The sequence below is a fragment of the Streptomyces sp. NPDC001410 genome (genome assembly GCF_042895235.1).
GTDB lineage: Bacteria > Actinomycetota > Actinomycetes > Streptomycetales > Streptomycetaceae > Streptomyces.
In genome coordinates this window covers 93,726-203,882 of the sequence record NZ_JBIAWE010000014.1, presented here as the reverse complement: position 1 = coordinate 203,882, position 110,157 = coordinate 93,726, and the positions used below count along the sequence as shown (strand labels likewise).

Sequence of the window (110,157 nt, the reverse complement as noted above, 5' to 3'; positions counted from 1 at the left end):
GCCGTGCAGCCGATGCCGCAGCAGCCGACGCAGCTGCGGGCAGTCGTGCCGCTGGGGCGGCGCCCGTCCCAGAGAAAGGCGCACCTCCCAGCGAGCAGCGCCCTGCCACCCCCGACGAGCAGCATCGCACCAGCACCCCCGGCTGGAGCGCCGCTCCCGACCTCGGCGCCCCCGCCACCTTCGTCCTCCTCCGCCACGGCGAAACCCCCCTCACCCCCCAGAAACGCTTCTCCGGCAGCGGCGGCACCAACCCCTCCCTCTCGGACGCGGGCCGCGAGCAGGCCCACCGAGCGGCAGAGGCACTCGCCAGGCGAGGCACGATCCAGGCGATCCTCGCCTCCCCCCTCGCCCGCACCCGCGAGACCGCCGGCATCGTCGCCGCCCGCCTCGGCCTGGGCGTCACGATCGAAGAGGGCCTGCGGGAGACGGACTTCGGCGCCTGGGAGGGCCTCACCTTCGGCGAGGTCCGCGAGCGCCACCCGGACGACCTGAACGCCTGGCTCGCCGACCCCGAGGCCCACCCCACCGGCGGCGGTGAGAGCTTCGCGGAGACCGCCACCCGGATGGAGGCCACCAGGGAGAAGCTGGTCGCGGCCTACGCGGGCCGCACGGTCCTGCTGGTCACACACGTCACCCCGGTCAAGACCCTCGTCCGCCTCGCCCTGGGCGCCCCGCCCGAGTCGCTGTTCCGCATGGAACTCTCCGCGGCCTCCCTGTCGGCGGTGGCGTACTACGCGGACGGCAACGCGAGCGTGCGGCTGTTCAACGACACGTCCCACCTACGTCCCTGAGCCCCGCGGCGGCCCGCGCCAACTCCTCGATCCGGACCCAGTCCCCGGCGGCCACCGCGTCCGCCGGGACCATCCAGCTCCCGCCCACGCAGCCGACGTTGGGCAGGGACAGATACTCCGGCGCGGTCGCGGGCCCGATCCCGCCCGTCGGGCAGAAACGGGCCTGCGGCAGCGGACCGGCCAGCGACTTCAGATAGGCGGTCCCGCCCGCAGCCTGCGCGGGGAAGAACTTCATCTCCCGCAGTCCGCGCTCCAGCAGTGCCACCACCTCCGAGGTGGTCGACACCCCCGGCAGGAACGGCACCCCGGACGCCCCCATCGCCGTCAGTAGCGCGTCCGTCCATCCGGGGCTGACCAGGAACCGCGCCCCGGCCGCCACGCACACGCCCACCTGCTCCGGCGCGATCACGGTGCCCGCCCCGACCACCGCGTCCGGCACCTCACCGGCGATCGCGCGGATCGCGTCCAGCGCGGCCGGCGTCCGCAGCGTCACCTCGATCGCGGGCAGCCCGCCGGCCACCAGCGCACGGGCGAGCGGTACGGCGTCGGCGGCGTCCTCGATGACGACGACGGGCACGACGGGCGCGAGGTCCAGCACAGACGAGGCCATGCCGCTCATCCTGCCGACGCGATGCAGGGTGCGCAAAGAGCGTTGCACATATTGCAACGCCAGCCGGATGCCTTCAGCGAAGGCTCTCAGGGAAGGAAAAGGCTCAGAAGGTTCAGTGGATCTCCTCCACCAGCACGTCCAGCGCCCACGCCTGCCCCGCCTTCGCCGGCGCCTGGACCTCGACGACGTACCCGAGGTCCCGCAGCGCCTCCACCAGCTCGGCCGGACCCTTCGGCGCGGCTCCGGCCGACAGCAGGCTCCGTACGATCCGCCCCTTCGTCGCCTTGTTGAAGTGGCTGACGACCTTCCGGGTCGGCGCGTGCAGCACCCGCACGGTCGCCGTACGCCCGGCCACCTCGCCCTTCGGCTTCCACGCGGCCGCGTACGCGGCGGACCGCAGGTCCAGGACCAGCCCGTCCGCGGCGGCCTCGGGCAGCACCGACGCCATCGGCGTCCGCCAGTGGGCGCCCAGCGCCCCGAGCCCCGGCAGCTTCACGCCCATCGAGCACCGGTAGGAGGGGATGCGGTCGTTGACGCGCACCGCGCCCCACAGCCCCGAGAACACCAGCAGCGACCGGGCGGCCCGCTTCTTCGCGGCCGCGTCGAGGGAGGCCAGGTCGAGGGCGTCGTACAGCACACCCGTGTAGATCTCCCCGGCGGGCCGCGCCCCGGCCGTGCGCAGTCCGGCGTTCTTCGCGACCTCGCCGCGCAGCCCCTCGCTCAGCCCGAGCACCTCGCGCGCCTTCTCGTTCTGCTCGGGGTCCCCGGCGCACAGCTCGACCAGCTCCCCGAGCACCGCCTCCCGCGCGTCGCTCAGCCCCGGCAGGGACAGCGACTCCAGCTTCAGCGGGGCGCCACGGCCCGAGGACGCCTTGCCTTCCGAGGGCGGCAGCAGGACAAGCACGGGTGGTACTCCTTCTCTCCGGTTCTGTCTCCGGTTCTGCGCCAGGGTACGGGGTGCTGCCCCAGCCCCTTCGACCTACGCTCGACACATGCCCCGCCGCAGGATCCGCGTGACCGGCGCCCCCAAGGCCCCCCTGCGGGCCGCCCTTGCCGCGCTCCGTGCCGAACTCGGCGTACCGGACGCCTTCCCGGCCGAGGTCGAGGCGGATGCCGAGCGGTCGGCGCAGGCGCCCACCCTGCCGTCGTACGACGCCACGGACCTCCCCTTCTTCACCGTGGACCCGCCCGGTTCCACCGACCTCGACCAGGCGACGCACCTCTCCCGGCAGGGCACCGGCTACCGGGTCCGGTACGCCATCGCCGACGTCGCCGCCTTCGTCGTACCCGGTGGACCACTGGACGCGGAGGCGCACAAGCGGGTGAACACCCTCTACTTCCCCGACCAGAAGATCCCGCTCCACCCCACCGTGCTCAGCGAGGGCGCCGGGAGCCTGCTGCCCGACCGGACCCGGCCCGCCGTGCTGTGGACGCTCGACCTGGACGCGGAGGGTCGTACCGTCGCCGTCGACGTACGCCGGGCCCTGGTGCGCAGCCGGGCTCAGCTCGACTACGCGGGCGTGCAGCGGCAGATCGACAGCCGCACGGCGGAGGAACCGGTCGCGCTGCTCAAGGAGATCGGGCAGGCCCGGGAGCGCCTGGAGGTGGAGCGCGGCGGCATCTCGCTGGGCGTCCCCGAGCAGGAGATCATCGAACGGGACCACACCTACGAGCTGGCCTTCCGCGCCCCGCTGCCCGCCGACGGCTGGAACGCCCAGCTCTCCCTGCTCACCGGCATGGCCGCGGCCGACCTGATGGTGGCCACCGGCACCGGCATCCTGCGCACCCTCCCGGCCGCGCCCGACGGAGCCGTGGCCCGGCTGCGCCGTACCGCGGTCGCCCTGCACATCGACTGGCCGCACCATGTGTCGTACGCGGCGCTGATCCGCACCCTCGACCCGCACGACCCGCGCCACGCGGCCTTCCTCCAGGAGTGCACGACCCTGCTGCGCGGCGCGGGCTACACCGTCTTCCGGGACGGGAAACTGCCCGCGATCACCACCCACGCCGCCGTCGCCGCCCCCTACGCCCACTGCACCGCCCCGCTGCGCCGCCTCGCCGACCGCTATGCCACCGAACTCTGCCTCGCGGCCGCCGCCGGCCACACCCCGCCCGACTGGGTCCTCGCCGCGCTCGACGCGCTGCCCCAGCAGATGGCCGACGGCACCCGGCGCGCGGGCACGGTCGAGCGGGAGTGCGTCGACATCGTCGAGGCCGCCCTCCTCAAGGACCGGGTCCAAGACGTCTTCGACGGCTGCGTGGTGGACCTCTCCGAGCACCAACCGACCGTCGGCGCCGTGCAGTTGGAGTCCCCGGCCGTGATCGGCCGGATCGAGGGCGAGCACCTGCGGCTCGGCGAACGCCTGCGGGTCCGCCTCACCCGAGCGGATCCGGGCACGGCGAAGATCCTGTTCACGCCCGCCTGAGGGCCCGTACGACGCTGTCCGGGTCCTCGGCGTGCAGGCGGTGGTAGTGCGCACCGCGCGCGTCGTGACGCCGACGGCGGCGGCGAGTTCTCCGATCCGCATGGGACCAGTACAGACGTTGACGTCGCGGCAGGGTCAAGCGGCGGGATGGACGGCGTCCGCGGGTGCGCCGAGCCAGCGCTCCAGGACTTCGGGCAGGGCCTTGCCGTCCTCATGGCCGTCCGCCGCCCACGCCACGAACCCGTCCGACCGGACGAACAGCGCGGCCAGGTCCGTCCGCCCGGGGCAGGCGACGGTCAGGACGTCCAACCGCTCGCCATACCCCTCGGCGCGGGCGCGCAGCTCGGAGTCGTCCGCGAGGTCGAGCAGCAGGGCCCGTCCGGTGTGCAGATGCTCGCCGAGCCGGGTGCCGTCGGCGAGTTCCAGGTCGGGGGCGCTGCGGCCGGTCAGCGGGTGGTCGCCGGGCAGGTCGTACCGCTGCCAGACCCCGGAGATCTGTGTGACCAGGTAGGTGGTGCCGGTGGTGGTCAGGGCCAGGTCGGTCACCACTTTGCGCAGGGCCCGGGCGTGCCGGTCGGGGCGCATCAGCGCGATCTGGGCGCGGGTCCAGTCGAGCACCCAGGCGCCGAGCGGGTGCCGTTCCGCGGTGTAGGTGTCCAGCAGGGCCTCGGGCACCAGGCCGCGTACCACGGCGGCGAGCTTCCAGCCGAGGTTCATCGCGTCCCCGATACCGAGGTTGAGCCCCTGCCCGCCGAACGGCGAGTGCACATGCGCCGCGTCGCCCGCGAGCAGCACCCGGCCCTTGCGGTAGTCCGTGACCTGGCGTGCGTTGTCGGTGAACCGGGTGGCCGTGACCACCTTCGTGATGCTCACCTCCGGTACGCCCGACACCCGGCGCAGGCTGGCCTGCAGCTCCTCGGCGGTGACGGGCGCCGACCGGTCGGCCGGGGGCCCGTCGAACTCCACGCTCAGGATGCGACCCGGGAAGGGCCCGTGGACGTACGTCCCCACGTCGGTCGTGTTCCAGCCCGCGCCCAGCCGCTCGGTGCCGGCCATCTCCACCACCGCCTGGTAGCCGGTGATCTCCGGGTCCGTACCCGGGAAGTCGAACCCGGCGAGCTTGCGGACGGTGGAACGACCGCCGTCGCACCCCACGAGCCAGCCGGCCCGGATCTCCTCGGGGCCACTCGCAAGATCACGGATGTGTACGGTCACCCCGTCCACGTCCCCGTCCCCGTCCCCGTCCGCCGTGAAGCCGGTCAGCTCCACGCCCCGGCGCACCTCGACGCCCAGCTGCGCGGCCCGCCGGGCGAGGATGCGCTCCAACTCGGCCTGCGGCACACCGAGTCCGGCCTCGGCGGCCGGGCCGACCTCCGCCCACAGCGGGTCGGAGCCGTCGAACAGATCGGGGTCCATCATGATCCCGGCGAAGTGCCCGGCGAACTTGGGGGGCATGCGGGGCCGGTCGCCTTCGTCGCCTTGCTTCCGGAAGGCGCGCATTCGTTCCAGTGCCGCCTCCCACACCGCCGCCATCTCCGGCAGCAGGCCCCGCCGGTAGAACGCCACCGCGCTCGGGATGTTGACCGCGCCCGCCTTGATCGTCTCGTCGACCTCGGTCAGCCGCTCCACGACCAGCACCCGGGCCCCACCGAGCCCCAGCTCACAGCCGAGGAAGAGCCCCACGGGCCCGGCGCCCGCCACCACCACGTCGTAATCCGTCGTCGTCATGTTCTCGTTCACCGTCATAGGCTTCACTGTAGTCACTAAAAATTTCGAGCGGCTATAGTTTTTCCATGAACAAGGGTCGGGGTCCAGAGCCTTCTCTGAGGGAGCGCAAGAAGCGGGAGACGCGGCAGCGGATCTCGGACATCGCCACGCTGCTCTTCGCGCAGCGCGGCTTCGACGCGGTGACGGTCGCCGAGGTGGCCCGCGAGGCGGGCGTCTCCACCATGACCGTCTTCAACTACTTCCCGCGCAAGGAGGACCTGTTCCTCGACCGCATCCCCGAGGCCGCCGAACTGTTCGCCGCAGCCGTACACGATCGCACCCCCGGCGAGCCCCCGCTGGCCGCCCTGCACCGCCTCGCGCTCCAACTCCTCGACGAGCAGCACCCGTTGGGCGGCATGGCGGAGAGGTTCGTGCACTTCTGGCGGGTCGTCATCGACTCACCGGCCCTGCGCGCCCGCGCCCGCGAGGGGGTCGAGGAGGTCGAGTCCGCCCTGGCTGCAGCCCTGGCCGAAACGGAGGTTGCCGACCCGCACCTGCTGGCCGCCCTGACGGTCGCCGCGTACCGCACGGTGTACGTCACCTCGGCGCGCCGGCTGATGGCCGGGGATCCGGTGAAGGAGGTCGCGGAGGACCACCGCGCCCGACTGGGGGCCGCGTTCGCCACGCTGGAGCGGACGACCCCTTAGCCGACTCCCTCGGTCGACCCCTGGCCGCCGCCCCCTTGACGGCTAACGTCGTTAGCCATACCGTCATGGCTAACGACGTTAGCCAATCCGGCCCCGCGCCGTACGACCCCGGAGGCAGCCATGTCCGCCACGACCACGAGCGCCACCTCGCCCCTCACCGTCCTGCGCCGCACGGCCTGGCTCGCGGGAGCCCTGTTCTGGTCCGCCTTCGCGGTGCTGGAGGCCATGAACCACGGCTGGCTCGCCGGCACCCTCGCGCTCGTCCTCCTCGTCCTGCCGGACCTCACCTTCCTGGTCGCGCTGGACGAGGCACCGCACATGGCGAAGGGGCAACTGGCGCCGCGCGCGGTGCCGTACTACAACGCGATGCACCGGGCCCTGGTCCCACTGGCGCTGATGGCGGCGTACGCGTTCGGCCCCTTCACCTGGGCCCCCGCCTTCGCGGCGCTGTGCGGCTGGCTGGCCCACATCTCGTACGATCGCGCCTTCGGATACGGACTGCGGACGAAGGAGGGCTTCCAGCGTGGCTGAGCGTCTGACGCCGAGGGCACGAGAGATCGCGGCGGCGGCGCGAGCCCTCCTGGAGGAGTCCGGGCCCGCCGCCCTCACCATGCGCGCCCTGGCCGACCGCCTCGGCATCAAGGCCCCGTCCCTCTACAAGCACTTCCCCGACAAGCACGCCGTAGAGGTCGAGCTGACGGCACAGATGCTGACGGAATCGGCCGCGGCCTTGGAGGCGGCGGAGGCCTTGGAAGCGGCGGAGGCTCTGGAGGCGGCGGAGGCCTTGGAGACGGCGGAGGCCCTGGAGGCGGCGGAGGCTCACACGCCCGGCTCCCTGGAAGCGCTGGCCGAGGCCTACCGCGCCTACGCCCTCGCACATCCGCACCTGTACTGCCTGGCCACGGAACAGCCCCTCCCGCGCACCGAACTCCCCGAAGGCCTCGAAGACCGGGCCGCCCTGCCACTGCTGCGGGCCTGCGCCGGCGACCTGGACCTGGCCCGCGCGGTCTGGGCCTTTGCCCACGGCATGGTGATCCTGGAGATCCACGGCCGGTTTCCGGCCGACGCCGACCTGGACGCGGCATGGAAGCGGGGCCTGAAGGCGTTGCACCCTTAGCAGGGAGTACGGCAGGGGAGTGGGCGATGGCGGAACAGGCGCTGTGGACGAGAGCGCGACTGGGCCGTTGCGGCCCCCCGCTCGACCTCCTGACCGCGAACTTCCACCGGCACACCTACGCCCCGCACGCCCACGACGAGTACACGATCGGCGTCTGCGTGGGCGGCTCCGAGGTGATCGACTACCGCGGCGGCCACATCCGCACCGGCCCCGGCACGATCGTCGTCCTCGAACCGGGCGAGATGCACACCGGCGGCCCCGGCACGCCCACCGACGGCTACGCCTACCGAGCCCTGTATGCGGAGCCGTCCCTGCTGGCGGACGGCACCGTCGGCACCTTCCCGCACTTCCGCGAACCACTCCTGGAGGACCCCGAACTGGCCAGGGTCCTGCGCACGACCCACACGGAACTCAGCAGGTGCCCCGACCCCCTGGAAGTCGAATCCCGCCTCCCCTGGCTCCTGACGGCCCTGTCCCACCGCCACTCCACGGCAAGACCGATCTCGCACCACATCCCAGGCGCCGCCACCCTCGCCCTGACGGTCCGCGACCGCTTGGCAGACGAACTGACGTCCCCACCCTCCCTGTCCCTCCTCGCAGCCGACCTCGGCCTCTCCCGCTACCAGCTCCTACGGGCCTTCCGTACGACGATGGGGGTACCCCCGTACGCCTGGCTTGCTCAGTACCGGGTGACGCGGGCACGCACCCTGCTGGAGGCCGGACTGCGCCCGGCCGAGGTGGCGGGCCTGGTGGGCTTCGCGGACCAGGCGCACCTGACCCGCTGGTTCCGCCGCGTACTGGGGGTGACCCCGGCGGCGTACCGCAACAGCGTTCAAGACACCTGACGCGGGGACGACCGAAACTCGACCCCATGACTGCACGCGGCTGGTTCCTGTTCTCCCTGATGGGAGTGGTCTGGGGCATTCCCTATCTGATGATCAAGGTGGCGGTGGGCGACCTGTCCCCCGCCATGGTGGTGTTCACGCGCTGTGCGCTCGGCGCGCTCCTCCTGCTCCCGTTCGCGATCCGCCAGGGCAGCCTGATCCGTGTCGTCCGCACGCACTGGCGCCCCATGCTGGCCTTCGCGTGCATCGAGATCATCGGCCCGTGGTTCACCCTCACCGACGCCGAACGGCACCTGTCCAGCTCCACGGCGGGCCTGCTGATCGCAGGCGTACCGATTGTCGGAGTCCTCCTGGCCCGATTCTTCGGCGACGCAGAACGCCTCGGCGTGCGGCGTGCCGCAGGCCTGGCCCTGGGCCTCGCCGGCGTGGCGGTCCTCACCGTTCCCCACCTCACCGGCGGCGACGCGCGCTCGCTCGGCGAGGTCCTGCTGACCGTCCTCGGCTATGCGACGGCCCCGCTGATAGCCGCGCGGTGGCTGAAGGACGTCCCCACCCTCCAGCTCACGGCCCCGTGCCTGACCCTGGCCGCCCTGGTCTACGCCCCCGCGGCAGCGGCCACCTGGCCGCCCGCCGTACCGTCGGGTCAGGTCCTGGCCTCCCTCGCCGGCCTGGGCGTCATCTGCACGGCGCTGGCCTTCGTGGCCTTCCTGGAACTGATCAAGGAGGTCGGCCCGACCCGCTCCACGGTCATCACGTACGTCAACCCGGCGGTGGCGGTGGCGGCGGGAGCCCTGTTCCTGAACGAGCCGCTGACCTCCGGCATCCTGGTCGCCTTCACCCTGATCCTGGCGGGCTCGGTACTGGCCACGGCGACCGCCGGCCCACGCCGCCCCGCACGCCCGGTACCATGGTCGACACGGCAGACGAGCCGGGCGGACGGCCGCGTGGAGTCCCCTTAGGGGGCTTCCCGAGGAACGTCCGGGCTCCACAGGGCAGGGTGGTGGCTAACGGCCACCCGGGGTGACCCGCGGGACAGTGCCACAGAAAGCAAACCGCCGGGGGCTTCGGCCCTCGGTAAGGGTGAAACGGTGGTGTAAGAGACCACCAGTGCCCAGGGTGACCTGGGCAGCTAGGTAAACCCCACCCGGAGCAAGGTCAAGAGGAGCGCCGTAAAAAGCGCTCTGCGCGGACGTTCGAGGGCTGCCCGCCCGAGTCCGCGGGTAGACCGCACGAGGCCGACGGCAACGTCGGTCCTAGATGGATGGCCGTCGCTTCGAGGTCCGCGAGGACCCCGGAGAACAGAACCCGGCGTACAGCCCGACTCGTCTGCCTCTTCCTCTTGTTCCTCCTGCGCGAGAGACGAGGCGGGATGGAAGTCCTGGGGGTCGACGCCTGCGGCAGGCAGGGCTGGACAGGCATCAGGCTCACGGACGGCACGTTCGCAGGCAGCCTCGTGGACGCCCGACTCGATGCGCTGATCGAGCGTGCCGCCGGGGCAGAGGCGATCGCGGTGGACATGCCGCTGGGCCTGATCGAGAAGGGCTGGCGCGCCGCGGATCTCGGCGCGAGGGCACTCCTGAGAGCACGGCGCAACAGCGTCTTCCTCGTGGCGCCGCGCCCGGCGTGGCTGGAGTCGGATTACGTGGCCGCCGGCGATCGGTGCCATGAGCTCACGGGTCACCGTCTGAGCCGACAGGCGTGGGCGCTGGCTCCCAAACTTCTTGAGGCCCGGGCATGCTGGCTCACCGACGAGCGGATCCACGAGGTCCACCCTGAGGTGTCCTTCTACGCCCTGGCCGGGGGAGTGCCGCTGGGCCACGCCAAGAAGACGTGGCGTGGCCAGAATGCGCGGCGCCAGTTGCTGGCCGCAGCCGGGCTTGTGCTGCCGGATCAGCTCGGCGAGGCGGATGGCGTTCCTGCGGACGACGTCCTCGATGCCGCTGCGGCGGCCTGGTCGGCGCAGCGGATCGCGATGGGGGTTGCGGGGCGTATTCCTGAGGTGCCTGAAGTGGACATGGAAGGGCGCGTCGTCGAGATCCGGTACTGACTATCCGTCACGGTGGCGTGCGCTCCCGGCGGTGCGGCGAGGCGTGCGCAGCCTCAGCTGTTCTGGATGCGGCGGGCCGCAGCCAGGAGCTCGGCAGGCAGGGCGGGACCAGCACATGCGTGGTCGATCAGCAGATCCCGGTACGAGTCGTTCGGCAGATTCGGTGCCAGTTCGATGAGTTCGCTCAGTTCGGCCGGTGAGCCGGTGAGCCGTGCACGGTAGGCAGCCCCGGCCGCGCGAAGTGAGGGCTCAGCGGGCTCGTACTTCATCGCCTGATCGATCAGTCGGACCGCAGAGGCGAAGTCGCCCTGCTCGGCATGCACGTCGGCCAGGTCGAGATAGAGCGACCAGTTGCCCGGGTCCAGGGCGAGAGCACGCTCGAACGCCGCCACGGTCTGTTCAGGATCACCCAGCTTGCGCCACGTGCCCGCTCGCACGACTTCCGTCAGCATGATCAGCTCAACGGAGTCCGCCTGGTCGCAGAGGGCGAACGACGCATCGGTGAGACCGCATGCCCGCAGCAGGATGGCCATTTTGGCCAACGCCTCCGGCAACGGCTGGCGGGCAGCGACCACGTCGATGGCGTCGAACCAGGGCCGGAATCGCTCCCGCGTGCTTTCGGTGTTCAGATCATGGCCGTAGTCCATCGTCCGCATTGCGGCCTCGGCCAGCGCGTCGGCACTCACCACACCGAGAAATCGTTCATCGCTGAACCAGGGGGCTCTGGCCCATGCGATGTCGGGTCGCACACCCGTGACCGATCCGATCGCCAGCGCCGCGCCGTCCATGTCGTCCTCAAGGAAGCTGATGTACGACTGCGCCAGTACCGTCCTCAAGGAGCCGGCATCCTGAACGACTTCGGCGAGCTCCGACGGCTTGTCCCTCCACAACTCGGCAAGAACCGTGTAGGGCTCGGGGTCCTCCGGCGCGGAGGCGATGGCACCCGCCAAGTGGTGCACGGCTGCCGCTGGGCTGCCTCCGCAATGCGCCATGACCCGCGCGAGACCTACTCCGGCTGCTACCGACCTGTTCGACACCGCCCGAGGGTATCCCTGATCCGGCCGTCGGCCGGCCCGTCCATCACGGCATCGCCGCGCGCGAATCCCTCGTACAACCTTTGCTCCCGGCCACGGGTCTCCTTGATCGCTCAACCGCCGCGTACCGCCGGGACGAGGTCACCTCCGGTCGGCACGGGCGGCTCCCCCTTCTCGATGTATGCACCAAGCAGGAAGACTCAGCGTGTCCCAGCACCTCCGCAGAACCCTGGCCATCGCCGCCGCCGCGGCCCTGACGGGCGGGCTGCTCACCGTCACGGCAGGCTCCGCCACCGCCGCCGGATCCAACGTACCCGGCGACTTCAACGGCGACGGCTACCGCGACATCGCGGTCTCCGCCCCCGGCGCGTACGTGGCCGGCAAGTCCGCAGCCGGGCAGGTCGTCATCCTGTGGGGCGGAACCACCGATCCCAACAACACCCGGCGTACCGTCATCAGCCAGGACAGCCCCGGTGTCCCGGGCGGGGCCGAGGCCGGTGACCGCTTCGGCGACGCCGTCGTGGCGCAGGACTTCAACGGCGACGGCTACGCCGACCTCGCCGTCGGCACCCCCGGCGAGGACGTCGGCACCGACGTCGACGGCGGCGCGGTCGCCATCCTGTGGGGCTCTGATGCGGGCCTGACCAGCGGGGTGACGGTCGCCGACCCGGCGCCCGCCTCCCACGACAAGTTCGGCCGGGTCCTCGCCGCCCTGGTCGACAGCGACCAGAAGCCGGACCTGGCCATCGGCTCGAACATTCCGACGATCGACGTCTACCGCGGCGGCTTCACCAAGGCGGGCGGCCACGGCGGCGGCTACCGCTTCGTACCGCCGGCCTCGGTCACGGGCGCCCCGACGGCCATCGCCTCGGGCAACTTCGGCGGCGAGGACCTGATCGCCGACATCGTCGTCACCGGCGCCAGCACGTACTACGCGCTCGGCTCCGCCACCGGCCTGAGCCCGGCCAGCACCGTCAAGCTGCCCACCAGCACCTCCGTCGCGATCGGCGACTTCGACAACAACTACTACGAGGACATCGCGCTCGGCGCCCCGAACGAGGGCGGCGGCGCCGTCCGCGTCTTCAACGGCGACGCGAAGGGCCCGTCCGCCACCGTCTCGTACACCGTCACGCAGGACTCGCCCAGCATTCCTGACACGAGTGAACCCGGCGACCGCTTCGGCGCCTCCCTGGAGGTCGCGGCGTCCCACGGGTACGGCTCCCAGCTCCTCGCCATCGGCGCCCCCGGCGAGAGCCTGGGCAGCGCCACCGGCACCGGCGCGGTCACCCTCGTCTTCGGCGGCGAGAAGGGCTTCGACGCCATCGGGGCCGACAGCAGCACGTCCGCCCGGTTCTTCGCCCAGAGCACCCCCAACGTTCCGGGCAACGACGAGACCGGCGACCACTTCGGCAGCTCCCTCCACCTGGCCGACACCCACAACGACCTGCAATGGGACCTGCTCGTCGGCGTACCCGACGAGAACGCGGGCGACGGGGCGGCCGTCTACTTCCGCGGCAACAACGATCCCAGCGCCACCGGCACGCCCGGTATCAGCGCCTCCGGCACCGGCGTTTCCACCTCCGGCTCCCCACTGTTCGGCGTCCGCCTCGCCGGCTGAGGCCGACCGCTGAGGCTCCAGCAGAGCCCGAGAACAGCTCTGCCCGCCGCGCCCCGTCCGACGAGGGCTGGTGTTTCAACCCCGGGCTCCGGGTGGATGAGAGGACATACGGTGCTGGGACTGCTGGGCTTCTACGACGAACTCGACAACCTCCCCGGTCGGCCCAACGGATCCATCCGCGACGCCGTCCGGCCCTTCGGCGAGCCAGACGAGGCGGACCTTGTGGCCTATCTGGATGCCGGCCACATCCTCATCGACGTCATGGAAGCGGGCCACGACGTCATCACCGGCAGTGCGCACCGCCACTCCCTCGGCTGCTCGTCGTTGGTGACCGACGGCACCTGGCTCTGGCGCCAGGACTTCCCGCACTACGTGGAGACACACCACCTCTCGCTTCCCGAGGCGTTCATCGAGCATGTGCGGGGGCTGAACCACCGGATGCCGGCACTCATCGCTGCACGGTTCGCACCCCACTACAACGAGACCATGCCCCTCGTCGGCTGGGCCTCGGCCGCCCCGTGGCGAGCAAGTGCGGCCGTGCTCGAACCCGAACCGCGAACCGTCACAAGCAAGGCTCAGTTCGACGCAGCGATGCTTGCCCAGGAACGAAACCGGCCGCACGGCAACTGGGCCAAGCCCCGCAAGCCGAGGAAAGCATGAGCCAACACCAGCCCAGTCACGATCTACGGCTGGAGTACCAGGAGAGATGACAGAGGCTCTGCCCGCTTTGCGAGGCGGAGACTCGTACGTCCAGGCGTTCCATGAGCATCCGTATTCCGCTCTCAAGATCCCAGCGCTAGCTTCGCCCCCCTGCTTCCAGGAAGGGGCACTCACATGAGACCCAAAGCCCGCGCGGCCAGCGCAATCGCCCTCGCGCCGGCCCTAGCCGGCCCCCTCGCCCCCGGCACCGCGCAGGCGATGACGGCGGCCCACGCACGGACGGCGCACGGCTCCCAGCCCCAGTTCCTCTCCACCCAGCGCCTTCTCACCATCCCCGGCACCGTCAACGCCCGCGACACCGGCGGCTACCGCACCTACGACGGGAAGACCACCCGATGGGGTGTGCTGTACCGGTCCGAGAGTCTGGCCAAGATTCCTCCGGAGGGCGTCACCGCCCTGGCCGACCTGCGGCTCGGCAGCGTCATCGACCTTCGTACCGCCATCGAGGTGCAGGCCGATGGAACCGATCGGCTCCCCGAAGGTGTCGCCTCCGTCCCTCAGCCCGTCGACGACACCAGCCTCTTCGCCTTCATCGGGCAGGTCGTCCGCAGCAAGGACCCGGTGTACCAGCAGGCCATGCTCGGAGGCGGCAAGGCGGAGGACATCCCGGAGGCGATCAGGCGTTCCCGTGCCCGTTCGATCATGATCCGTTCGAGCCGGACTTGGGTGAGCCCGGCGAGGGAGAAGCAACGGCTGAGTACGGGCTGAGCTCCCGTGCGAAGCAACCGACAGCGAAAGTCGCTTCAGGGGATGGGGCATGCTCGGTGAGCGCGGGTGGCATTGCGGAGTCAACAGCGACGTGTTGAGGGCCCGGCGGCCTTCGGCTGCCGGGCCCTGAGGATCTGTGAGTGCGGCTGTCACGCATGCGTTGGAGTGACCGAAGTGCCTGTTGACCTACGCCGCAGCGCGCTGCGCCCGGGCCAGGGAGAGCGCTCCGACTATCTCGTCGACCTTCGTCTTGGCGTCGCCGAAGAGCATCTGGGAGTTGTCCCGGAAGAAGAGCGGGTTCTGCATGCCGGCGTAGCCGGTGGCCATGGAGCGCTTGAAGACTACGACGTCCTTCGCCTCCCAGACCCGGAGCACCGGCATGCCGGCGATCGGGCTGCCGGGGTCTTCGGCCGCGGCCGGGTTGACGGTGTCGTTGGCGCCGATGACCAGGACGACGTCGGTCTCGGCCAGGTCGTCGTTGATCTCGTCCATCTCCAGCACGATGTCGTAGGGCACCTTCGCCTCGGCCAGCAGCACGTTCATGTGCCCGGGGAGCCGCCCGGCGACGGGGTGGATCCCGAAGCGGACGTCGGCACCGCGCTCGCGCAGGAGGCGGGTGAGCTCGGCGACCGGGTACTGCGCCTGGGCGACAGCCATGCCGTAGCCCGGCGTGATGACCACGCTCGACGCAGAGGCCAGCAGCTCGGCGGTCTCCTCGGCCGAGATCTCGCGGTGCTCACCGTGCTCGGTGTTCTCGGCGGCTTTGGCCTCGATGCCGAAGCCGCCGACGATGACCGAGGTGAAGGACCGGTTCATGGCCTTGCACATGATGTAGGACAGGTACGCGCCCGAGGAGCCGACCAGCGCGCCGGTGACGATCAGCAGGTCGTTGTCGAGCAGGAAGCCCGAGGCCGCCGCGGCCCAGCCGGAGTAGCTGTTGAGCATGGAGACCACGACCGGCATGTCACCGCCGCCGATGGAGGCGACCAGGTGCCAGCCCAGCGCCAGGGCGACCAGCGTGATCAGGGCGAGCACAATCGTGGCCGTGCTGTCGGTCCTGTCGTGGGAGACAACGATGTAGAGCACGGTCAGCACGGCGAAGACGACGAGCGCGCCGACGTTGATGAGGTTCTTGCCCGGCAGCATGAGCGGGGCGCTCTTGATCTTCGCCGACAGCTTGAGGTTGGCCACGATCGAGCCGGTGAAGGTGACCGCGCCGATGAAGATGCCGATGGCGATCTCGGCGTTGTGGATGTTCCACAGTGAGATCGGCGACTCGACCGGCTCGCCGGCCAGCACGCCTTCGCGGTGGCCGACCCAGCCGATCAGCACGGCGGCCAGACCGACGAAGGAGTGCAGCAGCGCGATCAGCTCGGGCATGCCGGTCATCTCGACGATCCGGGCACGCCACAGGCCGATCACACCACCGACCACGACGGCGACGAACATCAGGACGATGCCCGGCGTGCTGTTGCTGCCGACCTGGTCGTGGCCGCTCTTGATGACGTAGACGATCGTGGCGACCAGGGCGACGCCCATGCCGGCGACGCCGTAGGTCCAGCCCTGCCTGGCGCTCTCGTGCCTGGACAGTCCGGCGAGGCCGAGGATGAAGAGCAGCGCGGCGATGACGTACGCCGCGGTGGCTATGGCGGAAACGCTCATGACGTCAGTTCTCTCTGCTGAACATGGCGAGCATGCGGCGTGTCACCGCGAAGCCACCGAAGATGTTGATGGAGGCGAGCAGGACGGCGACGGCGCCGAGCGACTGCATGAAGTGGTCGGGGTGCCACACCTTCAGCAGCGCTCCCACGACGACGACGCCGGAAATGGCGTTGGTGACGCTCATCAGCGGGGTGTGCAGCGCGTGGTGCACCTTGCCGATCACGTAGTAGCCGATGACGATCGCGAGCATCAGCACGGTGAAGTGCTGCGGTAGTGGGGCCGGGGCGAAGGCGACGATCAGGCCGAAGGCGAGGATGCCGGCCAGGCTCAGTCCGAGCTTGGTGCCGGCGCTCATGGGCGCCTTCTCCTCCTTGGCGGGTACGTCGGCAGCCGGTCCCGTGTTGACGGCAGCGGGCGCCGCCGAGACCTGCACGGGCGGCGGTGGCCACAGCTTCTCGCCGTCCTTGACCACGGTGATGCCGCGCTGTACGACGTCGTCGAGGTCGAGTACGAACTTCCCGTCCTTGCCCGGGGTGAGCAGCTTCATCAGGTTGACCAGGTTGGTCCCGTAAAGCTGCGAAGCCTGGGTGGGCAGGCGGCCGGGGAGGTCGGTGTAACCGAGGATGATCACGCCGTTGTCGGTGACGACCCGCTGCCCGGGGACACTGCCCTCGACGTTGCCCCCCATACCGGCGGCCATGTCGACGATCACCGAGCCCGGCTTCATGCTCGCCACGTCTGCGGCCGTGATCAGCCTCGGCGCCGGACGCCCCGGGATCAGGGCGGTGGTGATGACGATGTCGACGTCCGCGGCCTGGTCGGAGTAGAGCTTCGCGGCGGCCTCGTTGTAGAGGTCCGAGGTGGCCTTCGCGTAGCCGTCGGACGACTGTTGCGTCTCCTCCTGGACCCCTACCGGGAGGTACTCGCCGCCCAGCGACCTCACCTGATCGGACACCTCCGGGCGCGGGTCGGTGGCGCGCACGATCGCACCCAGCGACGAGGCCGCACCGATGGCGGCCAGGCCGGCCACACCCGCGCCCGCGACGAGCACCTTCGCCGGCGGTACCTTGCCTGCGGCGGTCACCTGGCCGGTGAAGAAGCGGCCGAACTCGTGGGCCGCCTCGACCACCGCGCGGTAGCCGGCGATGTTGGCCATGGAGGAGAGCACGTCGAGCGACTGGGCGCGGCTGATGCGCGGCACCGCGTCCATCGCCAGCACCGTGATCGGCCGCGCCGCGAGTGCGACGACCAGCTCGGGGTTGAGGGCCGGCGCGAGTGTGGAGACCAGCGCGGCGCCGTCCTTCGGCTTGCCCACCTCGTCCATCGACGGGCCGTTGACCCGGAAGACGATGTCGGCGCCCCACGCCTCCTCGCCCGTGCCGATCCGCGCCCCGGCCGCCACGTACGACTCGTCGGCGAAGGCGGAGAGTGTCCCGGCGCCCGACTCGATCACTACGTCGTACCCGAGTCCTGTCAGCTGCTTGACGGTCGCCGGTGTCGCGGCGACGCGCGTCTCCCCTGCGGGCTCGCAAGGGACTCCAATGCGCATGGGAGTACTCCAATTTCGTTTCGGATGGGCCTCCGAACCGAGCGGTGTGGCAATCGGCTCGGAGGCGCTGTCGGGATTCCGCACAGGATGCAGGCCGTCAGACCTGCGTGTTACTGAGCAGTCGGCGTTGTCGGGGTCTTCGTGAAGTGCCGGACGAGGTAGTCGTTCAGTGTGTGGTGGAAGCTCGCCGCGAGGTGGGACTGCGGGGCGAACATGTCGAAGGCGTGGTAGGCGCCGGGGTAGAGGTGCAGCTCGACGGGGACGCCGTGGGCGCGCAGGCGCGCGGCGTAGTCGAGGTTCTCGTCGCGGAAGAGGTCGAGTTCACCGACGCCGATGAAGGTCGGGGGCAGACCGGCGAGGTCGGTCGCCCGGGAGGCGGCGGAGTAGGACGTGACGTCCTCGGTGCCGACGCGGTCCCCGAGGATCGCCTGCCAGGCCAGGATGTTGGTCGAGCGGTCCCAGATGCCGATGTCGGTGATCCCGTGGCTGGAGTCGGTGGTGTTGCGGTCGTCGATCATCGGGTACATCAGCAGCTGGAAAAGGGGGGTCGCCGCGCCGCGGTCACGGATCAGAAGGGCGGTGGCGGCGGCGATGCCTCCGCCTCCGCTCTGGCCGGCCAGGCCGATCCGGGTGGGGTCGAGGCCGAGATCGGTGGCGTTGTCGCTGATCCACCGGTAGGCCGTGTATCCGTCCTCGGCGGCGCCGGGCGCGGGGGTTTCCGGGGCCAGCCGGTAGTCGACGCTGACAATGGCGCAGCCGAGTGCCGCGGACAGCGGCTTGAGCCAGGGTGTGTCCTGCGCGGCGAAGCCGAGCACCTGCCCACCGCCGTGGAACCACACGAGGACCGGCAGCGGTCCGGGCGCGTTCTGCGGACGCAGCAGGACGATGGGGACGTCGGTGCCTTCGGCGCGCGGCACCTGGATCTCGTGGGCGGTGACGGTGGGCTCGTCGGGGATGGTGGCGGCGATGGATTCGGCGAGCGCGCGGACGGCCTGGCGGGTGCCGGGGATGTCGGTGAGGTCGAAGACGCCGTTCGGGCCGATCGGCATGGCCTGGAGTGCTGCGGCCAGTTCGCTGTCGATCGCGAAACGGGAGCGGGGCATGGTTCTTCCTTCCTGGGTGGGGTCTGCGGCAGGGGCACGGGAGGGTGGTCAGGCCGTCGGTGCGGCGAGGTGGTCGCCGCTCTCCAGGTCTTCGAGCAGGCCGGGGTGGCTGGGGACCAGCCACCCCGGGCCTGGATGGGGCGGGATGGAGATGGGGCGGGCTCAGGGTGTGGTGGTGGCCGGGGCGTCGAAGTAGTGGCCCTGGCCGAGGTCGTCGATGAGGCCGGGCTGAACGGGCTTCCAGCCGAGGAGGTCCTGGGTCAGCGTGCTCGAGGACGGGTTGTCGGCCTGGGCGTGGGCGCTCAGGAAACCGAAGTGGGCCTCGGCCTCGGTCGGCGGGATGCTGACCACGGGCAGGTTCAGCCCGCGACCGATGCCCTCGGCGATCTCGCGGAAGGTGATCCCCTCGTCGTCGACGGCGTGCAGCCGTGACCCCGCCGGCGCGGATTCCAGCGCCAGCCGGTACAGGCGTGCCGCATCCAGCGTGTGCACGGCGGGCCAGCGGTTGGCCCCGTCGCCGACGTAGGCGGCGACGCCCTTCGACCGGGCGATGGAGATGAAGGTCGGGATGAAGCCGTTGTGGTCGAGCGTGCTGTGCACTGTAGGAGTGAGCCGGACGACGGACGAGCGGACGCCGCGTTCGGCGAGTGCGACCACCGCGTTCTCGGCGTCGATCCGCGGCCCCGCGTCGAGCGCGTCGGCCTCGGTGAGGGCGTCCTTCAGTCCCGCGAAGGCGAACAGCACGGTTCCCGACGTGGTCACCAGAGGCTTGCCAGTGCCGGCGAGCGCGTCCCCGAGCGCCTCGATGGCGCGCAGATCCGCTGCGACCGCGCCGTCGAAGTCGCCGGCGAACATGGCGTCGTGCTTGAAGGCCAGGTGGACGACGCCGTCGGCCGCGGCGGCGGCCGCGGCGAGGCCGTCGAGGTCGTCGAGGTCGCCTCGGTGCACCTCGGCACCGGCAGCCGTCAACGCGGCGGCGGACTTGTCCGAACGGGCCAGGCCGACGACCTGGTGCCCGGCTTCGAGGAGTTCGGGGACGACGGCGGAGCCGATGTGTCCGGAGGCTCCGGTGACGAATACGCGCATGGTGTGCGCCTTCCTGCTGCGGGTTCCCCACCGGGGGCAGAGAGCCCTGATGTCAGTTCGTGACATCACCGTAGCACCGATGTCAGGCCCTGTCATCACTCTGATGTCAGCTTCTGTCATCGCGGTGTAGGATCGGAGCATGAGCCGATGGAAACCCGACGCACGAGGCCGCCTGGAGAAGGCGGCGCTGGAGCTCTACAACCACAAGGGCTTCGACGCCACCACCGTCGCGGAGATCGCCGCCCGCGCCGGGCTCACCGAACGGACCTTCTACCGGCACTTCGCCGACAAACGGGAAGTCCTCTTCCCCAGCGCCAACCCCCTCCCCGACGTCCTCGCGGACGCCACCGCCACCGCCCCCGCCACGCTCCCGCCACTGGGGGTGGTCACCCACGCCCTGATCGAAGCCGCTCCCGTCTACGAAGAGCGCGAGGACCTGGTACGGCAGCGCCAGGCCGTCATCGCCGCCAATCCCGAACTCCAGGAACGCGAACTGGCCAAACTCGCCGCACTCGCCGCCACGCTCACCCAGGCGCTGCGCGAACGCGGTCTGGAGACCACCACTGCAGCACTCGCCGCGGAAATCGGGATCGCCGCGCTCAAGGTCGCCTATGAACGGTGGGTCAACGACCCCGACCAGCACACCCTCGCCCAGCGCATTCGGGAAACCCTGGATGCCGCCAGGCACCTCACCGCGCCCCCCGAGCATGTCGCCTCGACCGACGACTTGAGCTTCACAGGCCAGGAGGGAGTGGCATGAATGCGGTGGGCACCCTGAGCAAGGGGCCTGCGGTGGCTTTGTTCACCGCTTGCGCCAGCAGTTGGCCATGGCTTCGGGAGGCACTGCCAGCCGCGCCGTGTTCGTGCCTCTGACCAGGCCTTGCGGGACCAGCTCAAGGCGGCCGGATACATGCAGAATCCCGACCTGCTCATCCCTCTCCAGGAGGTGCGCAGCGACTACCTCGCCGCCTTCCGGGACCAGGCCGTGCACGACTACGGCAGCTTCGGGGCCTTCCTGACCAATGGTCTCGGTCTCGATGTGTCCACCCTGACTCGCCTGCGGAGCCGCCTCGTTGGCTGAGTTCGAGCATCAGCGGTCATGCAGGAGGAGTCAGCGGGCGTTCCCGTACACCCTTCAGGTGCGCTTCGAAGACCTCCTGCGCCTCCGGCGTCAACGTCCGCAGCGCCACCAGCGCCGTGATCGCCACATCGCACAGCTCGCCCTGGACGTCCTCCCACGTGTGGGTGACCCCCTTGCGTGGGTTCTGGCCGGTCGCGCCGATCACCGCCTCGGCCACCTCGCCCACCTCCTCCGACAGCTTGAGGATGCGGAGCAGTACGCCCTCCGGGCCGGCGTGCCTGCGAGTCGCCTCCAGACGGTCCCAGAGTTCGTGGATCGTCGGCCAGAGATCGGTGGGGATGTCCTGGTCATTCATACCCCGAAGCCTGGCATGCTCCGGATGGGCTAGTCCTCGAACAGGACCTCCTGCTCGCCTTCCGTCTTCTGTCGCACCCGCCGGTTCCGTGCTCCTACCACCACCGCCGTAGCCGCCGCCGTCACTCCCAGTGCCAGCGGCACCATCCACCCCCGGTCGAAAACATGCCCGGACGCGTGGTCGAGGGAGAGGCGGCCGGGGCCGGCGATCGCCAGGCCTGCTGCCGCCAGGCCCAGGCTGGCCGCGTACTCGTAGCCACCCTCCTGGGCGAAGAAGCCGTTGGGCTGGTGGACCGCCGCCGCTCCGGCCATCGCGCCGGCCGCCGCCGCGCCCGCCGCCGGGGTTGCCAGACCCAGCGCCAGCAGGGTGCCGCCGCCCGCCTCGGCCAGGCCCGCCGCCGTCGCGCTCGCCTTCCCGGGCGCGTAGCCGACGGACTCCATGAACTGGCCCGTGCCCTCCAGGCCGTGGCCGCCGAACCAGCCGAACAGCTTCTGCGTGCCATGTGCGACGAGCACCCCGCCCGTCCCCAGCCGGAGCAGCAGCAGGCCCAGATCACGTCGGTCGTAACAGGTCACGGTCGTCACTCCTGTCAGCGCCTATGAAGTCCCTTGTCACCGTCGCACCCCGTGCTCCTGCGGGCCCGTCGTGGATGGCGTTCGGGTGGCGGGTGCGGGGGAGCGGTGTGAGTCTGGCGCCATGACGATTCAGCCAGCCAAGCTCAGCGATCCGTCCGTCCGGGCCTTCGTCAACGCCGTGAACTCGCACGACCGCGAGGGCTTCATGTCCCTCCTCTCGCCGGGCGCGACGATGGCCGACGACGGCTCCGACCGCGACCTCGCCGAGTGGATCGACCGGGAGATCTTCACCTCCCACGGCCACATGGAGGTCGACAACGAGTCCCGGGGCGGCCGCGACCTCATCGCCCGCTACCGCAACGACGCCTGGGGCGAGATGCGCACCAAGTGGCACTTCGAGATCGAGGACGACGGCAGGATCTCCCGGTTCGAGACCGGGCAGGCGTAATCCCCCCTGTGCAACCGCTTGCCATCGTGTGCGCTTCAACTCCTAGCGTTCTGCGGCATGGAGACCACCAGCAGGACACTGGGACGTAGCGGGATCGAAGTGAGTGCGCTCGGGTTTGGGTGCTGGGCCATCGGTGGTGAGTGGCAGGCCGCCGATGGGCAGCCCCTCGGGTGGGGGAAGGTGGATGACGAGGAGTCCGTGCGGGCCGTTCGCCGTGCCCTCGACCTCGGCGTCACCTTCTTCGACACCGCCGACGTCTACGGCACCGGGCACAGTGAGGAGGTCCTGGGCCGGGCGCTCGGCAAGCGCAGGGATGAAGTCGTCCTTGCCACTAAGTGGGGCAACGTCTTCGACCCGGACACCCGCACCCTCACCGGCGCCGACGACACCCCGGAGTACGCCCGCCGGGCCCTGATCGCGTCCCTGCGTCGCCTCGGCACCGATCACATCGATCTGTATCAGCTTCATCTGTCCGACGCCGATCCGGTGCGTGCTGCCGAACTGCGGGATCTGTGTGAGGAGTTGGTCGGGGAAGGGCTCATCCACGCCTATGGCTGGAGCACCGACGATCCCGAGCGCGCCGCCGTCTTCGCCGAAGGGCCGCACTGTACGGCTGTACAGCACGCGCTCAATGTTCTTCAGGACGCGCCTCGGCTCATCGAGCTGTGCGAGCGGCTGGACCTCGCCAGCATCAACCGCAGCCCGCTCGCGATGGGGCTGCTGACGGGTAAGCGGCACACCTCCCTGGAAGCCGGGGACATTCGGAGCAAGCCGCCGGCTTGGCTCCAGGGATTCGGGGGCGACGGGTCCGGCTCCGATCCCGAGTGGGTGAGCCGGGTCGAAGCCCTGCGGGACATCCTCACCAGTGACGGCCGTACCCCCGCCCAGGGCGCCCTGGCCTGGCTGTGGGCGCGCAGCCCGCGCACCGTGCCGATCCCGGGCTTCCGGACCGTCGCCCAGGCCGAGCAGAACGCCGGCGCGATCGCGAAAGGGCCGTTCACCGCAGAGCAGTTGACCGAGATCGATCGCCTGCTCGGGCGTTGAGCGGCCCCAGCGAGCCGTAGATGCGGCCCCAACAGGGCTTACTGCGACGTCAGTTGCCGTAACCGCCGCCGTACTGCTGCTGCGCGTACTGCTCCTGCGGATACCGCCCGTTCGCCTGCTGCCCGTACGACGGCTGCCCGTACGCCTGCTGTCGTCCCGCACCCCCGCCCCGCTCGGTGAGCGTGATCTGGCCCGCCCTGATGGTGGCCAGGCGCGGGGCCCGGCGGGCGATGGAGGAGTCGTGGGTGACCATGATGAAGGTCAGCCCGTGCTCCCGCCACAGGCCCTCCAGCAGGGCCATGATGTCGTCGCGGGTGCCCTCGTCGAGGTTGCCGGTGGGCTCGTCGGCCAGCAGCACCTTCGGGTTCTTCACCAGTGCGCGGGCGATGGCGACGCGCTGCTGCTGGCCGCCGGACATCTCGGACGGGACGTGGGTCAGGCGTTCGCCCAGGCCGACCGAGCGCAGGGCCTCGGCCGCCCGTTCGCGGCGTTCGGCCGGCTTGACGCCGAGCGGGACCAGCGCCGTCTCCACGTTCTCCTGCGCGGTCAGCGTCGGGATGAGGTTGAACGCCTGGAAGATGATGCCGATCTTCTCGGCGCGCAGCCGGGTCAGCTTGGCCTCGCTGATCGTGGCGAGGTCGACGCCGTCCAGTTCGACGCTGCCGGACGAGGGGCGGTCGAGGCCGCCGATCATCTGCAGAAGGGTGGACTTGCCGCCGCCCGTCGGGCCCTGGATGACCAGCTGGTCGCCGTCGGCGATGGTGAGGTCGACGCCGCGCAGCGCCTCCACCGTCTCCTTGCCCCGCGTGTACCGCTTGGTGACGCCGGTGAGTCTGTACATGGGTGCTCCGTGAGTGAACAGAAGGGTGAGTCAGGAGACGCTGCGCAGGGCGTCGGCCGGGCGCATCCGGGAGGCGCGCCAGCCGCCCATGGCGCCGGCGATCAGACCGCCGGCGACCGCGAGGCCGACGGCCAGGGCGATGGTGGTCAGGGAGACGGGCGCGGTCAGCGCGATCTCCAGGGTGTTCTTGGTGGCCTGCTGGCCGGGGCCGCCGCCACCGGGACCGCCGCCCATGCCACCGCCCATGCCGCCACCGCCGCCGCTGCCCAGCTCCGCCTGCAGCTTCGGGCTGATCGCGGTGACCGTGTAGGCGGCCGCGAGGCCCAGGGCGATGCCGAGGCCGCCGCCGATCAGGCCGTTGACCATGGACTCGCCGACCACCTGCCGGGTCACCTTGCGGCTCGGCCAGCCGAGCGCCTTCAGGGTGCCGAACTCGCGCACCCGCCGGGACACGGCCGACGAAGTGAGCAGCGCGGCCACCAGGAAGGCGGCGACCAGGACGATGATCGAGAGCCACTTGCCGACGCTGCCGGCCAGGTTCGAGGCCGTGGACAGCGAGCCGGAGACGGTGGAGGCCAGGTCGGAGGAGGTGGTGACCGTCGTACCGGTGATGTTGCTCTGGATCGTCTTCTTGACGGTGGAGATCTGCTGGGAGTCGGTCGCCTTGACGTAGATCGTGGTGACCTTGTTCTTGGCGTCACCGAGCGACTGGGCCTGCTTCAGCGGCAGGTAGACGTCGGTGGTGGACTTGCTGCTGTCCGGAGTGGCGATGCCGATGACCGTGTACTTGGTGCCGGAGATCTTGAAGTCCGAGCCGACCTTGTACTTCTTCTCCTTGGCGTACGACTTGCTGACGACCGCCACCTTCGCGTCGGTCTGCGCCGAGGTGAAGGTCTTCCCGGAGGTGATCTTCATCGTGGCCAGCGGGCCGAGGGCCTGGTCGGTGACGTCGACGCCGGCCACCGAGTAGCTGTTGACGTTGAAGTTGGCGCCGCCGCCCTGCACCTGCCCGTTGCCGCCGCCGGTGCCGCCGCCCGGGCCGCCCTGCTGCTGGGAGCCGGACGACGACGTGGACGACTTCGCCTTGCCCTGGGTGAAGGAGCCGTCGACCTTGGTGACGTTCAGGGAGAGGGCGCCCACCGCGCTCGCCACGCCCTTCTGCGCGGCGACCTTCTCGACCAGCGAGGACTTCAAAGCTTGACCGCCCTGTGTCATCACCCGGTCCGAGCTCTGCGCGGTCTTGCTGCTGGACTTGGCGTCGAACTTGAAGTTCGGGCCCTGCGAGCTGCCGGCCTTGGGTGCCGACTGCGCCTTCGTGACCGTCATGTCGGTGCCGAGGCCGTAGAGCGACTTCAGGACCTTGTCCTGCGCCTGCGTCATACCGGCCGACACCGAGCTGACGGTGATGACCAGCGCGATACCGAGCGCCAGACCCATCGCGATGACCAGAGCGGCCTTCTTGCGGCGGCTCAGCTCACGCTTGAGATAGATGCCAAACATCCCGTTCCTCGAAGGTTCTTGACGCCCGCTGTGGGCGCGGCCACAAGCTAGGGAGGAACCTTTGAGGCGCGCTGAGTAAAAGGTGTGTCAGAGCTGAGAAAGCAGGATGGGGGGTCAAATTTTCATAAGACAGCAAATTCCTGTGCCATGGAGGGCCTCCTGCCAGGAAAAGCCTGTTGGGTGCGGTGTACGGTCCCCGGGTGCGTGAATGTTCCCGGCTCAGCCGGCGTGCCGCCCTCGGGCTGACGGCCGCCGCCCTCCCCCTGTCCGTGGCCGCCCCCGCCTCCGCCGCGACCGTGATCGGCGGTGAGCGGCTGGCCCGTACCGGAGTCCAGGTGCGCGGCGCCGGCGGCCTGCCCCAGAAGCTCAGCGCCCGCTCGTGGCTGGTCGCCGACGGCGGGACCGGCGAGGTGCTCGCCTCCTTCGACGCGCACCGGCGCCTGGCGCCCGCGTCCACGCTGAAGATGCTGTTCGCGGACACCGTGCTGAAGAAGTTCGAGCGGACCGAGCGCTACAAGGTCACCGACGCCGACCTCGCCGACATCCCGGCCGGCTCCAGCCTCGTCGGCATCAAGCCCGGCATCACCTACACCGTCGAGCAGCTGTGGCAGGGCGTGTTCCTGCGCTCCGGCAACGACGCGGTGCACGTGCTCGCGCACATGAACGGCGGTGTGGCCAAGACGGTCGCCGAGATGCAGGCCATGGCCGAGGACCTGCAGGCCCTGGACACCCATGTGATCAGCCCCGACGGCTTCGACCACAAGGGCCAGCTCTCCTCGGCGTACGACCTCACGCTCTTCGCCCGGCACGGCCTCAAGAACGGCGACTTCCGCGGCTACTGCGGCACCAGGACCGCCGACTTCCCGGCCGGCGGCAAGAAGACCTTCCAGATCCAGAACACCGACCGCCTGCTCACGGGGGCCTGGGGGCTGCACACGTACGACGGTCTGATCGGCGTGAAGAACGGCTACACCAGCCACGCCGGCAACACCTTCACCGGCGCGGCCACCCGGGGCGGCCGCACCCTGCTGGTCACCGTGATGCATCCGGCGGAGGGCAGCAACGCCGTCTACGAGCAGACCGCCGCGCTGCTCGACTGGGGCTTCGGGGCCGGGCGTTCGGCGCAGGCGGTGGGCATGCTCGTCGAGCCGATCAGCGAGGGCGGGGCGAGCGCGAGCCCGGCGCCCGAGGGGAAGGCGGCCCACGCCGCGGCCGGTGCTCCCGGCTCGGCGTCCTCCGGGCACCCCTCGTCGTGGCGGCTGCTGGAGGGCGCGGCCGGTACGGCGGCACTGCTGGGAGCGGGTGCGTGGGCGCTGCGGCGGCGCGCGGTGCGGGCCAAGGCTGCTCGGCCCGAGGCTGCTCGGGTCGAGACGGCTCGGGCCGAAGAGGGTCGGGCCGAAGAGGGTCGGGCCGAGGTGGAGCCGGAGTCCGGGGCGGGGCCGCGGCACCGGCGCTGAGGTACCGGATTGAGTACAGCGGCAGCCGTTCCACCGACCGGTGCGTACCCCGCGGTCCCACGCGAGGTCCACCCCCAACTCCGGTCCGGTGGAACGGCTGCCGACTCCCCCCTGGATATGGCTGCGGAACTCCAGTACTCCAAGTGTGAAGCTCTTGTGGAGGAAAGTTGAGCATAAGCGGCCGACGGGCCGCAATAGTGCGGACGTTGAAATTCCGCTTGTGTAACTTGAGCGGTTGGGTTCCGCCCCGGCCTCAGCCTCGCCCGATGTACGGCATCGCCGTCGCCAACACCGTCGCGAACTGCACGTTCGCCTCCAGCGGCAGCTCGGCCATGTGCCGCACGGTGCGCGCCACGTCGGCCACGTCCATCACCGGTTCCGGGGCCACCTCGCCGTTCGCCTGCAGTGCCCCGGTCTGCATCCGGGCCGTCATGTCGGTGGCCGCGTTCCCGATGTCGATCTGCCCGACCGCGATGCGGTGCGGTCGCCCATCGAGCGACAGCGACTTGGTCAGTCCGGTCAGCGCGTGCTTGGTAGCGGTGTAGGCGACCGAGTGCGGGCGGGGCGTGTGGGCGGAGATGGAGCCGTTGTTGATGATCCGGCCGCCCTGCGGGTCCTGCTCCTTCATCCGCCGGTACGCCGCCTGCGCGCACAGGAACGCCCCGTTGAGGTTGGTGTCCACCACGTGCCGCCAGGCGTCGTAGGGCAGGTCCTCGACGGGTACCCCGCCCGGGCCGAACGTACCGGCGTTGTTGAACAGCAGGTCGATGCGCCCGAACCGGTCCACGGTCGCCGCGAACAGCGCGTCCACGTCCTCGGGCCGGGACACGTCGGTGCGCACGGCGAGCGAGGGCGCCCCGGGCGCCAGTGCTGCCGTCTCCTCCAGCGTCTCGACGCGCCGGCCGGCCAGCGCCACCGACCAGCCGGCGCGCAGCAGCTCGACGGCGACGGCCCGCCCGATACCGGAGCCGGCGCCGGTCACCACCGCGATCTTCGATTGCCTGTCAGTCATGGTTCCGCAGCGTAGGCGGGAAGTCCGCGATGCGGAATCAGGTGTCCGCCATACGGCTAGCCGGTGACGGTGGCCACGGCCTCCCCGCGAGCCTCCCCGGGATACCGCACCCCGACCCGCTCCCGTATCGCGTCCAGCGTCCGCATCACCGCGAGACTGCCCGCCAGCGGCACCAGCGGCGACTCCTTCTCGCCCGCCCGCAGCGCCCGCATGACCTCCTCGGCCTCGTGCCGCAGGCTGGTGCGCGGGCCGTCGGCGGGGTCGGCGGTGAACTCCTCGGGGTCACGGCCGTCGCGGTGCAGCACGAAGCGGTCCGGGTGGAAGAAGCCGGACGGGATGTCGATGCGGCCGCGCGAACCGGTCACCGAGGCGGTGACCCCCGTACCGCCGACGATCGAGCAGTGCACCGAGGCCAGCGCCCCGCTCTCCCAGGACAGCAGCGCGCCCGTCTGAAGGTCGACGCCCTCCTCCGAGAGCACCGCCCGCGCGGCGATGTCGTCCGGCTCACCCAGCAGCAGCTGCGCGAACGACACCGGATACACGCCGAGGTCCAGCAGCGCCCCGCCGCCCAGTGCCGGATTCCGCAGCCGGTGCGTGCTCGGGAAGGGGCCCGCGAGACCGAAGTCGGCCTGCACCGTACGCACCTCGCCGATCGCCCCGTCCGCCACCAGCGCCTTCAATCGCCGGACCAGCGGATTGCAGTACATCCACATAGCCTCCATCAGGAAGCGGTCGTGCTCCTTCGCCAGCGCCACCAGTTCCTCGGCCTCGCGGAGGTTGAGCGTGAACGCCTTCTCGCACAGCACGTTCCGCCCGGCCGCCAGGCACAACCCGGCCGCCGCCCGGTGCGCCGAGTGCGGGGTGGCGACGTACACGACATCGATGTCCGGGTCCGCGGCCAGGGACTCCCAGTCGCCGTACGCCCGCGTGATCCCGAACCGGTCGGCGAACGCCTGCGCCGACTCCTGGCTGCGCGAGGCCACGGCCACGATCTCCGCATCCGGCCCCGCGGCGGAGCCGCTGTTGGACGCAGTGACCAAGTCCGCCGCGAACGCGGCCGCGATCCCGCCGGTCGCCAGGATCCCCCACCGCACGGTCTGCTCCGCCATCCCGCCCCGTCCTCGTTCATGTGTGCCCCGGCAGTGTGTACGAGCTGCGAGCATAGAGGCCGATCCAGCAGGAGAGGGAGGGACACATGCCCGAGCACGCGGCGGCACCGACACCGGAGACGGAGTGCCAGTCCACCACCGCACCCGTCTCGGCCGCCGCCATCCGCCGCACCGGTCTGCTCGTCACCTTCGTCCTCGGCGGCCTCACCGCCACACCCCCGCTGGCGATGGACATGTACCTCCCGTCCCTGCCGGAGGTCACCCGCTCCCTGCACGCCCCCGCCGCCACCGTCCAGCTCACCCTCACCGCGTGCCTGGCCGGCATGGCGCTCGGGCAGCTGGTCGTGGGCCCGATGAGCGACCGCTGGGGCCGCCGCCGTCCGCTGCTGACCGGCCTCGCCGTCTACCTCGTCGCCACCGCCCTGTGCGCCTTCGCGCCCACCGTCGAGGCGCTGGTCGCCTTCCGCCTCGCCCAGGGTCTCGCGGGCGCGGCCGGCATCGTCATCGCGCGGGCCGTCGTACGCGACCTCTACGACGGTGTCGCCATGGCCCGCTTCTTCTCCACCCTGATGCTGATCTCCGGGGCCGCGCCGATCGTGGCGCCCCTGATCGGCGGGCAGATCCTCCGGGTGACGGACTGGCGGGGCGTGTTCGTCGTCCTCACCGTGGTCGGGGCCGCGCTCGCCGCGCTCGTCTGGCTGCGGCTGCCCGAGACACTGCCTCCCGCCGAACGGCACGGCGGAGGAGTGGGGCAGGCGCTGCGCTCGATGCGCGGCCTGCTCGCCGACCTGCCCTTCACCGGCTACATGCTGGCCGGCGGCTTCGCCTTCGCCGCGCTGTTCGCCTACATATCCGCCTCCCCCTTCGTCGTCCAGGAGATCTACGGCGCCTCCCCGCAGACCTTCAGCCTGCTCTTCGGCGTCAACTCGGTCGGGCTGATGATCGCCGGGCAGGTCAACGGCCGGATCCTGGTGGGCCGGGTCAGCCTGGACAAGGTGCTCGGCACCGGCCTCGCGATCATCGTGCTCGCCGCGACCGCCCTGCTGCTGATGACCGCGGGCACCTTCGGCGAGGTCGGCCTGGCGCCGATCGCCGCCGCCCTGTTCGTCCTCATGTCCGCGATGGGCATCACCCTGCCCAACGCCCAGTCCCTCGCCCTGCTGCGCACCCGGCACGCCGCGGGCTCCGCCTCCGCCCTGCTCGGCACCACCTCCTTCCTCGTCGGAGCGGTCGCCTCCCCGCTCGTCGGCGTCGCCGGGGAGCACACCGCCGTGCCCATGGCGGTCGTCCAACTGGCGGGAGCACTGGTAGCGGCGGCCTGCTTCATGGGAATGTGCCGTCCCTGGAACACCCGTGCGGGGTCGGAGGGAGAGGACAACTGAGCGCACCCAGACTGCGCGCCGGCACACCCGAACGCGCCGGGCTCGACGCCAAGGAACTCGAGCACCTGGCCGGCGAGGTGCACGCCCTCACCACCGGAGCCCGCCCGTGGGCCGCCGGTGCCGTCGTCATGGCCGGACGCGGGCCCGTGATCGCCGTCGCCGAGGCAGCGGGCTGTGCGGTCCGCTACGCCTCCTACGACCCCGAGACCGACACCGGCGTCGAACTGCCGCCCGCCGACCGGATCCCGATGACCGTCGACACCCCGTTCGACCTGGCCTCCCTCACCAAGCTGTGCACGTCCGTCGCCGCCGTGCAGCAGATCGAGCGCGGCACCCTCGGCATGGACGCCCGGATCGGCGCCTACCTGCCCGAGTTCACCGCGGCCGCCGAACACGGCGTCACCGTACGGCAGCTGCTCACCCACACCTCCGGGCTGCGCCCCGAACTCCCGCTGTACGACTGCCCGGACGCCACCGCCCGCCTCGCGATGCTCCGCGCTCAGGCCCCCACGTCCGAGCCCGGCCGCTACCTCTACTCGGACCTGAACATGATCCTGCTCCAGTTCGTCCTGGAGCGGATCACCGGCCGCCCCCTGAACGTCCTGATCGAGGACGGCATCACCCGCCCGCTCGGGATGATGGCGACCGCCTTCGGCCCCTGCCCCGGCGCGGCGGCCACCGAGGACCAGCGGCGGCCCTGGGCCAAGGCCGACCGCGGAATGCTGCGCGGCGAGGTCCACGACGAGAACGCCTGGGCGCTCGGCGGGGTGGCGGGCCACGCCGGCCTCTTCTCCACCGCGCACGACCTGGCGGTCTTCTGCCGCGCCCTGCTCGCGGGCGGCTCGTACGGCCCCGCGCGCATCCTCGGCCCCGACTTCGTGGAACTCCTGTTCACCCCGCCGGGCCTTGGCTTCGCCCTGGACCAGCCGTGGTTCATGGGCGAGCTGGCGGGCAGGGGAGCGGCGGGGCACACGGGGTTCACGGGGACCTCGCTGGTCGTGGATCCGGCGACGGACACGTTTCTGGTGCTGCTGGCGAACACGGTGCATCCCGTACGCAGGCCGCCCGACAGCCGGCCGAGGGCGGCTGCGGCCACGCGTCTGGCGAGAGCGGTGATCTGAGGCGCACCTCCGGGCCGCCCGAGTCAGACCCCGTGGCGGCGCCTTTCCAACCGACCGAGACGGGTGGTGGGTGGGCATAGGCCCGGGGGTCTGGGGGCGGAGCCCCCAGCAGGCCGGCAGCGGCACCGCCCAGCCATACAATCGGCAGGTGAACGACCCCGCATCCCCGGCCGAAGCCCTCCGCGCCTCCCTGGCCGCGATCCTGGACGGACTTCCGCCCAAGCAAGCCGCCGGCGCCGTGGAAAGGCTGATCGCCAACTACCGCGGGGCCACGCCGACCGACGCCCCGATCCTGCGCGACCGCGCCGACGTCGCCGCGTACGCCGCCTACCGCATGCCGGCCACCTTCGAGGCCGTCCGCTCGGCGCTGAACGCGTTCGCGGACGCCGTGCCCGGCTGGACGCCCGGCAGCCACGTCGACGTCGGCGGTGGCACCGGCGCCGCCACCTGGGCCGTCACCGCAACCTGGCCCGGCGAGCGCAGCGTCACCGTGCTGGACTGGGCCGAGCCCGCACTCGCCCTCGGCCGGGAGATCGCCGAAGCCAACCCCGCGCTGCACGACGCCCGTTGGCAGCGGGCCCGGATCGGCACGGCGCTCACCCTCGACAGCGCCGACCTCGTCACGGTGTCGTACGTCCTCAACGAACTCGCCGAGGCCGACCGCAGCGCCCTCGTCGACGCGGCCGCGGCCGCCGCGCAGTCCGTCGTGATCGTGGAGGCCGGCACCCCCGCCGGCTACGCCCGGGTCATCGAGGCCCGCGACCGCCTCGTCCGCGCCGGGTTCCGCGTCGCCGCGCCCTGCCCGCACAGCGCCGCCTGCCCCATCGTCCCCGGCACGGACTGGTGCCACTTCTCCGCCCGGGTCAGCCGCTCCTCCCTGCACCGCCAGGTCAAGGGCGGCTCCCTGGCGTACGAGGACGAGAAGTTCAGCTACGTCGCCGCCACCCGGCTGCCCGCCGAGCCGGCCCCCGCCCGGGTGGTCCGGCGCCCGCAGATCCGCAAGGGCCAGGTGCTCCTCGATCTGTGCGAGGCCGACGAGCGGCTGCGCCGCACGACGGTCACCAAGCGCCACGGCGACCTGTACAAGGCGGCCCGGGACGCCGACTGGGGCGACGCCTGGCCGCCGGAGGATTCGACCGCTTAGTGGATTCGACCGCTTAGTCAGCGGGGCTTGTTAGTTTCACCCCATGGTCAAGAAGCCCGCCCCCGACGCCACCCGCCGCAGCGAGAAGTCCCGCAGGGCGATCTACGACGCCGCCCTTGCCCTGGTCGTCGAGGTCGGATACCCGAAGACCACGGTCGAGGGGATCGCCGCCCGTGCCGGGGTCGGCAAGCAGACCATCTACCGGTGGTGGGCGTCGAAGGCGGACGTGCTGATGGAGGCCTTCCTGGACCTCGGCGAGCAGGCGGCCAGGGCGGCGGGGCAGGAGCCGTACGCCATCCCGGACACCGGCGATCTCGCCGCCGACCTCAAGGCGGTGCTGCGGGCCACCGTCGACGAGCTGTACGACCCCCGCTTCGAGGCGCCCAGCCGCGCGCTGGCCGCCGAGGGCGTGGTCAACGAGCAGCTCGGCCGCGAGTTCGTCACCAAGCTCCTCGAACCCCAGCTCCAGCTGTACGTCGACCGGCTGCGCTCCGCGCAGGACAGCGGCGCGGTACGCCCCGACGTCGACCCGCGTATCGCCCTGGAGCTGTTCGTCTCACCGCTCGCCCAGCGCTGGCTGCAGCACACCGGGCCGATCTCGTACGCGTACACGGACACCCTGGTCGACTACGCGCTGTACGGCCTCGCCCCCCGCTGAGGTGCTGTGAGGCACGTCTCGTCCGGTTCCTGCGGATCCCCGCTCCGGCCCCCCGAAGCATTGGAAGATGGGACGGTAAGGCATGCTGTCCGCACACACAGCGAGGCGACCACCGGAACAAGGGGTTAGATGAGCGCGACGTTCGGCGGCCGGAGCGGCCGGCAGGGCAAACTCTCCCAGTGGCTGCTCGGACGCCGCCCGAAGGAGACCGCCGCCGACGACGGCGGCCGTGAGGCCCTGCTGCTCGCCGCCGCCACAGCGGGACTGCCCCTGGCACCCGCCGCGCACCCCGCCCCCGGCTACCGCTGTTCCTGCGACCGCGTCGGCTGTCCCACCCCGGCCCGGCACCCGGTGTCGTTCGCCTGGCAGACCCAGTCCACGACGGACCGCGCGCAGATCGAGCGCTGGGCCCGGCACCAGCCGCAGGCCAACTTCATCACCGCCACCGGCATGGTGCACGACGTCCTCGACGTGCCCCTGGAGGCCGGCCGGGAGGCGCTGGACCGGCTCCTCGGCGCCGGTGTGGAGGTCGGTCCGGTCGCCGAGAGCGACGACGGCCGCATGCTGTTCTTCACCCTCACCCGGGGCACCCCCGAGGACGAGGACGAGTGGTGGCCCTGCGAGCTGGACTGCCACCCCGAGACCATGGACGAGCACCCGGGGCTGCGCTGGCACTGCCGCGGCTCCTACGTCCTCGTACCGCCCGCCCGGCTGCCCGGCGACGACCAGCAGGTGCGCTGGGTCCGCGGCCCGGAGCACGCGCTGCCCGACCCGCTGAGCCTGCTGGAGGCCCTCACGGACGCCTGCGCCCGCCACGCCGGCGCCGCGGCCGACCACACGGGCACCGCCTGGCCGTTGCAGCGCTGAGGCACGTCCCCGAGACCCCCTACTCGCCCTGTGCCGCCGTCAGACCCTGCACCCGCCCCAGGATCGACACCGGACCACTGCCCGCCGGGTCGAGGGCGGCCTCGTTGGAGATGATCTCCAGCGTCAGTGACTGCTTGATCTCGCCCTTGGTGAGGGCCTGTACGTCCTTGTTCGGGGTCGGCACGGAGGTGCCCGCGGCGGCGGTCTGCTTCTCGTAGTGGTGCGTGGTGAAGAAGACCAGCGCCCCGCCGTCCGCCGTGCGCAGCGCGAGCGGCGCGTAGTCGCCGTGGGTCAACGGCTCGTCGATGTACTGCCGGACCAGGCCCGGCTTCGACGTCTGCTTCTTGCGGTCCGTGCGCAGGCCGCTGGTGTACCGGCCGTCCGCGAACGTCGTGCCGGCGTTCTTCAGATAGGCCGCGTAGCCCTTGCTCAGGTCGGCGGGCGGCACGGCCAGTTGCGTGGAGTCGGCGGGCACGGCCTCGGCCCAGCCGTCCTCGTCCTTCTTGAACTGCGGTACGTCAGCGGCCGCGACCAGCGTCAGATAGGCCACCTGCCACGGATCGCCGAGGTCGTCGCGGGTGAACACCAGCAGCCATCGGGCGTTGCTGCTGCCCAGGTTGCCCCTGGCGTCCGCGACGAACCAGCGCGGCCAGCCGGCCTTCTTCGGGATCGCGAAATGGGCGTCTGTCAGCGTGAGCTGCACGTGATGCGCGTTGCCCGACGGGCTGTTGGCTTGCCCGGCCTTCAGCCGGGCGCCGTCGATGTCGGCGAGCGCTCCGGTGACATGGTCCTCGTCCAGGGAGCGGTCGTAGGCCTTGTCGGCCTTGTTGTACGCGTCCGTGAACTGGGTGAGCGCCTTGGCGGCCTCGGCGCGGGTGGTGGCGGGAAGCATCTCGCGCTCCCCGTGCACCACCACACATCCGCTCGCCGTCAGTGACATGACGGTCAGTGAGACTGCTATGAGTGCGTTCCGGTCACGCCTGCGGAGCGTTCGACGGCTGCGTTCCCTGGTCATGAGGTGCCTTCACCTTCCCCTTCCCGGAGGCGAACCCTACCGGGGCGAGGAAGACCGCGAGTGTCGGGATCAGGTACAGCAGCCACACCGTGACCTGGACCACGGTCGGGTCGGGCTGGAAGTTGAACACGCCCTTCAGCAGCGTGCCGTACCAGCTGTCCGGCTCGATCGTGTCGCTGATGTCGAAGGCCAGGTCCCGGATGCCCGGGATCCAGTTGGCCTCCTGCAGGTCGTGGAAGCCGTACGCGAGCACGCCCGCCGCGACCACGACCAGCATGCCGCCGGTCCAGGTGAAGAACTTGGCCAGGTTGATCTTCAGCGCCCCCCGGTAGAACAGCCAGCCGAGGACGACCGCCGTGGCGAGGCCGAGGGCCACGCCGATCAGCGGGCGCGGGGTGCCGTCGCTCGCCGCGTGCACCGAGGCCCACACGAACAGGGCGGTCTCCAGGCCCTCCCGGCCGACGGCCAGGAACGCGGTGGCGACCAGCGCGCCCGTGCCCATGGCGAGCGCCGCGTCCAGCTTGCCGTGCAGCTCGGACTTCAGGTGCCGGGCGGTGCGCCGCATCCAGAACACCATCCAGGTCACCAGCACGACGGCGACGACGGACAGCGAGCCGCCCAGCGCCTCCTGCGCCTCGAACGTCAGCTCCTGCGAGCCGAATTCGAGGGCGCAGCCGAAGCCCATCGCGAGGGCGACGGCGACGCCGATGCCCATCCAGATCGGCTTCAGGGCGTCCCTGCGGTCCGTCTTCACCAGGTAGGCGATGAGGATGCAGACGACGAGCGACGCCTCCAGGCCCTCGCGCAGGCCGATCAGGTAGTTGGAGAACACGGGCTACGCCTCCTCGGAGAACAGCGTGCGGCCCCACCAGTCGTCCTTGCCCGTGACACCGGGCGGGACGGCGAAGACGGCCGAACCCACGTGCTGGATGTATTCGTTGAGCGCGTCCTTGGCCGCCAGCTGCCGCTGCAGCGGGATGAACCCCTTGCGCACGTCACGCTGGTAGGCCAGGAAGAACAGGCCCGCCTCCAGGCGGCCCATGCCGTCGGTGCCGTCGGTGAAGGAGTAGCCCCGGCGCAGGATCGTGATGCCGTTGTTGGACTCGGGGTGCGCGAGGCGCACGTGCGCGGTCGGCTTCATCGCCTTCAGGAACGGCTTGTCGTGCTCCTTGGCCTTGCCGACCGGCGCGCCCTCGCCCTTGTCCCGGCCGAAGATGTCCTCCTGCTCCTGCAGCGGGGTCCGGTCCCAGGTCTCGATGTGCATGCGGATGCGCCGGGCGACCAGGTACGACCCGCCGGTCATCCACTTCGTGCCGTCGCCCTCGCCGACCCACACGAACTTCTTCAGCCGGTCCGTCTCGACGCCCGCGATGTTGCGGGTGCCGTCCTTGAAGCCCATGAGGTTGCGCGGGGTCTGGGCGTCCGGAGTCGTCGACGAGGTCTTGCCGAAGCCGAGCTGGGACCAGCGGATGGCGACCTTGCCGAAGCCGATGCGGGCCAGGTTGCGGATGGCGTGCACGGCGATCTGCGGGTCGTCCGCGCAGGCCTGCACGCACAGGTCGCCGTCGGTGCGCGTCCTGTCCAGGTTGTCGCCCGGGAACTGGGGCAGGTCGACCAGCGCCTCGGGTCGCTTGCCGGACAGCCCGAACTTGTCGAAGAACGAGGGCCCGAAGCCGATGGTGAGCGTCAGCCGCGAGGGCTTCAGGCCCAGGGCCTCACCGGTGTCGTCCGGCGGCGCCTCGGCGAGCCCGCCGTACGCGCCCTCACCGACCGCCTTCCCGGCGGTCATCCGGCGCGCGGCCTCGGTCCAGTCCTTCAGCATCTGGACGAACTCGGCGCGGTCCGCGGTCTTCACGTCGAACGCGGCGAAGTGCAGCCGGTCCTGCACCGGCGTGGCGATGCCGGCCTGGTGGGCGCCGTGGAACTCCACGGCGGCGCCCACCTCGGCGGCGGCCGGTTCCACGTCGTTGCCCGCCTTGGCCGCCGCCACGGCACCGCCGGCCGCTGCGGCACCGAGCGCGAGGCCGGCACCACCCCAGCCGATCAGCGCCCGGCGCGAGGGGGAGGAGCTGCCCTGGCTGCCCTGGCTGTCCATGCTTTCCCGGGTCTCGGTCATGACGTGTCTCCCCTTACTTCACAACCGCGGCGGCGAGCTTGGACAGCGGCTCCGCGAGCGCGTTCACCGCGTCCGAGAGCTGCTTGCGGTCGGCCTTGCCGACCGTGTCGTACGAGGTGAAGTCGTACGAGTTCTTGTCCGAGCGGTACTTGTCGAGCAGCGTGTCCAGCGCCGCGAACTGCTTGTCCAGCTCGGTGACCAGCGCGGCGTCGTTCTTCTGCGCGACCGGCTTCAGCAGGTCGTACGACTTCTGCGCGCCCTCGACGTTGGCCTTGAAGTCGACCAGGTCGGTGTGCGAGTAGCGCTCCTCCTCACCGGTGACCTTGCCGGTGGCGACCTCGTCGAGCAGCTCCTTGGCGCCGTTGGCCATGGAGGTCGGGGTGATCTCGGCCTTGCCGACCCGCTCCTGCCAGTCCTTGAGGTCGGTCACCAACTGGTCGGCGAGGGTCTTCTCCTCGGCGCCGATCTTCTTGTCCGCCCAGAGGGCCTTCTCCAGGCGGTGCCAGCCGGTCCACTTCTGGCCGTCCTCCAGGCCGTCCTCGCGGACGTCGACCTTCGGGTCGATGTCACCGAAGGACTCGGCGACCGGCTCGGTGCGCTCCCAGCCGAGGCGGGAGGGGGCGTACGCCTTCTTGGCGGCCTCGACGTCGCCGTCCTTGACCGCCTTCACGAAGGTCTCGACGAGCGGCAGCGTGGCGTCGGCCTGCTCCTGGGCGTAGGCGCGGTAGTCGGCGACCGCCTGGTCCAGCTTCGGGTCCCGCTTGGCGACCTTGCCGGAGCCGGTGACCGTGAGCTTCTGCCGGACGCCCTTGCCCTTCATGCCCGGGACGCAGGCGATCTCGTACGAGCCCGCCTTGACCTCGGCGGTCAGCGTGTACTTGGTGCCCGGGCCGATGTTCTCCTTCTCGGAGACGATCCGGTCGTCCGGGAACAGGATCTCGACCTCGGTGGCCTTCGAGCCCTTGTTCTCGATCTTCAGCGTGACCTGCCCGGCCGGGACCGACTTGGCGGAGGTCTCGCACTTCGAGTCGGCGGCGGTCACCTGTATCGCGTCGCCGTCCTTGGCGTCGCTCTTCGCCGTGCACGCGGAGAGGGCGGTCAGAGCGGCCACGGTGGCGGCGGCGGTGACTGTGAGTCGGACGGCTCGCATGCAGGCTCCAAGCGGGAACGAGTTGGTAAGGCGGCCCTAACTTACATGAGGCTTACCTCACCAATACCCGCCCGGGTCGTGATTCAGCTCTCACGGAAATCTCACAGGCACGGCTTGATCTCGACGGCTCAAAAGAGACCCCAAGGAATGGTAAAGGGAGGGTCAAGGGATGGGAGGATGGGGGGTATGGGGACTGCGCACAGGGAGTTGTTGGGGGCCGGCGGCGTCGTGCTGGACGTGCGGGATCGGCCGGGTCCGCCGCCCTTGCGCTTCGAGTGCGCGCCCGGCGGCCGGCTGCTGCTGCGGCAGGGGGAGCGGCCGGTTCTGCTGGGCCGCGAGGAAGAGGGCGGCTGCTCGCGGGAGGGGCTCTTCGTGCACCGCCTTGCGGGCTACCGCTCACCGCTGCCGCCGCCCCGCTCGGCGCGGCAGCGCCGGCCGGGCAACTGGGTCCACCAGTACGCGCGTTGGCTGGAGGAGGCGCCGCAGGGCGGGCCCCTGCACGAGGGACGGTGGCACCTCGGGGAGCGCCACCGGTTTCCGACGTACGTCTGGTGGGGCGACTTCCTGTGGGGCTGGCCCGGCGGCCACCTGGACTGGTGCCGTGGCGGCTGGGAGGGCGTCGTCCCGCTGCGGCCGCTGTCGCCGGAGGACGACCCGCGGGTGAAGGCGTACCGGAAGCACGCGCGCGAGGGCACGCTCGCGCCGGTTCTCCTGTGGTGGGTCACACTCCTCGACGGCTGGGTGATCCTGGACGGCCACGACCGTGCCGTCGCATCCCTCGCGGAAGGCCGGACCCCGCCCTGCGTCGTCCTGACCCGGCTGCCGGACGAGGAGGACTGGCGCCGGACCGCCGACGAGGTGACCCAGGGACACGAGCGGAGCATGGAGCAGCTGGCGGCCCGTCCCGCCGACGCCGACGCCGAGCGGGAGCGGGACACGCTGGTACGGGCGTACGGCGACGTCATGTCCTCGCTGCCGTACGAGGAGGCTCCCACCCCCTCCTGGCCCCTCCCGGGCGGCGCCCCCGCCTGGGACGCGCTCGCTCGCGCCGCGATGTTTCAATTCCGGAGTGACTGACTACGACGTGCTCCGCGTGTTCTGTGCGCCGAACGGCGGCTACGGCAACGAACTCGGTGTCGTCCGGGACGGATCGGTGCTGCCCGAGCGGAGTGAGCGGCAGGAGTTCGCCGCGAAGCTCGGCTTCAGTGAGACCGTGTTCGTGGACGACCCCGAGCGCGGGGTGATCGACATCTATACGCCCACTCTGCGTCTGCCCTTCGCCGGTTACCCGTGCGTCGGCACGGCCTGGCTGCTGGACGTGCCCGAACTGGTCACGCCCGCAGGGGTGGTGGGTGCCCGGCTGGACGGCGAGTTCAGCTGGATCGAGGCCCGCGCGGAGTGGGCCCCGCCGCGCACCCTGCGCCAGTACCCCACCGCCGCCGAGGTCGACGCCCTCGACGTGCCGCCGCCCGGCGAGTGGATCTACGCCTGGGCGTGGGAGGACGAGGCGGCCGGCCGGATCCGAGCCCGCGGCTTCCCCGGCCGTGACGACGGGATCGAGGAGGACGAGGCGACCGGTGCGGCGGCGCTGCTCCTCACCGACCGGCTGGGGCGGGCGCTGAACATCACGCAGGGCAGGGGTTCCCAGATCCTCACGGCGCCTCAGCCGCACGGGTGGGTGGAGATCGGGGGGCGGGTCTTCCTGGAGCGTTAGGCGCTCAGCGGGAACTCCTCGCCCAGGGCCCGGAAGACGGCGGTGTTCAGCGCGAACGCCTTCTTGCACTCCGCCACGATGCGCTGCTTCTCCAGGTCGTCCGCGGTGACGCCGTCCAGCAGGTCCCGGTAGTCACGCTTGAAGGCCGCCGGGTTGCGGATTTCCTCGAACACGTAGAAGCGGACCCCGTCGCCCTTCCTGGCGAAGCCCCACGCCTTCTCCGCCCGGTCACGGATGATCTGCCCGCCGGAGAGGTCGCCCAGATAGCGGGTGTAGTGATGGGCGACGTACCCGCCCGGCCAGCGCTCGGCGCACTCCCGCACCCGGTCCGCGTACGCCCGCGTCGCCGGGAGCGCGCTCAGCCCCGCTCGCCACCCGGACCCCCGCAGATGCGCCAGGTCCCGCTCCAGCGCGGCCAGCCGGAACAACTCGGGACGCACGAACGGCCCCGCCACCGGATCTGCCGCCAGCCGCTCGGCCGCGCTCTCCAGCGCCTCGTACACGAACCACAGTTGCTCCGTGTAGCGGGCGTACGCGGTCACGCCCAGCCGGCCGCCGAGCAGGTCGCTCATGAACGTCGACGTCTCCGCCTCCACGTGCTGCTCGTGGGACGCGGTGCGGATGAGGGACGAGAACGACTCCATGGGCTCTCCTCGGTTTGCCGACCCACTGTCGGTAAGTTTACCGACAGGCTGTCGGAAAAACATCCGGGCAGCAATCGGGGCAGAAAAGAGCCCGCCCTGGGTGTCAGGGCGGGCTGCGGGGAGGTGGGCCGGCTACGGCAGGGTGAGGATCTCCGCACCCGTGTCCGTCACGACCAGCGTGTGCTCGAACTGGGCCGTCCGCTTGCGGTCCTTGGTCACGACCGTCCAGCCGTCGTCCCACATGTCGTACTCGTGCGTGCCCAGCGTCAGCATCGGCTCGATGGTGAAGGTCATGCCGGGCTGCATGACGGTCGTCGCGTGCGGGCTGTCGTAGTGCGGGATGATCAGGCCCGAGTGGAACGACGAGCTGATGCCGTGCCCGGTGAAGTCCCGTACGACCCCGTAGCCGAAGCGCTTGGCGTACGACTCGATGACCCGGCCGATGACGTTGATCTGCCGGCCCGGCCGGACCGCTTTGATCGCCCGGTTGAGAGACTCCCGGGTCCGCTCCACCAGCAGCCGCGACTCCTCGTCCACGTCACCGACGAGATACGTGGCGTTGTTGTCGCCGTGCACCCCACCGATGTACGCCGTCACGTCCAGGTTGACGATGTCACCGTCGCCCAGGACCGTCGAGTCCGGGATGCCGTGGCAGATGACCTCGTTGACCGAGGTGCACAGCGACTTCGGGAAGCCGCGGTAGCCGAGCGTGGACGGGTAGGCCCCGTGGTCGCACATGTACTCATGGGCGACCTTGTCCAGCTGGTCGGTGGTCACACCCGGCGCGATGATCCTCGCGGCCTCCGCCATCGCCTGCGCGGCGATACGACCGGCGACGCGCATCGCCTCGACGGTCTCGGGGGTCTGCACCTCCGGTCCGGTGTACGGCGTCGGCGCGGGCTTGCCGACGTACTCGGGGCGGCGGATGTTTCCGGGTACCGAACGGGTGGGAGACAGCTCCCCTGGTACGAGCAGCGACTGGCCAGACATGCCAGCGAGTCTAACCAGCGGGCATGGGGGAACATGTCCGTGGCGAGAGGAGCTGTTCATGGCCCTGTTCAAGAAGCGCACCGTCGGCAAGCCGGGCGAGTGGTACTACTGCCTGGAGCACAAGAAGGTCGAAGAGGGCCCGGAGTGCCCGGGCAAGGACCGCTTCGGGCCGTACGCCTCCCCGGAGGAGGCCCGGCACGCCATGGAGACGGCGGCCGAGCGCAACCTGGAGTGGGACACCGATCCCCGCTGGCACGACGCGTCGGCACGCGGTGACCAGGAAGCCGACCAGGACTGATCACACCTGCGTGGGTGCGGTGGGGGTGGCGGTGCGCTGCTCGCGCAGCCGCACCGCGTGCTCGTTGGTCCGGGCGTCGTAGGTCATCAGCCCCGGCAGACACAGGGCCAGCAGGCCCATCGCGCCCACGCACAGCAGTCCGCCCGACCACACGGACGCGCGTACGCCCGCCCACGCGGCGACCCCGCCCGAGCGGACCTGGCCCAGCGTCGGACCCACCGAGTACGACAGCAGTTCGATGCCGGCGAGGCGGCCGCGCAGCTCGTCGGGGATCGTCTGGTTCCACATCGCGGCCCGGAAGACCCCGCTGACCATGTCGCAGCCGCCGGCGACGGTCAGGAGCAGCAGCACCAGCCACACGTTGCCGACGACTCCCGCGGCCGCGATCGCCACGCCCCACAGCGCGGCCGACAGCACCACCATGCGTCCGTGCCGGTGCACCCGGGAGGTCCAGCCGCTGGTCAGGCCGACCACCATCGCGCCCAGCGGGACGGTCGCGTACATCAGGCCGAGCGCCCACTCGGCGTGCAGCTCGTCGGCGAGGAACGGCAGGACGGCGAGGGGCATGGCCAGGAACATCGCGGCGAGGTCGACGATGTAGGTGCCGAGGAGTTCCTTGCGGCTCCAGGCGTAGCGCGCGCCCTCGGCGATGGCCCGCAGGTCCGGCTTCGCGGCCTCGTGGGAGGCGGGGGAGGGGGCGATGCGGATGATGAACAGCAGGGACACGGCGAACGTCAGCAGGTCGGCGGCGTAGGCCCAGCCGAGGCCCGCGTAGGCGACGACCACGCCCGCGATCGCCGGGGCGGCCACTCCGCCGACCGTCCAGCGCAGGGAGTTCAGGGAGGACGCCGCGGGCAGGTCGTCGTGCGCGACGATCCGGGGGAGCAGGGAGTCCAGGGCGGGGCGCTGTACCGAGACCAGGGCGGAGGAGAGGGCGGCGATGACGTAGAGCGGCCAGACTGCGGGGCTGGGCAGCAGGGCGTTGACCAGCAGGGCGGCGCTGAGGAGGCCCTGGCCGGCCTCCGTCCACACGATCAGCCGGCGCTTGTCGAGGGCGTCTGCGAGGGCGCCGCCGTACAGGCCGAAGACGATGAGGGGGATCAGTTCTACGGCTCCGATCGCGCCCACGGCCGCGGCCGAGCCGGTGAGGTCCTTCAGCTGGACCGGCAGGGCGACGAAGGTCAGGAAGCTGCCGAAGTTGCTGATCAGACCGGATGCCCAGAGTCGGCGGAAGTCGGCGGAGGCCTTCCAGGGGGCGAGGTCGGGGAGGAGAGCTGAAGCCACTTCGGCATGCTGGGCTCGGGGGGAGGCTGGGGCAACTTCTTTTCCCGCCCGCCCGTCTCAGTCGGCTGAGAAGGTGCCCAATCGGCTTTCCCGTCCAGCCGACCGAGTCGGGTGGGTGGGAAATTGGGCAGTCACCAGGGGGCAGCCGGCGGTGCCGTCAGGATCTCCGCCAGCCTCGACAAACGGTCCCGGAAGCCACGGCGAACTCTCGGAGAGCCTCCGCCTCCGCCTCCGTTCTCGCCGGCCGCTGCGCTCACCAGGTGCTGCACGCTGTCCAGGTCCAGCTCCGCCCCCTCGGGTACGGCCAGCGTGTCGTGGGCCATCGCGGACAGCTCGGGCCCGCCCGCACCGAGGGCCAGCACCGTGACCCCGGCCCGCCGAGCCGCGTGCACCCGCTCCAGCAGCTCCGCCGGCTCCTCGGGGGCGACCACGAGCAAGGTCTCGCCGCGCCGTGCCTCCTCGATCCGGCCGGGTCCGACAGCGAGGTGCGCGGGATCGGAGGGGCGCGCGTGGTGTCGTACGAGGGTCGGAGCCAGCTCGGGAGTGCCGGACCAGGCCGCCTCGTCCACCAGATGCGCGGCCAGATGCCAGGGCTCGTACTCGGGTGTGCCCACCAGTAGCAGCCCGCCCCCGTGCGCCACCACGGACCCGCGCAGCATGCCGGCGAACCGCCGGGTGGCCCCCAACCACTCGGTCCCGGCGAGTACTTCGCGCAGCAGCGCGACCCGTACGGCGTCCATGCGACCGCATCCTGCCCCAACCGGTCACTCGTGACGCGGAGTTCACCCCGAATTCGCCCAACCTGGGGATGTTGGCGGCCCATCACTGAACGTTTTCCGCGTGAGGAGCCGCCCCCATGACCGACGTGTCCGTCCCCTTCCGCGCCGGCCAGGAGGGCTACGCCGGCTTCCGCATCCCGGCCGTCGTGGCCACGCACAAGGGCACACTGCTCGCCTTCTGCGAGGGGCGGGTCGACTCCGCCGCCGACCACGGGCACATCGACATCGTGCTGAAGCGGTCCACGGACGGCGGCCGCACCTGGGGCCCGCTGCGGGTCGCCGCGAGCAACGGGAAGAACCTCGCCGGCAACCCCGCCCCGGTCGTCCTCGACACCGGCCGGATCCTGCTCGTGCACGTGCGTGCCGCGGCCGCCGCCACCGAGGCCGCCATCCTGCGCGGCCAGATCAGCGACGCCGACGGCCGCCGGGTGTGGGTGCAGCACAGCGATGACGACGGCGCGACCTGGTCCCAGGCGAAGGAGATCACCGCGCAGGTGAAGGAGCCCGGCTGGCGCTGGTACGCCACCACCCCCGGCCACGCCCTGCAGCTCCGCTCCGGCCGTGTGCTCGTCCCCGGCAACCACACCCTGCCGCCCATCGGCACCGACACCGGCGCCGAGGCCAGGTACAACAGCGGCCACTGCCTGCTCAGCGACGACCGCGGCGAGACCTGGTACCTCGGCTACCTGGACGAGAACACCGACGGCTACATCAACGTGAACGAGACCACCGCCGCCGAACTCCCCGACGGCCGCGTCTACTTCAACACCCGCAACGACTCGCCCTCGCCCGGCAACCGCGCCGACGCCCACTCCAGGGACGGCGGCAGGACGCTGGTCAAGCCCTTCCGCCCGCAAGCCGGACTCACCACCCCGGTCTGCGAGGCCTCCGTCCTGCAGCTCCGCGATCCCGACCTGCTGCTCTTCTCCGCCCCGGCCGACCCCGCCGCCCGCGCCCTGATGACCCTCCGCGCCTCCGGCGACGGCGGCACCACCTGGCGCAAGGCCCTCTCCGTGGACGGACTGCCCGCCGCCTACTCCGACCTGGTCCGCGTCGACCGCGGCACGGTCGGACTCCTCTACGAGACAGGGGACTTCAGCGCCTACGAGACCATCACCTTCCGCCGGTTGCCCGTGACGCGGCTCACCTGACCCGGTGCCGTCCGCCCCACAGACGTAGAGTCGCCCCATGACCTCTACCGACAGCGCACAGACTCCCGCGAAGGCCCCCGCCAAGGACCCCTGGGACCTGCCCGACGTCTCCGGGCTGGTCGTCGGCGTGCTCGGCGGCACCGGCCCGCAGGGCAAGGGCCTCGCCTACCGGCTCGCCCGGGCCGGCCAGAAGGTGATCATCGGCTCGCGCGTCACCGAGCGCGCCCAGGCCGCCGCCGAGGAGCTGGGGTACGGCGTCGAGGGCGCCGACAACGCCGAGACCGCGCGCCGCAGCGACATCGTGATCGTCGCCGTACCGTGGGACGGCCACGGCAAGACGCTGGAGTCCCTGCGCGAGGAGCTGGCCGGCAAGCTCGTCGTCGACTGCGTGAACCCGCTGGGCTTCGACAAGCAGGGCGCCTACGCGCTGAAGCCGGAGGAGGGCAGCGCGGCGCAGCAGGCCGCCGCCCTGCTGCCGGAGTCCCGGGTCGCCGCCGCCTTCCACCATCTGTCGGCCGTGCTGCTCCAGGACCCGGACATCGAGGAGATCGACACCGACGTGATGGTGCTGGGCGAGGCGCGCGCCGACGTGGAGATCGTCCAGGCGCTGGCCGGACGCATCCCCGGCATGCGCGGCATCTTCGCGGGCCGCTTGCGCAACGCCCACCAGGTCGAGTCGCTGGTGGCGAACCTGATCTCCGTCAACCGCCGCTACAAGGCACACGCCGGGCTCCGCGTCACGGACGTCTGAGGGCATGGGGGACACTGGTCGTCGTAGCAGTGTCCCCCGCAAGGAGCCGACCCCCATGCACCTCTTGCCCCCGCCCAGCCCGACCCGGCGGCTCGCCCTCTACACGCTTGTCGTCTGCGTCCTCGCCGTCGCCGCCGCGGTCGTCTCGTTCGTCCAGGGCAGCTGGCTGGGGATCGTCTGGGTGCTGCTGGCGGGCCTGTCGTCCAACATGACCTGGTACTACGTCAAGCGCGGCCGGGCCGCCGCGGCGCAGGAGAAGTCGGTCACGGGCTGATCGTGCAGATCTCCGGGGTGTCGCGCCAGAAGCGGTACAGCTCGTAGCCGCAGGCGCGGGAGAAGCCGTCGATGCCCAGCCCGCGCAGGATCGCGTCGATCGCGTCGAAGAAGGCACTGTTGATCGACGGCACCCACAGCAGCGCGAACACGAACAGCAGTCCGAACGGCGCGAACGGCTCCACCTGCCGCTTCACCTGGTGCGACAGCCACGGCTCGATCACCCCGTACCCGTCCAGGCCCGGCACCGGCAGGAAGTTCAGGATCGCCGCCGTCACCTGGAGCAGGGCGAGGAACGCCAGCGCGTACCGGAAGTCGCGGGGCACCCCGTCCAGCGCGTGCAGCCAGAAGGGCGCCGTGCACACCGCCGCGAACAGCACGTTGGTCAGCGGGCCCGCCGCCGAGATCAGGCTGTGCCGCCAGCGGCCCCGGATGCGGCTGCGCTCGATGAAGACCGCGCCGCCCGGCAGGCCGATCCCGCCCATGATCACGAACAGCACCGGCAGCACGATGCTCAGCAGCGCGTGCGTGTACTTCAGCGGGTTCAGCGTCAGGTAGCCCTTCGCGCCGACCGTGATGTCCCCGCTGTGCAGGGCGGTGCGCGCGTGCGCGTACTCGTGCAGACACAGGGAGACGATCCAGGCCGCCGTCACGAACAGGAACACCGCGATACCCGGCTGCTCGGCGAACCCGGTCCAGGTGGCCCAGCCGGTCACCGCCGTGACGGCCAGGATCCCGACGAACACGGGGCTGATCCGGCTCTCGCCGCGGCGGGTGGTGGCGGTCGTCATGAGCGGCTCCTGTGGGCGGGTACGGTCGGGAGGCCGACCGTACCGGCCGGGGACTCACCAGGAAAACGTCTCGCGGTGGCCGTCCGGTTCCAGGAGGGTGGGGGAATGACGGTGATGAGGGTCTTCTACGAGGACTGGCAGATGGAGTGCTGCGGCAGGCCGTTCAGCGTGGGCCAGGAAGTCGGCTGGCGGCTGGTCGCCGTCGACGGGGAGGAAGCCGGGAACGACCACTGGCACGGCGCCGAGGCATGGGTGGAGAACCACGGCGGCCCGAAGCACAAGACCGTCGGCCGCGTGCGCTCCATCGACCTGGTGCACCAGGAGTACGCCGCCCACCACGACCCGCGCGCCGCGGAACCCGCCGTACTCGCCGACCTGGAGCCCGGCACGGTGGTCTTCCGGTCGACCGGGCGCAGTCTGGAGCCGGTGCCCGGCGCACGGACCCTGGAGCCCGTCGACAGCTGCCCGAGGTGGTTCGGCGGCTTCGAGGAGGAGGAACAGCCACCGCGCCGGGTGCCCTACCGCGTCCGCCGCGCCGTCGGCGTCCTCGTCACCCTGGAAATCCCGGACGACCCCGGAGGTCCCGGGCGGCGCGCCGCCCGAACCCGGTGACCCGTACCGACCGCTCCGGAGACAATGAACCCCGTGCGCTACCGCCTTCTCGGCCCCACCCAGGCACTCCGCCCCGACGGCACGCCCGTCCCGGTCGGCGGGGCACGCCTGCGTGCCCTGCTGAGCGTGCTCGCGCTGCGGGCCGGCCGGACCGTCCCGACCGACCTGCTCGTGGACGAGGTGTGGGGCGCCGAGCCACCCGCCGACGCCACGGGCGCGCTGCAGGCGCTGGTCGGCCGGCTGCGCAGGGCCCTCGGCGCCGACGCGGTCGCCTCGGCCGAGGGTGGCTACCGGCTCGCCGCCGACCCCGACGACATCGACCTGGGCCGGTTCGACCGGCTGACCGGCGAGGGCCTCGGCGCCCTGGCCGACGGCGACCCCGCCAAGGCCGCCGCCGTCCTGGACGACGCGCTCGCCCTGTGGCACGGCCCCGCCCTCGCCGACCTGCCCGACCACACCGCCGACGCGGCCCGCTGGGAGACCCGCCGCCTGGACGCCCTGCGCGGCAGGCACACCGCCGCCCTCGCCCTGGGCCACGCCGAGCAGTCCCTGCCCGAGCTGGCCGCGCTGTGCGACAGCCATCCCCTGGACGAGCCGCTCCAGGCACTCAGGCTGCGCGCACTGCGCGACGCGGGCCGCCCGGCCCAGGCGCTGGCCGCCTACGAGGACGTACGACAGCTCCTCGCGGACCGGCTCGGCTCCGACCCCGGCCCCGAACTGCGCGCCCTGCACACCGAGTTGCTCACCGAGACCGAGCGGGAACCGCAGCCCGCGCCGCCCGCCGCCCTCGGCAACCTGCCCGCCCGGCTCACCTCCTTCGTCGGCCGGGAGGCCGACATCGCGGCCATCGGCGCCGACCTCGCGGCCGCCCGGCTGGTCACCCTGCTCGGGCCCGGCGGAGCGGGCAAGACCCGGCTGTCCCAGGAGGCCGCCGAGGCCGTACGGCACACCGCCCGGGACGGGGTGTGGCTGGCCGAACTGGCGCCCGTCGACGACCCGGACGCCGTACCGCAGGCCGTGCTGACCGCGATCGGCGCCCGCGAGACCGTGCTGCACGGCGCCGGCGTCGAGGCCATGCGGGCGATCACCGACGTGGACGACCCGGTCGACCGGCTCGTGGAGTACTGCGCCCGCCGCCGGATGGTGCTGATCCTCGACAACTGCGAGCACGTCGTCGAGGCGGCCGCCCGGCTGGCCGAGCGGCTGCTGGCCCGCTGCCCGCAGCTGACCGTCCTCGCCACCAGCCGCGAACCCCTCGCCGTGCCCGGGGAGTTGGTGCGGCCCGTGGAGCCGCTGCCCGAACCGGTCGCGCTGCGGCTGTTCGCCGAGCGAGGTGCGGCGGCCCGGCCCGGATTCCGCCTGGAGGAAGACTACGAGGCCTGTGCCGAGATCTGCCGGCGGCTCGACGGGCTGCCCCTCGCCATCGAGCTGGCGGCCGCCCGCCTGCGCATGCTGACCCCGCGCCAGATAGCCGGCCGGCTGGACGACCGCTTCCGGCTGCTCACCAGCGGCAGCCGCACCGTGCTGCCCCGCCAGCAGACCCTGCGCGCCGTCGTGGACTGGTCCTGGGACCTGCTCGACGCCGACGAACGGGACGTCCTGTGCCGGCTGTCGCTCTTCGCGGGCGGCTGCGACCTGGCCGCCGCCGAAGGTGTGTGCGGCCCGGCCGCCCTTGACGCGCTCGGCTCCCTGGTCGACAAGTCCCTGGTCGTGGCCTCCCCGTCGGCGGACGGCGGGATGCGCTACCGGCTGCTGGAGACCGTCGCCGAGTACGCGGCCGAACGGCTGGACGAGACCGGGCGCCGGGCCGAGGCCGAGCGCGCCCATCTGACGTACTACCGCGAACTCGCCCGCACCACCGACCCGTTGCTGCGCGGCGGCGAACAGCGCGCCGCCATCGACAGGTTCCAGCTGGAGTACGAGAACCTGCGCACCGCCCTGCGGCACGCCGTCGCCCTCGGCGACGAGCAGGAGGCGCTCAGCCTGGTGCTGTCCCTGGTCTGGTACTGGCAGATGCGCGACCTGCGCATCGAGTGCCGCACCTGGTGCGAGGAGGCCATGTCCCTCGGCCCCGACCCGTTCGCAGAGCCGGTCCGCCCCGCCCTCCCGGTCTGGGAGCGCTGCACCGACACCCCGCCCCCGTTCACCGGCGAACTCCTCGTCGAGGCCCGGCGCGGCGTCCACCTCGCCCATCTCGCCTGCATGGACACCGAGATCAACAGCTGGCAGACCCCCGAGGCCCAGGCCAAGCTGCGGGTCATGGCCCAGGTCTACGAGCCCGGCCTGCCGCAGACCTGCCGCGCCCCGGGCGCCATATGGTTCTACGCCGTCATCCTCACCGACGGCGCGGACCGGATGCACACGATCTCCGACGCCGCCATACAGACCTGCCGGGACACCCCCGGCTTCGAGTGGGAGCTGGCCGGCGCCCTGCAGCTGCGCGCCAACCTGCTCGCCAACCGCACCGCCTGGGCGGGCGACGCGACCCGCGACGCCGACGAGGCCCTGGAGATCTACAGCCGCCTCGGCGACCAGTGGGGCATCGCCGAGGCGCTGTCCGCACGCGGCGAGGCCAACGAACGCAAGGGCGCCTACCTCGCGGCCGCCGCCGACTACGAGGCGGCCATCGTCCACGCCGAACGTCTCGGCGCCCGCGCCCAGATGGCCGTGCTCCGCGCCCGGCTCGGCAGCGTGCTCCTGGAGGGGGGCGACACCGAACGCGGCGAGCGCATGCTGCGGGACGTCATCGCCAACCAGGAGGGCGCCGTCAACGAGGCGATGCCGGCCGCCCGGCTCTTCCTCGCCGCCTGGCTCGGCCTGACCGGGCGCACCGAGGAGGCACGCGAGCAACTCCGGCTGCTGCGCGAGGAGTTCACGATCGCGCACTTCGTCGTCTTCGACGTCATGATCCTCAGCCAGGACGCCTGGCTGGACGCGCTCGACCGCCGTTCCGAGGAGTCACTGGACCGCGTCCGCACGGCATTGCAGCGCGCCGACGACCCGCTGTCCCAGGTGGTCACCCCGCATCTGGGCTCCATCTGCCTCACCATCGGGGCGATGGCCCTGGCGAGCCTGGACGGCGGCACCCGAGCCGCGGACGCCGCCCGCTGCCTGGCCGCCGCGAACGCCCTGCTGCCGACCGAGCACGTGCCCTCCGGTCTGGAGCGCCGGACGTACGAGATGACCGAGTCCCGGATCCGTGAGACGCTCGACGGCCCCGCGTATGCGGCCGCGCACGCCGAGGGCGGTGACCTCTCCCTCGCGGAGGCCACCGCCCTGCTGTGGAGCCGTTGAGCGTCGGCTCTTCGTACGTCTGCTCTCCGTACGTCAGCTTTCCGTACGTCAGCTCTTCGTGCGGAACTTGTGGATCGCGACCGGGGCCATCACCGCGGTGAGGCCGGCCGACCAGATCAGGGTCACCCACAGGCCGTGTGCGACCGGTCCGCCGACCATCAGGCCGCGGGCGGTGTCCGCCAGGGCGGACAGCGGGTTGTAGTCGGTGAAGTTCTGCAGCCAGCCCGGCATCGAGCGGGTCGGCGCGAAGATCGACGAGCCGAACTGCAGCGGCATCAGCACCAGGAAGCCCATGGCCTGCACGGACTGCGCGCTCTTCATCACCACGCCGAGGGTGAGGAACACCCACATCAGGGCCGAGCCGAACAGCGCGGACAGGCCCACCGAGGCGAGCATCCCCGGCCAGTTGGTGATGTCGAAGCCCACGAGCACGCCGACGATCATCAGGATGACGGTCGCGAAGAGCATCCGCATCAGCTCCACCGCGATCTTGGCGAACAGCACGGAGCCGCGCCCGATCGGCAGGGACCGGAAGCGGTCCATGACACCGGAGTTGAAGTCCTGGTTGAAGCCGGTGCCCACGCCCTGGGCCATGTTCATGCCCATCATGGCCATCAGGCCGGGCACGACGTACTGCACGTACCGTTCCTGACCGCCGCCCAGGGACTGCCCGATGGAGCCGCCGAAGACGTACACGAACAGCAGGGTGAAGATGACCGGGAACAGGATGGCGTCGAACATCGACTCCGGGTCCTGTCGGATCCACAGCAGGTTGCGGCGGATGAGCGCGCCGGTGTGGCGCAGATGGGCGCGCAGCGGGATGGGCGCGTCGGCCGCCTTCGAGGCGACTGCGGCCGGAGTGAGAGTGGCGGCGCTCATACGGCGACCTCCTCGCGGGTCTCGGCGGGCGTGGCGTCCTGCGGGGCACTGGCACGGTGGCCGGTGAGGGACAGGAACACCTCGTCCAGGCTGGGCAGTTCGGTGGTGATGGAGGAGATCGTGATGCCGCGCGCGGTGACCGCGCCGACCACGGCGGTCAGCTGCTCGTCGCTGAGGATCGGCACCAGCAGCGTCCCGGACTCGGGGTCCACGGTGGTGGCCGCGAGCCCGGTGATGCCCAGCTCGTCCAGCATGGCGGCGAGGGGCCGCAGCTGCAGCGGGTCCAACGGCCGCACGCGCAGCGTGCGCCCGCCGACCCTGGCCTTCAGCTCCTCGATGCCGCCGTTCGCGATGACCTTCCCGCGGTCCACGACGGTCAGCTCGGAGGCGAGCTGCTCGGCCTCCTCCATGTATTGGGTGGTGAGCAGCACGGTGACCCCCTCACCGACCATCGCCTTGACCTCGTCCCACACCTCGTTGCGGGTGCGCGGGTCGAGCCCGGTGGTCGGTTCGTCGAGGTACAGGACGGCCGGCCGCCCGATCATCGACGCGGCCAGGTCCAGCCGCCGCCGCATACCGCCGGAGTACGTGCTCACCGGGCGCCTGGCGGCCTCCGTCAGCGAGAACCGCTCCAGCAGCTCGTCGGCGCGGGTGCGGGCGTCCTTGCGGGAGAGGTCGAGCAGCCGCCCGATCATGTAGAGGTTCTCCCAGCCGGGCAGCTTCTCGTCGACCGAGGCGTACTGCCCGGTCAGCCCGATCACCCGGCGCAGCTGTCGGGGCTGCCGTACGACGTCGTAGCCGGCCACGGTGGCCTGCCCGGCGTCCGGCGTGATCAGGGTGGAGAGGATCCGTACGAGGGTGGTCTTCCCGGCACCGTTCGGCCCGAGCACCCCCATCACGGTGCCCTCCCGCACATCCAGGTCGACCCCGTCCAGCGCCTTGGTCTCGCCGTAGTGCTTGACCAGTCCCCGAACGGTCACGGCGGCGCGTCCGCCGGCGGGGTTGTCATCGATTCGCGTCATGCCCATGAAGATGCCAGCCCCCACCGACAAACCACCGACAGGGCACCTACAGCCACCGACAACACGCCGACGAACACCGCAACCACCAATTGAGCAACCACGACGGCGAGCAACCACCTACGCGAGAGCGGCGCCGGTTTAGGCGCAAAAAAGGGACAGCCCGCCGACGGGGGATGATCGGCGGGCTGTCCGGGGTGTTGCCGCAGTGGCTAGTTGGCTAGTGGACGGAGTGCTCCTCCAGCGGGAACGCACCGCCGACGACGTCCTCGGCGAACTCCTTCACCGCGTTGCCCATGACCTCACGCAGGTTCGCGTACTTCTTCACGAACTTGGGGACACGACCGGACGTCAGCCCGAGCATGTCGGTCCACACCAGCACCTGCGCGTCCGTCTCCGGCCCGGCGCCGATACCCACGGTCGGAATGTGCAGCACCCGCGTCACCTCGGCCGCCAGCTCCGCCGGAACCAGCTCCAGCACCACCGCGAACGCGCCCGCGTCCTGCACGGCCTTCGCGTCCCGCAGCAGCTGCTGCGCCGCCTCCTCGCCGCGCCCCTGCACGCGGTAGCCCATCGCGTTGACGGACTGCGGGGTCAGCCCGATGTGCGCCATCACCGGGATGCCGGACTCGACGAGGAGCCGGATCTGCTCGTGCGAGCGCTCGCCGCCCTCCAGCTTGACCGCTCCGACGCCCGCCTCCTTCACCAGCCGGGTCGCCGAGCGCAGCGCCTGCACCGGGCCCTCCTGGTACGAGCCGAAGGGCAGGTCGCCCACGATCAGGGAGCGCTGGGTGCCGCGTACGACGGCCGCCGACAGCATGGTCATCTCGTCGAGGGTGACGGGCACGGTGGTCTCGTACCCGAGGTGACAGTTGCCCGCCGAGTCGCCGACCAGGATCACCGGGATCCCGGCCTCGTCGAAGACGGACGCGGTCATCGCGTCGTAGGCGGTGAGCATGGGCCACTTCTCGCCGCGTTCCTTGGCGAGGGCGATGTCGCGGACGGTGATGCGGCGAGTGCCCTTCCCCCCGTACAGCGCCTTGCTGCCGTCGGAAGGCTTGTTCTGGGCAGCCGAAAGCTGCGTCATGGCAACGGCTCCTTCAGTCATCTCGAGGCGCCCTGACGGCGTCCCCGGATCGCTTCCATGGTGGCACCTCGTGCCAGCGAGGGCCAGAGGAGCCCCCTGTGATCCCTTCGGCGGGTCACATCACCCCCATGGCCCCGCTCTGGCCCCGCTGTGTAAGGCCTCGGTAAAGGAATAAGATACGAGACGGTTCCGTATTGAAATGGCCGTAGGCTCGGACACATGACAAGTTCCGTCCCTGCCTACCGGATACCGGAAGCGGTACACCGGCGCCGATGGGCGATCCTCGGCGTGCTGATGCTGAGCCTGCTCATCGTGGTGCTCGACAACTCGATCCTGAACGTCGCGATCAAGACCATCTCCACCCCGGCGCCCACCGGCATCGGCGCCACCCAGAGCGAGATCGAGTGGGCGATCAACGCCTACACCCTGGTCTTCGCCGGTCTGCTGTTCACCGCCGGCCTCATCGGCGACCGCCTCGGCCGCAAGAAGGTCCTGCTCGGCGGCCTCGTCGTGTTCGGCATCGGCTCGGCCCTGGCCGCCGAGTCCGGCTCCCCGGACCAGCTGATCGCCTTCCGTGCCCTGATGGCCCTCGGTGCCGCCTTCGTGATGCCCGCCACCCTCGCCGTGCTCATGAACGTCTTCGAGCGCGAGGAGCAGCCCAAGGCCATCGGTATCTGGGCCGGCGGTGTCGGCCTCGCCATCGCCATCGGCCCGATCACCGGCGGCGCCCTCCTCGACCACTTCTGGTGGGGCTCGGTCTTCCTGATCAACGTGCCGATCGTGATCATCGCGCTCGCCCTGATGGTGTGGCTCGTGCCCGACTCGCGCGACCCCCGGCCGGGCCGGCTCGACCCCGTCGGCGTGGTCCTGTCCGTCGTCGGCCTGGTCCTGCTGGTCTACGGCATCATCAAGGGCGGCGAGCTGGCCGACTTCACCGATGCCAAGGTGCTGGCGACCATCGTCGCCGGTCTCGCCGTCCTCACCGGCTTCGTGATCTTCGAGAAGCGCAGCGACCACCCGTCCCTGGACGTCACCTACTTCAAGAACAAGGTCTTCTCGGCCGCCATGGCCGCCATCGCGCTGGTCTTCTTCGCGCTGATGGGCGTGACCTTCTTCTCCGTCTTCTACACCCAGAGCGTCCGCGGCTACTCGCCGCTGCAGTCCGGTCTGCTGCTGCTCCCGCTGGCCGCCGCCCAGCTGATCTTCGCGCCGCGGGCCCGGCTGCTGGTCGACCGGTTCGGCAACAGGGCCACGACCACCGCGGGCCTGGTGCTGATCGCGGCGACGCTGGCCGCGTTCTCCTCCTTCGAGGCCGACACGCCGATCTGGGTGCTGGAGGTCGTCTTCTTCCTCATGGGCACCGGCATGGCGCACATCATGACGCCGACCTCCGTCGTCATCATGCAGGCCCTGCCCCGCGAGAAGGCCGGTTCCGCCTCCGCGCTCAGCAACACCTTCCGCCAGGTCGGCGGCGCCCTCGGTATCGCCGTGCTCGGCTCGGTGCTCTCCACCTCGTACCGCAACGGCATCGAGGGCAAGCTGGGCCTGCTGCCGCCCGGCCTCAGGGACACGGCCGGCGAGTCCATCGAGGCCACGCTCGGCGTCGCCGAGAAGCTCGGCGGGCCGGGCAAGGCCCTCGTCGCCCCCGCCAACGACGCCTTCCTGCACGCCATGCACGTCACCGCCCTGTGTGGTACGGGCGTGGCGCTCGTCGGCGCCCTGGTGACAGTCCTCTTCCTGCCCGGCAAGCCGCCGGTCGGCCAGGAGGGCAAGAAGGAGCAGGAGTTGGTCGTAGCCGCGGACTGACCGAAACCCACGGATCCACGGGGGAAGGAGGCTGTTGCGGGAGAATTCCCGCAACACAGTGAAAGGACGGACGAGTGAGCCTTGCCGACAGCCGGACGCGGCCGGACGGGCCCGTGCGGGGCCGACCGCGCAGTGAGGCCGTGGAACGCGCCATCCTGGAGGGCGTCGTGAAGCTCCTGGAGGACGGCGTACCCCTTGCCGAGCTCTCCATCGAGCGCGTCGCGCGCACGGCCGGGGTCGGCAAGGCCACCATCTACCGCCGCTGGAGCGGAAAGGAGGAGCTGTTCGTCGACGTGGTGCGCGCCGCCGAACCCCCCGACCCCGTGCTCCCAGGCACCTCCCTGCGCGACGACCTGGTCGTGCTGCTGGAGTCCCTGCGCCAACGCGGCCTCGCCAGCCGCTCGTCGGCGATCCTGCACAACGTGTACGCGCAGATGAAGAGCAGCCCCAAGATCTGGGCGGCGTACCACGCCAACGTCATAGCGCCCCGGCGCGCCCTCTCCCTGGAAGTGCTGCGCCGCGCACGGCAGAGCGGCGAACTGCGGGCGGACGTCGACCTGGAGCTGGCCAACGACATGTTCATGGGCCCCATGCTCGTGCGCTCCGTCATGCGCCCGGACGACGACCTGCCCGAAGGACTCGCGGAACAGATCGTCGACACCGTCCTGGAAGGCCTACGACCCGTCAGCTCGACAGGCTCGTAGCACGTATGTGCACGTTTCGTCACAGACCACGCCGCTCCCGGGGGTAACCGGAACCCCGGGCGCCGACTCGTTCGTCCTCGTCTTCCGTACGGCCGTCATGGGACGGCGGGATCAGGGTCGATCATCCCCTAGGGTCGGATGAACGCAGGGGAACGACGGTGTGCACGGCAGGCAGTGAGGCAGACGGTATGGCGCAGCAGGCGTACATGACGGAGACGGACAACGGCGGCTCGGAGCCCGAGCGACCGGGATCCCGGCTTCGGCGCCTGATGCACCGCCTGTTCGGCGGCTGGCGCGGCGATCCACGCATCTGGCGCCGGGGCATCGTCGTCGCCGTCCTCGCGCTGCTGCTCGCGCTGGTGCTGCTGCTGCACTCGCACATCCCGAACCGGGTGGGCAACCTGGGCAGCCTCACGGAGACCTTCCTGCCCTGGCTGGGCCTGGCCATCCCGGTCCTGCTGGTCCTCGGCGTGCTCCGGAAGTCGGCGACCGCCCTGCTCACGATCCTCCTCCCGGCGATCGTGTGGCTGAACCTCTTCGGCGGACTGCTCACCGACAGGACGGCCGCCGGCGGCGACCTGATGGTGGCCACCCACAACGTGAACGCCGACAACCCCGACCCGGCCGCGACCGCCCAGGACGTCGCCGCGTCCGGGGCCGACCTGCTGGCGCTGGAGGAACTGCCCGCGTCCGCCGTCCCGGTGTACGCGAAGGCGCTCGCGTCCACGTACAAGTACCACTCGGTCGTCGGCACGGTCGGCCTGTGGAGCAAGTACCCGATGACCGACGTCGAGGACGTCGACATCAAGCTCGGCTGGAAGCGCGCGATGCGCGCGACCGTGACGACCCCCAAGGGCCCGATCGCCGTCTACGTCGCGCATCTCCCCTCGGTGCGGGTGAAGGTGGAGGCCGGTTTCACCGCCCGGCAGCGGGACAAGAGCGCCGACGCGCTCGGCGAGGCCATCGCCCACGAGCCCCTGCAGCGGGTCGTCCTGCTCGGTGACCTGAACGGCACGATGAACGACCGCTCGCTCAAGAACGTCACCTCCCAGCTGCGCTCCACCCAGGGCGCGGCGGGCAGCGGCTTCGGGTTCAGCTGGCCGGCGTCGTTCCCGATGGCCCGGATCGACCAGATCATGGTCAAGGGCGTCGTGCCCGAGAGCTCCTGGACGCTGCCCCGCACGAACAGTGACCACCTCCCGGTGGCTGCTCGTGTGAAGGTGGACACGTCCTCGTAACCGGCCGGAATACTGGGCCTGAGAGACTTTGTTCCGTAGCTGAACATAAACTGGTGACGGAACCCCGCTCTCTTACCTCGAAAGGCACAGGCCCTCAATGCCCCTGGCCCTGCTCGCTCTGGCCGTCGGCGCTTTCGGTATCGGTACCACCGAGTTCGTGATCATGGGCCTGCTGCCCGACGTCGCGGACGACCTGCACATCTCGATCCCCACCGCCGGGCACCTGGTCTCGGCGTACGCGCTGGGCGTCGTCATCGGCGCCCCGCTGCTGGCCGCGCTCACCGCCCGGATGCCCCGCCGCACGGTGCTCATCTCTCTGATGGCCCTGTTCGTAGCGGGCAACGCGCTCTCCGCGCTCGCCCCCGGCTACGACTCCCTGCTCGCCGCCCGCTTCCTCAGCGGCCTGCCGCACGGCGCCTTCTTCGGCGTGGGCGCGGTGGTGGCCACGGCGATGGTCCCGCCGGAGCGCAAGGCGCGCTCCGTCTCCCTGATGTTCCTCGGCCTGACCGTCGCCAACGTCGTGGGCGTTCCCGTCGCCACGCTGATGGGCCAGCACCTGGGGTGGCGGGCGACGTTCCTCGGCGTGAGCGCGATCGGCCTCGCGGCGATAGCTTCGCTGGCCCTCCTGATCCCGCGCGACCGCGCCGCCGCCCCCACCACGGGCCTGCGCGGCGAACTGGCCGCCCTGCGCTCCCTGCCGGTCTGGCTGGCCCTCGGCACGACGGTGGCGGGCTTCGGCGCCCTCTTCGCGGCGTACAGCTACGTCACCCCGATGCTGACGGACTCCGCCGGGTTCGCCGAGGGCAGCGTGACGGTGCTGCTCGCCCTGTTCGGCGTCGGCGCGACGGCGGGCAACCTGCTGGGTGGCCGGCTGGCGGACCACTCGATGCGGGGCACGCTGTTCGGTGGGCTCGCCTCGATGGTGGCTGCACTGCTGCTCTTCCCTGTGCTGATGCGGGCGGAGTGGAGCGCTGCCCTGGCCGTGGCGCTGCTCGGCATGGCGGCGTTCGTCACCGGCTCCCCGCTCCAGCTGATGGTCATGGAGAAGGCCGCGGCGGCTCCCTCCCTCGCCTCCTCGGCCAACCAGGCGGCGTTCAACCTGGCGAATGCCGGCGGCGCTTGGATCGGGGGGCTGGCGTTGGCGGCGGGGTTCGGAGTTACGTCGCCTGCGGTTGCCGGGGCGGCGCTGGCTGTCCTTGGGCTGGGTGTGGCGAGTGCGGCGTACCTGGTGGACCGGCGGCGGGAGGTTGTTTCGGTGGGCCGCGTCATCGTTGCGCACGTACCCGAGCAGGCGGGGGCGCTGCAGCACTGACTCAGAGGGTCTCGGTTTCGTTCAGGAAGTTCGTGACCGTTGCCGCGAAACGGGGTCCGTCGTCCAGCCACGGGAAATGGGCGGTCCCAGGGTGGATCACCAGTCGGCCGTGGGGAAAGAGCCCGGCCACCTCGGCCATCGCGCGGGGTGGGCCCGCCACGTCGGCTTCCCCGGCGAGCACCAGCACCGGCGACCGGAAGCGCGCCAGGGCCGCACGTGTCGTGTCCGGGGTGAAGGCACCGGGGGCCGCGTAGGCGGCGGCAGCCTCGGCGTTGCGCTGTTCGTCCTGCGCAGCCTGGTGGGCGCGGGCCGCGTCGTCCCAGCGGCCGTACCAGAAGGGGGCGACGGCCTGCCAGGACGTGGCTGTACCCTGCCCGGCGACGACCGCCTCAAGGGCCGCGAACGCCTCCGGAAACCAGGGTTCGTCGCTGCGCAGCCGCGCGGCCCGGAGCCGGTCCTCTCCGTCGATGGCGACACCGACGGCCAGGATGCTCGGCGTGATGAGCGCGAGCCTGCCGACCCGTTCCGGGTGGCGGCTCACGTACGACACGGCCAGGTTCGCGCCGGCCGAGTGGGCGAGCAGATCGATCCGGTCGAGGCCGAGATGGCGGCGCAGGGCCTCCACGTCGTCGACGAGGCGGTCGCAGCGGTAGGTGGTGGAGTCCTCGGGCCGTGCCGACCGCCCGGTGCCGCGCAGGTCCAGCCGGATCAGCCGACGGTGGGCGGTGAGGCCGCCGAGGTCGCCGAGATAGGCGGAGTCCTGCATCGGCCCGCCGGGCAGGCAGATGAGGGCGGGGCCGTCGCCGGTCGCGTGGTAGGCGAGCTTCGTGCCGTCGTACGAGGTGAAGAAGTCCAAGTCCATGGCGGGCAGTCTGGGGTTGGCGATGGGCGCCCGACTATCGTTTAGCTCCAGCTACATGATGGGGATGACGGGGCGGGAGGCGGAACGGATGGCGGTATGCCGGTATGGCGGTAGAGGTCCGGTTCACCGCAGCCTCGGTCGCGAAGGTACGGTTCGCTCTCTCGCCGCTGGGTGAGACGGTGCTGGCGCTGCGGATCCTGCTCGGTACGGGTGGCCACGCGGTGCACGAGCCGTGGGTGCGCGGGGAGCGGCCGCTGTTGGCGGATGAGCGTGAACTGCCGCTGCTGCGGGCGCTGATCGCCGGGCCGCTGCCGTCGTTCCTGTTCCCGGTGCCGCAGGAGCGGCTGCCGTCGATGGCGGCGGAGCTGGAGGTGCTGCGGGCCACGGAGGACGCCTTCTTCCGGCGCGAGTACGCGGCGGTCCTGGGCATCCCGCAGGAGGAGACTCCCGAGCCGGAGGCGGTACTGCCGCGGCTCGCCGCAGCGCTGCACCGCTGCCACGAACTGTTGATTGCTCCGCACTGGGGCCGGATGCGGGCGGTTCTGGAGGCCGACATCGGCAGGCGCGCGCTCACCCTGGTGGACGGCGGGGTCCAGGCGCTCTTCGCCGAACTGCACCGGGACATCGCGTGGGACGGCGGCCAGTTGGTGGTGCACGGCCGGCGCACCCCGCACGCGGTCTGGACGGTGGACACGGGCAGGCACGGCCTGGTCCTGCTGCCCAGTGTCTTCAACTGGCCGCACGTGGGCGTCGACAAGTCACCGCTCACCGCCGCGTCGATCCGCTACCCGGCCGTGGGCGTCGGCCTGCTCTGGGAACCGCCCCCGCCGACCCTGGCGGGCCTCGTCCCGGTCCTGGGTCGCACCAGGACGGCCCTCCTCACCGCCCTGGCCGAACCCCTGACGACAGCGACCCTGGCCGACCGCCTGGGCGTCACCCCGAGCGCGGTGTCCCAGCATCTGGGGGCCCTGCGGGGGGCGGGGCTGGTGACGACGCAGCGCAGGGGCCGTACGGCGCTGCATCTGCGTACGGAACGGGCGACGCGCTTGCTGGATCCGCCGGACCCGGCCGGCTAGGGCCTGTCTCCCGAAGCCTGCGCTGCGCATGGTGCTGTGGCCCGGATGGATAACCTGTGTTGGTGTCGACTGGCCTGGTGTGACACTTCGGGTCATGACCTCGCCAAAGCTCAGTGATCTGGATTACCTCCAGGAGATCGAACGCCTCGCCAGCCGCGTCGAGTTGGAAGCATCGAGCGAAGGATGGCTTTCGTGCCAGGAAGACCCGGAAGATGCGACAGCGCTCCAGCGCAGCGTGAACGCGCTTTCTCGGGCTCTGCGTCACTACCACTTCGATGGCGACGGCCGCCTGGAGGAGGACCGGCCCCTGGTGCGACTCGTGGGAGCCTCGGTGCTGAAGCCTGGGGCCATGCCGGCCGGCATGGAGGAAGGTTACGAGGAGGTATGCGCGCGAATCGGTGTCGAGCCCCGGCCTGAGGGCTGGGCTCTGTGGAACACCTGGAGTGACGGGAAGCTGAAAGTGACCATGGTGGTGTCCGCGGTCGAGACGACCGAGGGACTGTTCGAGAACTGGTCCCGTGGAAGGGTCCTCGACCCCGTGTCACCGCTGCCGTCACAGATCGCTCTCATCCGCCAGGGCTGGATAGGTCCGATCACCTTCTCGCCTCGCGCCGTCAGCCGGACGGGCCTTGGCGGTCGGCCACTGTCCTAGCGGTTGGCGATCAGTGTCGGGTCCACATGAGGATCGCGGTGAGGTGTAGTGCGGCCCGGAGTCGGCTTGGGGTCTGCCTTCGCCGGTATCGCACCCGCCCTCATCTGCCACCGGCGACTTGCCGCAGGCGCAGAGCGTCAGACCTCGACAGGTACTGGTCGTGCATTCTCCCGGCCGTAAGCCAACACTTGAGGAAGGACCTCACGGAACCTGGCGATGTCCTCGGCCGGCGCTTCAAGGACCGCCTCGATCTCCGTGTCGTCCAGGCCAAGAGCCGCCAGCGCCGAGGGTTCCAGGGAGACGCGCAGGACGTTCCCGTTCAACACCGCCGACCGCAGCATCCGTACGCCGTGCCCTGGTTGGCTGTGACCAGGCAATGCGTGTCCATCCCGAGTGACACCTCCTGGTCGTCCGGCTCCTGGCCGTCGCACATGAACAACATGACGAAGCCGCTGCCGTCCTCCCCTTCTGCAACACCGGCCTCGACGAAGTCACCGTCAGGGTCTATCTCTGCGCCAGCCGCACGTGCAACGAACCGATAGGTCATGGCGGAGTTCTATCAGTGCCTCGGCAGCCCCGTGACGACCGGCTCTGCAATGCCGGCAGCAACGTCGTGGGGAAGGTCTTCTCCGACCGTGAGCTCAATCGAGATGATCAAGTCCACAACGGCTTTTGCGAGTGCGTACTTCGTGGTGATCACGGTGAGGCGATCCTCACTCTGATGTTGATGATGTTCTGGCTTGCGAGCAACTTCCGTGCCTGTCGGGCGACGCTTTCATTCGGGACTTCCCAGACTCCGGTCATACCGGACTGGGAGCCCTGCTCGCCGAGGAAGGTGTTCAGGGCGCCTCTGAGGCCGTCCGTGGCGCCGACGTAGAGGTTGAGGAGGCGGGAGAGCGGGAGGCAGATGTCCCGCACCTCGTCGAGGTCGATGACGTCGCCGAGGCCGCGCAGCTTCTCGACCTCTTCAGCGGTTACTGACCTTCAATGCGTGATGTCGTCATCGTGGGGCGGGCACGAGTCCGGTGCCGGTGAGACAGCCGTCGAGGACGTCGTGGCGGTACTGGAGCTGGCGTAAGCCCCGCCGGACGGCGATGATCAGGTCTTGCGGGTCGGCGAATGCGCGGTTGGCCGTGGTGGTGCGCCGCAGCACCGACCAGACGCCCTCGACCGGATTGAGGTCCGGTGCGTAGGGCGGGAGTTGGTAGACGGTGAGCCAGTCGCGTTCGGCGATGTAACGGCGCATCCCGGCCGTCAGGTGGGTGTTCAAGTTGTCCCAGACCAGCACGATCGGGCCGCCGAGCTGCTGGTGTGCGGTCTGGATCAGGTCGCGGGTAGTCCTTCCAGGAGAAGCTTTTGCGTCCGTCGGGCCGGACGTCCGGGCAGGGCAGGTAGATCAGCCGGGAGCGTTCGCCGGGTTTGTAGCAGGCCAGGGCGGCGACGGATAACCGGCGGCGGGAGCGGCCCCGCACGCGCACGACGGGAGTGTGGCCGCGGCGGGACCAGGTGCGGGCGGTAGGCGGCGTCATCGAGAAACCGGCCTCGTCCTCGAAGACGAGCCAGGCCCCGAGCGTCGCCACGGTCCTTCCACGCTCGGCCAGGTCTCCTTCACCCACCCGGCCACCGCCGCCTCGTCGCGCTCCACCGCCCGGCGGGCCGGCACCTGGCAGCTCCAGCCATGCCGCTTGAGCAGCGCGGCAATACCTTGGACGGTGTAGCTCTTGTGGAACCGACGCCCGATAAGCGTCCTGATCCGTGACAGGGTCCAGGTCTGGTCCGGCCAGCCGTGCGCTACCGGCCCCTTGGCCAGCTCCTGCTCCAGCACGGCGAACAGCTCGTCACTGAGCAACGGCAACGACGCCCGCCCCTTGGAGGCCAGGGCTCTCGGCCCGCGCTGGGACCAGGCCTTGCGCCAGCGCTGGACCGACCGGACGCTGACACGCAGCTCGTGCGCGATGACCGCGTTCTCGTCGCCCAAGGCGAACCGCTCGGACGCCTCCATCCTCAGCCTCTCGCGGAAGGCCCGCCGCTCGTCGGTCAGCCCGCCCCCTTGCGCATACCTCATGCAGTGGGCATACCGCAGGGATCAAGGACCGTCAGCCACTGCCGACATCACACATTGAAGGTCAGTAGCGGCAGCGGCGTCTTGTCGCGCAGCGCGCTCCTTTCGGCACGGGTGAGGTCGACGTAGGGGCGCGGATATGCCACAGGGGCGGGCGGATTCGTTCTCCCGCCCTCCCCCTGTGCCTCAGTGTCAGGCAGGTCGGTCGTTGAGGCCTTCACGTACCACCCAATACGGGTAGCCGAACCGCTCACCGAGGGCGACGAGGCTCGGCTTGTCGGCCGGTACGTGGTACGCCTTCATCGCACGCAGGAACAGCCGATATCCAAGGTCCGCGCACGACTCGGTGACCACCCGCTCCAGCGCGGGGACCAGCCCGGTCACCGGAGTGCCGAACGGAGGGTTCTCTGCGGCGCGGCCGAGGTGCTCCGCGGATGGGTGGATCAACTGGAGGACGGCCCGCCTCAGTTCCTCGTCCACCACCGGCTTTGGCGGCGGAGGAACGAACGCGGGATCGTCCCGGCGCACTCGGGACAGCCAGGCCTCTTCGGTGCGCTGCAGCCAGGTACGGGCGCTGATGCCGTACTCGGCCGGGTCGAAGAGGCCGTGGGCCGCCCCGAGCCATGCCGTGCGGATCGTGTCGTCCGGGAGCGGGGGCCGCAGGAGCCGCTGGATGTCCTGGCCCAACTGCACGGCCCTGGACCGGTCGAACTCGTCGACCGCCAGTTCCGCCAAGCCGAGCCACTCCGCGACGGGTCCGTCCTCGCGGGTGTGGCGGTCCGGCTCCCGGTTGAACATGTCCACCAGGCTCCACCGTGAGGCGACCCAGGTCAGCCCGATGTCCGTCACGTAGACGTCCTCCAGGTACCCGTTCTCGAGATCCTTCTCCTCAGTCAAGATCACCCTTCCACCAGACTCCGTAAACCCCGACCAATACTCACCAAAGAGGGAGGTGCTTCAGCAATCTGACGGCCCCGCATGAAAGATCGAGGCTAAACTCCCGGTCGCACGAACGCTGGCCTCAGTCCAGGTGGGAGGTCGGAGAACAACCCGAACACCAGGACGTGATCCGGATTCATCGTGTCGTTTTCCAAGGTGGCGATGATCCCCGCGGACAGCAGAATTCTGACCAGTGCACTCTGCATGTGCTGACCGATTGTCCCGGGATACCGTACGACCGGCGCGTCAGGATTGCCGGAGGCGAGGCTTTCGACAGCCGTCTGCATCATGGCAGGACCGCATCTCCATCCCACGGACACGGGCGCAGAGCCGACATCAGCGTCCGGCTCGACGTGGACCAACGCGCCCGCCCGGTCCGCCGTTTCCTTCTCTCCCTCGCGGAAGGCGGGCAGACCAGCATGCCGGAGCGCCTGGATCACCTGATCGGCCAGTTCGTTCCGTATGGCGATAACGTCCTCGGATGCGCGGGTAAAACCGTACTCGGACATGGTGTTTCTCCTTCTCCTGCAGGGCTGGGGTGGGCATCGCTGGGATGCCCACCCCAGTCTGAATAGCGCTACTGCTCCACGGGCTGCTCAGTGGACCGGCGGAGTGCTCGCCCCTCGAACTTCTGGATCAACGCGTAGAGGAGGTTGCCGGAGCCAGGTCCGTCGGGCAGGGACCAGGAGATCGACGTTCCCGGTTCGAGTTCCTTCTGAAGGATGGGTTCGCACGCAGCGCAGGGGGTTCGCTCGCTGTAGAGCTCCTTGATCTGTTTCGGACTGAAGTTCTTAGCCTTCAACTGGTCCAGGATGTGGTTCTCCGAGTGGTACCCGCCGCCCTTGCTGAAACCGACCACAAGATCACCGGTCTTCGGATCATTCCAGCCAGGAACCCTCGCGACTGCGACATTCCGGCCGGAGCTGATCCCGGCCGCCTTCCTCGCCTTGTACGCCATGAGAGACAGATCGGTGCTGCCGTAGGCGATTATCCCCTCACATGGAGCACCGTTGCTCGCGATCGCCGCACGGAGGGGTTTCTTCCCGAGACATGTCCCGACGAAGGTCCTGAGAATCTTCGCACCGATGCCCTCGAGGGCGACCTCGGAGAGTCCGAGGCCGCGTAGCGCCTTCCAGGCGTCCGCGTAACCGATCCCGGTCCTGGCAGCGGCGTCGAGCGCCTTGACCGCGTTGCTGATTTCGCTGAGTGCGCCTTCTAGTGGGACGTAGGTCGCGTAGGCCCAGGCGCAGCCGCTGGCGCTGCCGTGGAGGCAGTCCATCATGTCTTCGGCGAAGAAGGAGAACAGGATCGATCCGGCCACGTCACCGAAGAGGCTCTGCCATCCGGCGCGGACGATGTCCTTGCCGGAGAAGTGGTGCTGCCAGTTGTCGATCTTGACGTTCTTCAGCGTCGTACGCTGAAGGAACTGCCACGCCGACTTCGGGCAGCCATCCGCGGTGGCCTGCGCCTTGTCATCCGTGCACAGGTAGAAGTCGGCCTCGTAGTTGACGACCAGGTCGAACGTAGCGTCGCAGCCCTTGATGGCTGCTTCCGGCATCCCGGGGCACGTTCCGTGCTGCTTGGAGCTGACGATCTCCACGGTGGACTCGTCCGGGACGGCGAACACACCGGGAATGCCCGTACCGGACCCCTTGGATGCCTCCTTATTGGCCTCCGCCTTTTCCGTCCTGTCGGCGGCGTCCTGGGCTTCCTTGGCGTATTTGTCGGCGTCCTTGGCGGCCTGTTCGGCTTCGGTGGCGGCGGCGTCGGCGCGGTCGGCGGCGGCGCGGGCGTCCTTGGCGTCCTGTTCGGCCTGGGTGGCGGCGGAGCGGGCTGCTTCGGCGTCGAGTTCGGCGGCGTCGGCGGAGTCGCGGGCGTCCTTGGCGTAGCCCTCGGCGCGTCCGGCCGCCTTGTCGGCGGCTGCGGCGTCCTCGGCGGCCTGTTTGTCGTACTCGACGGTGCGGGCCAGGGACGCGGAGGCCGCTGAGGCAGCCTTGGCGGCGTCGGCGGCGTAGCCGAGGGCCTCCTTGGAGTAGGTGCGGGCATCGGCCGCGTACTGGGCGGCGTTGGCCGCGTGCTGGTAGGCCTCCTTGGCGTCGCCCTTGGCCTGGTCGGCGAGGTTCTTGGCCGCCTGGGCCTCGGCCGCCGCGTTCTTGGCGTGCGCGTCGGCGACCGCCTGCTGCTGCTCGGCGATGGTCTTCGACGCCTGTCCGGTCAGCACGACCAGGCCGGCGGCCGAGTCGGTATCGACGTAGGGGGAGCCGAGCTGGATCGCGTCGTTGGCCGGGTTGGCGACCTGCTTGGCCGCTTCACCGGCGTCCACGGCCGCCTGGGCGGTGACATGGGCGTAGCCCGCGGCCTTCGCCGAGGCGGCGAGTGCCTTGGCGGCCTCCGCGTTGGCGCCGTCCGCCTGAGTCTTGGCGTCCTTGGCGTGCGCTTCGGCCTCGTTGGCCAGTTTGACCGCGGTCTTGGCCTCGGCGGAGGCGTCCTGGGAGGCCTTGATGGCGTCCGCCACCGCGCTGGTCGCGGTCTTCACCGCCGCGTCCGCCTTCAGCTTCGCCGCCTGGGCGGCGTCCGCGTCGGAGCGGGCCCGCTTGGCGGCCGCCTCGGCGCGGGTGGCTGCGGCATCCGCATCGGCTGCCGCCTGGGTGGCGGCGTCGGCCTCGGAGCGAGCCCTCTTCGCCGCGGCTTCGGCGTCGTCGGCGTGCTTGTCCGCCTCGTTGGCCGCGGTACGGGCGGCGTCGGCCGCATCGCCGGAGTCCAGGGAGTCGGCGTAGGCGTCCTTGGCGTCGGCCTTGGCGCGGGCCGCGTCGGCCTTCTGCTCGGCGTCCCAGGCGTCGTCGCGCATGGACTTGGCGTGGTCGCTCGCCTTGACCGCGTCGTCCCGCTTGCCCTCGGCGGTCTTCTCGGCGGCCTCGGCCTTGTCCTTGGCGTCCTTCGCCTTCGTCGCCTGGGACTCGGCGTTCTTGCGGTGATCGGCGGCCTCGGCCCGGCTGGCGGCGGCGTTCTCCTTCTCCGCCTTGGCCGTCTTCTCCTCGGCCTCGGCGGCGAGTCGCTTGGCGTGGGCGTCGGCGGCGGCCGCCTTCGCATCGCCCTCGGCCTTCAGGGCGTCGGCGAGCTTGGCCTCGGCGGTCTCCTTGTCCTTCTTGGCGTTGTCCCGGTGGATCTTCGCCGCGTCGGCGGCGGCCTTCGCCTGCCACTCGGCCGCCTTGGCGGCCTCCTTGCGGAACTCCGCCTTCGTCTGGGCGGCTTGGGCCAGGGCGCGCTGCGTGATGGTCTGGGTGTCGCCGGCGGAGGCGCGAGTGGCGGCCTCGGCGGTCTCGGCGGCCTTCTCCATCGCCTGCAGTGCGGCGACCGAACCCTTGGTGACCTGGTCCTTCTGCTGGCCGACCAGCAGACCACGGCCCCGGGGCGCGCCGTTGGTGTCGGCGATGCCGTAGGCGGCCTGGATGGCCGCGTCCGACGTCGTGGCGGCCTTCTGCGCCGTGGCGAGCTGTGCCTTGACGGCGGCGAGCTGCTTCTTCGCCTCCGACTGCGCACTTGTGACGTTCGCCTTGGCCTTGTCCACGTCGGCCTTCGACGGCGCGCTGCCGGTGTGGCCCTTGGGGACGATGCGGAGCTTCTGTGCGTTGGAGCCGTTGCACGTGTTCAGCTGGGCGTCTTTGCCGTTGTCGAACGCGGCCAGGTTCAGACACTTGTCCGTGGCGATGTTGCGCAGTTCGTCCGCGGCGCGGACGTTGAACGTCCACTGCTGTGCCTTGCTGCTGCCGCAGTCCCGGATCTGGATCTTCGTGCCGTTGGCACTGGCGCCGTTCAGCACCTCAAGGCACTTCTGCGCGTTGACGTTCAGGAGGGTGTAGTGGCCGTCGTAGACCCCCCACAGCTGCCACTTCTGGGCGCTGCTGCCGTTGCAGGTGTAGATCTGCACCGGGGTGCCGTTGGCCTTCCCGGATCCCTGGACGTCGAGACACTTGCCCTTGGCCGCCTCCACCTGGATCTCCAGCGGGGCGTCACCGATCCAGTTGATGCCGCCCTCGGTGTAGTGGTCCAGCCAGCGGGTGGAGTAGTCCGCGATCCACGACTGGCCCAGGAGCTTGCCCAGGGCGAACGTGCCGTCCTGCAACGCCTTGGTGGCGGTGACGTTGGCGGCGAGGATCTGCTGTCGCTGCGTGGCCTGCGAAGCGATCTCCTGCTGCCACTCGGTGGACGCCTGGGCAACTTCCTTGCCGAGAACCCGGTCCGGGTCGATCGGGTCGTGCCACGCGCACGCGGCGAAGCGGGCCTTCAGGTCCTCGACCGCGACGCGGAACTCCGGGGTGTCCGGGGCCGGAGCGGTGCGGGGGAAGCCGCCTGAGGACAGGAAGATGCGGGCGTCATCGGCGAACACCCTGGGAACGAACAACTGGTTGGGTTCGATCTTCCCGGAGTTCTTCTTCCACAGCGCCCATGCCTGCTGCTCCTCCGGTGTCCCCCCAGTGGTGTACAGCTGGTCACCGATCGCGACCGCGGCAGCCTTCGTGCTGTCGTCAGCAGTGGGAGACGGTTCGTAGAAGGGCGAGAACAGGTCGATGCCCCGGCCCCATGTCTGGTAGATCCACGGAAGCAGCCCGATCTTGTCGTAGATCTTGTTCGCTCCCTGCGGCGCGCCGGGGTAGGCATCCAGGCCACTGACAGCGTTGCTCCACGCCTGTCCTTGGTCTTCGACCTTCTTCTGCCATTGGCCGCTGTTGGCTTCGTCGGCGTCGAAGGCCTGGTGCAGGGGGGTCTTGACGTCGTTCAGGTCCCGGTTCAGCTTCTGGTGGAGCTGGTCGGACGGCAGCCCGACGGCGCCCTGAGCCAGGGCGAACAGGTTCGGTCCGCCCTTGCGCAGGGCATCGACAGCCACGCACTGATCCCCGCGCAACTGTTCAGCGGCTTTGGTGTCATAGCCGTCGTAGGAATCTCCCACGAGGCGTGCATCGTCCTGGTCCGAGAGGCCGGCGAGGTCGGGCCTGACAGCAAGGCCGGCGACGACCGCAACTGCGGTCAGCAGAAGAATGATTCGGGCAAGTAGTCCTGAACGTCCTGGCGTTGGTATGAGCGATCTTCCTGGTCGGGAAGGCAACGGAGCATCACTTTCTTCAGAGTGTGTATGCGCCGGTTGATCGGCCGATGCTCCGCAGAGCAGTGAATTGCAAGGACTCTCACGGAGACTCAGAAGCGCAGGTCCCTGGCCGGGCTCACGCACGCGGATGGCCGGTGCGACGGCATGGCGATGCAACCCCTCCCCGTGAGCGACGGCGTTCCCCCGGTCGCTGACTGATGTGCGCGTACGGAGTGGTCAGGCTCCGCCGGTGCACGTCGGCACTCTACGCACACACATGTGTACTCGTACAGGTGTTCACTTTCGTGTGATGACCTGATGGCGTGAACCTTTCGGCAGGTCAGCCTGTTGGAAGGGGGTGCCCGCCCGTAGGCCATCTGTGTTTTTTCTGTGAGGCTGCTGTGTGTTTGGGCGGCTGGCGGCGGTGCGATGGGTGATCAAGACGACCGATTTTCGATCCCGATGTGTTCGCACTGCCGGGTCTGAGGGCTGTCTTCGGCCGGGCGATAGCCTTCGACCGTGTCGACCGTGGTCGTGGTCGGCCGGCCCCACGGCAACCCCGACCCTGCCTGGGTGCGCCAACGGCTTTCTCGTTCTGCGTGGCCGACCGCTGCCCCGGTTCGGCCAGCTCGCACGAGACCGTCTTGCGGCTGCGCTCGCTGCTGAGTTGAGGCACTGCACGAACTGGACCGGGCACCTAGCATGCCGCCCATGGCGATGTTCGTGCACTTGACGTCGGCGGCGAACGCGCCGCGCATCCGGCGGTCCGGGATCCGTGCCGTCAGTCACGGACAGGGCGGTGGGCGCGGGGTGTTCTGCTTCCCGGTGCTGGCGTCGTACACGCTCACTCACCAATGGCTGCGTGAGCTGGCCCGTTTCGGCAGTCGGGGAGGGCTTGTCGCCGTGCATGTGCGGTTGGGCGACGGCCAGGAGGTGTTGGTCGGGCGGTACGCGGACCGGAGGCGGGGCACCCAGGCCGCCGTGTCCGCAGCCGAGGCGGTGCGGCGGATCGCGGTGCTGGAGGACCCGCGCGGGTGGGAGGTCTTCGTGCCCCGGGCGATCGGGCCGCGCGAAGTGCACCGGATCCGTACCGCACCGCAGGTGGTGGGCTGGCGGTACCTGCCCGACGCGCATGGTGTGCCCCCCTGCACCTGTTTCGGATGCCGGGTGCGCGGTGGGTACGGGGCGCGGCGCCTGCGCGAGCGGTTGCCGCATCCGCTGGACGGCCCGCCGCCACCGGCGAGGGTGCTGCTCGCGAGGGTCGCGGCGGCCGGCGACCCGGGAGACCCCGCCGTGTTGCGGGAGTCCCTGCACTGGTTCGGCATGCGGCGCCGGGGCCCGCTCGCCCAACTTGCCCACCTGGCTGCCCACCCCGATCCCGGGGTGCGGGAGGCGCTGGTGTGGGCGGTCGGCGGCTGGTCCACCCCGGGTGTCGCCCAGCTGCTGCAGGGCCTCGCGGACGACCCCGACCGGGATGTCAGGGAGGCCGTGGAGGTAGTCAGCGACGACGATTGACCCAGGTCGGCCGAGAGGGGGGACTGTACAGTCCGTGAGCGTGCGACTCCCCTCAGAGGTCCGGGAACGGTGGCGCTTCATCCATCGTCAGCAGCAGTTTCCGTGCTGATTCGGCCTCTTCCGGTGTCATCAGGCCATCAGCGTCCTGGGGCGGGCAATCGGCGCCGAGTCTGATGATCTTGCTCTGAGTCACCGTCCGCCGGCCCGGTCAGTTCGCACCAGACCGTCTTGCGGTCCGCCTCCGGGGTCACGCCCCACCGATGGGCCAGCGCCTCGATGAGGGCCAGGCCACGGCCGGACTCGGCCATCCCGGCGGCGGACAGGAGTACTGGCAGAGCCCGCGGGTCGGGGTCGGTGACCTCGACGCGGGTGTGGCCGTGGGGCGTGGCGGTGACGCGGACCGTCACTGGGGTGCCCTCGCCGAGGTGGTCGATCACGTTCGTCAGTAACTCCGTTGCGCACAAGCGGACTTCGAAGTCGCGTGCGCGGAGGTGGTGGCGCAGCTCCGGTACGGCCTTCGGCGTGGCGAGCAGGTCGAGTTCCGTGGGGGAGCGGTCGGGCATGGGTGGGGTCTTCCTGTTTCTGTGTGTTGCGTGACGAATGCCTCACAGAGCGTCGTCGGGGTCGGTACGGTGGAAGGGGCTTCGCGTTCGCGACCGGGGCAGCGGAAGGTGAACCATGGCACGGCGCAAGGACATCGACGGCTCGATGAGCGTCCCGACCTTCTACGGCAAGGAGTTGCGGTGGAAGCGGGAGGCGGCGGGGATGTCGTTGGAGGTGTTCCTTGAGGGCAGCTTCTACGGCAAGACGTACCTCAGTGACATCGAGCACGGGGAACGGAGGATGCCGCTCGATTTGGCCCGGCATGCGGACCGCGTGCTCAACACCGATGGGTTCTTCGAGCGGCACTGTGAGGATGTGCGGAAGGCGCGGAGGGGGCCGCATGCCGCCTACTTCGAGAAGGCCCTGGAGGCGGAGAAGTACGCGGAGTCCATTGAGCTGTGGTCACCCATCATCTTCCCCGGGCTGCTCCAGACCGCCCCGTACGCTCGGACGCTTGTCCGGTCGGCCCACCCGGCGGCCTCCGACGAGTGGGTCGAGGAGAAGGTGACGGCCCGACTCGCTCGCGCCCGCCTCTTCGAGGAGGATCACTCCACCCCGGAGTACTGGGCGGTCCTGCACGAGTCGCTGATCGCGGACCCGATCCTTCCTCCGCTGGAGGCGGCCGAACAGTTGGACCGGGTCGTGGAGTTGGCCTAGCGGCGCCGGATCACTCCGCAGATCGTTCCGCGGACGTGCGGTGCGTATCCCATGATGGCCGCCTCCATCATGGTGATGACCTTCCCGGACGCGCCGCCGCTGATCTACACCGAGGCGTCCTACAGCGGTGACACCATCGACGATCCGGCCCTCGTGAAGCAGTACCGCAAGGCATACGATCGGCTCAGGGCCGTCGCGCTGTCACCAGACACGTCCCTCGACATGATCAAGGCAGCGGCAGAGGATTACCGAAATGGCAAGCAACCGGATCGACTTGAGTGACGCGCTCTGGTTCAAGAGCAGCTACAGCAACGGGGACGGCGGGGAATGCGTCGAAGTCGCCCACAGCATCCCCGGACTCGTCCCCGTCCGCGACTCCAAGACCCCCCATGCCCCTGCCCTAATCCTCAGCGCTACTGCTTGGGCCCCCTTCGTCGCCTCGCTCAAGGGCTGACCCGGGGGCTACTCAAAGGTCGAAGCGCTCAAGGTCCCGCAACCACGCCCGTGCCGAACTGTCCGACGGCGCACGCCAGTCACCCCGCGGGGAGAGCGAACCGCCGGCCGAGACCTTCGGCCCGTTCGGCATCGCCGACCGCTTGAACTGCGCGAATCCGAAGAAGCGGCGGCAGAAGACCTCCAGCCAGCGTCGGATCTCCGGCAGGTCGTACGCCACCCGCTTGGCATCCGGGAAGCCCGGCGGCCAGGCACCGCCCTCCGCGTCGTGCCAGGCGTGCCACGCCAGGAAGGCGATCTTCGACGGCCTGAAGCCGTACCGGAGCACGTAGAACAGTGTGAAGTCGTGCAGCGCGTACGGCCCGATCTTCGACTCCGTCGACTGCATCTCCTCACCCGGCACCAGCTCCGGGCTGATCTCGGTGTCGAGGATCGCGGCGAGCGTCTTGCCGGTCTCCTCGTCGAACTGGCCGCTGCTGATGACCCAGCGGATGAGGTGCTGGATCAGAGTCTTCGGTACCCCGCCGTTGACGTTGTAGTGGCTCATCTGGTCGCCCACGCCGTACGTGGACCAGCCGAGGGCGAGTTCCGACAGGTCGCCGGTGCCGAGGACGATGCCGCCGCGCTGGTTGGCCAGCCGGAAGAGATAGTCCGTGCGCAGACCCGCCTGCACGTTCTCGAAGGTGACGTCGTACACCGGCTCGCCGGAGGCGAACGGGTGACCCATCTCCTGCAGCATCAGCCGTGCGGTCGGCGTGATGTCCAGCTCGGCCGCGGTGACGCCGAGCGAGTTCATCAGCTTGTGGGCGTTGTCCTTGGTGTGGTCGCTGGTGGCGAAGCCGGGCAGCGTCCAGGCCAGGATGTCGCTGCGCGGGCGGCCCGCGCGGTCCATCGCGCGGGCGGCGACGATCAGCGCGTGCGTGGAGTCCAGGCCGCCGGACACCCCGATGACCACCTTCGGGCCGCCGATCGCCGCGAGGCGCTGCTGGAGGCCCTCGACCTGGATGTTGTACGCCTCGTAGCAGTCCAGGGCGAGGCGGTCGGGGTCGGCCGGCACGAACGGGAAGCGCTCCAGGCGGCGGCGCAACCCCAGGTCGGTGAGCGGCGGGTCGAGCTCGAACCCGACCGTCCGGAAGTCGCTCGTCCGTGCCGAATGGGTACGGCGGTTGTCGTCGAACGTGCCCGTCCGCTGCCGCTCCTGCCGCAGCAGGTCGAGGTCCACGTCGGCCACCGCGTAACTGTCGCCGAGCGGGAACCGCTCGGTCTCGGCCAGCAGCGCGCCGTTCTCGTAGACCATGGCCTGGCCGTCCCAGGACAGGTCGGTGGTCGACTCGCCGAGGCCGGCCGCCGCGTAGACGTACGCGGCGATGCAGCGGGAGGACGCCGAGCGGCACAGCAGCTTGCGGTCCTCGGCCCGCCCGACCGTGATCGGGCTGCCCGAGAGATTGACGAGGACGGTCGCACCGGCGAGGGCCGCCTCCGCGCTGGGCGGCACCGGCACCCACATGTCCTCGCAGATCTCCGCGTGCAGTACGAGACCGGGGACGTCCTCCGCCGCGAACAGCAGATCCACGCCGAAGGGGACTGCCTCGCCGCCGACGCGGATCGAACCGCCGCGCTCGTCGGCGCCGTCGCCGATCTGCCGGCGCTCGTAGAACTCCCGGTAGTTCGGCGGGTACGACTTGGGGACCACACCGAGGATCCGGCCGCGGTGCACGATGACCGCGCAGTTGTAGATCCGGTTGCGGTGGCGCAGCGGGGCACCGACGACCAGGACCGGCAGCAGCTCCGCCGACCCGGCCACCACCTCGCTGAGCCCCTCCTCGACCTGGTCGAGCAGCGCGTCCTGCAGCAGCAGGTCCTCGATCGAGTAGCCACACAGCACCATCTCCGGGAAGACGGCGACGGCGACGCCCTCCTCGGCGCACCGGCGTGCGTGGCGCAGGACCGCTTCGGCGTTGGCATGCGGGTCCGCGATGACGGTGTGACCCGTACACGCGGCGACGCGTGCGAAGCCATGCTGATAGATCGACCAGAAGTTCAACGGAGGCACTGGCCCAGTGTAATCGTCAGAGCGACGCGATGGGGGGCGTGGGGTGTTGTGTACCCCACGCCCCCCTACGGCGTCAGCCGGTCAGAGCGCCCCTACCGCGTCAGCGGATCAGTGACGGCGGTACGACTGGACGTAGCCGCCCGCGGGCGAGCCCACGCCGGTGACGTCGTCGTAGCCCTTCACCGCGGACAGCGAGCTGTCCTTGCCGAGGCTGCGGACCGAGGTCGCGAGGCCGCCGGAGGCGTCGAGGCCGTTCACGAAGTCGATACGGGCCACCGCCAGGCCGGAGCCGGTCGGGTTGTCCGTGACGTCGTGGTACACGCCCGTCTTGCCGTACTTGGCGTAGATCGCCGGGTTGGCGAAGCCGAGCGCCTTGCCGCCGTGCGCCTCCTGGGCCAGGGCCTGGACCGCGGCGATCACCGGGGCGGCCAGCGAGGTGCCGCCGATGCGGTACTCGCTGTACTGCTCGGTGCCGTCCGGGAAGGTCTGGGTCTGGCCGACCAGGAAGCCGGTGTTCGGGTCGGCGATGGCCGCGATGTCCGGGACGACGCGGTTGCCGGCGGCGTTGTTGGCCGTGGCCAGCGCCTTCGGGACGACGTTCTTCTGGTAGTACGGCTGCGCCACGGTCTTGCTGGTGCCGCCGCCCGCGCCCGAGGTGAACGCGCCGGGGAAGTTCGTCCAGCTCTTGCCGTCCGCCGACAGGGTCGCCTTCTGGGTGCCCCAGCCGGTCTCCCACTGGTACGTGTCGCCCTTGCCGACGGCCAGCGAGGTACCGCCGACCGCGGTCACCCACGCCGAGTTGGCCGGGGTGTCGACCTGCTTCGTACCGGTGTTGGCGACCTGGTCGCCGTCGTCACCGGAGGAGAAGTAGAAGCCGATGCCCTGGACCGCGCCCAGCTGGAAGACCTGGTCGTAGGCGGCCGCGAGGTCCGGCGTCTGGTTGGCCTCGATGTCGCCCCAGGAGTTGGAGACGATGTCGGCCAGGTGGTTGTCGACGATCTTGCTGAGCGAGTCCAGCAGGTCGTCGTCGTAGCAGGACGCGGCGCCCACGTAGGTGACGTCGGCGGCCGGCGCGACCGCGTGCACGGCCTCGACGTCGAGGGTCTCCTCGCCGTACCAGCCGGCCGCGCCGCACTCCTTGGTCTTGGTGTAGTTCTTCGGCAGCACCTGGTGCAGCTGACCGGTCTTCCAGGCCGCGTCACCGTTCTTCAGTGCGTACTTGCCCGCGTCGAAGGCGATGGTCGGCGAGGCGTACGCGTCGGTGATCGCGATGCGCACGTTCTTGCCGGTGTAGTCGCCCGCGCCGTAGGCGGCACGCAGCTGCTTGCCGGTGTAGCCCTTGATCGCGTACGGGATCTTCCCGCCGTACGCGTCCGGCAGCGTGGTCGCGATGTTCGAGCCGAAGTACGAGGAGAACGGCCCGGAGTTCTTGAACACGGCGTCCGGGGGCGGCAGCTGGTCGTCGTGGGTCGACTTGTGCGGGGCGTTGTCCAGACCGGTGACGGTCAGCACGGCGCCCTGCAGACCGGCCGGCGCCGAGGCGGTCTTCGCCGGGGCGCGGTAGGTCTTCGACCCCTTGGTGAAGTTGTGCAGCTGGGTGCCGAACGCCTTCTCGGCGGCGGCGACGTCACCGGAGACGGCGACGTAGTGCGAGGTGACCTCGGTGACCTGGAGCCCGGCGGCCTTCAGCCAGGACTTGACCGCGGCAACCTGGGCCTTGGTGGCCCCGAAGCGGGCCTGCGCCTTCTTGGCGCTCAGGTACTTGCCGTACTGCGGCGAGCTGGGGTCGGACACGGCCTTCGCGTAGGCGGCGAGTCCGGCCCGGTCCCGGCCGGCCAGGTACACGCGGGCCTTGACCTGGGCGTTGTCTGCGGTGGCACCCTTGTCCGCCTTGGCCGTGGCCCACGCGGGCTTGGTGCCCGCCAGTGCGTCACGGGCCGGGGTGTCCGCGGCGTGCGCCGCGGATATACCGAACGCCAGCGCTCCGGCGATCATGGGCAGTGTCGCTGCCATGCTCACGCCGGCGCGCACCTTGGCGCGGTTGGATCTCATAGAACCCCCTGCGATGCGGTTCGCATGCATGTAGTGGTCGGTACGTCGTGGATCCGCACACCGGCCCGCGGCGGCGTCGGCCCGCGAAGGGATCACACGATGGGGGCCACTCTTTCGATGAACCGTTCATGCCAGGGGAACGCAAAGGTCAAGAGAAGCTCAAGTAATCGTCATCCGGGGCGATTTGGGGCTTTCGACCGCATCGCGGCTTACGAACGTGGTTGTGTGCCCCGTTCCTTGAGCATGCCGGCCATCAGCTCGATCTCCGACTGCTGCGCGTCGACCATGCCCTGCGCGAGCCGCTTCTCCACCCCGACGGTGCACTTGGCCACACACCCCTCGGCCATGTGGATACCGCCCTTGTGATGGTCCGTCATCAGCTGGAGATAGAGGACCTCCGCCTGCTTGCCGCTCAGCGACTGGAGCTTCTTCAGGTCGGTGTTGGTCGCCATGCCCGGCATCAGCGCGCCGTCCTTGCCGGAGGCCATGTCGCCCATGCCCATCCAGGTCATCGGCGGATCGGCCGACACCTTCGGCAGCCCCCACAGATCCAGCCAGCCCAGCAGCATCCCGCGCTGGTTGGCCTGCGTCTGCGCGATGTCGTACGCGAGCCGCCGCACCTCCTCGTTCTGCGTGCGGTCCCGCACGATGTACGACATCTCGACGGCCTGCTGGTGGTGGACGGCCATGTCCCGCGCGAACCCGGCGTCGGCGGACTCGGCCGTGGGCGTCTTCGGGTCCGATCCGCCGTCCTCGGCGACCGCGTACGTGATCGCCCCGGCCGCGACGAGCACCGCTGCCGCGGCGCCCGCCACCCAGCCGATGTGCTGCCGCCTCACTTCATGATCCCGCCGGTGCACGAGGCGCCCGGCTCGGGCGTCTGGGCGCCCTGCACGTAGGTGGCGAAGAACTTGTCCACCTCCGGGTCGCTCGCGCTCTTCACGGTCACCTGGTGGCCCCAGGCCGACAGGACCAGCGGGGCGTCCTGGTTCTGGTACGGGCTCATCAGCGAGTACGGAGTCTTCTTCACCTTGGCCGCGAGCGCGTCCACGTCGGCCTTCTGCGCCTTGTCGGTGTACGTCACCCAGACCGCGCCGTGCTCCAGCGCGTGCACGGCGTTCTCGTCCTGCACCGGCTTGGTGTAGACGTCACCGTTGCAGTTGAGCCACACCGGGTTGTGGTTGCCGCCGACCGGCGGGTGCATCGGGTACGACACCCTGGTCGTCACGTGCGTCCGCGCCAGCTTCCCGGACCAGGTCTTCACGCCGTCCTTGCCGGTGGTGAAGTGCCCGGAGTCCCCGGAGCCCTTCGCGTCACCGCTGGAGACCGTGTTGTTCTTGCCGGAGTCGTCCGACTGAGAGTTCACGAGGACCACACCGCCGACGACGAGACCGCCGACGACCACCGCGCTGGCGGCGATGGTGAGCGCCCGGTTACGGCGCTCCCGGGCACGCTCGGCGCGCCGCAACTCCTCGATGCGCGCCTTGCGCGCCGCGCTGCTGCTGTTCTTGGCGGAACCCATGAGGTGTCCTTCTGGGGGAAACGGACGTGGACAGTGGGGCTCGCTGATCGTAGTGCGCAAGGAGTGCCTGTCCCTATGGAGGGCTCGGCAACCGAATAATTTGAACCCCGGATGCGCATTACCTACCCTCACGATATGCGGTTGCTGCGCTCCACCGACCTGGCCCTGCGGGTCCTCATGCGGCTCGCCGTCGCCGGCGACGCCAACCCCACGACCCGCCAGGTCGCGGCGGACATGGACGTGCCGTACACCCATGCCGCCAAGGTCGTGGCGGAACTCCAGCACCTGGGCCTCGTCGACGCCCGCCGCGGCAGGGGCGGCGGCCTCGCCCTCACCGAACGGGGCCGTACGGCCTCCGTGGGTACGGTCGTCCGCACTTTCGAGGGGGACGGCGACGTCGTCGACTGCGAGGGCGGCACGACCCCCTGCCCCCTGAACGCCGCCTGCCGCCTGCGGGGTGCCCTGCGCCGGGCCCAGGAGGCGTTCTTCGCGACGCTGGACCCGTTGACGGTGGGCGACATGGTGGCCGAACCGACCGGCCCCGTGCTGCTGGGCATCTCCAGGGGGCCGGGGGGCGTCTGAGGCGCCGGCTCGGCCGGACGCGCGCACGCCACCGGGATGACGGGCACCGACCTCCTCGAGAGCAGGAGATCGGCCGGGAGGGGGCACGGCGCTTCGGGGCCTGAGAACCTTGCGGCCGCCGCCACGCAGGCCGTGCGTGGCGGCGGCCGCAAGGTTCTCAGGCCTGGGCGAGCCAGAGGTCCGGTCCGAACACCTCGTAGTGGATGTCCGCCGGAGCCACGCCCTGCTCGATCAGCTGGGAGCGCACCGCGCGCATGAACGGCAGCGGTCCGCACAGGTACGCGCGCGTGCCGGGGTGCACGGTGACGTCGGTGAGGTCGACCAGGCCGGTGCGGGTGCCGGGCTCGGCGTCACGCTCGTAGAAGAAGTGCGTGGACGCGTCCGGGAGCTTGGCGGCGTACGCCTCGTGGTCGGCGTGCAGGGCGTGGTCGGCGGGGGAGCGGTCGCCGTGCACGACCGTGACCGGGGCATCGTGGCCGTCGGCCGCCAGTGCGGCGAGCATCGCGACCATCGGGGTCACGCCGATGCCCGCGGAGGCGAGCAGGAGCGGCCGGCCGGCGCTGTCGCCGAGCACGAGGTCGCCGTACGGCTCGGAGAGGTCGAGGACGTCGCCCTCGCGCACGCGCGCGTGGAGGTGGTTCGAGACCTCGCCCTCGGGCGTAGCGTCGTCGCCCTGCACGCGCTTGACGCTGAACTGGCGGAGCGTCTCGCCGGGCGCGCCGGACAGGCTGTACTGCCGTATCTGCCGAGCCCCGTCGGCCAGCTCGACCTGGACGGAGACGTACTGGCCGGCGCGGAAGTCGCGCACCGGACCGCCGTCGGCCGGGCGCAGCCGGAAGGTGACGACGTCCGCCGTCTCCTCGACGCGCTCCACGACCTCCCACGGCCGCCGCCCGGTGCTGCCGCTCTCCTCGTACAGCCGCTTCTCGATGGCGATGAGCGCGTTGGCCATCAGCCAGTAGACCTCGTCCCAGGCGGCGGCGACCTCGGGCGTGACGGCCTCGCCCAGGACCTCGACGATGGCGGCGAAGAGGTTCTCGTGGACCACCGGGTACTGCTCGGGGGCCACGCCCAGCGAGGCGTGCTTGTGGGCGATCCGGCTGAGCAGGGCGTCGGGCCGCTGGTCCGGGTGCTCCAGCAGGTGGGTGGCGAAGGCGGCGATGGAGCCGGCGAGCGCCTGCTTCTGGAGGCCGGCGGCCTGGTTGCCGCGGTTGAAGAGGTCGCACAGCAGTTCGGGGTGGGCGGCGAAGAGCCGGGCGTAGAAGCGCTCGGTGATCTCGCCGATGGCCGCGCCGACGGCGGGAAGGCTGGCGCGGACGGTGACTGCGGACTGCTCGGACAGCATCGTGACTCCTCACGGCTCGACTGCTCGGCTCGACGGATCGGCTCTGCTGGTCAGCACGCTATGAAAACTTGCATCTCAGATTCAAATTAAGGGGGTGTGGTGTCGCTCACGGGGGAAGCGGACCGGCCATTACGGATGTCGGCGAGAGGAGGCAAGATGGGCAGCAGAGCAGTACACCTGCCGTACGACAGGCATTCAGGCCTAGGACGCTGGGGCGATCAAGGTCCGCAACGCGCTTGAAACGGTGTTGTGGTGGGATGTTCCCAGGCGGCCTGACCAGCAAGGATGGGGAAGCGGAAGATGGACAAGCAGCAGGAGTTCGTGCTCCGGACCTTGGAGGAGCGCGACATCCGGTTCGTACGCCTGTGGTTCACGGACGTGCTGGGCTTCCTGAAGTCCGTCGCCGTGGCCCCGGCCGAGCTGGAACAGGCCTTCGACGAGGGCATCGGCTTCGACGGCTCCGCCATCGAGGGCTTCGCCCGGGTCTACGAGTCCGACATGATCGCCAAGCCGGACCCCTCCACCTTCCAGGTCCTGCCGTGGCGTGCGGAGACCCCGGGCACGGCCCGCATGTTCTGCGACATCCTCATGCCGGACGGCTCCCCGTCCTTCGCGGACCCGCGCTACGTGCTCAAGCGCGCCCTGGCCCGCACCTCCGACCTGGGCTTCACCTTCTACACCCACCCCGAGATCGAGTTCTTCCTGCTGAAGGACCGCCCGCTGGACGGCTCCCGCCCCACTCCGGCCGACAACTCGGGCTACTTCGACCACACCCCGACCAGCGTCGGTATGGACTTCCGCCGCCAGGCGATCACCATGCTGGAGTCGATGGGCATCTCGGTCGAGTTCTCCCACCACGAGGGCGCCCCCGGCCAGCAGGAGATCGACCTGCGCTACGCCGACGCGCTCTCCACGGCGGACAACATCATGACGTTCCGCCTGGTCATGAAGCAGGTGGCCCTGGAGCAGGGGGTCCAGGCGACCTTCATGCCGAAGCCTTTCTCCGAGCACCCCGGCAGCGGCATGCACACACACCTCTCCCTCTTCGAGGGCGACCGGAACGCGTTCTACGAGTCCGGCTCGGAGTACCAGCTCTCCAAGGTCGGCCGCTCCTTCATCGCGGGCCTGCTCAAGCACGCGGCGGAGATCTCCGCGGTCACCAACCAGTGGGTGAACTCCTACAAGCGCATCTGGGGCGGCTCCGAGCGCACGGCCGGCGCCGGCGGCGAGGCCCCCTCCTACATCTGCTGGGGCCACAACAACCGTTCGGCCCTGGTCCGCGTCCCGATGTACAAGCCCGGCAAGACCGGCTCCGCGCGCGTGGAGGTCCGCTCGCTGGACTCCGGCGCCAACCCGTACCTGGCGTACGCGCTGCTGCTGGCCGCCGGCCTCAAGGGCATCGAGGAGGGCTACGAACTCCCGCCGGGCGCCGAGGACGACGTCTGGGCCCTCTCCGACGCCGAGCGCCGCGCCATGGGCATCGAACCCCTCCCGCAGAACCTCGGCGAGGCCCTGACCCTGATGGAGCGCAGCGACCTGGTCGCCGAGACCCTCGGCGAGCACGTCTTCGACTTCTTCCTGCGCAACAAGAAGTCGGAGTGGGAGGAGTACCGGTCCGAGGTGACCGCGTTCGAGCTGCGGAAGAACCTGCCGGTGCTGTAAGGGCTGGTCAGGGCAGGTTCCTGCCAAAGCGATCCTGCGGGGCCGACGGTCAATGACCGCCGGCCCCGCAGAGTCTCACTACTCCTGGGCCGCCTCTGGGCCGTCTGGTCCGAGAGCGAGCACCTAGAGACCGCGGGTTCATCTGCTTCGTACGTCTTCCACTTGGGCTTGTGTCCCTTGTGGGGGACTGATCGGTTGCGCGAGTAAGGCAATCCCCGGTCGTTGTCGGCGGAGGCTGCTACACAGGGGACATGGATGCTCGCGGTGGGATACGACCCATGCTGGTGAACAGCTATGAGTCGGCTGCAGATCGGATGCTTCGGGAGATCGCAGACGAGCAGGGGGATCGAGTCACCCTGAAAGCCAGGCTGGCGGACGTTATCGACGTCGACGGCATGGACGGGCTGACCTGGCGAACGAAGTCGTACGCCCTCGCTGCCCACCTCGACTTCGTGATGGTCGACAAGGTCACATCCAGGGGGCGCTTCGCTGTCGAGTTGGATGGACGTCAGCACTTCAGTGATCCAGCAACCCTTGAGAGGGATGCGCTGAAGGACGAACTCTGCGAACGCGCGGGCCTGCCGCTTCTCAGGATTACCAGCGACTTTGCCCGTAAGGTTGGCCGCTGGCGGATACTGAGTTATCTGGCTGAGGCGTTCTACCGCTCCGAAGCTTTTTTCGAGGCCCAGGAAAAGGGCCATATACCATACGATGAGCCGTTCGATATGGGCAGCTTTATCGTCCGCGACGAGCAAGGTCGCATGTCGTTCGACACCCTAGACGCCGGCGTCATTCTTGCGTTCCATCAGCATTACCAGGCCGGCAGGCTTCCCGCTCTGCTCCCAGATGTGTTCTCTACCGACTTGCCGGAACAGCGAGCCGTCCAGGCACATGGTTGGATAGCGGTCGCTCCAGACCGCTATCTCCTGGCCAGGACGATCGTGCGTCGCTTTCTCTTTCAGGGGGTTGGGCCGAGTGATCTTGCCGAGCAACTGGTTATGGTCGAGATCGGCAACCTTGCCCAGCAGTGGCTCAATGGTGAGGCCGTAGCCGCGGACGGTCGGGCTCTACGAAAAGCCGTAGCAGAGGTCCAGGCCGCGATTGACGCAGGCGGGCTTTTGATGGCTGCTTTTGGAGACGCGCTGCGCGCTGGTGGAGCAGCGGGGCCAGTCCTGCGGCGTGGTCCGGGCGGTCCTCCAGACCGAAGGCATCAGAGGAAGCGATCTGAGTGATCCTCACGCCGAGCCGGTCCTGATGCACGCATGAGCGAGGCTAGTTGCCCGCTGCCGAGCTATTCCCGTCCCAGTGTGTACACGTGGGTTTGGGGGGACAGCGCGACCGAGCGCCAGTAATTCCAGCGTTCCGCTAGGTAGGTTTTGCGCTCCGGGCCGAGGAGGTCCGCCGAAGAGATAGCTTGCGACGGATCGCTAACGACTGCGCTCAACTCGGTGATGTGGGCCCCCGTACAGAAGGTGGGCGGGATGGAGTCCAGAGACCACTCGTAGACTCTGTTGGTGATCGTTGCGTAAATTTCTGCTTCACGCTCCGCCCTAAGTTGATCATAAGTGAAGAAGTGCTCGTCCTTGCGGGGCATGTGGTCACGCTTGCGGCGCATGTAGTCAGGATTTACATGCTTGGAATGGCCTGCCGCGAACTCTGAGTTCCGTCCGAAGACGAGCACGAATTGCGGTACGATCGGGCGATGTGAAAACTGGGGCGCATATCTCTTTCCGAAGATCAGGCGATTCTCGGGTGAGTCAAACCAGACTTTCCATTCGGTGATCTGATCAATGGCTTGAGTTAGTTCAGCCGTCGGAGTCCTGTCTTTGTTGAACCACGACTTGCCGGGGCTCTCAATCTCAATGCAGATGGGTCGGATGGCGCCTGTGTCCCGCCTCACCCACATGAAATCTGGAATGCGCTTCGGTCCGAGTCCCTCCAGGGGAGGCTGTCTAATTACTGCGCTAAAAGAAGCCCCATGATGACCTCCGTGCCCAATGCTGTCAGTCGCACCTGGCAGAAGACAGGGGTGGGACTCCAGAAACGTTTGCATCTCACCCTCTTCAGGGTTCGACGACAATAGCGCCTCCCATTTAGGTCGCAGCCAATCTTGATATTTTTCCCAGCTGGGGGCTCGTGGCCGGTCTGGGCTCTCATCGGTTACTGCCTCGGAGAATAGGTCCATGGAGGCATTCTGCATGACTGCGGGCAGCGCGGTATATGAAACGGAGGAACCGGTCAGGCGCCTCGGGAAAGCCGGTATTCTGCGAAGCCACTCAAGGCGCCTGTTTGCCTTAGTTCTCGTTCGTGGCGGTGCCAGCGGCGTCGTACAAGTCGTCCACCGCCTTGCGGGTCCGTGCGTCGCTGCTCGGCATGAGGTGCGTGTAGACCCGGAGCGTGAACCCCGGATCGTTGTGTCCGAGGTAGTGGCTCAGGGCCTTGATGTTCTCGCCGGCGTCCAGCAGGACGGAGGCGTAGAAGTGCCTGAGGGCGTGCATGCCGTGTTCGCGGGCGGCCTGGTGGCGCTCGCCCGGTCTCGGGGCGGGGATGACTCCGGCCGCGACGAGAGCGGGCTTCCAAGTGCGGTCGTTGAAGTCGGTCCGCCGGACCGCGCCTCCGCCGTCGAGGCGGGTGAACAGCAGCCGCTTGGTGACGAGCGGACCGTCCGGCCGGAGCCACGGCAGCGTGACCTCGACCGGGAGGAACGTCTCCATGTGCCTCTTGAGGACGTGCGCCACGCGGTCCGGCAAGGGGACGTCACGAATCTTGTTCCGCTTTGGCGGGGAGAACACGAGACCCTGCTTCGTCACCTTCACCTGATTCGCGATGTGCAGCCAGCCGGAGTCGAAGCCGATTTCGTCGACCGGAAGCCCGAAGATCTCCCCTTGCCGGAGTCCGCACCCGCCTCCGAGGTCGACCGTCGCGCGGTAGCGCTCCGGGAGTGCTGCCTGCACGGCGAAGACGCGCTCTGCGGCCCACGGCACAACGCGACCAGTTCCTGCAGCAGGGGGCCGCACGGATTGCGCGTGGCAGGGATTTTTCGACAGGTGGCCGTCGTCAACAGCCGCATTGAGGACCGTCGACACGTTGTTGTAGATCACGCGTCGGTACGACGAGGCAGGAACGGCCCGCTCCAATTCGCTGAGCCAGTCTCGGATGTGTTCCGGCTTGAAGGAGCCGAGCGGTCGCGAGCCGAGGTAGGGGATTGCATGGCCACGGATCGCGGAATCGACTGACTCTCGTGTGGTCATCTCGGTGGTCTGTGTGCTCAGCCACTTCTCGGCGTACTGCCGGAACGTCACCCGGCTGGCGGCGGGGTCGATGTACTGGCCGCGCGACATGTCGGCCTCGATGTGGGCAAGCCACTGGTCGGCCAGTCGCTTCTGTCCATCGGGGAATGACTTGCTCTTTTCGGTGCCGTCCGGGCCGATGTACCGGGCGCGGTACCGCATGCCGGTGCCGTAGCGATCGGTGCGTACGCGGCGGGGCTTGCCGTTGGCGTCGGGTTCGGTCTTGTACCAGCGGTCTTGGATGTGGCCTGCCATGTGGCGGCGGTCCTTTCCGAACATGCCGAGGGGAGAGCCGCTGATAGCGGCTCTCCCCTTCTGTTTCTGGCGGGTGTTTGTTAGGCGGCGTCGCGGTCGGCGTCCTTGCGGCCGGTGACGTAGGCGTGCACATCGGCGGGGTCGTAGCGGAGGTGCTTGCCGATGCGGAAGCCGGGCGGGCCGGTTCGCTTCTTGCGCCACTGGTAGACGGTTTCGAGGGGCACCTCGAACATCGCGGCGATGTCGTCGGGGGTGAGGTACCGGTCCGGGAGGCCAGCCCGAAGTGTGGCGCGGGGGTCGGCATGCATACGTGAGGGCGTGCTCATCGAATGCCCTTCGTCGCGAGGGTTGTTGTGGGCCTCTGGGGAATCCGCAACATCCGCCACGCCGCAACATTGCTGGTCAGCGGCCTGCATTTGTGGCGGATGCCGGTTGTGTTGCGGATAGGTGCCGCCACCCGTATGCGCGGCGGCACCTATCGGGCGCCGCTGGTCAGCCGGCGATGCGGAGTTGGCGTGTGTCGGCTTCCGCGAACACGTGGCGGCTCTCGGAAGGGTCTTCCGCCACGGATTCACCCTCGTTGACCTGCGGTGTTGCGGACGTTGCGGATGTTGCGGACTTCTCGGGGGGAGGGGGGCAGTAGCGGGCCCACGCGTCGCTGAGGTCCTCCGCGTAGTAGCCCTTCGGGGTGCCGCTGCCGACCCGGATCCCCCGGGGCCGGATCGGGGTGTTGTCGGGGCGGACGTACTGGCTCAGGAGCTTGGACAGGCCGCGGGCGGTGAGCGGTTTGCCGTCGTCGTTCAGGTCGGCCCAGGGGGCGTCATCGAGTCCGAGGAGGACTTCGAGGATGGCGGCGGTGGGCATGCGGTCGGCACCGCAGAACACCTTGTCGCGCAGGTCGGTCAGCAGGCGGACGCCGAGGGAGGCTTCGTCGCCTTCCTGGGCTGCCTTGATGAGTTCGACGCAGGCGGCGCGGGCGCGCTCGGGCCAGTCGCCGCCGGCCGCGTCGGCGACCGCGAGGAGCGGTTCCCACACGTCGGCGGGCCGGTCGGAGACGCCCTCGGGCATCTCCGGCCAGGCTTGGGCGACTTCGTCGTGCACGATGGTGGCCCAGTCGGCGAGCCGGTCGCGCAGGGCGTGGCCCTGCTTCTCGTGGACGCGCCGGCGGTACGGTTCGGCCTTCTCGTTGGGGGCCTTCTTGCGCATCCGGATGATGACCGAGCGGGTCAGGATCGTGTCCGGGAGGGAGCCAAGTCCGGCCATGGCGACGGCGCAGAACGAGGAGAACCACTCGGTGCTCTGGTTCGAGCCGTCCCCGACGCAGCGCAGGGACTTGGCGCCGCGCCGGTAGCCGGAGTTCAGGAACCCGCGGACCTCCTCGTTGCCCCCGGCCTTCGGCCCGAAGACGGTGTCGATCTCATCGAACAGCAGCGTCGGCGTCCCGCCGTCGGCTTCCACGAGCCGGAAGAGGGCGTTGGCGGAGGCGTTGACGGTGGTGGCGGCGCGCGGGGTGAGGGTCTCCACGATCTCCAGGGCGCGGGACTTGCCCGAGCCGGGCTCCGGGGAGAGGAAGGCGAGGCGGGCGGTGCCGTCGAACGCGTCGATCAGGTGCGCGTGGGCGTCCCACAGGGTGACGGCGACGTAGGCGGCTTCGGTGGGGAAGATGTTGAAGCGGCGGTGGAATGCTTCGACCTGGTCGAGCAGGGCGGCGCCGTCGACGGACGGAGCGGGCGGGTTGACGCTGGTCATGCGGCGTTCCTCCTTTCGGTGCGCGGGCCGGGCGTGCCGGTGCAGAAGTGCTTGTGTGCCTCGTACTCGGTGACCAGGGCGGCCACCGCCTGTTGTCCGGTGGCGGTGCCGGTCTGGCCGCAGGAGCAGGCGTAGGCGGCGGTGGGGGTGTCCCCGTAGCGCTTGGACCAGCGGGCGCCGTCGTAGTGGTGGCGGTAGACCGGCGGAGCAGAGATGCGGATCCCCGGCCGGTCCGGCGTCGGGTCGTCGGCGTTGTGACTGGGGTGGTGGGGCGGGTGCGGGTCAGAACGAAGGGCTGAAAGGACGGCCTGGCGGCCGTCGCTCTTCGTGCCACGGCCCTCAGCGGTGCCGCCCTGGGTCGGGCGCGAACCGGTTGGAGTGCGTTGGGTGGGCTTTTCAGGGCGGGGGGTCATGCGGCGTCCCTGGGCCGGCAGGTGCGGATGGACCAGTCAAGGGCGCTGCGGATGGTGGCCCGGCACTCGGACGCGGACAGTCCGGCCGCCTCTCCCCCCGCCTGAAACGCCTCCTCCACCACGTCCCGCGGGATCTCGCCCCAGGCGACGAACCGCCCCAGCGCGCGGGCGCCCTCCAGCAGCCGGGTGTTCCGGCCGCCCTCGCCGGTGCCCGCCGCCGCGGCCACCTCACGCTCCAGCGCCACCTGGGCCCGCCGGGTGACCGACTCCTGCACGAGCAGCGGCGCGAGCGCCACGTCGGGCCGCGACGGCTCGATCAGCAGCGAAGTGAGCCAGTGCGGCAGGGCGGCCACGGGAGCGTCGTCCAGCACCTCGTAGGTGCCCTCGGGGGTGGTGCTGCCGGGGGCGACGACGTAGCCGCCCCAGGCGCGGGTGTCGATGTGCGGTCCCAGCCGGTTGACGCTGCCGGGCAGCCTCCCGCCGAGCGGGGCGGTGAAGTACAGGTGCCGCCCCCCGCTCGGGGTCCGCACCTGATAGGTGGGCGGAAAGTGCTCGCCGGCGCGCTCGCAGAGCGCCTGCAAAGAAGTGGCGCCGTCAGGCGCTCCTTCTTCCTCTCCCGACTTGCACACGTCCAGATCGATCACCAGCAGCCCGGCCGGGCCGGTGGCGATCCCCACGTTGTACGGGGTGCGCGCCCACGCGGCCTGGATCAGCTCGGGGTCGGTGGTGGCGCGCTGCTCGGGGGTGCGGTGCCCGTCCGCGCACCGGCCGATGCCGGGGCAGGAACGCTCCGGGTGCCCGGCCGGGCGCTTGCTGCCGGGGTGCAGCGGGATGACGGGCCAGCCCCGCTCGGCCGCGCACAGGGCGGAGGCCAGCAGGTGGAGGTTGTTCAGGTCGACCAGCGGCATGTCGGTGACATCGATCAGGCTCACGCGGCCACCTCCAGGACGGTGTGGGACGTGAGGTAGGCGCGGCCGATGCGTTCGGCGTAGGCGGGCGGGATGGCCTCGGTCAGCTCCTCGCGCTCGCTGGTCCACGTGATGCCCATCGCGGCCTGAAGCTCGGGGACGGACGGCTTGCCACCGCCGTTGCCGTACGCGGCGACGTACGGGCCGTCGTAGAAGCGGCCGTGCCGGTAGCCGCGCACCCGGCCCCGGTGCGGGACGTGCGCCGGCTGCTCGATGGTCCAGCCGCCCAACTCGAAGTTGCGGTGCCGGATGACCCCGAGCCCGAACATCTCCCCGCACAGGGTCAGGTCTTTGCGGATCTGCGCGCGGCCGTTGGGCTGCTCGATCACGTACGGCAGCCCGGTCTGCTCCAACAGTTCGCGGGTGGGTGCCACGAAGTCTTCGTGCGTGCCGCCCCAGCCCTGGGACCGGTTCGTGCCCACCGTGAGTGTGCACTTGTCCTGGCACGGCGGGGAGGCGTGCACGAACGCATACCGCTCGATCTCGCCGGAGGCGATCAGGGCAGCGAGATAGGTCAGAGCGTCGCCGTGGTGGCAGGGGAAGGGGTAGTTGGGGCGGTGGGCGACATCGCAGCCGTCCACGTCGAACCCGGCGCGGTCGTAGCCGACGGCCGCGCCGCCGGCGCACGAAAACAGGTCGAGCAGACGCGGCCGTCGGCCGCGCACTCGCCCGATCGTGAGGCGATGGGTCATGCTGGGTGACCTCCACTGTTCAGTTGGATGGTGGGAACGAGGGCGGCCCCGGTTCTTTGGCGAGATGCGGGGGCCGCCCTTGGCGTAGCTAGAACGGGGGCTCGGCACCCTCCGACGCCGAAGCGCTGCTGGCGGCGGGGGCGTTGGTCGTGGCCCACGCGTCGTCTCCGGCCGGGCCGTTGTGGGCGGGGCGCTTGCCGTTGATCTGGACGGTGGTGAAGCGGACGGATGCGCCGATGTCGTCGATCTCGACGGCGAGCATGGAGCGCTTCTCGCCCTGGTCGGTGGTCCAGTCGTGCTGCCGCATCCGGCCCGTGGCGACGACGCGCGAGCCCTTGCCCAGGGACTCGCCGATGTGTTCGGCGAGGGCGCGCCAGGCGGCGCAGCGGTAGAAGGCGGTGGTGCCGTCCTTCCACTGGTTCGACGCACGGTCGAAGCTGCGCGGGGTGACGGCGATGGTGAACTTCGCCAGGGTGGCGCCGCCTTCGGTGAACTTCAGCTCGGGGTCGTCGGTCAGGTTGCCGACGAGGGTGATCGGGGTCTCTCCGAACGACATGGGGTTCCTCTCCGGTTCAGCGGTTGAGTTCGGTGCGGTTGCGGGCGATCAGCCCGTACGCGGGCGCGGTGATCGCGTTGTTCTCCACCCGGACCGGGCCCGAGTAGTGGTGGTGGGTCTCGCTGCGGGTGGCCTTCACCGAGCGCACGGCGGAGCCGATGGCGGTGGCGACGGCGGCCAGGGCGGCGATCGGTGCCGTGACGAACAGGACGCCGGTCAGGGTGACGGCGGCGAATCCCTGGCAGGCGAGCCAGATCCCGCAGCCGACACCGACGCAGGTGGCGCCGACCCCGATGCCGGCTACCGCGGTGCCGGCGGCCCATGCGGGGACGATCCGCCGGTCGGGCTGCGGGACGGGCGGGGTGCTGCCGTAGGCGGGCAGCGGCGTCGGGTCGCGGTAGGCGGTGGGTATCTGGGGCACGGGCCGGTAGGCGTTTTCGATGATCCGGCGGGCTTCGGCGGTGGCTTCGGTGGCGGTCATGCGCGGCTGCCAGGCCGCGGACTGGTCTTGGTCGGGCATGGCGGGGCTCCTGCCGGGGTCAGGTGAGGTGGCGGGCGGCTTCGGCGAGTGCGCGGCAGACGGCGCGGATGGGGCCGGCGGCGCCGGTGCCGGCGGTGAAGAAGCCGAACAGGAACAGCACGAGGGCGCTGAACGGGCCGACGTAGCGGCCCCGTAGCAGGACGAAGGCCAGCACCCCGAGGAGTGCGACGGCGGACAGGGTCACGATCACGAGCGGCCTCCCAGGGGACGTGCGGCGGGCAGCACCCCGTGGGGTGCTGCCCGCGCTGTGGCTTGTCGCGTTGCTTGTCGTGCGGCTTGTCGCTTGTCTTGTCTTGTCGCTTGTCGCCTTGCAGGTCACAAGCTGTTTCCGGGTCTCAGAGCCGCCGTCGTGGCTCTGGTTCCGGACGGGACGACAAGCGACAAGCGATCAGTTCTCCGGGGGCTGTTGGGGGGCGTGCTTGCGGTGGACGTAGCGGGCCTTGGTGCCCTCTCCGATCCGGACGACGGTGCCGTCCTCGACCCACGCCTTGAGCCAGCCGACGATTGTCTGCCGGTTAGTGCCGTGCTCATCCGCCAACGCGCGAGCGATGGCGGACGCCCCGGTGCCCTCGGCACCGGCGGTGAGGAGCACCGCGATGGCGGCCCACTGGGCGGGGCTGTCCTGCTCGCTGCGCAGCGCGGACAGGTTCAGCCCACCCCCCGCGGGCGGGGCGGGGTCGGTGGGGGTGTGCGGGTCGGGGGCGGTGGCGAACAGGCCGTCGATCTCCTCCCGGAACCGGCGCGCCAGGTCGTCCTCCTCCGGCACGGCAGCCGTCGGCTGGTCGGTGCGCAGCGCGGACAGGTTCAGCACCCCACCCGCCGACGCCTGCGCCGAGGATGCCGGGGCCGGTCCGGTGCCGGGGGTGTGGTCGCGCATCCACGCGATGCGGTCGGCGTCCCAGCGGCGGACGTAGGCGGGCCCTGCGGCCTTGATCGAGATGTCGTCCAGGGTGGGGTGTCGGGCGGAGGTGGCGGCGATGATCTCGCGGATCTGGTTCGGGAGGATCCGCCAGGCCTTGAACAGCGCGGCCGGGGATTCCGGGGTGCCCATGAACCCGGCGCCCTTGTAGGGGGCTTGGTCGACGCGCAGGCCGCGGGTGCCGGGGAACATCTTGCTCAGGTCCATGCCCTCGGTCTCACCGCCCGTGAGTGCCACCCTGACCTTGGCTTCGCGGCGGATCATCAGGTTGCCGAGAACGCTGCCGGTGGCTCCGAGGGCGGTCAGGACGGTGCGGATGCCCATGGCGCGGGCGATCCGGATCACTTCCAGGATCTTCTCCGCGAGGCGGCGCATCTGTCGGTCGGGGCTGGCCAGGATCTCTGCGCCCTCATCGATGACCATCATGATCTGCGGGATCTGCGGCCCGATGGGGAGGAGGTCGGTGTTGTGGCGGGCGAGGAGGTCCTGGTAGCGCATCTTGCGCTGCTTGGCGACCTGGACGGCGGTATCCAGCATGGTCAGGGCTTCGTCGTAGGTGCCGGCGAGCCAGTCCACGCCGGGCCGGATCGGCTTCCCGTCGGGTGCCTCGATCTCGCCGCCCAGGGCGGGCAGGACCCAGGGCAGGCCCGCGGATCCGGCGTTCAGGTCGATGACCCAGGTCAGCACGTCCTCGGCACGGGCGAACCCGGCCAGGATCGCGTGGACCATGTTGGTCTTGCCCGATCCGGTCGGTCCGACCACCAGCGCGCACTGTTCCCGCAGGTAGGCGAGGACCGGTTCGGCGTTGGTCCGGTACCCCCACGGGATGCCGGTGAGCACGGACAGGGGCCCGTAGTCGGCCGGGTAGGTGCGCTCTTCAGCGAGGACGTTGACGGTGGTGACGTCGATGATGACCCGGCCCTGGTCGATGCCGGGGGAGGCGGCGGCGGTGCAGCCGTGCGGGAGTCGGGCGTCGGCGGACAGCCGTGCGGACTCACCTGCGATCTTCTGCCAGGTGGCGCCGCCGGGCGGGAGTTCGGCGTCGATGGAGAACCCGGCGCCGGTGGGCCACTGCTCGACGGCCAGCACGCGCACGGTGATCCCGCACACCCGCTGGATCCGATCCACCCACTCCGCCGCAATCGCGCGGCGTTCCGCGGACAGTTCACGGGCCACCTGCCGCTCGGCCGCGGCCAGGGCCTCCTCCTCCCGCGCCTCCTCATACAGAGCACTCGCGCGAGCGGAGGCGCCAATGCCGATGCCAAGGGTGGCGAGGGATCCCAGCGCGGTCCAGGTCAGGGGCCCGGTGGTCATGGCCCAGGTGGTCCAGCCGGCTCCCAGGAGCCAGGCGGTGGCGCGGGTGGCCAGGGTGCGGCCGGCGGCGCGGGCGCGCAGCCCGGTGACGGTGTGGCCGAGGGCGCCGGCGGCGCCGGCGGCGAGGGTCCAGCCGGGGGGCATGCCGGTGGCGGCGCCGGTGGTGGCGAGGGCGAAGGCTCCGGTGGTGGCGGACAGGGCGCCGGTCACGGGTCCGTGACCGGCCGCCCAGTCCAACACCGGGCCACTGCCGTTCTTCTGCTTGGCGGTGACGGCACTCATGGTCAGACGTTCCAGCCCTTCTCGGCCTCGTGGCCGTTGCGGGGGTCCTCGTGGCGGGAGATGTCCTGTTCGTGTTCCTTGCGGAAGATCGGGCCCATCTCCTCGGCCACGGCGACTGCGGCCATGACCGCGCCGTAGCAGTCCCGGAAGGTCTCCGCGACCGCCTTCTCCAGCGGGAACTCCTCATCCGAGCGCTCGCCGAGGATCTTCATCACTTCGGCCACGCTGTTCAGCGCGATCGGCAGCCCCTCGACCATGGCGAGGATCTCCATCGCGCCATCGGGCTCGTAGTTCTGCGCGGCCTCCTCCATCTCGGCAGCGGCCTCTTCGAACCGGAAACCGGACACGTGCACTCCTTCACTGACCCGCGACGTAGCGGGGGTAGGCGTGGTGCTGGGGATCTGTGCAGCGGGCCGCTCGACGTGATCGCCGATGCCATCGGCGGCGTCCTGGGCGGCTTCGGCGTTCGCTGCGGTCTCCTGCTCGGCCTGCTGTTGGCGGATCGCCGAGTCCCGCGCGGTGCGCTGCGCGGCCGCGGTCGCGACCAGGCACCGGTACAGGCGTCGGCCGGGGTGCATCAGCCAGCGAGCGTTGAACTTCCGGCCGAGCGGGGTGGTCAGGCAGCCCAGCACACCGGCGGGCAGGGAGAGCAGGGCGGCGAGGAGCCTGCGGCCCTGGAAGCGGGCCGCGGACCGGCGCAGCGCCTTGCGGGCTGCCCGCCGGGCGGGGGCCTTGCGGACCGTGTCACGCTGCGCCGCGACCGTCGCGGCAGTCTTGCGGTCCCGGGCAGCACGGCTCTTGCCGATCGCGGCATCCCGTATGCCGCGAGCCTTACGCCCTGCTGCTCCGAGCGTGCGGCCCGCCAGGCTGCGCCGCCCGGTACGGGTGGCCAGACCGGCTCCGCTGTTGGTCTTGGCGTTGCGGCGGGCATCGGCGACCGCGCGGCGAGCCGCGGTGGTCTGTGCCCGCTGCCCGGCCCGCGAGCCGGCCGCGGCCTGCTGCGCCGCCCGCAGCGCCTTGACCTGCCCAACCCGGCCAAGTTGCTTGCCCGTTGCTCCGGTGCGGGGCTTCGTAGCGCCGTGACTGGCACGGCTTCGGTTGCTTCCGCCTGTGGTCGTGCTGGTCTGTCGGCCGGTCGGACCGGTCCCGCGCCGCTGCTGGCCCGGCACCCGACCCGACCGGCCACCAGAACCACCAGCCCGGGAGGCGAGCGAGCGGCCACCTGTCCGGCTGCCCGTCCCGCTGCTGCGCAGGCCGGCGGCCCGCGCGGCCGTGCGGCCGGCAGCACGCGCTATGGCTCGGCGCGCTTCACGGCGCGGGTTGGGCCGGCGGGAGCGGACGGCGGCGACCGTGCCGAGGACCACGGCACCGGTAGCCGCAGCCACCGCGGCGACGGGACCGCCAGCCAGCGAGGCGGCGGCGACCATGCCCACCGTCGTGTTCGCCCCAGAAAGGGCCAGCGGGACAACAGGCCAGCCACCGGGCGTGTGCTCCAACTCGGGTGCAGCCTGCGCCGGAGCAAGCGTGGTCGGGGGCGGCGGCGAGGGGGTTATCGGGGCAGCCTGGACGGCTACCGGCTCAGTGCTCAGATCCGTCATGCTGAGTGCACTCCTTCGCGGAGTAGGGCCCGGCCGGGGCCGTAGGAAGTTGCTGGCCGGGCCTGCTGATGAGGCGGTGAGGTCAACTCGCCGGGTCTGCTCTCCGGGTCTGCGAACGTGCCGCTCGCCGGGGCTCACCGGGTCTGCTTCACTGGTGCGGTCGACTGCTTCCGGCAGTCGCAACGAGGGCCAGCCCACTAGCCCTGGGCTGGCCCTCATTGGTGGTGTCGGACGGGTGCTTACGCCTCCGCGTCCTCCGCGTCGATCAGCGCGGCGTATGCCTTGCGCACCCGCTCTTCCTTCGCGGAGAAGCCCGCCGCGCGGTAAGCGGCCAGAGCCTTCCGGTAGCTCAGCGGAGGGTTCTCGGAGTGGCGCAGCCACCGCAGGACGACCGTGAGCTGTTCCTCACTCAGCGGCTCACCCGGCTGAGGCGTCTCAACACGGGCCACGGCCGCCACCTCGGCAAGACCCGACAGGTCGATCGAGGCGTGTCCCGCACCCTCCGGCGCGGGGATCGCCCGGGGCGAGGACACGGGTCCGACCTGCGGGGACACAGGGGACACACCCGGGGACACACCCTCATCCGACCACTGGCCCAGCACCCGGGCCAGGTCCTCATCCGAGAACAGCGCCGGAACCTCCTGCGGGACGTCGGCCACCGGGTGCTCCGCGGTGAGCTTCGTCAGCTCTTCGGCTGCCTCGTGGCGCACCTTCTGGGCCTGCCCGCGAGCCTTCAGCTCCTCGCGCTCCAGGACGGCCGCCGTTTTCTGCCGGTCGGCCTTGGCCCGGGTGACGGCCCGGCCGATCGCCACCTGATCCCGTGTGGCGCTGCGGACGGCGTCGATCTGCCGCTGCGCCTCGCGGGAAATGCGGGTGCCGTCCCGCTCCACCGCCATGATCAGCGTCGCCTTGGCGGCGGCCGGAACCACCGCCCCGATGACCGCGACGACCGGCGTCGCGTACATCAGACCGTGCGTGAACAGAACACCGACCGAGGTGACGAGGAAGACCCACCCGAGAACGGCGGGCAGCGTCCCCTTGGAACCCTGCCTGCGGTGCGCGGTCTCCATGGCCAGGGCGTACAGCCATACCGCGTCGTAGATACCCGCGACCGTCAGCGCGAGCGGCGCCGGAGCCTGACGGGAGAGGATCTCCCCCACCGCGTAGACAGTCCACCCCAGCGACAGGCCGGTAAGACCGGCCGGCAGGCTCCAGTGAGCCGCCTTTCGAATCGCTGCCTTCCAGTCCATGCACTCACTTCCTTTCTTGTCATTCGATCGGTGCAGGCGCACGGGACGCACCCCCGGGCGAGGGCGTATCCGACGTCAGGCCGGCATCCCGACCGGCACCGCGGCCTGCACGTCGAAGTAGCCGGTCAACTCCAGTGCGGCTCCCGCGTAGTCGGCGGATGCCTTCAGCACGCGCGTGCGGCCGTCGCTCTGCTCGCGGTAGACCACGTCGTCCGGGGCGACGCCCACCGACTCACGCCACGCCTCGAAGCCGGGCAGGTTGTCGTGGAACCTCAGCTCCAACCGGTGCGGGTAGATCGTGGAAACCTGCACATCGGGGGCCGGAAGGTGGCCGAAGTCCACGGCCAGCAGCCGCAGCGCCCGCAGCACCACGGCCAAGTCGTCCAGCGTCAGACCGTCGCTCATGCCGCAGCCCCCTTGCGTCCCGCGCGGCGGCGGGCGGGACGGGCCAGCGGGACCACGTTGAACAGGTCCGGGTGCTCCTCGACCACCCGCGCGGCCAGGCGGACCAGGTCGTCGGGCAGGTTGCAGTAGTCGGGGTCGGCGAGGATGTCACGCGCCGCATCCAGGCGCGCCGCGCGCTCCTCGTCGCTCTCGCCCTCAACCCCGAGCCACAACTCAACCGGGGTGCCCAGCGCCAGTTCCGCGAACTCCGCCTCGGTGACGGCCTGATGACCGGCAACGATGCACTTCATGGAGGCCTCTCCTCACAGTGAAACGGCCCGAACGCACCCGGAGATGTCTCAACGGGGCGCGCGCCGTGGGGAAGGGACCGCACCGGATGAGGTGCGGGTGGGACCTGCGAAAGTCCTCATCAAACGGGCAGGCCACCGACGTGATGCCGGCGCCCTGCCCGCATGACGAGTGACGGGGTAGCCCGTCACTGTCGTCTCGCGGCTCCGTACGCGCCTTGCTCCCTTCGCTTGGTCGGCGTGCGGTCACCGCGCCACTCAGTCGTCACTCGCTGAGTGGATGCGCCCATCCCTTCCGGGTGTCATGGACCGGGTGCAGCCCAATCACCGGGATCCCCGTGATCCGGTCCCTGGGTCTACGCCCGAAGGTCAGACCAGCGGCTTAGCCGATGACACCGATCGATCCGTGAAGACGACGGACTTTTACGTCTCCCCTACCGCTCGAACCGCGTGTAAGCGGGTCCGGCGGGGTCATCCATGGTGCGTTCTTGCAGGTCAAGCACTTACGAACGCAGCCGCTGAAGCCCTTTCGGACCTCTCGTTCCGGCGTGAGTTCAGATTGACCTATGTCAATCTGAACTGTCAAGGAGATGTGGCAGAAGGGTCAGAGATTGACCTAGGTCCGGTTACTCTCGGGGGTATGGATCAGAGTCCCGAAGCGCCCAAACCCACGCCGACGGCCAAGGAGATTGCGGCGCAGTTCCGCGACAAGATCACGGGTCCCGATCGTGAGTACGACCCGGGGGACCGGCTCCCGGCTGCTCGCTCGCTCGCCAAGGAGCTTGGCGTGCAGCTCATGACCGTCCAGAGCGCGTACGGTCAACTCCGTGACGAGGGGCTGATCCTTACCCAGCAGGGACGTGGGACGTTCGTCCGTGACCCCGCGGTGCCCCTCGGAACCGAGCCGGGCAGCAGCCCTGCTTTCGCGGCTCTGGCCGCAGAACTCAGGACGATTCATGACGCTCTCAGTTCGCTCGGGGAGCGGCTCGATCGGCTTGAGCGGCTTGTAGGTAGCGAGACTCCAACTTCGCAGTGAGTTCGTCCGCGCGCCGTAGCAGCCCTTCGACCTTGATGCGTGCGTCCCTCAAACTCGCTTTGATCAAAGCAAGTTCAGCAGAAGTGATGCCTTCCAGCTCGCCGCTTCGCTCATCGATCCCTGACATGCCAATGAGCATCTAGCCATGAACGGCAGAGGACCCGGACAGAGTGTCCGGGTCCTCTGCCCTTGCAGGTCGGGATGGTTGACGATCTGTCACCTAGTGACTTCGTCTACGGCGTCCAGCACTGCCCCCCAGGGGAGCGCGCGCCCCGCCGGCGCCTCGCGCGGCTCGTACAGCGGCCACACATCCGGGCCGTAGACGATGCGCACGCCCCCCGCCCTGAGGGTGTCGATGTGATGCTGCCAGGCCGGGTGGCGGGCGTGCGCCGCGTTTACCCGAGGGAAGACGACGACGGGCAACCCGAGGGTGCCGATAGCCTCCCCCACCTGGGTCAGCGCCTGGTTGTCCATCAGGCCCATGGCGAGCTTGGCCACCATGTTGGCCGACGCTGGGGCTACCACGTAGCAGTCAACCGGCGGGTGCGGTCGCGCCTCGCCAGGCAGGCGCGGTTCATCGCGCACGGGCAAGCCGGTCAGCTTCTCCAGCCGCTCGACCTCGCCACTCAGCCGTAGCCACTGACCTGCGGTCGGCGTCAGAGTGACGGCCACCTGCCAGCCACGCTCCATCGCGGGCTCAACCAGACCGGTGCGCAGCGCCTCTACGCCTCCGGCTGCCGACCCAACGACTCCGAGCACCCCACGCTTGCCTGAACTCACTGCACCGCCCTGCACCGTTGAGCCATCACGAACACCTCGGACGATCGCGAGCCGCCCGTGACCGGTGATTGCTTGATCAGGTTCCGCAGTGTCTCGCGCACCCTCGGATTGTTGCGCACGAGCTGCGGCGATGTGCTTTCAGCTGCGCGGAGTTCCGTGAACGCCTCATCGCCCTGTCCGCTGAGCGAGAGCGCGCGTGCGAAGTCGATGCGGTGCGACACGCTGCGTTCCTGTGGCATGTGGTCGACATTGATCCGGCCGTGTTCCACGACGTACGACACGTTGTCGAGATCCAGCTCAACCGATAGGCGGTGAAGCAGGACGTTCGTGGGTCCGAAGCCGGTCTGCCAGTAGTTCTCATCCGAGCCGAGGTCATCCGCGAGTTCCTCGGCTCGATCCAGCAGACCGGTTGCGGTGGGCCGGTCCTGGTGGCGGGCCGCTGCGACAGCGGCCCGCAGGTGGATCATCCCCAGCAAACTCAGTGCCGCGGGGTCGTTGTCGGTCACCCGCGACGAGAGCCATGCTGCGGCCGTGTTGCCCAGTTCCAACGCGTCGTCGTATCTGCCGTTGGCCAATAGGGCGTGCGTGCCGGACCGTGCGGCGGACGCCAACACAAGCGGGTCGTCAGACTCGTCTGCGGCACGCATCGCGCGCTCGGCAGCAAGCCAAGAGATGTCCGATTCGCCGATCTTCGCGAGGGTCGTTGCTGCGAGGTGGTGGGTACGGGCCGACACTGCCCAGCAGTCGCTACGGTCCTCGCCGTGCCGTGCGGCTCGCTCCTCCAGCTCTTGCGCAGTCTGGAGGAGCGCGGGAAGCGCGGCGATGACGCTGCCGAGCCGCCCACCCTGGTAGTCGTTCCATGCCTGCTCCACGCGCACGGCCACGGGCGCCGGTGTGGGGAGCTGCACCTCAACCTCGGGGCCGAAGAGCAGACGGGACAGCCGGCGGGGGCTCATGAGCGCGTCACGCACGGCCGGAACGTCGTCCTGCTGCCTCTCGTCCTCCATGAGCACGGTCTGACCGAGTAGGTCTCCGAGAGGCACGCGCAGGGTACGCGACAGCTCCGTGATCATGTCGATCCTGGGAGGCTTCCGGCGCCCCGTCTCGATCTTTGCCAACCAGTCCGTGCTACGCCCGACCAGGCCGGCGAGTACCTCTTGCGTGTAGCCGCGCCGCTTCCGGTAGAACGCGATCCGCTCACCGATGCTGAGGTGATCTCCAAGACCACGCATTATGTGCTGCCTCCTGCGAGTTGTAGGGGCCTGCTTCACGGTACAGAGCCATGTAAGGGGCGGGTAGTCGGCCTTGCTTGCACCGGATCAGAGGGAGCGTGAGGGGTCCCGCGGGAAGGGGCCCGGGCAGTCTGTCTGGGATCAGCTATGACGTCTGCTTGAGCGAGGGATTACTCCAACTGGAGCAGTCTCAGGGGGCATGACGATAGAGATATGCCAGGATGGCGGAATAGACAGTTTTCCATACTGAAGTCTGGGTGTTATTTCGTAGGCTTGGAGCGGTTGCGTGCAGAAACTGCCAAGTGTTGCATCGGTCTCTGAAGCTGAAGCTCTGGATACGATCGTCCAATGCCGGTTGGAGGCGGCATCGCTTGTCAATTCCGAAGAGTATGGAACGGCTATCAGGATTATTGGGGATGTCGTAAAATGGTCTGCTGAGGTCATGGATCGACTGCGCCCCACCATGCAACTTTCAATGCAGGTTATTGCACTGCGGGCCGACTTGGGGAGTGCGTACGCGATTTTGGGTCACAAGGAGCGCGCCACCCATGAATTCAAGGTAATTTCCGACATTGTTCGCATGGTGGTGGGTCACTGCCCGTGTGGGCTGGAGAGTTCAGATTTGGAGTGCCCCGTGGACCCCTGTCGTTGGCCGGGGTGATCTCGATGACTGCTTTGTTGGTTTCCTTGCTGGCAGTAACCCTAGCTGGAAGGCTCGTGTGGATCGAAGAGTACTTCCGCAGGTACCGTTCCCATTATGGCGACCTGAAGGGGTCTCTTCGTAAGACCAGGGTTCAGGTGGAGAATCCCAGTGTTGATGCGGCTAAGGCGAAGGAGAAGCAAGCCCTCTACGTGCAATCGGCTCGGCGTCAATTTGAAATGTGCTTGCTCGGAGGCACGCTTGGGGTTACGGCTTGGAGTGCGTTGTATGCAGCCAAGAGTAGTAGCGGCTTTCAGATTTCAGGATTGAGCCTCAGGCTGCTCTTCGTCGGCGTTTTCGCTCTTATTACAGGGCCCGTACTGGCCAAAGCTGAAGCGCTATTTTTCAGCTATATGGTGCGGGAGTCTGCCGGGTATGTGGGTTTCAGTGCCGTGGTCTTTTCTTTGACCTCCATCGCATGGGATCTCACCGGTGTGAGGTGGGGTGTTGTGGCGGCTGTATTCGCTGCCCTTGTTGCTGTCAGTGATTTGAAGCAGGATGTTAAGCTGGTCGATTTCTTGAAGTCTGGGATTCCTCGAATGCCGAGGGCGCAGGGCTGTCGATGTAATTGTTGCCCGCACTAAATGATTTTGAGCGGTAGGGGCGCCATCCCGTCTCCGTAGCCTCGGCTGTTGGGGCCGTCTCTGGGCCGTCGAAGGGTGGCCCACGGCGACCGACAACGACCAATGACGACCGTCCGATCGCCGGTCGGCGCTGCGCCGACGCCGATCGCAGGAGGTCGGTCCACGCCGACGTCACTTCCTGCGCAACAAGAAGTCGGAGTGGGAGGAGTACCGCTCCGAGGTGACCGCGTTCGAGCTGCGGAAGAATCTGCCTGTGCTGTAGGCGCAGGTCAGGGGGCGTTCCCCGCTGATTCGGCGAAGGGGCCGACGGTCGTGGACCGTCGGCCCCCTGGCATGCCGCACCCCGGCCACAACAAAGCGGCCCGCCCCTCTCGGAGCGAGCCGCTCGGCCAGGCCGTGGATGGCGAGATCGTTCAGGACCACATGCCGACTGCCATGTCATCCAGCACGGCCGGCCAGACGCTGTTCCCGCTGAAGGGGAGCGGGTCATGCTCCTCCACGGCAGCGCGGATGCCGTCCAAGGATTCCGCGAGCCGCTCGAAGTCGTCTTCTTCGTTGTCCTCGTCATCGCTCCAGTCGAATTCCTTCAGTAGACGATGCAATGCGAAGGCGAGGTAGGCGAGAGAGGAAATATCCGTGTGGAGATCCTGAACGGGGCCACCGTTCTCGGAGAATCCGTGCACCTTGCCGGTCTTCGGGTCGAGAGCCAGGTGTGTCTGCGGGATCCAGCCGAACACCACCCATGCTTCGCAGCCGGGCGGAACCTCGTATCCCGTGAGGTCAATTTTCTCGTCGACGAGAGGAAAACGTCCGGAGTCCATTCGCTTCTGCGGCTGGAAGGCACCCGTCGGAATTCCGACCGACAGCAGCACCTGTGCGGCAGGCGAGTCGTCCGGTACATCTCCCAAGGAGCCGGCAGGCGCGGCGAAAATGGCTCCTTCGCCAAGAGACGAGACCATCTCTTCTCGAGAAAGTTCGAACAGCATGGAAGCCTCGTTGTTCTCTCGCTAGGGCTGCCGGGCGGTCTCGGAGCGGGTGCGCTCGTACTCGGTGGGGTCCAGGATCTCCCAGGCCGCCATGCCGATGGCAAGGACGCCGCGGGCCGGCAGGGTCGCGGCACCGATACGCACGCAGTCCGGCAGATGAGCGGGGCGGCCGAGGTCGACGCCGTCGAATACGGCTCGCGAGGTTTCGACAAAGTAGATCCGCTGCGGCATGAGCATTCCGGTGTGGCCACTCGGCATGACGCCGGAGAAGCGCATGTCGCCCATTCCCAGCGCGCGGGCCAGTCGCTGCCGTGCCCGAAGCCAGAGCGGAGTGCGCCAGGTGGAAAGCGGCAGCGCCGCGCTGGCGCTGTTCAGAAGATCCAGGAGCCGGGTCGAGGTGGCGGTCAGGGTCCAGTCCAGTGAGGGGGAATCCATCGTCACCCGCAGGGAGGCCGGTCCCGTCCAGGTGACCTGTATGTGCGCGTGTCCCGTGCGGTCGCATGCGGGGCCGTAGTACCTGGGGCACGCTGTGTCCAGCCGTGTCCCGTCGACGTCGATCGACCAGTTGCCGTCTGGATCGCGATGCCACAGCGTGCGGTACGGACCGAAGTCGTTCTCCGGGAAGACACGCAGCGCGAGCACGTGACCGGAGTCGAAAGGCAGCCCGAACACGCCCCAGCCCTTGACGTACTCATGTCCTGGCCAGGGGGCTCGGCCCCGTACCGCCGGGAGGTCCGACAACCTGGCGGACAAATCGAGCATCTCGATCACCCCGTAGTAATGGCGTCGGCCACCCGCTCGGGCTCGTCGACCTGGACGTAGTGGCCTGCGTCGGTGAGCAGACGCAGTTCGCTGTTCGGGAACAGGTCGGCGAACTGCCGTGCCACCCGCACATTGAGGTAGCGGTCCCGGGCCCCGAAAACGATCCGTACGGGCGGCTCGAACGTGCGCAGCTCGGGGAGGCGCCGTCTGCGGCTGAACACCGCCATGAGGAGTTCGTCGTTGAGCCGCCAAAAGGCGGGTCGAGCGGCGGGAAACTGCTCGTAGAGCCGCGCCACATACTGCTCACGAACCTCGGAGTCGCGTATGAACCGGCCCACCTGCCAGGCATACAGGCGCCGGTCCAGATCCGGCCGGCGCCGGACGACGGCACGCGCCGCCACGCGCACCAGCGGCGTGGAGTAGAGGGCGATGGCGGGCGGTCGGCGCAGCGCGAGGGTCCAGTGGTAGTAGGTGTTCAGCAGGACGAGCCGCGCCACACGGTCCGGGTTGTCAAGCGCCCAGTCGATGGCGGGCGGTCCGCAGGCGTCGTGCGCCACCAGCACGAGTCGGCGGGCGCCCAGGTTCTCCGTCACCGCGTCCGCGACGGCGGCAAGGTCGCCCACCTGATGGGCCACCGTGTAGGGGTGGTCGCGCGGCTTGTCCGACTCTCCCCATCCCAGGAAGTCGAACCGCACCACGGGCACCCGGCCCTCGAGGTACGGCAGCAGACGGTCGTAGAGGCGGGTGCTGTCGGGGAAGCCGTGCATCAGCACCACGGGCGTGCCGGGCCCCGGCACGACTTCCGCGTGCAGGCGGTAGAGGCCTCGCGATACGGTCAGGGGTTCGACGACCGGGTCCATGGCGTCCTCCCCTCGCCCTGTCCCTCGTCCTGTCGCGTCACACGACTCATTCAAGTCCCCATATCGCCGTCCCGCGACCGTCGGCCGGGAGGCGGGCCGGTACCCCAGCCCGGCTCCCGAAGCCGGCCGCCACCCCGCTCAGGTGGCTCGGGCCGAGGGTGTGGCGCAGGGTGGATATGTCCGCCGTTGCGTACCACGCACCCTCGAAGCACGGGAGGGACACGTGCTCACCGTTCCCGCCTACGCCGCGACGTCCGCGACCGAACCGCTCACGCCCACGACCGTCGAGCGACGGGACGTGGGTCCGCACGACGTGCTGATAGAGATCAAGTACGTCGGTATCTGCCACTCGGACATCCACAACGTCCGCAGTGAGTGGGGCCCGGCGTCGTATCCGATGGTCCCCGGCCACGAGGTAGCCGGCGTCGTCGTCGAGGTCGGCTCCGAGGTCACCGGGTGCGCTCCCGGCGACCGTGTCGGCGTCGGCTGCATGGTCAACTCCTGCCGGGTGTGCGAACCCTGTCTGAGGGGCGAGGAGCAGTACTGCCTGAACGGCAACACCCTCACGTACGGCTCCGTGGACGAGGACGGCACCGTCACGCAGGGCGGCTACTCCACGCACGTCGTCGTCAACGACGACTTCGTGCTCCGGCTCCCCGGCACTCTCGCCCTGGACGAGGCCGCTCCACTGCTGTGCGCGGGCATCACCACGTACTCCCCGCTGCGCCGCTGGGGCGCGGGCCCCGGCAAGAAGGTCGCGGTCGTCGGGCTCGGCGGGCTCGGGCACCTGGCGGTCAAGATCGCCCACGCCCTGGGTGCGGAGGTCACCGTCCTGTCCCAGTCGCTGAAGAAGATGGACGACGGCCTGCGCCTCGGCGCACGCGAGTACTTCGCCACCAGCGACCCGGCCACCTTCGAGCGGCTCGCCGGCGCCTTCGACCTCGTCGTCAACACGGTCAGCGCACGAGTCGACCTGGACTCCTACCTCGGGCTGCTGAAGCCGGGCGGAGTCCTGGTCAACGTCGGTGCTCCCCCCGAAGCGCTCTCACTGAACGTGTTCTCCCTCATCATGCACGGCCACATCTTCGCCGGGTCGCTCATCGGCGGCATCCGCGAGACCCAGGAGATGCTCGACTTCTGCGGCGCACACGGCATCGGCGCCGAGGTCGAGATCGTCCCGGCCGCGAAGATCAACGAAGCCTTCGAGCGGATGCTCGCCTCGGACGTGCGCTACCGCTTCGTCATCGACACCTCGACGCTCACCTGACCGGCTGGCCGATGCCCATCAGGTTGCCCTCGCTGTCCCGGAACCAGGCGCCGCGCTCGCCCCGGGCGCCCTTGCTCGGGTAGTTCCCGTCGATCTCGGCGATGCCGTCCCGGGTGTGGAAGCCGGGTTGGTCGACCTCCTCGAAGACCACCCCGCGTCGCCGCAGCTCCGAGACGACGGCCTCGATGTCCTCGACCTCCCAGGCCATCTGCGTGAAGGTGCCGGGCGAGGCTCCGGCCGACAGGAACACGACGAAGTCCGTGCCCCCGCACCGGTACAGCAGCCCGCCCGGGCGTTCGTCGACGGGCTCCAGGCCGAGCACCTCGGAGTAGAAGCGGCGGGCCCGGTCCAGGTCCTGGGCGGGCAGCCGGGTGGCCACCCGGCCCCGGGCCAGAAGGTTCGTGTCGTCCATGTCCCTACTGTGAACCGCCCGCCGCTCCGTTCAGCGCAGATACGCGGGCGACACCGCCGCCTTGATGATCCGCCGCGGCTGCCCCGACCCGTCCGCCGGCACCTCGTACAGGTCCGCGCCGTAGTCCCCGGGCAGGGCGTAGACGATCGTGCGGGTGTCCTTCCAGACCGCCTGGTCGTCCACGCTGCGCGGCTCGGCGAGGGGAGTCTCGCGCATCGTGTGCAGGTCGAGGACGTAGAGGCGCCAAGGGGCGTCGCTGGGCAGGCCCTTGACCCGCTTCTTGTACGCGACGCGACTGCCGTCGGGGGAGAGGGACGGACACTCGACGTTCGCGTGCAGGGTGGTGACCGTACGCGTGCGCAGGTCGCCCCGGACCAGATAGGTGCTGCCCCTGGTCGCCAGCGTCGCGTAGAACGTGCGGTCGTCCGCGGCGAACGTCACGCCCCAGAAGTTGGTGTCAGCCGCACGGTACGGGTGCCCGTCCCTGACGATCCGGAAGGCCTCCAGGGACGGGATCAGCTCGCCCGTACGGGTGTCCACGATCGCCGTGCGCGTGGAGAAGTTCGTACCGGCGTACGAGTCACCGCCCACGAACGCCGTCCAGGCGGCGAAGTGCCCGGTGAGGGAGACCCGGGCTCGGGACGGGATGCCCGGGACGTCGTAGTGGTCCCGGGTACGGAGACGGTCGTCCAGGATCAGGGCGCGGTAGGTGTCCGAGACCGGGCCGTGCACCGCCTGCAGGCACACTCCTGTGCCCGAGGCGGCGTAGAAACGCAGGCACTTGACGCCCGAGGCGGTGCGCGGTCCGGCCGGGTCCGAGGCCGGGACCGTCGTCAGCTCGTCGCGGTGCGGTCCCCACGCCATGTTGCGGAACACCATGCGGCCGTGGCCGGTCAGGGACACCGTGCCCGACGTGACCTTCGGGCCGCCCGCCTGCGCGTGGTCGCGGCGGTCCGCGCGCGCCGACGCGTGCAGGACGGACGCCACCGCGACCGCCGCCAGCGCGACGACGGCCGAGAGCAGGATCAGGATGCGGGTGCGTACGGTCATGCGGTGACGGTGCCTTTCGGGCGCAGGGTGAGAGAGAACGCCGCACACCCGGCCAGGGCCACCGCCGCACCCACCAGCGCGGCCCGGTCGCCCCACACCGTCCAGGCGGCGCCGAACAGCAGCGAGCAGGCGAACCGGGCCAGCGCCTGCCCGGTCTGCACGACGGCCAGGCCGGACGAGCGCAGCGCCTCCGGCACGCCCTGTGAGGCCGCCGCCATCAGCACCCCGTCGGTGGCCGCGTAGAAGCCGCCGTGCAGGGCCAGGACGAGGTACGGCAGGGCCGCGCCGTGCCAGGAGGTGAGCAGCAGCGTGTACGCGACGAGCAGGGCTCCGTGACCGGCCAGGAAGACGGCCCACCGGCCCACCCGGTCGGCGAGCCGGCCGAGCGGGATCGCCAGCAGCAGGAACGCGGCCGCCGTGCCGAGCGGCAGCAGCGCGAACCAGCGGTCGGGGACACCCAGCCGACGCTGCAGCAGCAGATAGACGAAGGAGTCGCTGACCGTGGCGAGCCCCAGCAGCAGGGCACAGGCCGTGATCCGGCGCAGGTCGCGCCGGCGGAGCAGCCCTACGGCGGCGCGCAGCGTGGGCCGCGCTTCGTCCCCGGTGGCGTCACCCGCCCGGCGACCACCACCCGGCACGAACAGCACCAGCACCAGCACCCCGAACCCGGCCACGCAGAAACTGACCGTGAACACCGCGTCGTAGCCGTCGACCGTGGCCCGCAGGATCAGGAACGCCACCAGCGGCCCGAGCAGGGCGCCCGCGGTGTCCATCGCCCGATGCACGCCGAAGGCGCGGCCGCGGGTCTCCGGCGTACTGGAGAGCGAGATCAGCGCGTCACGCGGGGCCGTACGCAGTCCCTTGCCGGTGCGGTCGGCGGCCAGGATCAGTCCGATGGGGGTGAGCGAGTGCGCCACCAGCAACAACGGCTTGCACAGCGCCGAGATGCCGTAGCCGAACCCGGCCACCCACTTGTGCCGCCCGCCCCCGCGGTCGGCGAGATGCCCGCCCGCGAGCCGCACGAGCGCCGAGAAGCCGTTGTAGATCCCGTCGAGCAGCCCGAAGCCCAGCGGAGAGAGACCCAGCCCCGTCACCAGGTACAGCGGGAGCACCGCGGTGACCATCTCGGAGGACACGTCGGTGACCAGACTGACGGTGCCGAGGGCGAGGACCGTGGGGGCGACCACGGCGCGGCGCCGCCCGGCAAGAGGCCGGACGGCACCGTCCGCGGACGCCGGCGCACCGGGAGTGTTGGCGCGGCTGTCCGCTACGTACACGTCAGGGCGCCCAGATACCGGAGATGTCCCGGGCGGAGGCCGCGTTGCCCGCGTGGGTCGTCAGGCCCTGCGTGTCCTCCAGGGTGCGCAGCATGTCGTAGTGGTTGTAGGTGGTGGACGAGGAGGACCCCGCCGCCACCGGCTGGCCGTACAGCACCGTCGGGATGCGGTTGCCGCTGAGCCGGTTGTCCTCGTCGAAGGTGACGACGAGCAGGCTGTTGTGGGTCTTGGCCCAGGTCGCGTACGCGCCCAGGTTGTTCTTCAGCCAGGTGTCACCGGTCGACACCGAGCAGTCGTGCATGTCGCTGCACAGGTTGGGGACCACGAACGACATCTGAGGCAGCGTCGAGTAGTCGGTCGGGAACTGCGCGAAGGTCTTGGCGCTCGACGTCGGCACGTTGTTGAAGCCGAACCACGGGTTGTGCTTGCGCGCGTACTTGCCGCTGCTGCACGTGGTCGAACCCTGGCTGGGCAGCGTCTCGTTGTAACTGGCCCAGCTGCGGCCGGCGGCGATCTGCTCGGAGGCCAGGTTCGCCGCGGAGGAGAAGCCCGGGGTGTAGCAGCTGTCGTCCGTGATCCCCTGCGTGGAGCCGGAGAACAGGGCGAAGTAGTTCGGCTGGCTCGGGTGGGTGATGGCGTAGGACTGGGTCAGGTTGGCGCCGCCGGACTTGAGCGAGTTGATGTACGGGGCGCTGGAGGAGCCGATCACCTGGCTGTAGGCGTGGTTCTCGAAGACCACGACGACCACGTGGTCCGGGCTGGGGACGGCGCCCGCGGCGTGCGCGGTCTCACCACCGAGCCCGGTCCACACGCCGAACGCGGCCGCTGCGAAGGCCGCGGCGGACGCCACGACGGTGCGGGCACGGCGGTACACGGAACTGCCGGACACATCAACCTCCGGGGAGAGGGGCGGGGTTGGCGGTGCGGACAGAGCATGCACACGTCAATATTCCCCCGCCCCACGTCACTCAACCCGGAGGATGAAGACCTCGTGAACTACTCCTCCCGGTGGGCCAGTGCGGCGAGCACCTGATGCAGCGGCTCGGTGATCCGCCGCTTGTACTCCTGGATCGCCCACCCGTTCCCGTCGGGATCCTTGAAGTACATGAACGTGGCCCCGTCCTGAGGCGCGAACTGCACCGGCTCACTCACCTCGAGCCCTCGCGCGGTCAGTTCCTCGTACGCGGCCTTGGCATCCGTCACACACAGCTGCATCCCGTGATACGTCCCCGGCCGAGGCGTCCCCGTGGGCACCTGCAGCCCGTCGACGAGCGCGATGGAACACCCCGACCCGGGCGGCGTCAGCTGCACGATCCGCACGCCCTCCATCACCTCACCATCAAGGTCGACGTGAAAGCCGACCTTGTCCCGGTAGAACTCCTTGGCCCGGTCCACATCGGACACGGGCAGCAGGATCACTTCGAGCGTCATCTCCATGACACGACTCCTCCGCTGAACGTCTCCCCCACACCGAAGCCCAAATCGGTGCCCGCCACCACCGAAACCGAGAACCTGTGGCCCCACGACGCCGCACCCGGGCACGGCGGGAAGGGGACGTGCCGGGTGGTGTCCGCCCGCAGCGGCCGGCGAAAACTCGGTGACGACTCACCCCACAGCCCGCCGGACCGAGGACGGACACCACCCGGCGCGGCCCCGACCCCCCACCACACCGGGCGCGACCCAAGCCACAAAGCACCCGCAGGGGCTGCCGCAGGCAGGGCGCAACGCCCCACACACCCGAGCGGGCCGCCGCAGGCACAGCCCGCCGCAGGCGCACCGCAGGCAGGGCGCCCCCACCACGCACCGAACAGCCGGCCGCAAGCGCACCGCGCCCGCACAACGGAGCTGCCCAAGCGCCGCAGGCGCACCGCACCCGCACGGCCTGCTGCAGGCAGGGCGCCCCTCATCACGCGCCCGAACAGCCCGCCGCACGCGCACGGCGCCCGCACAACGGAGCCGCTCAAGCGCCGCAGGCACACCGCACCGCACAGCCGGCCGCAGGCAGGGCACCCCCACCACGCACCGAACAGCCGGCCGCAAGCGCACCGCGCCCGCACAACGGAGCTGCCCAAGCGCCGCAGGCACACCGCGCCCGCGCAACGGAGCCGCCGAAGCGCCGCAGGCATACGCGCCGCAGGCACAGCCCGCCGCAGGCGCACCGCGCCCGCACTACGGAGCCGCTCAAGCGCCGCAGGCACACGCACAGCCGGCCGCAGGCACACCGCGCCCGCACAACGGAGCCGCCCAAGCGCCGCAGGCATACGCGCCGCAGGCACAGCCCGCCGCAGGCGCACCGCGCCCGCACTACGGAGCCGCTCAAGCGCCGCAGGCACACGCACAGCC

The 110,157-nt window shown here is 70.1% G+C and carries 107 protein-coding genes, 1 other RNA gene and 5 pseudogenes (1 of these 113 cut by a window edge); 47 read left to right on the top strand and 66 right to left on the bottom strand.

Annotated elements, in window-relative coordinates; all coding sequences use genetic code 11:
• On the top strand, positions 1-791 hold the 3' portion of the coding sequence (locus tag ACFY3C_RS29735; RefSeq protein WP_390772927.1) for a bifunctional RNase H/acid phosphatase. It extends 535 nt beyond the left edge of the window; 791 of the gene's 1,326 nt are visible here — the last part of the coding sequence; the start codon falls outside the window, past its left edge; it ends in the stop codon at positions 789-791.
• Here the strand turns inward: ACFY3C_RS29735 and ACFY3C_RS29730 are convergent.
• Positions 763-1,410: a bifunctional 4-hydroxy-2-oxoglutarate aldolase/2-dehydro-3-deoxy-phosphogluconate aldolase gene (locus ACFY3C_RS29730; RefSeq protein ID WP_390772926.1), complete on the bottom strand. Its 648-nt coding sequence runs from the start codon at positions 1,408-1,410 to the stop codon at positions 763-765. The genes ACFY3C_RS29735 and ACFY3C_RS29730 overlap by 29 nt on opposite strands.
• A gap of 103 nt (positions 1,411-1,513) precedes the next feature.
• Complete coding sequence (gene yaaA / locus ACFY3C_RS29725) at positions 1,514-2,305, bottom strand: peroxide stress protein YaaA (protein WP_390772925.1); 792 nt, start codon at positions 2,303-2,305, stop codon at positions 1,514-1,516.
• 88 nt (positions 2,306-2,393) lie between these two features.
• Between yaaA and ACFY3C_RS29720 the strand changes: the two genes are divergently transcribed.
• A complete protein-coding gene (locus ACFY3C_RS29720) occupies positions 2,394-3,827 on the top strand; it encodes an RNB domain-containing ribonuclease (RefSeq protein ID WP_390772924.1) in 1,434 nt (477 codons plus the stop codon).
• Positions 3,828-3,962: 135 nt separating this feature from the next.
• Here ACFY3C_RS29720 and ACFY3C_RS29715 read toward each other — a convergent pair whose 3' ends face one another.
• Positions 3,963-5,573: an FAD-dependent monooxygenase gene (locus ACFY3C_RS29715; RefSeq protein ID WP_390772923.1), complete on the bottom strand. Its 1,611-nt coding sequence runs from the start codon at positions 5,571-5,573 to the stop codon at positions 3,963-3,965.
• 47 nt (positions 5,574-5,620) lie between these two features.
• Here ACFY3C_RS29715 and ACFY3C_RS29710 point away from each other — a divergent pair, with 47 nt between their 5' ends.
• From ACFY3C_RS29710 to ACFY3C_RS29680, 7 genes and pseudogenes are all read left to right on the top strand, one after another.
• Positions 5,621-6,241 (top strand): TetR/AcrR family transcriptional regulator, encoded by a 621-nt coding sequence (locus tag ACFY3C_RS29710; protein ID WP_390772922.1) that lies wholly within the window; start codon positions 5,621-5,623, stop codon positions 6,239-6,241.
• Positions 6,242-6,361: 120 nt separating this feature from the next.
• Positions 6,362-6,772, top strand: a complete 411-nt coding sequence (locus ACFY3C_RS29705; RefSeq protein ID WP_390772921.1) for a DUF4260 family protein — start codon at positions 6,362-6,364, stop codon at positions 6,770-6,772.
• Positions 6,773-6,776: 4 nt separating this feature from the next.
• Positions 6,777-7,358 (top strand): TetR/AcrR family transcriptional regulator, encoded by a 582-nt coding sequence (locus ACFY3C_RS29700; RefSeq protein WP_390772967.1) that lies wholly within the window; start codon positions 6,777-6,779, stop codon positions 7,356-7,358.
• 26 nt (positions 7,359-7,384) lie between these two features.
• Positions 7,385-8,203 carry an AraC family transcriptional regulator gene (locus ACFY3C_RS29695; protein WP_390772920.1) on the top strand — a complete coding sequence of 273 codons (819 nt, stop codon included), beginning with the start codon at positions 7,385-7,387 and terminating at the stop codon, positions 8,201-8,203.
• 26 nt (positions 8,204-8,229) lie between these two features.
• Positions 8,230-9,009: pseudogene (locus ACFY3C_RS29690) on the top strand (DMT family transporter); the annotation flags it as partial.
• Between the two features lie 118 nt (positions 9,010-9,127).
• Positions 9,128-9,532, top strand: an RNA gene (rnpB, locus tag ACFY3C_RS29685) — RNase P RNA component class A.
• Positions 9,533-9,572: 40 nt separating this feature from the next.
• A complete protein-coding gene (locus tag ACFY3C_RS29680) occupies positions 9,573-10,250 on the top strand; it encodes a DUF429 domain-containing protein (RefSeq protein ID WP_390772919.1) in 678 nt (225 codons plus the stop codon).
• A 53-nt stretch (positions 10,251-10,303) separates the two neighbouring features.
• Here the strand turns inward: ACFY3C_RS29680 and ACFY3C_RS29675 are convergent, their stop codons facing one another.
• Positions 10,304-11,209 carry a tetratricopeptide repeat protein gene (locus tag ACFY3C_RS29675; protein WP_390772918.1) on the bottom strand — a complete coding sequence of 302 codons (906 nt, stop codon included), beginning with the start codon at positions 11,207-11,209 and terminating at the stop codon, positions 10,304-10,306.
• Between the two features lie 280 nt (positions 11,210-11,489).
• Between ACFY3C_RS29675 and ACFY3C_RS29670 the strand changes: the two genes are divergently transcribed.
• From ACFY3C_RS29670 to ACFY3C_RS29660, 3 genes are all read left to right on the top strand, one after another.
• Positions 11,490-12,902: an FG-GAP repeat protein gene (locus tag ACFY3C_RS29670; RefSeq protein WP_390772917.1), complete on the top strand. Its 1,413-nt coding sequence runs from the start codon at positions 11,490-11,492 to the stop codon at positions 12,900-12,902.
• Between the two features lie 111 nt (positions 12,903-13,013).
• Positions 13,014-13,562, top strand: coding sequence for a hypothetical protein (locus ACFY3C_RS29665; RefSeq protein ID WP_390772916.1), 549 nt, complete (start codon positions 13,014-13,016; stop codon positions 13,560-13,562).
• Between the two features lie 174 nt (positions 13,563-13,736).
• Positions 13,737-14,330, top strand: a complete 594-nt coding sequence (locus ACFY3C_RS29660; RefSeq protein ID WP_390772915.1) for a tyrosine-protein phosphatase — start codon at positions 13,737-13,739, stop codon at positions 14,328-14,330.
• Positions 14,331-14,516: 186 nt separating this feature from the next.
• Here ACFY3C_RS29660 and pntB read toward each other — a convergent pair whose 3' ends face one another.
• The 4 genes from pntB to ACFY3C_RS29640 all read right to left on the bottom strand — a co-directional run bounded on the left by pntB (position 14,517) and on the right by ACFY3C_RS29640 (position 19,730).
• Entirely contained in the window at positions 14,517-15,992 is a 1,476-nt protein-coding gene (pntB, locus tag ACFY3C_RS29655) for a Re/Si-specific NAD(P)(+) transhydrogenase subunit beta (RefSeq protein ID WP_390772914.1), read from the bottom strand.
• Positions 15,993-15,996: 4 nt separating this feature from the next.
• Complete coding sequence (locus tag ACFY3C_RS29650; RefSeq protein ID WP_390772913.1) at positions 15,997-17,541, bottom strand: Re/Si-specific NAD(P)(+) transhydrogenase subunit alpha; 1,545 nt, start codon at positions 17,539-17,541, stop codon at positions 15,997-15,999.
• 110 nt (positions 17,542-17,651) lie between these two features.
• A complete protein-coding gene (locus ACFY3C_RS29645) occupies positions 17,652-18,644 on the bottom strand; it encodes an alpha/beta hydrolase fold domain-containing protein (protein ID WP_390772912.1) in 993 nt (330 codons plus the stop codon).
• 162 nt (positions 18,645-18,806) lie between these two features.
• Positions 18,807-19,730: an SDR family oxidoreductase gene (locus ACFY3C_RS29640; protein ID WP_390772911.1), complete on the bottom strand. Its 924-nt coding sequence runs from the start codon at positions 19,728-19,730 to the stop codon at positions 18,807-18,809.
• A gap of 139 nt (positions 19,731-19,869) precedes the next feature.
• On the opposite strand from ACFY3C_RS29640, the gene ACFY3C_RS29635 reads away from it, so the two are divergent.
• Positions 19,870-20,490: a TetR family transcriptional regulator gene (locus ACFY3C_RS29635; protein ID WP_390772910.1), complete on the top strand. Its 621-nt coding sequence runs from the start codon at positions 19,870-19,872 to the stop codon at positions 20,488-20,490.
• Positions 20,491-20,610: 120 nt separating this feature from the next.
• A complete protein-coding gene (locus tag ACFY3C_RS29630) occupies positions 20,611-20,811 on the top strand; it encodes a tyrosine-protein phosphatase (protein ID WP_390772909.1) in 201 nt (66 codons plus the stop codon).
• A 16-nt stretch (positions 20,812-20,827) separates the two neighbouring features.
• On the opposite strand, the gene ACFY3C_RS29625 is transcribed toward ACFY3C_RS29630, so the two are convergent.
• Both ACFY3C_RS29625 and ACFY3C_RS29620 read right to left on the bottom strand, forming a co-directional pair.
• Positions 20,828-21,166: a MazG-like family protein gene (locus ACFY3C_RS29625; RefSeq protein WP_390772908.1), complete on the bottom strand. Its 339-nt coding sequence runs from the start codon at positions 21,164-21,166 to the stop codon at positions 20,828-20,830.
• Between the two features lie 29 nt (positions 21,167-21,195).
• Positions 21,196-21,741, bottom strand: coding sequence for a DoxX family membrane protein (locus ACFY3C_RS29620; protein WP_390772907.1), 546 nt, complete (start codon positions 21,739-21,741; stop codon positions 21,196-21,198).
• A 121-nt stretch (positions 21,742-21,862) separates the two neighbouring features.
• On the opposite strand from ACFY3C_RS29620, the gene ACFY3C_RS29615 reads away from it, so the two are divergent.
• A complete protein-coding gene (locus tag ACFY3C_RS29615; protein WP_390772906.1) occupies positions 21,863-22,189 on the top strand; it encodes a nuclear transport factor 2 family protein in 327 nt (108 codons plus the stop codon).
• Positions 22,190-22,246: 57 nt separating this feature from the next.
• Positions 22,247-23,233, top strand: coding sequence for an aldo/keto reductase (locus ACFY3C_RS29610; protein WP_390772905.1), 987 nt, complete (start codon positions 22,247-22,249; stop codon positions 23,231-23,233).
• A 49-nt stretch (positions 23,234-23,282) separates the two neighbouring features.
• On the opposite strand, the gene ACFY3C_RS29605 is transcribed toward ACFY3C_RS29610, so the two are convergent.
• Complete coding sequence (locus ACFY3C_RS29605) at positions 23,283-24,074, bottom strand: ABC transporter ATP-binding protein (RefSeq protein WP_390772904.1); 792 nt, start codon at positions 24,072-24,074, stop codon at positions 23,283-23,285.
• Between the two features lie 30 nt (positions 24,075-24,104).
• The gene (locus ACFY3C_RS29600) at positions 24,105-25,574 is read right to left on the bottom strand and encodes an ABC transporter permease (protein WP_390772903.1); all 1,470 of its coding nucleotides are present in this window, start codon (positions 25,572-25,574) and stop codon (positions 24,105-24,107) included.
• Positions 25,575-25,774: 200 nt separating this feature from the next.
• Here ACFY3C_RS29600 and ACFY3C_RS29595 point away from each other — a divergent pair, with 200 nt between their 5' ends.
• Positions 25,775-27,031, top strand: coding sequence for a D-alanyl-D-alanine carboxypeptidase family protein (locus ACFY3C_RS29595; RefSeq protein WP_390772902.1), 1,257 nt, complete (start codon positions 25,775-25,777; stop codon positions 27,029-27,031).
• A 253-nt stretch (positions 27,032-27,284) separates the two neighbouring features.
• Here ACFY3C_RS29595 and ACFY3C_RS29590 read toward each other — a convergent pair whose 3' ends face one another.
• Entirely contained in the window at positions 27,285-28,043 is a 759-nt protein-coding gene (locus ACFY3C_RS29590) for an SDR family oxidoreductase (protein WP_390772901.1), read from the bottom strand.
• 56 nt (positions 28,044-28,099) lie between these two features.
• Positions 28,100-29,152 carry a Gfo/Idh/MocA family protein gene (locus tag ACFY3C_RS29585; RefSeq protein WP_390772900.1) on the bottom strand — a complete coding sequence of 351 codons (1,053 nt, stop codon included), beginning with the start codon at positions 29,150-29,152 and terminating at the stop codon, positions 28,100-28,102.
• Positions 29,153-29,238: 86 nt separating this feature from the next.
• Between ACFY3C_RS29585 and ACFY3C_RS29580 the strand changes: the two genes are divergently transcribed.
• From ACFY3C_RS29580 to ACFY3C_RS29560, 5 genes are all read left to right on the top strand, one after another.
• Entirely contained in the window at positions 29,239-30,534 is a 1,296-nt protein-coding gene (locus ACFY3C_RS29580) for a multidrug effflux MFS transporter (protein WP_390772899.1), read from the top strand.
• Positions 30,486-31,655, top strand: a complete 1,170-nt coding sequence (locus tag ACFY3C_RS29575; protein WP_390772898.1) for a serine hydrolase domain-containing protein — start codon at positions 30,486-30,488, stop codon at positions 31,653-31,655. Before ACFY3C_RS29580 ends, ACFY3C_RS29575 begins: the two co-directional genes overlap by 49 nt.
• A gap of 148 nt (positions 31,656-31,803) precedes the next feature.
• Positions 31,804-32,799: a small ribosomal subunit Rsm22 family protein gene (locus ACFY3C_RS29570; RefSeq protein WP_390772897.1), complete on the top strand. Its 996-nt coding sequence runs from the start codon at positions 31,804-31,806 to the stop codon at positions 32,797-32,799.
• 43 nt (positions 32,800-32,842) lie between these two features.
• Complete coding sequence (locus tag ACFY3C_RS29565; protein WP_386572370.1) at positions 32,843-33,457, top strand: TetR/AcrR family transcriptional regulator; 615 nt, start codon at positions 32,843-32,845, stop codon at positions 33,455-33,457.
• 129 nt (positions 33,458-33,586) lie between these two features.
• Entirely contained in the window at positions 33,587-34,324 is a 738-nt protein-coding gene (locus tag ACFY3C_RS29560; RefSeq protein WP_390772896.1) for a bifunctional DNA primase/polymerase, read from the top strand.
• A gap of 19 nt (positions 34,325-34,343) precedes the next feature.
• Here the strand turns inward: ACFY3C_RS29560 and ACFY3C_RS29555 are convergent, their stop codons facing one another.
• From ACFY3C_RS29555 to efeO, 4 genes are read right to left on the bottom strand one after another with little or no spacing between them, the layout of a single operon-like run.
• Complete coding sequence (locus ACFY3C_RS29555) at positions 34,344-35,339, bottom strand: hypothetical protein (protein WP_390772895.1); 996 nt, start codon at positions 35,337-35,339, stop codon at positions 34,344-34,346.
• On the bottom strand, positions 35,299-36,171 hold the full coding sequence (gene efeU, locus ACFY3C_RS29550) for an iron uptake transporter permease EfeU (RefSeq protein WP_386572376.1): 873 nt from the start codon (positions 36,169-36,171) through the stop codon (positions 35,299-35,301). Before efeU ends, ACFY3C_RS29555 begins: the two co-directional genes overlap by 41 nt.
• A gap of 3 nt (positions 36,172-36,174) precedes the next feature.
• Positions 36,175-37,455 (bottom strand): iron uptake transporter deferrochelatase/peroxidase subunit, encoded by a 1,281-nt coding sequence (gene efeB, locus ACFY3C_RS29545; RefSeq protein WP_390772894.1) that lies wholly within the window; start codon positions 37,453-37,455, stop codon positions 36,175-36,177.
• A gap of 13 nt (positions 37,456-37,468) precedes the next feature.
• Positions 37,469-38,605 (bottom strand): iron uptake system protein EfeO, encoded by a 1,137-nt coding sequence (gene efeO, locus ACFY3C_RS29540; protein ID WP_390772893.1) that lies wholly within the window; start codon positions 38,603-38,605, stop codon positions 37,469-37,471.
• A 186-nt stretch (positions 38,606-38,791) separates the two neighbouring features.
• Between efeO and ACFY3C_RS29535 the strand changes: the two genes are divergently transcribed.
• The gene (locus ACFY3C_RS29535) at positions 38,792-39,682 is read left to right on the top strand and encodes a hypothetical protein (protein WP_390772892.1); all 891 of its coding nucleotides are present in this window, start codon (positions 38,792-38,794) and stop codon (positions 39,680-39,682) included.
• Complete coding sequence (locus tag ACFY3C_RS29530; protein ID WP_390772891.1) at positions 39,675-40,319, top strand: PhzF family phenazine biosynthesis protein; 645 nt, start codon at positions 39,675-39,677, stop codon at positions 40,317-40,319. The genes ACFY3C_RS29535 and ACFY3C_RS29530 overlap by 8 nt, the downstream gene beginning before the upstream one ends.
• Here the strand turns inward: ACFY3C_RS29530 and ACFY3C_RS29525 are convergent.
• Both ACFY3C_RS29525 and map read right to left on the bottom strand, forming a co-directional pair.
• Entirely contained in the window at positions 40,316-40,963 is a 648-nt protein-coding gene (locus ACFY3C_RS29525; RefSeq protein ID WP_390772890.1) for a heme oxygenase (biliverdin-producing), read from the bottom strand. The two genes, ACFY3C_RS29530 and ACFY3C_RS29525, sit on opposite strands and share 4 nt — an antisense overlap.
• Before the next feature lie 132 nt (positions 40,964-41,095).
• Positions 41,096-41,953, bottom strand: coding sequence for a type I methionyl aminopeptidase (map, locus tag ACFY3C_RS29520; protein WP_386572394.1), 858 nt, complete (start codon positions 41,951-41,953; stop codon positions 41,096-41,098).
• A gap of 58 nt (positions 41,954-42,011) precedes the next feature.
• Between map and ACFY3C_RS29515 the strand changes: the two genes are divergently transcribed.
• Positions 42,012-42,251, top strand: a complete 240-nt coding sequence (locus ACFY3C_RS29515; protein WP_386572395.1) for a hypothetical protein — start codon at positions 42,012-42,014, stop codon at positions 42,249-42,251.
• Here ACFY3C_RS29515 and ACFY3C_RS29510 read toward each other — a convergent pair whose 3' ends face one another.
• Together ACFY3C_RS29510 and ACFY3C_RS29505 are read right to left on the bottom strand one after the other, a co-directional pair.
• Positions 42,252-43,535, bottom strand: coding sequence for an MFS transporter (locus ACFY3C_RS29510; RefSeq protein WP_390772889.1), 1,284 nt, complete (start codon positions 43,533-43,535; stop codon positions 42,252-42,254).
• 131 nt (positions 43,536-43,666) lie between these two features.
• Positions 43,667-44,275, bottom strand: coding sequence for a hypothetical protein (locus ACFY3C_RS29505; protein WP_386572397.1), 609 nt, complete (start codon positions 44,273-44,275; stop codon positions 43,667-43,669).
• 116 nt (positions 44,276-44,391) lie between these two features.
• Between ACFY3C_RS29505 and ACFY3C_RS29500 the strand changes: the two genes are divergently transcribed.
• The 3 genes from ACFY3C_RS29500 to ACFY3C_RS29490 are packed head-to-tail and all read left to right on the top strand — an operon-like array spanning position 44,392 to position 46,490.
• Positions 44,392-45,465 (top strand): exo-alpha-sialidase, encoded by a 1,074-nt coding sequence (locus ACFY3C_RS29500; RefSeq protein WP_386572398.1) that lies wholly within the window; start codon positions 44,392-44,394, stop codon positions 45,463-45,465.
• Positions 45,466-45,502: 37 nt separating this feature from the next.
• Complete coding sequence (npdG, locus tag ACFY3C_RS29495) at positions 45,503-46,216, top strand: NADPH-dependent F420 reductase (protein ID WP_390772888.1); 714 nt, start codon at positions 45,503-45,505, stop codon at positions 46,214-46,216.
• Between the two features lie 4 nt (positions 46,217-46,220).
• Positions 46,221-46,490: a hypothetical protein gene (locus ACFY3C_RS29490; protein ID WP_390772887.1), complete on the top strand. Its 270-nt coding sequence runs from the start codon at positions 46,221-46,223 to the stop codon at positions 46,488-46,490.
• Here ACFY3C_RS29490 and ACFY3C_RS29485 read toward each other — a convergent pair.
• The gene (locus tag ACFY3C_RS29485) at positions 46,480-47,280 is read right to left on the bottom strand and encodes a site-2 protease family protein (RefSeq protein ID WP_386572401.1); all 801 of its coding nucleotides are present in this window, start codon (positions 47,278-47,280) and stop codon (positions 46,480-46,482) included. The genes ACFY3C_RS29490 and ACFY3C_RS29485 overlap by 11 nt on opposite strands.
• Positions 47,281-47,385: 105 nt before the next feature.
• Between ACFY3C_RS29485 and ACFY3C_RS29480 the strand changes: the two genes are divergently transcribed.
• Both ACFY3C_RS29480 and ACFY3C_RS29475 read left to right on the top strand, forming a co-directional pair.
• Positions 47,386-47,892 (top strand): DUF6578 domain-containing protein, encoded by a 507-nt coding sequence (locus tag ACFY3C_RS29480; RefSeq protein WP_386572402.1) that lies wholly within the window; start codon positions 47,386-47,388, stop codon positions 47,890-47,892.
• A 24-nt stretch (positions 47,893-47,916) separates the two neighbouring features.
• Positions 47,917-51,186 carry a BTAD domain-containing putative transcriptional regulator gene (locus ACFY3C_RS29475; protein ID WP_390772886.1) on the top strand — a complete coding sequence of 1,090 codons (3,270 nt, stop codon included), beginning with the start codon at positions 47,917-47,919 and terminating at the stop codon, positions 51,184-51,186.
• A gap of 48 nt (positions 51,187-51,234) precedes the next feature.
• On the opposite strand, the gene ACFY3C_RS29470 is transcribed toward ACFY3C_RS29475, so the two are convergent.
• From ACFY3C_RS29470 to panB, 3 genes are all read right to left on the bottom strand, one after another.
• Entirely contained in the window at positions 51,235-52,065 is an 831-nt protein-coding gene (locus ACFY3C_RS29470) for an ABC transporter permease (protein ID WP_390772885.1), read from the bottom strand.
• Positions 52,062-53,087: an ATP-binding cassette domain-containing protein gene (locus tag ACFY3C_RS29465; protein ID WP_386572405.1), complete on the bottom strand. Its 1,026-nt coding sequence runs from the start codon at positions 53,085-53,087 to the stop codon at positions 52,062-52,064. The genes ACFY3C_RS29470 and ACFY3C_RS29465 overlap by 4 nt, the downstream gene beginning before the upstream one ends.
• A 217-nt stretch (positions 53,088-53,304) precedes the next feature.
• Positions 53,305-54,171 carry a 3-methyl-2-oxobutanoate hydroxymethyltransferase gene (panB, locus tag ACFY3C_RS29460; RefSeq protein WP_386572412.1) on the bottom strand — a complete coding sequence of 289 codons (867 nt, stop codon included), beginning with the start codon at positions 54,169-54,171 and terminating at the stop codon, positions 53,305-53,307.
• Between the two features lie 219 nt (positions 54,172-54,390).
• Here panB and ACFY3C_RS29455 point away from each other — a divergent pair, with 219 nt between their 5' ends.
• The 4 genes from ACFY3C_RS29455 (at position 54,391) to ACFY3C_RS29440 (ending at position 59,231) form a co-directional block, all read left to right on the top strand.
• Positions 54,391-55,977, top strand: a complete 1,587-nt coding sequence (locus tag ACFY3C_RS29455; protein ID WP_390772884.1) for an MFS transporter — start codon at positions 54,391-54,393, stop codon at positions 55,975-55,977.
• Positions 55,978-56,051: 74 nt separating this feature from the next.
• The gene (locus ACFY3C_RS29450) at positions 56,052-56,681 is read left to right on the top strand and encodes a TetR/AcrR family transcriptional regulator (protein WP_386572414.1); all 630 of its coding nucleotides are present in this window, start codon (positions 56,052-56,054) and stop codon (positions 56,679-56,681) included.
• Positions 56,682-56,950: 269 nt separating this feature from the next.
• The gene (locus ACFY3C_RS29445; RefSeq protein ID WP_390772966.1) at positions 56,951-57,919 is read left to right on the top strand and encodes an endonuclease/exonuclease/phosphatase family protein; all 969 of its coding nucleotides are present in this window, start codon (positions 56,951-56,953) and stop codon (positions 57,917-57,919) included.
• Positions 57,920-58,016: 97 nt separating this feature from the next.
• Positions 58,017-59,231, top strand: coding sequence for an MFS transporter (locus ACFY3C_RS29440; protein ID WP_390772883.1), 1,215 nt, complete (start codon positions 58,017-58,019; stop codon positions 59,229-59,231).
• Between the two features lies 1 nt (position 59,232).
• Here ACFY3C_RS29440 and ACFY3C_RS29435 read toward each other — a convergent pair whose 3' ends face one another.
• Positions 59,233-60,093: an alpha/beta fold hydrolase gene (locus tag ACFY3C_RS29435; RefSeq protein WP_390772882.1), complete on the bottom strand. Its 861-nt coding sequence runs from the start codon at positions 60,091-60,093 to the stop codon at positions 59,233-59,235.
• Between the two features lie 104 nt (positions 60,094-60,197).
• On the opposite strand from ACFY3C_RS29435, the gene ACFY3C_RS29430 reads away from it, so the two are divergent.
• Positions 60,198-61,169 (top strand): DUF5937 family protein, encoded by a 972-nt coding sequence (locus ACFY3C_RS29430; RefSeq protein WP_390772881.1) that lies wholly within the window; start codon positions 60,198-60,200, stop codon positions 61,167-61,169.
• Positions 61,170-61,263: 94 nt separating this feature from the next.
• Entirely contained in the window at positions 61,264-61,821 is a 558-nt protein-coding gene (locus ACFY3C_RS29425) for a hypothetical protein (RefSeq protein WP_390772880.1), read from the top strand.
• Positions 61,822-62,140: 319 nt separating this feature from the next.
• Here the strand turns inward: ACFY3C_RS29425 and ACFY3C_RS29420 are convergent, their stop codons facing one another.
• From ACFY3C_RS29420 to ACFY3C_RS29385, 8 genes and pseudogenes are all read right to left on the bottom strand, one after another.
• On the bottom strand, positions 62,141-62,368 hold the full coding sequence (locus ACFY3C_RS29420) for a hypothetical protein (protein ID WP_390772879.1): 228 nt from the start codon (positions 62,366-62,368) through the stop codon (positions 62,141-62,143).
• Positions 62,369-62,380: 12 nt separating this feature from the next.
• Complete coding sequence (locus tag ACFY3C_RS29415) at positions 62,381-62,521, bottom strand: hypothetical protein (RefSeq protein ID WP_390772878.1); 141 nt, start codon at positions 62,519-62,521, stop codon at positions 62,381-62,383.
• Between the two features lie 41 nt (positions 62,522-62,562).
• Positions 62,563-62,825, bottom strand: a pseudogene (locus tag ACFY3C_RS29410) (hypothetical protein); the annotation flags it as partial.
• Positions 62,822-63,350: pseudogene (locus ACFY3C_RS29405) on the bottom strand (transposase). The pseudogenes ACFY3C_RS29405 and ACFY3C_RS29410, both read right to left, overlap by 4 nt.
• Positions 63,347-63,886: a winged helix-turn-helix domain-containing protein gene (locus ACFY3C_RS29400; protein ID WP_390772877.1), complete on the bottom strand. Its 540-nt coding sequence runs from the start codon at positions 63,884-63,886 to the stop codon at positions 63,347-63,349. Before ACFY3C_RS29400 ends, ACFY3C_RS29405 begins: the two are co-directional and overlap by 4 nt.
• Positions 63,887-64,075: 189 nt before the next feature.
• The gene (locus ACFY3C_RS29395; RefSeq protein WP_390772876.1) at positions 64,076-64,780 is read right to left on the bottom strand and encodes a hypothetical protein; all 705 of its coding nucleotides are present in this window, start codon (positions 64,778-64,780) and stop codon (positions 64,076-64,078) included.
• 95 nt (positions 64,781-64,875) lie between these two features.
• A complete protein-coding gene (locus ACFY3C_RS29390) occupies positions 64,876-65,331 on the bottom strand; it encodes a hypothetical protein (RefSeq protein WP_390772875.1) in 456 nt (151 codons plus the stop codon).
• Between the two features lie 68 nt (positions 65,332-65,399).
• Positions 65,400-69,707 carry a ricin-type beta-trefoil lectin domain protein gene (locus ACFY3C_RS29385; protein ID WP_390772874.1) on the bottom strand — a complete coding sequence of 1,436 codons (4,308 nt, stop codon included), beginning with the start codon at positions 69,705-69,707 and terminating at the stop codon, positions 65,400-65,402.
• A 909-nt stretch (positions 69,708-70,616) separates the two neighbouring features.
• Between ACFY3C_RS29385 and ACFY3C_RS29380 the strand changes: the two genes are divergently transcribed.
• A complete protein-coding gene (locus tag ACFY3C_RS29380; RefSeq protein WP_390772873.1) occupies positions 70,617-71,420 on the top strand; it encodes a HEAT repeat domain-containing protein in 804 nt (267 codons plus the stop codon).
• Positions 71,421-71,557: 137 nt separating this feature from the next.
• Here ACFY3C_RS29380 and ACFY3C_RS29375 read toward each other — a convergent pair whose 3' ends face one another.
• Positions 71,558-71,983 carry an ATP-binding protein gene (locus ACFY3C_RS29375; RefSeq protein WP_390772872.1) on the bottom strand — a complete coding sequence of 142 codons (426 nt, stop codon included), beginning with the start codon at positions 71,981-71,983 and terminating at the stop codon, positions 71,558-71,560.
• 115 nt (positions 71,984-72,098) lie between these two features.
• Between ACFY3C_RS29375 and ACFY3C_RS29370 the strand changes: the two are divergent.
• Both ACFY3C_RS29370 and ACFY3C_RS29365 read left to right on the top strand, forming a co-directional pair.
• A pseudogene (locus ACFY3C_RS29370) lies at positions 72,099-72,962 on the top strand (Scr1 family TA system antitoxin-like transcriptional regulator).
• On the top strand, positions 72,934-73,134 hold the full coding sequence (locus tag ACFY3C_RS29365) for a DUF397 domain-containing protein (protein ID WP_390772871.1): 201 nt from the start codon (positions 72,934-72,936) through the stop codon (positions 73,132-73,134). The pseudogene ACFY3C_RS29370 and the gene ACFY3C_RS29365 overlap by 29 nt, the downstream one beginning before the upstream one ends.
• 12 nt (positions 73,135-73,146) lie before the next feature.
• Here ACFY3C_RS29365 and ACFY3C_RS29360 read toward each other — a convergent pair whose 3' ends face one another.
• The 4 genes from ACFY3C_RS29360 to ACFY3C_RS29345 all read right to left on the bottom strand — a co-directional run bounded on the left by ACFY3C_RS29360 (position 73,147) and on the right by ACFY3C_RS29345 (position 78,760).
• The gene (locus tag ACFY3C_RS29360; RefSeq protein ID WP_390772870.1) at positions 73,147-75,186 is read right to left on the bottom strand and encodes an NAD(+) synthase; all 2,040 of its coding nucleotides are present in this window, start codon (positions 75,184-75,186) and stop codon (positions 73,147-73,149) included.
• Positions 75,187-75,294: 108 nt separating this feature from the next.
• Positions 75,295-77,238 carry a protease pro-enzyme activation domain-containing protein gene (locus tag ACFY3C_RS29355; RefSeq protein ID WP_390772869.1) on the bottom strand — a complete coding sequence of 648 codons (1,944 nt, stop codon included), beginning with the start codon at positions 77,236-77,238 and terminating at the stop codon, positions 75,295-75,297.
• A 209-nt stretch (positions 77,239-77,447) separates the two neighbouring features.
• Positions 77,448-78,077 (bottom strand): DUF305 domain-containing protein, encoded by a 630-nt coding sequence (locus ACFY3C_RS29350; RefSeq protein WP_390772868.1) that lies wholly within the window; start codon positions 78,075-78,077, stop codon positions 77,448-77,450.
• Positions 78,074-78,760 (bottom strand): DUF3105 domain-containing protein, encoded by a 687-nt coding sequence (locus tag ACFY3C_RS29345; protein ID WP_389184103.1) that lies wholly within the window; start codon positions 78,758-78,760, stop codon positions 78,074-78,076. The genes ACFY3C_RS29350 and ACFY3C_RS29345 overlap by 4 nt, the downstream gene beginning before the upstream one ends.
• A gap of 135 nt (positions 78,761-78,895) precedes the next feature.
• Between ACFY3C_RS29345 and ACFY3C_RS29340 the strand changes: the two genes are divergently transcribed.
• Positions 78,896-79,342 (top strand): RrF2 family transcriptional regulator, encoded by a 447-nt coding sequence (locus ACFY3C_RS29340; RefSeq protein WP_390772867.1) that lies wholly within the window; start codon positions 78,896-78,898, stop codon positions 79,340-79,342.
• A 157-nt stretch (positions 79,343-79,499) separates the two neighbouring features.
• On the opposite strand, the gene ACFY3C_RS29335 is transcribed toward ACFY3C_RS29340, so the two are convergent.
• Positions 79,500-80,687: a globin domain-containing protein gene (locus ACFY3C_RS29335; RefSeq protein ID WP_390772866.1), complete on the bottom strand. Its 1,188-nt coding sequence runs from the start codon at positions 80,685-80,687 to the stop codon at positions 79,500-79,502.
• A gap of 300 nt (positions 80,688-80,987) precedes the next feature.
• Here ACFY3C_RS29335 and ACFY3C_RS29330 point away from each other — a divergent pair, with 300 nt between their 5' ends.
• Positions 80,988-82,349, top strand: a complete 1,362-nt coding sequence (locus ACFY3C_RS29330) for a glutamine synthetase family protein (protein ID WP_390772865.1) — start codon at positions 80,988-80,990, stop codon at positions 82,347-82,349.
• A 278-nt stretch (positions 82,350-82,627) separates the two neighbouring features.
• On the top strand, positions 82,628-83,581 hold the full coding sequence (locus tag ACFY3C_RS29325) for a DUF2726 domain-containing protein (protein ID WP_390772864.1): 954 nt from the start codon (positions 82,628-82,630) through the stop codon (positions 83,579-83,581).
• 59 nt (positions 83,582-83,640) lie between these two features.
• Here the strand turns inward: ACFY3C_RS29325 and ACFY3C_RS29320 are convergent, their stop codons facing one another.
• The 15 genes from ACFY3C_RS29320 to ACFY3C_RS29250 form a co-directional block, all read right to left on the bottom strand.
• The gene (locus ACFY3C_RS29320) at positions 83,641-84,402 is read right to left on the bottom strand and encodes a Shedu anti-phage system protein SduA domain-containing protein (protein WP_390772965.1); all 762 of its coding nucleotides are present in this window, start codon (positions 84,400-84,402) and stop codon (positions 83,641-83,643) included.
• Positions 84,403-84,643: 241 nt separating this feature from the next.
• Positions 84,644-85,894 (bottom strand): tyrosine-type recombinase/integrase, encoded by a 1,251-nt coding sequence (locus ACFY3C_RS29315; RefSeq protein ID WP_390772863.1) that lies wholly within the window; start codon positions 85,892-85,894, stop codon positions 84,644-84,646.
• Between the two features lie 80 nt (positions 85,895-85,974).
• Positions 85,975-86,220 (bottom strand): helix-turn-helix domain-containing protein, encoded by a 246-nt coding sequence (locus ACFY3C_RS29310; RefSeq protein ID WP_390772862.1) that lies wholly within the window; start codon positions 86,218-86,220, stop codon positions 85,975-85,977.
• Positions 86,221-86,386: 166 nt separating this feature from the next.
• Entirely contained in the window at positions 86,387-87,643 is a 1,257-nt protein-coding gene (locus ACFY3C_RS29305) for a DUF3631 domain-containing protein (protein WP_390772861.1), read from the bottom strand.
• Positions 87,640-88,056 carry a hypothetical protein gene (locus ACFY3C_RS29300; RefSeq protein ID WP_390772860.1) on the bottom strand — a complete coding sequence of 139 codons (417 nt, stop codon included), beginning with the start codon at positions 88,054-88,056 and terminating at the stop codon, positions 87,640-87,642. The genes ACFY3C_RS29305 and ACFY3C_RS29300 overlap by 4 nt, the downstream gene beginning before the upstream one ends.
• On the bottom strand, positions 88,053-88,964 hold the full coding sequence (locus ACFY3C_RS29295) for a bifunctional DNA primase/polymerase (protein WP_390772964.1): 912 nt from the start codon (positions 88,962-88,964) through the stop codon (positions 88,053-88,055). The genes ACFY3C_RS29300 and ACFY3C_RS29295 overlap by 4 nt, the downstream gene beginning before the upstream one ends.
• 20 nt (positions 88,965-88,984) lie before the next feature.
• A complete protein-coding gene (locus ACFY3C_RS29290; RefSeq protein WP_390772859.1) occupies positions 88,985-89,716 on the bottom strand; it encodes a DNA methylase in 732 nt (243 codons plus the stop codon).
• Positions 89,717-89,804: 88 nt separating this feature from the next.
• The gene (gene ssb / locus ACFY3C_RS29285) at positions 89,805-90,272 is read right to left on the bottom strand and encodes a single-stranded DNA-binding protein (RefSeq protein ID WP_390772858.1); all 468 of its coding nucleotides are present in this window, start codon (positions 90,270-90,272) and stop codon (positions 89,805-89,807) included.
• Between the two features lie 16 nt (positions 90,273-90,288).
• Positions 90,289-90,792: a hypothetical protein gene (locus tag ACFY3C_RS29280; protein WP_390772857.1), complete on the bottom strand. Its 504-nt coding sequence runs from the start codon at positions 90,790-90,792 to the stop codon at positions 90,289-90,291.
• A 19-nt stretch (positions 90,793-90,811) separates the two neighbouring features.
• Positions 90,812-91,003 (bottom strand): hypothetical protein, encoded by a 192-nt coding sequence (locus tag ACFY3C_RS29275; protein WP_390772856.1) that lies wholly within the window; start codon positions 91,001-91,003, stop codon positions 90,812-90,814.
• A 198-nt stretch (positions 91,004-91,201) separates the two neighbouring features.
• The gene (locus ACFY3C_RS29270; RefSeq protein WP_390772855.1) at positions 91,202-93,328 is read right to left on the bottom strand and encodes a hypothetical protein; all 2,127 of its coding nucleotides are present in this window, start codon (positions 93,326-93,328) and stop codon (positions 91,202-91,204) included.
• 2 nt (positions 93,329-93,330) lie between these two features.
• Positions 93,331-94,926, bottom strand: a complete 1,596-nt coding sequence (locus ACFY3C_RS29265; protein WP_390772854.1) for a hypothetical protein — start codon at positions 94,924-94,926, stop codon at positions 93,331-93,333.
• 239 nt (positions 94,927-95,165) lie between these two features.
• Positions 95,166-96,176 carry a hypothetical protein gene (locus ACFY3C_RS29260; protein WP_390772853.1) on the bottom strand — a complete coding sequence of 337 codons (1,011 nt, stop codon included), beginning with the start codon at positions 96,174-96,176 and terminating at the stop codon, positions 95,166-95,168.
• Positions 96,177-96,251: 75 nt separating this feature from the next.
• Entirely contained in the window at positions 96,252-96,581 is a 330-nt protein-coding gene (locus tag ACFY3C_RS29255) for a hypothetical protein (RefSeq protein ID WP_390772852.1), read from the bottom strand.
• Positions 96,578-96,871: a hypothetical protein gene (locus ACFY3C_RS29250; protein ID WP_390772851.1), complete on the bottom strand. Its 294-nt coding sequence runs from the start codon at positions 96,869-96,871 to the stop codon at positions 96,578-96,580. Before ACFY3C_RS29250 ends, ACFY3C_RS29255 begins: the two co-directional genes overlap by 4 nt.
• Before the next feature lie 637 nt (positions 96,872-97,508).
• Between ACFY3C_RS29250 and ACFY3C_RS29245 the strand changes: the two genes are divergently transcribed.
• The gene (locus tag ACFY3C_RS29245) at positions 97,509-97,904 is read left to right on the top strand and encodes a GntR family transcriptional regulator (RefSeq protein WP_390772850.1); all 396 of its coding nucleotides are present in this window, start codon (positions 97,509-97,511) and stop codon (positions 97,902-97,904) included.
• Positions 97,905-98,120: 216 nt separating this feature from the next.
• On the opposite strand, the gene ACFY3C_RS29240 is transcribed toward ACFY3C_RS29245, so the two are convergent.
• Together ACFY3C_RS29240 and ACFY3C_RS29235 are read right to left on the bottom strand one after the other, a co-directional pair.
• Positions 98,121-98,663, bottom strand: coding sequence for a flavoprotein (locus ACFY3C_RS29240; RefSeq protein WP_390772963.1), 543 nt, complete (start codon positions 98,661-98,663; stop codon positions 98,121-98,123).
• 17 nt (positions 98,664-98,680) lie between these two features.
• Complete coding sequence (locus ACFY3C_RS29235; protein ID WP_390772849.1) at positions 98,681-99,916, bottom strand: helix-turn-helix domain-containing protein; 1,236 nt, start codon at positions 99,914-99,916, stop codon at positions 98,681-98,683.
• Between the two features lie 286 nt (positions 99,917-100,202).
• Between ACFY3C_RS29235 and ACFY3C_RS29230 the strand changes: the two genes are divergently transcribed.
• The 3 genes and pseudogenes from ACFY3C_RS29230 to ACFY3C_RS29220 all read left to right on the top strand — a co-directional run.
• The gene (locus ACFY3C_RS29230) at positions 100,203-100,577 is read left to right on the top strand and encodes a hypothetical protein (RefSeq protein WP_390772848.1); all 375 of its coding nucleotides are present in this window, start codon (positions 100,203-100,205) and stop codon (positions 100,575-100,577) included.
• Between the two features lie 5 nt (positions 100,578-100,582).
• Positions 100,583-101,200 (top strand): hypothetical protein, encoded by a 618-nt coding sequence (locus ACFY3C_RS29225; RefSeq protein WP_390772847.1) that lies wholly within the window; start codon positions 100,583-100,585, stop codon positions 101,198-101,200.
• Positions 101,201-101,375: 175 nt separating this feature from the next.
• A pseudogene (locus ACFY3C_RS29220) lies at positions 101,376-101,462 on the top strand (glutamine synthetase); the annotation flags it as partial.
• A 151-nt stretch (positions 101,463-101,613) separates the two neighbouring features.
• On the opposite strand, the gene ACFY3C_RS29215 reads toward ACFY3C_RS29220, so the two are convergent.
• Genes ACFY3C_RS29215 through ACFY3C_RS29205 form a run of 3 tightly spaced genes read right to left on the bottom strand, consistent with a single transcriptional unit; the run spans position 101,614 to position 103,808 of the window.
• Complete coding sequence (locus ACFY3C_RS29215; protein WP_390772846.1) at positions 101,614-102,186, bottom strand: SUKH-4 family immunity protein; 573 nt, start codon at positions 102,184-102,186, stop codon at positions 101,614-101,616.
• 21 nt (positions 102,187-102,207) lie between these two features.
• Positions 102,208-102,948, bottom strand: a complete 741-nt coding sequence (locus tag ACFY3C_RS29210; protein ID WP_390772845.1) for a hypothetical protein — start codon at positions 102,946-102,948, stop codon at positions 102,208-102,210.
• 5 nt (positions 102,949-102,953) lie between these two features.
• Entirely contained in the window at positions 102,954-103,808 is an 855-nt protein-coding gene (locus ACFY3C_RS29205; protein WP_390772844.1) for an alpha/beta fold hydrolase, read from the bottom strand.
• Positions 103,809-104,031: 223 nt separating this feature from the next.
• Between ACFY3C_RS29205 and ACFY3C_RS29200 the strand changes: the two genes are divergently transcribed.
• Positions 104,032-105,075, top strand: a complete 1,044-nt coding sequence (locus ACFY3C_RS29200) for an NAD(P)-dependent alcohol dehydrogenase (RefSeq protein ID WP_390772843.1) — start codon at positions 104,032-104,034, stop codon at positions 105,073-105,075.
• Here the strand turns inward: ACFY3C_RS29200 and ACFY3C_RS29195 are convergent.
• From ACFY3C_RS29195 to ACFY3C_RS29175, 5 genes are all read right to left on the bottom strand, one after another.
• Positions 105,068-105,487 carry a VOC family protein gene (locus tag ACFY3C_RS29195; protein ID WP_386574451.1) on the bottom strand — a complete coding sequence of 140 codons (420 nt, stop codon included), beginning with the start codon at positions 105,485-105,487 and terminating at the stop codon, positions 105,068-105,070. The two genes, ACFY3C_RS29200 and ACFY3C_RS29195, sit on opposite strands and share 8 nt — an antisense overlap.
• 30 nt (positions 105,488-105,517) lie before the next feature.
• Positions 105,518-106,537 carry a TolB family protein gene (locus tag ACFY3C_RS29190; RefSeq protein WP_390772842.1) on the bottom strand — a complete coding sequence of 340 codons (1,020 nt, stop codon included), beginning with the start codon at positions 106,535-106,537 and terminating at the stop codon, positions 105,518-105,520.
• Entirely contained in the window at positions 106,534-107,814 is a 1,281-nt protein-coding gene (locus ACFY3C_RS29185; protein ID WP_390772841.1) for an MFS transporter, read from the bottom strand. The genes ACFY3C_RS29190 and ACFY3C_RS29185 overlap by 4 nt, the downstream gene beginning before the upstream one ends.
• A 1-nt stretch (position 107,815) precedes the next feature.
• On the bottom strand, positions 107,816-108,703 hold the full coding sequence (locus tag ACFY3C_RS29180) for an alkaline phosphatase family protein (protein WP_390772840.1): 888 nt from the start codon (positions 108,701-108,703) through the stop codon (positions 107,816-107,818).
• A 107-nt stretch (positions 108,704-108,810) separates the two neighbouring features.
• Positions 108,811-109,251 (bottom strand): VOC family protein, encoded by a 441-nt coding sequence (locus ACFY3C_RS29175; RefSeq protein ID WP_386574444.1) that lies wholly within the window; start codon positions 109,249-109,251, stop codon positions 108,811-108,813.
• Positions 109,252-110,157: the final 906 nt, after the last annotated feature.

Excerpts from the sequence above, each read along its gene's own strand:
- ACFY3C_RS29225 (WP_390772847.1), top strand. The coding sequence starts at position 100,583 with ATGACTGCTTTGTTGGTTTCCTTGCTGGCAGTAACCCTAGCTGGAAGG.
- ACFY3C_RS29305 (WP_390772861.1), bottom strand. The coding sequence starts at position 87,643 with ATGACCAGCGTCAACCCGCCCGCTCCGTCCGTCGACGGCGCCGCCCTG.
- ACFY3C_RS29355 (WP_390772869.1), bottom strand. The coding sequence starts at position 77,238 with ATGAGATCCAACCGCGCCAAGGTGCGCGCCGGCGTGAGCATGGCAGCG.
- ACFY3C_RS29340 (WP_390772867.1), top strand. The coding sequence starts at position 78,896 with ATGCGGTTGCTGCGCTCCACCGACCTGGCCCTGCGGGTCCTCATGCGG.
- ACFY3C_RS29210 (WP_390772845.1), bottom strand. The coding sequence starts at position 102,948 with ATGCTCGATTTGTCCGCCAGGTTGTCGGACCTCCCGGCGGTACGGGGC.
- ACFY3C_RS29610 (WP_390772905.1), top strand. The coding sequence starts at position 22,247 with ATGGAGACCACCAGCAGGACACTGGGACGTAGCGGGATCGAAGTGAGT.
- ACFY3C_RS29345 (WP_389184103.1), bottom strand. The coding sequence starts at position 78,760 with ATGGGTTCCGCCAAGAACAGCAGCAGCGCGGCGCGCAAGGCGCGCATC.
- efeB (WP_390772894.1), bottom strand. The coding sequence starts at position 37,455 with ATGACCGAGACCCGGGAAAGCATGGACAGCCAGGGCAGCCAGGGCAGC.
- ACFY3C_RS29205 (WP_390772844.1), bottom strand. The coding sequence starts at position 103,808 with ATGGACCCGGTCGTCGAACCCCTGACCGTATCGCGAGGCCTCTACCGC.
- pntB (WP_390772914.1), bottom strand. The coding sequence starts at position 15,992 with ATGAGCGTTTCCGCCATAGCCACCGCGGCGTACGTCATCGCCGCGCTG.
- ACFY3C_RS29295 (WP_390772964.1), bottom strand. The coding sequence starts at position 88,964 with ATGCCGCTGGTCGACCTGAACAACCTCCACCTGCTGGCCTCCGCCCTG.
- ACFY3C_RS29615 (WP_390772906.1), top strand. The coding sequence starts at position 21,863 with ATGACGATTCAGCCAGCCAAGCTCAGCGATCCGTCCGTCCGGGCCTTC.
- ACFY3C_RS29680 (WP_390772919.1), top strand. The coding sequence starts at position 9,573 with ATGGAAGTCCTGGGGGTCGACGCCTGCGGCAGGCAGGGCTGGACAGGC.
- ACFY3C_RS29335 (WP_390772866.1), bottom strand. The coding sequence starts at position 80,687 with ATGCTGTCCGAGCAGTCCGCAGTCACCGTCCGCGCCAGCCTTCCCGCC.
- efeO (WP_390772893.1), bottom strand. The coding sequence starts at position 38,605 with ATGCGAGCCGTCCGACTCACAGTCACCGCCGCCGCCACCGTGGCCGCT.
- ACFY3C_RS29465 (WP_386572405.1), bottom strand. The coding sequence starts at position 53,087 with ATGACGCGAATCGATGACAACCCCGCCGGCGGACGCGCCGCCGTGACC.
- ACFY3C_RS29525 (WP_390772890.1), bottom strand. The coding sequence starts at position 40,963 with ATGGAGTCGTTCTCGTCCCTCATCCGCACCGCGTCCCACGAGCAGCAC.
- ACFY3C_RS29625 (WP_390772908.1), bottom strand. The coding sequence starts at position 21,166 with ATGAATGACCAGGACATCCCCACCGATCTCTGGCCGACGATCCACGAA.
- ACFY3C_RS29245 (WP_390772850.1), top strand. The coding sequence starts at position 97,509 with ATGGATCAGAGTCCCGAAGCGCCCAAACCCACGCCGACGGCCAAGGAG.
- ACFY3C_RS29710 (WP_390772922.1), top strand. The coding sequence starts at position 5,621 with ATGAACAAGGGTCGGGGTCCAGAGCCTTCTCTGAGGGAGCGCAAGAAG.
- npdG (WP_390772888.1), top strand. The coding sequence starts at position 45,503 with ATGACCTCTACCGACAGCGCACAGACTCCCGCGAAGGCCCCCGCCAAG.
- ACFY3C_RS29515 (WP_386572395.1), top strand. The coding sequence starts at position 42,012 with ATGGCCCTGTTCAAGAAGCGCACCGTCGGCAAGCCGGGCGAGTGGTAC.
- ACFY3C_RS29290 (WP_390772859.1), bottom strand. The coding sequence starts at position 89,716 with ATGACCCATCGCCTCACGATCGGGCGAGTGCGCGGCCGACGGCCGCGT.
- ACFY3C_RS29195 (WP_386574451.1), bottom strand. The coding sequence starts at position 105,487 with ATGGACGACACGAACCTTCTGGCCCGGGGCCGGGTGGCCACCCGGCTG.
- ACFY3C_RS29485 (WP_386572401.1), bottom strand. The coding sequence starts at position 47,280 with ATGACGACCGCCACCACCCGCCGCGGCGAGAGCCGGATCAGCCCCGTG.
- ACFY3C_RS29580 (WP_390772899.1), top strand. The coding sequence starts at position 29,239 with ATGCCCGAGCACGCGGCGGCACCGACACCGGAGACGGAGTGCCAGTCC.
- ACFY3C_RS29660 (WP_390772915.1), top strand. The coding sequence starts at position 13,737 with ATGAGACCCAAAGCCCGCGCGGCCAGCGCAATCGCCCTCGCGCCGGCC.
- ACFY3C_RS29645 (WP_390772912.1), bottom strand. The coding sequence starts at position 18,644 with ATGCCCCGCTCCCGTTTCGCGATCGACAGCGAACTGGCCGCAGCACTC.
- ACFY3C_RS29215 (WP_390772846.1), bottom strand. The coding sequence starts at position 102,186 with ATGCTGTTCGAACTTTCTCGAGAAGAGATGGTCTCGTCTCTTGGCGAA.
- ACFY3C_RS29190 (WP_390772842.1), bottom strand. The coding sequence starts at position 106,537 with ATGACCGTACGCACCCGCATCCTGATCCTGCTCTCGGCCGTCGTCGCG.
- ACFY3C_RS29255 (WP_390772852.1), bottom strand. The coding sequence starts at position 96,581 with ATGAGCGACGGTCTGACGCTGGACGACTTGGCCGTGGTGCTGCGGGCG.
- ACFY3C_RS29490 (WP_390772887.1), top strand. The coding sequence starts at position 46,221 with ATGGGGGACACTGGTCGTCGTAGCAGTGTCCCCCGCAAGGAGCCGACC.
- ACFY3C_RS29430 (WP_390772881.1), top strand. The coding sequence starts at position 60,198 with ATGGCGGTAGAGGTCCGGTTCACCGCAGCCTCGGTCGCGAAGGTACGG.
- ACFY3C_RS29425 (WP_390772880.1), top strand. The coding sequence starts at position 61,264 with ATGACCTCGCCAAAGCTCAGTGATCTGGATTACCTCCAGGAGATCGAA.
- ACFY3C_RS29315 (WP_390772863.1), bottom strand. The coding sequence starts at position 85,894 with ATGGCAGGCCACATCCAAGACCGCTGGTACAAGACCGAACCCGACGCC.
- ACFY3C_RS29380 (WP_390772873.1), top strand. The coding sequence starts at position 70,617 with ATGGCGATGTTCGTGCACTTGACGTCGGCGGCGAACGCGCCGCGCATC.
- ACFY3C_RS29730 (WP_390772926.1), bottom strand. The coding sequence starts at position 1,410 with ATGAGCGGCATGGCCTCGTCTGTGCTGGACCTCGCGCCCGTCGTGCCC.
- ACFY3C_RS29555 (WP_390772895.1), bottom strand. The coding sequence starts at position 35,339 with ATGACCAGGGAACGCAGCCGTCGAACGCTCCGCAGGCGTGACCGGAAC.
- ACFY3C_RS29270 (WP_390772855.1), bottom strand. The coding sequence starts at position 93,328 with ATGAGTGCCGTCACCGCCAAGCAGAAGAACGGCAGTGGCCCGGTGTTG.
- ssb (WP_390772858.1), bottom strand. The coding sequence starts at position 90,272 with ATGTCGTTCGGAGAGACCCCGATCACCCTCGTCGGCAACCTGACCGAC.
- ACFY3C_RS29365 (WP_390772871.1), top strand. The coding sequence starts at position 72,934 with ATGGCAAGCAACCGGATCGACTTGAGTGACGCGCTCTGGTTCAAGAGC.
- ACFY3C_RS29590 (WP_390772901.1), bottom strand. The coding sequence starts at position 28,043 with ATGACTGACAGGCAATCGAAGATCGCGGTGGTGACCGGCGCCGGCTCC.
- ACFY3C_RS29330 (WP_390772865.1), top strand. The coding sequence starts at position 80,988 with ATGGACAAGCAGCAGGAGTTCGTGCTCCGGACCTTGGAGGAGCGCGAC.
- ACFY3C_RS29250 (WP_390772851.1), bottom strand. The coding sequence starts at position 96,871 with ATGAAGTGCATCGTTGCCGGTCATCAGGCCGTCACCGAGGCGGAGTTC.
- ACFY3C_RS29310 (WP_390772862.1), bottom strand. The coding sequence starts at position 86,220 with ATGAGCACGCCCTCACGTATGCATGCCGACCCCCGCGCCACACTTCGG.
- ACFY3C_RS29375 (WP_390772872.1), bottom strand. The coding sequence starts at position 71,983 with ATGCCCGACCGCTCCCCCACGGAACTCGACCTGCTCGCCACGCCGAAG.
- ACFY3C_RS29400 (WP_390772877.1), bottom strand. The coding sequence starts at position 63,886 with ATGAGGTATGCGCAAGGGGGCGGGCTGACCGACGAGCGGCGGGCCTTC.
- ACFY3C_RS29640 (WP_390772911.1), bottom strand. The coding sequence starts at position 19,730 with ATGCGCGTATTCGTCACCGGAGCCTCCGGACACATCGGCTCCGCCGTC.
- ACFY3C_RS29560 (WP_390772896.1), top strand. The coding sequence starts at position 33,587 with ATGAGCGCGACGTTCGGCGGCCGGAGCGGCCGGCAGGGCAAACTCTCC.
- ACFY3C_RS29695 (WP_390772920.1), top strand. The coding sequence starts at position 7,385 with ATGGCGGAACAGGCGCTGTGGACGAGAGCGCGACTGGGCCGTTGCGGC.
- ACFY3C_RS29470 (WP_390772885.1), bottom strand. The coding sequence starts at position 52,065 with ATGAGCGCCGCCACTCTCACTCCGGCCGCAGTCGCCTCGAAGGCGGCC.
- ACFY3C_RS29265 (WP_390772854.1), bottom strand. The coding sequence starts at position 94,926 with ATGACGGATCTGAGCACTGAGCCGGTAGCCGTCCAGGCTGCCCCGATA.
- ACFY3C_RS29420 (WP_390772879.1), bottom strand. The coding sequence starts at position 62,368 with ATGACCTATCGGTTCGTTGCACGTGCGGCTGGCGCAGAGATAGACCCT.
- ACFY3C_RS29390 (WP_390772875.1), bottom strand. The coding sequence starts at position 65,331 with ATGTCCGAGTACGGTTTTACCCGCGCATCCGAGGACGTTATCGCCATA.
- ACFY3C_RS29480 (WP_386572402.1), top strand. The coding sequence starts at position 47,386 with ATGACGGTGATGAGGGTCTTCTACGAGGACTGGCAGATGGAGTGCTGC.
- ACFY3C_RS29260 (WP_390772853.1), bottom strand. The coding sequence starts at position 96,176 with ATGGACTGGAAGGCAGCGATTCGAAAGGCGGCTCACTGGAGCCTGCCG.
- ACFY3C_RS29445 (WP_390772966.1), top strand. The coding sequence starts at position 56,951 with ATGCACCGCCTGTTCGGCGGCTGGCGCGGCGATCCACGCATCTGGCGC.
- map (WP_386572394.1), bottom strand. The coding sequence starts at position 41,953 with ATGTCTGGCCAGTCGCTGCTCGTACCAGGGGAGCTGTCTCCCACCCGT.
- ACFY3C_RS29475 (WP_390772886.1), top strand. The coding sequence starts at position 47,917 with ATGAACCCCGTGCGCTACCGCCTTCTCGGCCCCACCCAGGCACTCCGC.
- ACFY3C_RS29435 (WP_390772882.1), bottom strand. The coding sequence starts at position 60,093 with ATGGACTTGGACTTCTTCACCTCGTACGACGGCACGAAGCTCGCCTAC.
- ACFY3C_RS29280 (WP_390772857.1), bottom strand. The coding sequence starts at position 90,792 with ATGCCCGACCAAGACCAGTCCGCGGCCTGGCAGCCGCGCATGACCGCC.
- ACFY3C_RS29720 (WP_390772924.1), top strand. The coding sequence starts at position 2,394 with ATGCCCCGCCGCAGGATCCGCGTGACCGGCGCCCCCAAGGCCCCCCTG.
- ACFY3C_RS29565 (WP_386572370.1), top strand. The coding sequence starts at position 32,843 with ATGGTCAAGAAGCCCGCCCCCGACGCCACCCGCCGCAGCGAGAAGTCC.
- ACFY3C_RS29650 (WP_390772913.1), bottom strand. The coding sequence starts at position 17,541 with ATGCGCATTGGAGTCCCTTGCGAGCCCGCAGGGGAGACGCGCGTCGCC.
- panB (WP_386572412.1), bottom strand. The coding sequence starts at position 54,171 with ATGACGCAGCTTTCGGCTGCCCAGAACAAGCCTTCCGACGGCAGCAAG.
- ACFY3C_RS29320 (WP_390772965.1), bottom strand. The coding sequence starts at position 84,402 with ATGCAAACGTTTCTGGAGTCCCACCCCTGTCTTCTGCCAGGTGCGACT.
- ACFY3C_RS29585 (WP_390772900.1), bottom strand. The coding sequence starts at position 29,152 with ATGGCGGAGCAGACCGTGCGGTGGGGGATCCTGGCGACCGGCGGGATC.
- ACFY3C_RS29715 (WP_390772923.1), bottom strand. The coding sequence starts at position 5,573 with ATGACGGTGAACGAGAACATGACGACGACGGATTACGACGTGGTGGTG.
- ACFY3C_RS29705 (WP_390772921.1), top strand. The coding sequence starts at position 6,362 with ATGTCCGCCACGACCACGAGCGCCACCTCGCCCCTCACCGTCCTGCGC.
- ACFY3C_RS29440 (WP_390772883.1), top strand. The coding sequence starts at position 58,017 with ATGCCCCTGGCCCTGCTCGCTCTGGCCGTCGGCGCTTTCGGTATCGGT.
- ACFY3C_RS29605 (WP_390772904.1), bottom strand. The coding sequence starts at position 24,074 with ATGTACAGACTCACCGGCGTCACCAAGCGGTACACGCGGGGCAAGGAG.
- ACFY3C_RS29300 (WP_390772860.1), bottom strand. The coding sequence starts at position 88,056 with ATGACCCCCCGCCCTGAAAAGCCCACCCAACGCACTCCAACCGGTTCG.
- ACFY3C_RS29505 (WP_386572397.1), bottom strand. The coding sequence starts at position 44,275 with ATGGACGCCGTACGGGTCGCGCTGCTGCGCGAAGTACTCGCCGGGACC.
- ACFY3C_RS29455 (WP_390772884.1), top strand. The coding sequence starts at position 54,391 with ATGACAAGTTCCGTCCCTGCCTACCGGATACCGGAAGCGGTACACCGG.
- ACFY3C_RS29500 (WP_386572398.1), top strand. The coding sequence starts at position 44,392 with ATGACCGACGTGTCCGTCCCCTTCCGCGCCGGCCAGGAGGGCTACGCC.
- ACFY3C_RS29535 (WP_390772892.1), top strand. The coding sequence starts at position 38,792 with ATGGGGACTGCGCACAGGGAGTTGTTGGGGGCCGGCGGCGTCGTGCTG.
- ACFY3C_RS29600 (WP_390772903.1), bottom strand. The coding sequence starts at position 25,574 with ATGTTTGGCATCTATCTCAAGCGTGAGCTGAGCCGCCGCAAGAAGGCC.
- ACFY3C_RS29235 (WP_390772849.1), bottom strand. The coding sequence starts at position 99,916 with ATGCGTGGTCTTGGAGATCACCTCAGCATCGGTGAGCGGATCGCGTTC.
- ACFY3C_RS29635 (WP_390772910.1), top strand. The coding sequence starts at position 19,870 with ATGAGCCGATGGAAACCCGACGCACGAGGCCGCCTGGAGAAGGCGGCG.
- ACFY3C_RS29325 (WP_390772864.1), top strand. The coding sequence starts at position 82,628 with ATGCTGGTGAACAGCTATGAGTCGGCTGCAGATCGGATGCTTCGGGAG.
- ACFY3C_RS29175 (WP_386574444.1), bottom strand. The coding sequence starts at position 109,251 with ATGGAGATGACGCTCGAAGTGATCCTGCTGCCCGTGTCCGATGTGGAC.